Genomic DNA, 104,977 nt, shown 5'->3' with positions numbered 1-104,977 from the left:
CGCGATCGAACTCCGCGAGCCGCTCGAGAAAGCGCGCCTCCGCCGCGCTGATGTGCGCGCACAGCTCCACCATCTCCCGCCCGAGCGCCTCCGCCCGCAGCTCCTCCGGGAGCGGCTCGCGCGGGATCACGCAGCTTGAATGCTCTTCGATCGGAGATGCTTCCATGCCCGCCCCTATAGCTATATATGTGTACAGTATTATGAGCGATAATCTGTGACTCATCAACCCACTTGGACGCTCCGGAGGACTACTGAGGCGGCCATCGAAAACGGCGCGCCGTCAGCCCATGGACCAAGCGTGCACGTGATTCCTCGGCTTCGAGCAGTCATTGACATCTCTACATGTGTAGATAACAATCTCTGCGACCGTAGAGACGGGGATTCGACGTCGGGGCCGGCGAGACCCGCTTTCCAGACGGGGATGTCGCGAAGTTAGGTGCGGGACCGACGTTTCGGGACCCGACCGCCGATGTCGACGAGGCGGGGAGATGATCCTCCCGTTCGCGGCTATCGCACATCCACGCCGACCGGGCAATGGTCGGAGCCCTTCACCTCGGGCCAAATGAACGCGTCCGTTACGCGCTTCGCCGCGCTCGGCGACGCCAGCACGTAGTCGATCCGCCACCCGACGTTCCGCTCCCGCGCGCCGCCCCATTGCCGCCACCACGTGTAGTGGCCGCTCTCGCCGGGATGCCGCACGCGGAACACGTCGACCCAGCCCGCTTCGATCCACCGCGACATCTCGGCCCGTTCCTCCGGCAGGAAGCCGCTCGTCTTCGTGTTGTCGCGGGGACGGGCGAGGTCGATCTCCTCGTGCGCGGTATTGAAGTCGCCGATAACGAAGACATCGCCGCGCCCACGGAGACCTTGGATGCGGTCGAAGACGGCGCGGTAAAACTCGAGCTTGTACGGCACGCGGCTGTTGTCGCGGTTCCTGCCGCTACCCTTCGGAAAATAGCCGTTGACGACGAACGTCGACCCGAAACGCGCGATGATCAGACGCCCTTCCACATCGAAGCGGGGCTCGCCGAACCCGATATCCACGGCATCGGGCTCGGCGCGGGAATAGAGCCCGACGCCGCTGTAGCCCGGGCGCTCGGCCGGCGCGAAGCACGCATGCCAGCCGGGCGGAATGCAACCGGCGTCGAGCTGCTCGGGCCGCGCGCGCACCTCTTGGATACCGACGATATCGGCCCGGGACTCGCGTAAGAATCGGGGAAAGCCCTTCTTCGCGCACGCACGAAGGCCGTTCACGTTCCAGCTCAGAATCCGCATCGCGGGGGCAAATGTACTGTATACGAGCGATCGGGATGAGGCGGCGGAACGATTCGCTCGCGCGTCCGAGGCGGCGAAGTCGCACCGGCCCCGCAATATTTCCGGCGCTGCCGCGTTATACCCGCCGGAGGGGCGTAATGACGGATCCCGAGTTTGGCGCGTTCATCAAGAGGGAGCGGCAAAGATTCGTCGGCTTCGTGCGCGCCTTGTGGGTGCTCGCGAAGCTGTTCTTCGGCTTCGGCGGCGGAGGATCGCACGACGGAAGGCGCAGGCGGCGCCGCAGACGGCCGCCGGTCGAGAGATCCGAGGAATGGCTGTCGGGAACGGACGATGTTTTCCAGCGGTACTGGCGAGAGGAAGGCAAGCAAGCCTATGAAGCCTACATCGCAAGGAAGCGAGACAAAGGCGAGTCCGATGAGCCGGCATGACGAAACGGCCGTGACGGCGAACCGTCACGCAGCGACGCGCTCGCCGGGCTCCGGCAAACACGTCGAGCGCTAGTCCCGCGGCAGCGCGAAGACCATGTAGGAGCCCTTCGGCTCTTCCTCCTCCTCGTCGTCGGGACCGAGCCGCGGAGCGAAGAGACCCGCGCCCGCGGCCACGGGCACGGCGAGGTACTGCCGCCCGTCGATCTCGTACGTGGCCGGGATGCCTTCGGAGCCGGTCGGGAGCTCGTAGGACCACAGCACCTCGCCGTTGTCGCGGTCGTACGCCCGCAGCATCCGGTCGGACGCGGTCGCCACGAAGACGAGGCCGCCGGCGGTGACGAGCGGCGCGCCGCGCGGCATGTGCGCGCCGGTATTCGTGCCGAGCGCGGGAACGGTGCCGTTCGGCACGCGCCACTTGATCTCGCCGGTGTTCAGGTCGTAGGCGGTGAGATGCGACCACGGCGGCCCGATCGCCGTCATGCCGGTCTCGGGGCTGAACAGAAAATCGTAAGGCGCGGAGTAGCGGACCTCGCCGTCGGCGGCCGCCGCCTCGGCCTCGGCGCGCGCGGCCGCGGCCTGCTCCGGCGTCACGATCGACCCGACCACCGTCCGCGCCGACGGCTCGTCCTCCGTCAGCTCGACCCGCAGCATCACGGGCAGGTTCTTCGAGACGACGTACATCTCGCCGTTGATCGGATCGACGGCCGAGCTGCCCCAGTTCGCGCCGCCGTTGTGCCCCGGCATTCCGATCGAGCCTTCGAAGCTCGGGGGCGTGAAGAGCCCCTCGTTGCGGGAGTTGCGGAGCCGCTCGCGGAGGAGCTCCTGCTCCTCCTCCGGCAGGAACGGATTGATGTCGTCCGCGGTAAAGGATTGCACGGCGAACGGCGGCGGCGCGGTCGGGAAGGGCTGCGTCGGCGACGCGTGCTCGCCCGGCACGTCGGACTTCGGCACCGGACGTTCCTCGATCGGCCAGATCGGCTCGCCGGTCAACCGCTCGAACACGAACAGGAAGCCGTGCTTCGTGGCCTGGGCGACGACGTCGACCTCGCGGCCTTCATGACGGATCGTGAGCAGCTTGGGCGCTTGCGGAAGGTCGTAGTCCCACAGGTCGTGATGCACGAGCTGGCGATGCCAGATCCGTTCTCCGGTGCGCGCGTTCAACGCGACGAGGGAGTTGCCGAAAAGGTTGTCGCCCTCGCGATCACCGCCGAAGAAGTCGTAGCGCGGGCTGCCGAAAGGAATGAACGCGATGCCGTTCTCCTCGTCGACGGTGAATTCGCTCCAGTTGTGCACGCCGCCCGCCGTCTTGTACGCGCCTTCCGGCCACGTGTCGTAGCCGAACTCGCCGGGATGCGGGATGCTGTGAAACACCCAGCGAAGCTCGCCGGTCACGACGTCGTACGCCTGCACGTTGCCGGGCGTCGATCCGTAGCCTGCGCCTTGCGCGGGCAACGACACGATCATCAGATCCTCGAAGACGCGGCCGGGATTGTTCGTCTGCAGCGGGCGGATGTTGCTGACGTCGCGGCCTTCCGCCGCGAGCGCGTCGCGAAGGTCCACGCGGCCGCCGTCGCCGAAGTCCGTGATCGTCTCGCCGGTGCGGGCATCGAGCGCCGTCAGGAATCCGGCGTTCAGATAGAGGAGCCGCCGGTCCGAGCCGTCCTCGCTCTCCCAGTAGTTGATGCCGCGAGCGGTAACCGGCCCTTCGTGCGGATGCGCCCAGAGCTCCTTGCCCGTTTCCGCGTCGAGCGCGACGATCTCGTTGTCGCGCGCCAGCACGTACATCACGCCGTCGACGACGATCGGGTTGAACAGAACGTTGCGGTCGCCCACCGGGAAAGTCCAGACGACCTCGAGCTCGTCGACGTTCGACCGGTTGATCTGGTCGAGCGCGGAGTACTGGGAGGCGTGCGCACCGCCGCCGTAGGTGCGCCAGGTCGTGTAATCCTGGGCCGAGGCCGTGCTCGCGGCGGAGCCGAGCGTCGCGGCCACCGCGGCCGCAATCAGTCGTGCCGCAAAGATTCTCGTCTCGCTGCGCATCACAACTCCAATCTGGTCACGAAATGAAACGCGGGCGCCGAGGGGAACCCGTGCGCGGCGCCTTCCGCGCCGCCGCGGGCCAGGGCGAGTTTAGCGGGATTCGGACGGCCCTGCCTCGGCGATCTCTTTCATCCGCCGCAGGGCGGCCTCGAACATCGCCCGGCGCCGCGCGATGTCGGCGTCCTTGGCGGCCTGGTCCGGCTTGTCCGACACGTCGTACATGAGCGTGTAGAGCAGCTTCGACGTCGTCTCCGTGACCGGCTTCGCCTCCATGTAGCCGTGATAGAGATCGTAGAACCGGCCTTCCCGCACGGGTTGCGTGTAGCCGTAGGAAAGATCCGTCAACCCTACCAGCACCTCGGTGATGCGCCCGCCGGCAAGGCTGCGCACGGTTCCGATGCCGCCGTCCCCGGACACGATCGTGCAGTCCACGTCGAGCCATTCACTGATGTCGCAGTAGCCGCCGACCTTCTCCCAGACCTCCTCGGCCGGTTTCGCGATGTCGATTTCCATTTCGATCGTGACGTATTCGGGCTCCGCGAGCGCCGTGTCGAGACAAGCCGCGGACGCGAGCGCGACGAATGCGGTCATCAGGCGTTTCATTGTTCTTGTTCCTCTCGAGGTGTGGCCGACGGGCGCGGCAAGCCGGCTGCGCTGCTCCCGGTCGGGTAGACGGTCCGCTCGGGAGTATACCGTCGCCCGTGCCGCCGCCGCAGCGAGCCGCCCGACGCCGTCGAACGCCGGCTTCGGCGCAGTGCCGCCCGGCCTCCGGCGATCCATTGACCCGTCCCGGGGTGTTCTATAACGTCGATCGAGGCTCACGGGAGCGCAATCGGACGGGCGGCACGGCCGCCGCGGGCGCCATCGAACGCCCCGCCGGCCTCCGCAGCCGGACGAATCCCGAAAGGGGGAGCCCAATGACCGATCGGTACGCCGAGGCGCACGCGCGCTCGCTCCGCGACCCCGAAGCGTTCTGGGCCGAAGCGGCGCAAGGCATCGACTGGATCGAGCCTTGGCGCCGCGTTCTCGACGACTCGAATCCGCCGTTCTACCGCTGGTTCGACGGCGGCGTCCTGAACACCTGCTTCAACGCGCTCGATCGTCACGTCGCGTCGGGCCGTGCAGACCAGCCCGCGCTGATTCACGACAGCGCGATGACCGGGCGGATCCGGACCTTGAGCTACGCGGAGCTTCGCGACCTCACCGCGCGCTTCGCCGGCACGCTCGCACGGCTCGGCGTCGGCAAAGGCGATCGCGTGATCGTCTACATGCCGATGGTGCCCGAGGCCGCGGTGGCGATGCTCGCGTGCGCGCGGCTCGGCGCCGTGCACTCGGTCGTCTTCGGCGGCTTCGCCGCGCACGAGCTTGCGAAGCGCATCGACGACGCACAGCCGCGGCTGATCGTCACTGCAAGCTGCGGTCTCGAGCCCGGACGGGTGCAGGCTTACAAGCCCCTGGTCGACGCCGCGCTCGCACAAGCTTCGCACCGGCCCGAAGCCTGCATCGTCCTCCAGCGGCCGGAGTGCACCGCCGAGCTCGGCGTCGGCGACGTCGACTGGAACGACGCGATCGCGGAGGCTCCGGCGCACCCCTGCGTGCCGGTCGCCGCCACCGATCCGCTCTACATTCTCTACACCTCCGGCACGACCGGGCAGCCGAAAGGCATCGTGCGCGACAACGGCGGCCATGCCGTCGCGCTCGCCTGGACGATGCGGGCGATTTACGGCGCGGACGCCGGCGACGTCTACTGGGCGGCATCCGACGTCGGCTGGGTCGTCGGGCATTCGTACATCGTCTATGCGCCGCTTCTCGCCGGTTGCACGACGGTGATGCTCGAAGGCAAGCCGGTCGGCACGCCGGATGCCGGCACGTTCTGGCGCGTCGTGGAGCGGCATCGAGTGAAGGTCATGTTCACCGCGCCGACGGCGCTGCGCGCGATCCGGCGAGAGGACCCGGAAGGCGCGCTCATCGCGAAGCACGACCTCTCGCCGCTCGAGGCGCTGTTTCTCGCGGGCGAGCGCACCGATCCGGAAACGCTGAATTGGGCGCTCGAGAAGCTCCGCGTGCCGGTCATCGATCACTGGTGGCAGACGGAGACCGGCTGGCCGATCACGGCGAACCCGCGGGGGCTCGGCCTGTTCGAGACCCGCGCCGGCTCTGCGAACAAGCCGATGCCCGGCTGGGACGTGGAGGCCCTCGACGAGCACGGGCGCCCCGTGCAACGGGGCGCGATCGGCGCGCTCGCCTGCAGGCTGCCGCTTCCGCCCGGCACGCTCTCGACGTTGTGGGGCGCCGACGAGCGGTACCGAGAGGCGTACCTCGCGCAGTATCCGGGGTACTACGCGACGGGCGACGCGGGCTGCATCGATGTCGACGGCTACGTGCACGTGCTGACGCGCACCGACGACGTCATCAACGTCGCCGGGCATCGCCTGTCGACGGGTGCGATCGAGGAGGTGCTCGCGATGCACCCGGACATCGCGGAGTGCGCGGTGACCGGCGTCAAGGACCCGATCAAAGGTCAGGTTCCGCTCGGCTTTCTGTGCATGAAGGCGGGGCACGCGCGCGCCGAGGCCGACGTCGTCCGCGAGGCGATCGCCCTCGTTCGCGAGAAGATCGGCCCGGTGGCCGCGTTCAAGCGCGCGGTCGTCGTCGAGCGGCTACCGAAGACCCGATCGGGGAAAGTCTTGCGCGGAACGTTGCGCAAGATCGCGGACGGCGAGACGTACTCGGTGCCCGCGACGATCGACGATCCCGCGATTCTCGAGGAGATCGCCGCGAAGCTCGAGCCGAAGGCTTAGCGCGAGACGACAGGTCCTACCGGAACAACGACAGGTCGATCGACTCCGCCATCGCCTCGTACCCCGCATCGCTGCCGTGCAGAAAATCGCCGGCGTGCATCCCTTCGGCGATCTGCGACGGCTTCTCCGGGTCGCGCAGCACCGCGTCGAAATCGAGCACCGCGTCGAACTCGCCGCTCTCGCGGATCCAGTCGTTGATCGCTTGCCGCGCGGCTTCGCCGTCCTCCGAGAAATAGCCGGCGCCCTCGTACGGCGCGATCGTTGCGCCGTAGATCTTCAAGCCTTTCGCGTGCGCGCGGGCGATGAGCTGGCGGTAGCCGGCGATGATCGATTCCGCGCTGACCTCGACGCCCTGCGGGAAGGCTCCGCCGCGGCCGCCCTGGCCCCCGAAGTTGCCGAAGCCGATCCCGAGATCGTTGACGCCCTCGAACACGATCACGTGCGTGAGGCCCGGCACGGAGAGCACGTCGCGATCGAAGCGCGCGAGCGCGCTCTGACCGGCGCCGTCGGCGAGGACGCGATTGCCGCTGATGCCGTGATTCACGACGCCGAAAGGCGCGCCCGGACGCGCCGCGAGCCGCGCGGCGAGGTAATCGGGCCACCGGTGGTTCGCGCCGGGCGTGGAGCCGACGCCGTCCGTGATCGAGTCGCCGAATGCGACGACGACGCCGGCGGCGTCGTCGCTTCTGACCGCGATGCCCGACAGGAACGCCCGCGACTGGATCGTGTCCGCCGGCTCGAACGTGCCCGACGTGTGGTCGCCGGGCGCCGAGACGAACGCCGTTTGCATGCCGGTCGGATGACACGTGCACGGCCCCGTGTCGCTCGGGAAGTAGAGGCTCACCGACAGGATCTCGAGCTCGTCGACCGCGAGATCGACCGGGTCGCTCACGAGCGGCGCCCCGGGCGGAATGACCGCGGACGTCGCGCCGCCGAACCTCACGACGCGCTCGGTGGCGGGCTCGAGCTCGCCGTCGGCGTTCGCGATCGCGATGCGTGCGGCGCCGATCTCGAGCGGAGCGGTGCCGTACTCGTTCGTGAGCCTCAAGCGCACCTGATCGCCGCCGGCGCTCAGGCGCACGATCTGGCGAATCGTGACGTCCGAGAAGCTCGGCGTGGCGGGAAACGGGCCCGCGCCCGCGGCCCTCGGCGGGACCGGCGAGGCGCCCCAAGTGCCGACCCAGGCCCCCTGGGCCAAGGCGACGGCGTTGACGAGCAGCAGAGCGGCGGCGATCGGCAGTCGGAGCGTCATTGTCGTTCTTCCTCCGCGGCGGTGGCCGGTTCGGGACCGATTTTACACAGGGCGTGCGCCGGGGCCGCAACGCTGCCCGAAAAGGTCACTCGGGCACCCAGACGAAGCCTCCGGCGCGGCGCTCGCGTTCGCATCGTCATCCGCGCAGCGCGCGTATCCAGTCGTCGAAGCTCGGGCCTTCGCCGGCCGCGATCCTCACGCGGCTCGGCGCCCGCGCCCGGAGCCGCGCCGCGCCCTCGAACCGCACGTCGCTCGGGTTGTAGCCGAAGTGCCTGCGGAACGCGCGCGTCAGATGCGCGTGGCTCGTGAAGCCGTAGCATGCGGCGATCTCCATGATCGGCCGCCTTTCCGCCGGGTCCGCGAGCAAGGCGTGCACGCGGATCAGGCGCCGCGTTTGAATGTACTTGTGCACGCCGCCGCGCGGTTTCATGAGGTCGTAAAGCCGCGTGCGCGATATCCCGAGCGCGGCGCAGATGCTGCCCGGCGAGAGATCGGGCGAGCAGAGGTTGCGGTCGATCAGATCCGTGACGCGCTGCATCTGCAGCGCGTCGATCTGCTCGCGGGCGCGTTCCCGAGTCTCGGCGGACGGCACGATGCAGGCCGCAACGAGATCGCAGGTCGCTCGAACGATGTACGGCGCCTGCGCCTGCTCGAGCTCCGGGAGCCGGCGTTCGAGCGACGCGACGTAATCGGCGAGCAGGGCGCCCGCGGCCCCTCTCACGACGAGGCCGTGCAGGTCGACGGGAGCCGGCAGCACGGAATGCATGACGTCTCTCGGGACGACCAGCGAGACGACCTCCGCCGGCGTCGCACGCGTCTCGAGCGGGCACCCCATGTCGAGCACCGACACGCTGCCCGGCTCGATTCGGATCCCGTCGCCGTCGACCTCTCCGACGTAGCCGCCCCGGAGATAGAGCTGCACGAGGTAGTGGTCGATCAGATCGGTGCGCACCTGCCGGGGCGTGCGCAGGAAGCGCTGGCCGTCGAACGGGGTTCGGACGACGATCAGCTCCCCGAGATGGTAGGCATGGGCCTCGGCGGCGAAGCCGCCGGCGCGGTCGCCGAGGGGCGCGACGTCGAACACGACCGAGATGCGGTCGCGCCACGCTTCGAACTGCTCGGCGCGGCCGTAGTCGCGGCTTCGAAAGCTCGTCGCCGGAATCGGCTCCAGCGGCGTCGTGTCCCCCATCACGTTTTTTTGCCCCCCGGACCGAGCGTCAAGCGGGCGGGACGCTCGGCTAAAGACGCTCCTCCCGGCGCGTGCCACGATAGCACGGTTCAGCCGGCGTCCGCCGCCCGTTGCGGCGCTCGACGCCGGTGCAGGGCTCGCATTGCTCGCCTGTGGCCCGGTGACGGTGCCCGGTTCGCGCCCTCCAGGCGCGGCCGGACGCCTCATCAGGGCCGCAGGCGGCCCTTCGCGGGCCGGCTCCGCGCCGTTCGGTCGGTATCGGTTAGCATCGCCGGATCACACAGTAAGCTGTTACGCATTCGCGTAGTCGCTCGAGCGGGGGGTGTGATGCCGATGACCGGAACCCGGGTGCTTGCCGTCGCCTTTCTGATCGCCGGCACTGCCGAGTCGCAGGGGTTGACGCCGACGGATCTCGCGTCGCTCGCGCGGCTGTCCGATCCGCAGGTCTCGCCCGACGGCTCCGCGGTCGTGTACGTCCTCCGCGAGACCGACCTCGACGCCAACCGCGGGCGCACCGACCTCTGGCTGCTCGACCTCGACGAGCCGGGCGCGGTGCCCCGCCGGCTCACGACCGACCCCGAGAACGACGACGCGCCGCAATGGAGCGCCGACGGCGCCTTCGTCTATTTCATCTCCGGCCGCTCCGGCTCCGATCAGGTTTGGCGGATCCCGGTCTCCGGAGGCGAAGCGACGCAGGTCACGGACTATCCGGTCGACGTCGCGAACCTGCTCGTCGCACCGGCCGGCAATCGGATCGCGTTCACGGCGGTGGTCTTTCCGGACTGCGAGACGCTCGCCTGCACGCGGGAGCGGCTCGATCGCGAGCAGGACAGCGCACGAAACGGCATGCGGTACGACCGGCTCTTCGTTCGCCATTGGGACGCGTGGAGCGACGGCCGCCGGTCGGCGCTGTTCACGGCCGAGGTCGGCGACGATGGGAAGGTCGAGGGCGAGCCGGTGAAGGTGTCGGACGGGCTCGACGGCGACGTGCCGTCCGTGCCTTTCGGCGGGCGCGAGGAGATCGCGTTCTCCGCCGACGGCGAGACGCTCTTCTTCGCGTTGCGCGAAGCCGGGCAAACCGAGCCACGCTCCACGAACTTCGACCTGTTCCGCGCGGCCGCGGACGGCTCCGGAACGCCTGAGAACCTCACGGCGGACAACGACGCCGTCGACACGCACCCGGTGATCTCGCCGGACGGCCGCCTGCTCGCGTGGACCGCGATGCGCCGTGCCGGATACGAATCCGACCAGCTCGACGTGATGCTGCGCGATCTCGAGACCGGCGAAACGCGCAATCTCACGGCCGGCTGGGACCGCTCCGCCGAGGAGGTCGCTTTCGGCGCCGACGGCGACGCGCTGTACGTCGCGGCCTTCGACGTCGGCACTCGGCCGCTCTTCCGGATCGACATCGAATCCGGAGCCGTGAAGCCGCTGACTCGAGGGCTCGCCGCATCCGCGCCGCGCATCGCGGGTGACCGCGTGATCTACGTGCAGGAGTCGTTCGCCGCCCCCGCGGATCTCTACTCGGTGCCGATCGCGGGCGGCGAGCCCGCGCGGCTCACGGCCGTGAACGCCGACGCGCTGGCCGACGTCGAGCTCGCCGGTTACGAGCAATTCAGCTTCACGGGCGCGGACGGGGATACGGTCTACGGGTACGTGATGCGGCCGGTCGGGTTCGAGGAAGGGGAAAGCTACCCGATCGCGTTCCTGATCCACGGCGGCCCACAGGGCACGTTCAGCGAAGGCTGGAGCTACCGCTGGAACCCGCAAACGTACGCGGCGCTCGGCTACGGCGTCGTGACGGTGGATTTTCACGGCTCGCGCGGCTACGGGCAGGCGTTCGTCGATTCGATCAACCGCGACTGGGGCGGCAAGCCGCTCGTCGACCTCCAGCGCGGGCTCGCGGCCGCGATCGAGCGCTATCCGTGGCTCGACGGTGATGAGGCCTGCGCGCTCGGCGCCTCCTACGGCGGCTACATGATCAACTGGATCGCGGGCAACTGGCCGGATCGCTTTCGCTGCCTCGTCAACCACGACGGCGTATTCGATCTGCGAAGCTTCTATTACGCGACGGAAGAGCTCTGGTTCCCGGAGTGGGACATGGGCGGGGCGTACTACGAGAATCCCGAAGCGTACGAGCGGTGGAACCCGGTGACCCGCGTCGACGCGTGGCAAACGCCGATGCTCGTGATACACGGGCTCGAGGACTTCCGCGTGCCGATCGAGCAGGGGCTCGGGGCGTTCACCGCGCTCCAGCGCCGAAGCATCCCTTCGCGTCTGCTCGTCTTTCCGGACGAGAACCACTGGGTGCTGTCGCCGGGAAATTCCATTCAGTGGCATGAGACGGTGGCGGCCTGGCTCGCCGAATACCTGAAGGGCGGCGCGTCGCACTGACCCGCCCCTTCCCCGTTGCAGACACCGAAAGCGCTCGCGGCGCGGCGCGCCGGGGCGCCCCTTCGAACGTGACGTGCGTCACATCGCGCCGGCGCCGGAGGGAACCGAACGCCGCCCCAACCGTGAGACACGTGCGGAGGTGCTCGATATGTTGTCTGCACGAATCGTCAAAACAGGAACCGTTTTGTTGTGCGCCGGCGCCGTCGCCGCCTGCTCGAGCGGCAGCGACGATGCGACCGGCACGCTGACGTTGTCGCTGATGGACAGGCCGGTCGACGGCGTCACGGAGCTCAACGTCACGATCAGCGAGGTCTGGCTCAAGCCGAAAGGCGAGGGGCCCGCATTCGAGCTCGAGATGACGTCGACGCCGCTCAAGGTGAATCTGCTCGCGCTCGACGACGAGAATGCCTCGGTGCTCGTCGACGAGGCCGTGGTGCCCGCGGGCGCCTACAACTGGGTGGAATTGAAGATCGAGGATGCGGAGATCGCGGACTCCTACGCGATGACGACCGCCGGCGGAATGGTGCCGGTCGACGTCGACGTGCCGAGCGGCAAGATTCGGCTCGTCAGCGGCTTCGACGTCGGCGCCAACCAGGCCGTGCGGTTCCTGTTCGACTGGGACGTGCGCAAAGGTTTGACGGAGGCGGTCGGCCGCGAAGGGCTCTTGCTGCGGCCCGCGTTCCGAATCCTCGATGCCGAGGAGCTCGGATCGATCAACGGCACCGTCGCTGCGTCCACGATCAGCGGAGAGACGAGCTGCCAGGACGTCGTCGATCCGAACGCCGGCGGCAAGGTGGTCTACGTTTTCGCGGGCGACGTGACGCCCGACGATATCGACGGCGCCGATCCGGAGCCCGTCACGACCGCCGATGCGGTCTTCAACCCCGGCACGGGCGATTACGACTACCGCGCCGTCGTGATGCCCGGTGACTACACCGTGGCTTTCACGTGCCAGGGAGCCGACGACACCGACGATGCGAGCGAGGATCTCGTGTTCCTCGCACCCACGGCCGGAGGCGTCGTCACGGTCACCGCGGACACGCCGGTCGAGGACGTCGATTTCTGACGGCCGGGGAGCGTTACTCGAAGCCGCAGACTTCCTGATCCCCCGCGCGAGAGTCGTGTCGCCCGAGGCGGCGCGGCGGTCGATTTGACACCGCCTGCTCGGCGGCGATACTGGCTCTCGTTCGGGGGATTCGGAACTGCGAAGAACAATGAGACGCTCCACGCGCTATCTCCGGCTCGCCGCGGCGGGCCTGCTGTCCGCTCATCTCACCCCCGCCCTGTCGTTCACCGCCGAGGAGGCGGCGGCCGGGCGCACCGCCTTCGCGGAGCACTGCGCGATGTGCCACGGAGAGGATCTGCGCACGCTGCCGAACGCGCGGCTCGCAGGGCCCGAATTCGTGAGCCGATGGCGGAACCGCAGCACGAACGAGCTGCTCGCGCAGCTGCGCTCGACGATGCCGCCGGAGGGACCGGGCGCGTTGCCGGAAGAGACCTACGTGAACGTGGTCGCGTACCTCCTCGAGCGCAACGGCGCCACGGCCGGCAACGCGCCGCTGACGACGGCGACCGCCGTGATCGGCACGCTCCTGCCGGCGGCGGGGCCCTCCGGCCCCGGGGAGCCGGAGGCCGAGCCGATCGGCGTGACCGTCGCCGGAGCCGTCGAAGGCTTCGAGCCGATCACCGACGAGATGCTCCGCGAGCCGCCGCCCGGAGACTGGCTGATGCTCCGGCACGACTACGACGCGTCGAGCTTCAGCCCGCTCGACGAGATCACGCCGGAGAACGTGCATCGGCTCCAGCTCGCGTGGATCTGGCCGATGCGGGACGGCGGCACGAATCAGCCTTCACCGCTCGCTCATGACGGCACGATCTACCTCAACAACACCGGCGGCGTCGTGCAGGCGCTCGACGGCCGCGACGGCAGCCTGATCTGGGAGCATCGCCTCGAAGACAACGTCGCGATGCGCGGCATGGCCCTCTACGACGACAAGCTGTTCCTGCAGAGTGCCGGCCGCATCGTCGCGCTCAATGCGCGCACGGGCGAGACCGAGTGGAACGTGCAGATGCCCGACGGCCGAAGCAGCAGCAGCGGCCCGCTCGTCGCGAACGGTCTCGTCATCGAGGGCATGGGCGGCTGCTCGAGGTACGAGGAGCAGAAGTGCTTCATCAGCGCGTACGACGCGGACACGGGCGAGCAGGTGTGGCGCTTCCTGACGGTCGCGCTGAGCGGCACGCCGGGCGGCGACAGCTGGGGCGACCTGCCCGACCTCTACCGTGCCGGCGGCGAGACCTGGATCACCGGCAGCTACGATCCCGAGCTCAATCTCACGTACTGGGGCACGGCGCAAGCGAAGCCGTGGATGCCGGCGAGCCGCGGCATGGAGACGCTCGATGTCGCGCTCTACACGAGCTCGACGGTGGCGCTCGATGCGTCCACCGGAAAGCTCGCGTGGTACTACACGCACGCGCCCGGCGAAGCGCTCGATCTCGACGTCGTCTTCGAGCGTGTGCTCGTCGATGCCGGCGACGACAAGTGGGTCTTCACGATCGGCAAGGACGGCGTCCTTTGGAAGCTCGACCGCCGCAACGGCGCGTACATCGACCACGTCGAGACGATCTTTCAGAACGTGTGGGCGAGCTTCGATCGTGAAACCGGCCGTCCGCGCTACCGGCAAGACATCATCGACCACAAGATCGGCGAATGGATCGACGGCTGCCCGAGCACGGAAGGCGGCAAGAACTGGCCGGCGATGAGCTTTCATCGCCCGTCGCGACAGCTGATCATCCCGCTCTCGCAGAGCTGCATCTCGATCAGAGCGCAAGCGATCGAGCAGCGCCCCGGAGGCGGCAGCGCGGGCGGAGCGGACCGGCGCTTCTACGAGATGCCGGGCACGGACGGCAAGATCGGCCGCCTCGCGGCGTTCGACGTGGATACGCTCGAGGAAAGCTGGGCGATCGAGCAGCGCGCGCCGTTCCTGACCGGCGTGCTGTCCACCGCCGGAGGCGTCGCGTTCGTCGGCGATCTCGACCGCGTCTTCAAGGCCGTCGACGTTCGCGACGGCCGGGTTCTGTGGCAAACGCGGCTCGCGACATCGGTGCAAGGCTTCCCGATCAGCTTCGAGGTCGACGGCAAGCAATACGTCGCGGTGACGACCGGGCTCGGCGGCGGCAGCCCGCGGCTCGTCCCGGCGCTGCTCGCGCCGGAGATTCAGCCGCCGAACCGCGGCCACGCGCTCTACGTGTTCGCGCTGCCGGACGAGCCGTAGGCGCCGGAGCGCCGGCCCGACCGGCGAGGATTTCGGCGCTGGCGCGACCTGCCGAGATAGGAAGCGATCGAAGCGAGGCCGTCGAGCACGATCTTCACGGCCATCAGCGCCACGACCTCGAGCTTTCCGAGCGCGCCCAGCCGAGCGAACGCCTCGTGCCGGCCGAGATGCCGGCCGATCGAGCGGTGGCTGCGCAAGCGCGCCGCGATCCGCGGAAACCGTCCCGCCGCGAGCAGCGCCGCGACCGCGAGAAACAGCAAGCCCGGAATCACCGGAAGGACGAGCCCGGCGAGGCCGATCACCACGCACGCGGCCACGAGCACGAGCGCGAGCGCGTTGGTCAACAGGCCGCCGGTCGTGTCGCCCTTGCTCATGCCTCGGCGCGGCTCAGTAGTATCGATAGCCATAACGGCCGTATGCCCGATCCGAACGCGGCTTGATGGGCGCCAGGAGGAAATAGAAGATCCATGCGAACCACGAGAGGAACACGATTGCGAGGATCCACGCGATCTTCTCCGCGCCGGTCGTCCTGTCCGAGCACGCGATGATCACTATCGGGAGGACCCAGATCAGGAACCAGCCGAGCGGGCGGGCGAGACCCAGCACGAACCCGACGATCGGAATGAGCAGCATCACCCCGAGCGCCAAGACGGCCAGAGCGAGCAGTGCGGTCAGGAATTTCATGGCGCCTCCGCAGCGTTGGATTGCTCTTTTCGGTGGGCTGTTGCCAATTGCGTGCCAGCCCGCGTTTTACCGTGTTTTCAACGGCTTGCGTGACGAATACGTGCTGCGGCCCGACCTTCGATCGCGCGGAACCGCCAATGTTTGGCGCAATCCGCGATGTCGTCGCCGGCGGTTCCCTTCGCCTGCGCCGTGGTCTAGTATCTCGCGAGCCGAGGGGTGGTCGGCAGCGACCTGAGAGGCTGAGCACAGCCAACCCTTTGAACCTGATCCGGTTAGCACCGGCGTAGGAACGGGCCCCTCCCGCCTTCTTCCGCGAGACCGGATCCCCTTCGAGCGCCGAGGAGCACGAGAGCGAATGGGCTTCGATCTGGTCACGTCCGACCGCTGGCAGGACCGCAGCGAGTGGTTCTTTCAGCGGGATCTCGCAAGCACTTACGAGCAGTGGTACGAAGGCCCGTACAAGCATGCGGAGGTTTGGCAGAAACGCGTGCTCGGGCGGCTGATCTCCGCCGATCCGCGGGTGAAGTCGCTGCTCGAGTACGGCTGCGGCACGTCCCGCTTCACGCGCTGGTGGCACGAGATCGGGATCGAGGCCACGGGTGCCGACATCTCGCCGTTCATGATCGCCGAAGCGCTCGAGCGCTTCGACGGCGATCTCGCGCTCGCCCATTCGCAGTTCATGCCGTACCGCGACAAGACCTTCGACGCGGTCGCGTTCGTCACGACGTTCGAGTACTACGTGGATCCGGTCGAGGTCGTGCGCGAGGCGGCACGTGTCGGGCGATACGGCATTCTGTTCGGCATGATCCACAAGATCACGCCGAAGACGATACGCAGGCGCGTTCAGCAGGCCTTCGGCAAGAACCCGTTCTACGAGACCGCGAGGTTCTACTCGCTGTGGTCGTTGAAGCGGATCATTGCGGAAGCGCTGCGAGACGAGCCTTACACGATCACGTGGTCGTGCACGGGGCTGCCGAAGTGGTGGCCCGTGCAGGAATGGCACGTGCCGGTCGGCGACTTCCTCGGGCTCTACGTCCGGCGCGGGGTGACATGAAACCTTCGTTCCCGGACGCGGGAAAGGTCCCGGCGGAATTCCTCGAGGCCTTCGTCTACCCGCGCTGCGGCGCGCGCCGTCCCGAGGTGCGCGTGGGACCGGCCGCCGGCGTCGACACGGCGGTCGTGGACTTGCCGAACGGCTACTCGATCGCTTTCACCGCCGATCCGGTCTCGCTCGTCCCGTCGCTCGGCGCGAAGGAGTCGGCGTGGCTCACGGTGCATCTTCTCGCGTCGGACATCACGACGACCGGCTGCCCGCCGATGTACGCGCTGTTCGATCTGAACCTCCCGCCTGATCTGTCCGAGGCCGCGTTCGAGGAGTACTGGTCGCACGTGCACGAGTTCTGCGCCGAGCTCGGCTGCGCGATCGTCGGCGGCCACACGGGCCGCTTCGAAGGGCAGCACTCGACGGTCGCCGGCGGCGGCGTGATGGCGACGGTAGCGCCGAGCGGGGACATCCTGACGAGCCGGGGCGGACGCCCGGGCGACACCGTCCTCGTCACGCGCGAGTGCGGCATCTCGGCCGTCGCGATCCTCGCGCGCGCGTTCCCGGAGACCGTCGCGGAACGCTGCGGCGACGAGGCGCTGGCCTACGGCCGCTCGCTCTTCTACCAGAGCAGCACCGCGGCCGCCGCGCTCGCCGCCGTGCGCGTCGGCCGCGGCCCCGCGGGCGTCACGGCCCTGCACGACGCGACCGAAGGCGGCGTGCGCGCGGCGCTGGTCGAGCTCGCCGCCGCGTCCGGCTGCGGCATCGACGTCCACAAGGAGCGGATACCGACGACGGAGGCCGCGCGGTCCATCGCCGGTGTGTTCGGTCTCGATCCGTTCGAGATCGTGAGCTCCGGCGCGCTGGTCATCGCGGCCGCGCCTGATCGGGCGGACGACGTCGTGAGCGCGCTCGCGGACGCCGGCGTTCCGGCGGCTGCGGTCGGCACGCTGACCGAAGCGGCTCGAGGCCTGCGCCTGATCGAGGACGGCCGGGCAGAGCCCCTGACGCATCCCGGCAGCGACCCATACTGGCGCGCGTTCTACCGCGCGATCGCGGAGGGTCGGCGATGACGGGCACCGGGCGCGCGCTTCAAGGCGGGCTCTACCTCGTCGTCGATCCGAAGCCGGGCGCCGACATCGTGCTGCCGAAGGTCGCCGCCGCGCTTCGCGGCGGCGTCGGGCTGTTGCAGGTGTGGAACCATTGGGGTGAAGGGCAGGATCCCGTGGACTTCGTCGCGCGCACGCTCGCGCTCGGCCGGGCGCACGGCGTTCCGGTGCTCGTGCACGAGCGGCCCGATCTGCTCGATGCGGCCGGCGCGGACGGCATTCACTACGACGCTCCCGCGCTCGGGCCCGAGGAAGTGCGACGCGCGGCCGGGCGCGCGGTGCTTTACGGCGTCACTTGCGGCAACGACCTCGAGCGCGTCCGCTGGGCCGCGAACGAAGGCGCGGATTACGTCTCCTTCTGCGCGATGTTTCCGTCGCCGTCGGCCGGCGAGTGCGAGATCGTGAGCCTCGAAACCGTGGCCGCGGCGCGCGCGCTCGGCGACATCACGATCTTCGCGTCGGGCGGCGTCACGCCCGAGAACGCGTCCCGCGTGCTCGAAGCCGGTGCCGACGGCGTCGCCGTGATCAGCGGAATCCTCGGCGCCGAGGATCCGGAGTCGGCCGCGCGCCGTTACGCGGCAGCCCTACGGGCGCACCACCGTGCAGGGAGGCGAATCGCGCCATGACGAAGAATCTGTATCGCAAGCTCGCATGCCCTTACGACAAGGCCGCGCCGCTCACGCTTTCGGTGTTTCGCATCGCGGGCGACGAGATCGTGCAGGGCCTGCTCGAATGCCCGACGTGCGAGCGCTACTACCCGATCATCGGGAAAGTGCCCGTTCTGCTGCCGGACGACTACCGCGATCCCGCGCTCGAGATGCCGTTTCTGCTTCGATGGCGCGAGCTGATCGGCGAGCGGCTGAATCACGGGCAGGGCTTCAAGCTGCCGCCGCGCGGCGATTCGGCCGATGCGGCCGATGCGACCGATGCGGCCGCCGCATCGTCGCCGCTCGAGTCATAGCCGAGGCTTCGTCTTTCGCCGCGTTCGCCGCCTTCGTTGCAGCCGCGGCCTCGCGCCGCGAGGCTACAATCCGCCGCATGGAGCCGATCAGCGTGCGCCCTGCTGCGTCCAGCGCGTGGCGCTATGCCCGCGCGGCCGTCGACGCCTGGCGAGGGGAAACGATCCGCATGGACGGGCGGCTCGCGCTTCGCGTGCCCGGTCCGCGCGCGATTCGCCTCGCGGTCGTCGGCGGAAACCTGCGCATTCATCGGCTTCTGGACGCGGTCGTCGCCGAAGGCGCGACGGTCGTCGACGTCGGCGCGAACGTCGGCTACAACACGCTCTACGCCGCGTGCCTGGCCGGGCCCCGCGGACGGGTGATCGCGGTCGAGCCGGCGCCGGACAACGTGGCCGTGCTCGAGCGCAACGTCGCGGCCGCAGCCCTCTCGAACGTCGTCGTCGCGGCGGTCGCCGCGGGCCGCGCCCACGGCGCCGCCGATCTCTATCTCCGCGGCGACACGAGCGCGGTCAACAGCCTCTTCCCCGAGAGCTGCTACGCGAAAGTCACGGACGTGCTCCGAGTGCCGGTCGCACCGCTCGACGATCTCGTCGACGGCCGAGCGGACGTCGTGAAGATCGACGTCGAGGGCGCGGAGCTCGACGTGCTCGACGGCATGGCGCGCCTCGCGCGCAACCCGCGTCTCGCGCTGATCGTCGAATGGCACCCGGTGCTCCAGTCGATGGCGGGCCATGCGGCGGATGCGCTCCCGCGGCGGCTGCTCGAGCGCGGCTGGCAGCTGCACGCCGCGTCGCATCTCTCCGTGCGCCCTCTAGCTTCCGCGGATCTGCCCCGCTTGACCGATCGGCTGACGCGAGCCTCGCGGCCGGTGGAGCTGCTCGCGCGCCGCGCCGCCCGCAGGGTTGAATTCTCGCCGTGAACTCCTATGAGTCATTGACTGTCAATGCACCTGACGAAAATTACTCATAAGGAGAACGTCATGGCAAGCAACCTCGAGCAGATGCAAGACAAGTACGGACGCGGATTGATCTTCACCGTGCTCTTGCTGGTCCATGCCGCGCTTTCGCAAGTCGCCTTCGCCGAAGAGGGGCAGGAAGCGGCCAAACCGTTCCATTGGTCGGCCGAGCTCGTCTCGTTCGATCAAGGCACCAAAATGGCCACGCTGAAGGCGCGCATCGACAGTCACGCCGACGTCGCCATCCTGGACGAGCTGTCGGACGGCGATCCCGTCACGGTGCGCTGGACGGGGATCTCGTGGGGGGCCGGCATCAGCGGCGTCACGCGCGAGCGGCCGAACGAGCCTTCGGACGCGCTCCTGATGCCCGCGGAGTTCGTCCGAACCGAGATGGACGACACCTACCTCGTGTTCCGCGTGCCCGTGCCGGACGCGTCGGTCGCAAAGATCGAAGCGCTGGAGGCCGGCAATTGGGTGACGGCGATGTCGCCGCGCGATGCCACGGAGCTCGCCGACGCGGTCACCGAGATGCACGCGTACAACGACGTGAGCTGACGGCGCCGGGAACCCCCTTAGCGCCTCCACACGCCGATCGCCGCGCGGTCGGGGCGCTCGTACCTCGGCCGCGCGGATCGGCTTTCCCGCCCTCGCCGGAGCCTGCGGCGCCGGATTGCGGACGAGCGGGAAAAGACGCACGCGCGTCGTGCTCGCCCGGCCGCCGCCATCTGGCCGGCCGGCAACCTCCTGTGCGAAGATTTCCGGCGTCTCGGCCGGGTCCGCTCGCCGACTCGGCAGCCCACCGGTCGATCGTCGTATCTCACAGGGGGTAATGATCAGTGCATCTTCTTGTCAACGAATGCGCGGCTGATCGCTCGAGCACGTGGGCGCGTGCTCGGCACGCGCGCTTGCTTTCCGCGGCGGCAGCTGCCGTCGCGCTCGGCGCGTCGGCGACCGCGCTCGCACATCACGGTATCGGCCGCTTCGACCGCTCGAAGCCGGTCGAGTTTACGGGCGTGATCACGGGCATCGACTTCGTCAATCCGCACTCGTATCTGCATTTCGATGCCCCGACGGACGACGGCGGGACGATCTCGATGCGTTGCGAGATGCGCGCGGCAACCCTCCTCCGGCGCTCGGGCTGGTCGAAGGAAATGTTCGTCGTCGGCGCGCCCGTCACGGTCTACGGCTTCGCGCATCGCGACGATCCGTCCTCGTGCTATCTCGAGGATGTGAAGATCGGAGACGCTCCCGAGATCAACCGCAACGACCAGTTCGAGATCAGCTCGACGCTCGACCTCTCCGATCGGGCGCCGCGGCTGCCGTCCGGGGAGCCGAACATCTCCGGCGACTGGGCGCAGGAGCAATACGTGATCGCGGTGCCGCCGAACGGCCGGGGCGCTCTCGTGCCGAAGAGCATGATCGCGGCCGTCGAGTCGGGCGAGATCGCGATGGAGGACGTGCCGGGAGCCGGATGGGGCCCGCGGCCCGTCACGCTCACCGAGCGCGGCCAGGCCGAGGCCGATGCGTTCCGGATGTGGTCCCCGGAGGACAACCCGCGGCTGCGCTGCGAGCCGACGAGCATCATCTTCGACTGGGTTTTCGACGGGCCGGTCAATCGGATCACGCAGGAAGAGGACCGCATCGTCATCGAATACGGGCTCTACAGCTTCGAGCGCGTCATCCACATGGACATGGACGAGCATCCGGAGAACATCGAGCCGAGCTACGCGGGGCACTCGATCGGGCGGTGGGAAGGCGACGTGCTGGTCGTCGACACGGTCGGCTTCGAGCCCGGCGTCATCGCTCCGCCGGTCCGCCACAGCGATCAGCTGCACGTGGTCGAGCGGTTCCGGCTGGACCCGGAAAAGTGGGAGCTTCACCGCGAGTACGTGGCCGAGGACCCGGTGTATTGGGTCGGAGAGTACGCGGGCTCGGACGTCGTCCGGCTCTCCGAGGTGCCGTACGTCGCGCATCCGTGCACGGAGCTCGCGCCGGAGTTCATCGACGAGCAGCAGCAGTAGCGTTGGGGGAAAATGGGTGTCAGACACCTTTTTCGAAGAAAAGGTGTCTGACACCTTTTTCCATGCTTATCGATAGCGCCCGTGCCGCTCCAGGACCTCGATCTTGTAACCGTCCGGGTCCTGCACGAAGAAGAAGCGCGCGAGCAGCGCTCCGCCGTGGCGCATCTCCTTGACGTCCGTCGGAGCGAAGCCGAGCTCCGCGAAGCGCCGGTGCTCGCCGTGAACGTCGTCGACGCAGACGGCCACGTGGCCGTAGCCGTCCCCGTGCGTGTACGGCGCGTCGCGGCCCTTGTTCAGGGTCAGCTCGATCTCGAAGTCGTTCTCGTCGTTGCGCAGATAGACGAGCGTGAAGTCGTCGAAGTCGAAACGGTCGGCGACTCGAAGCCCGAACGCCTTCTCGTAGAAATCCGTGGATTTTTCCAGGTCCGACACCCGGACCATCGTGTGTATCACCTTGGCCATCGTGTCTTTTTCTCCGGCCGGCTGGCCCGATCGCGGCCGAGTGCCGCCGCCGGGTTTTCCGGCTAACATGCCGGCTGTAGCGGAACCTCAGGCCCGGGAACGATTTTGCCCAATCGGAGAAATCGATGCCAACGAACGACAAGTGCTGCACGATCGTCCCGTATTTCAAGGTGCATACGGGCCGGATGGAGGCCTTCAAGCAGCTTTGCGAGCGCTTCGTCGAGGCGACGAGCAAGGAGTCGAAGTGCCTCTACTACGGATTCACCTTCAACGGCGATCAGGTCCATTGCCGCGAGGGCTACGCGGACGCCGAAGGCGTATTGGATCACGTGAAGAACGTCGGCCCGCTGCTCGAGGAGGCGTTGAAGATCGCCGACCTCACCCGTTTCGAGCTCCACGGTCCGGAGGAGGAGCTCGCCAAGCTGCGCGCGCCGCTCGCTGACCTCGACGCGGAATACTTCACGCTGGAATACGGTTTTCGTCGATAAGCGCCGATGAGCCGGAAGGAGACCTGATCGAGCAAAGCTTGCAGCCGGCCGGCTTTGCATGCAAAGTGCACGGATGGCCGTACGCATCACGATTCAGGACGTCCCGGTCGAGGTCCGCGACGAGCTCGCGGCCCGCGCGGCTCGTCAAGGGAAGTCCATGCAGGAGTTCATTCGCGCGGAGCTCGTGAGGCTGGCGTCGGGGCCGTCGATCGACACGTGGCTGAACGAGGTCGCGTTCTCCGAGCTCTATCCTTCCCCGCCCGCTTGGAACGGGCGAGCGAACAGCCACATCTGGATCGAGCTGAAGTCGAAATCGATGCCTTCGGGCACTTCGAAATCGTAGCCCTTCGTAAAGCCGATCCAGCGGCCGAAGAAAATCACGCAGACCCAGATCAGGATGGAGAGCGCGCCTGCGGCCCGCGCGGCCGCGGGCGGCGCCGCGTCGCGGTCCCAGCGGGGCACCGTCTTGAACGTGAAGAGGTGGAAGACGGCCATGTTCACGCCCGCGCCGAGCAGCGCGAGCATCTTCAGTCGAAACGCCGTGTTGTCGAAGTAGGTGCTCGCGTTCGCCGTGAACATCGTGGCGCCGGTGACGACCGCGAGCGCGAATCCGGCCCAAGTGAAGCGCAGAAGCTCGCGCGAGATCAGCGTTACCGGCCGCTTCGTATCGAGCAGCCCGATGAGCCTCGCATCGACGATCAGGATCGAGCCGAAGACGAGCGCCCCGGCCATCACGTGAATCGCCTCGACGACCGGCATCGCCTTCAGCGACGTGCGCATCCATTCGCCGACGCCGGAGGCCTCGACGCTCTGCACGATGCCCATCAAATCCATTCGCGTTCACTCATGTCGCAACCCTGCCCCGAACGCGGCCGTGCTTCCGTCAGCCGCCCACGGGCGACAGCGTGCCCCACACGGACGCATCGTACGCGATGGCCCGCCCGAGGAAGATGATCGCGAGCCAGAGCGCGAGCGTCGCGACGGCCGCACACTTCGTCGCCGGGGAGGCCTCGTCGACGCCGGCCGCGCCCGCCGCGGGCCGCGCTTCACCGGCGCGCACGCCGGGCTCCGCGATCACGAATCGCCCGAACCACGCGGCGCTCGCGACGCCGACGGCCAAGAGCCCCATCTTCATCCAGAACGAGAGCGCGGAAAATTCGCGGACGGGCTCGCCGACGACGAGCAGGGCGCCGGTCACGGTCATGACCGCGAGCCCGCGCCACATCCAGGGCCCGAAGCGCCGCCAGACGTCGACGAGCGGCTGGTCCGCGCGCATCGCGCCGAGCACGCGCAGCGCGACCATCAGGATCGACACGAAGACCACGCCGATCATCACGATGTGAATCGACTGCAGCAGCGGGATCGCCCAACCCGCCGACTGGATCGCGACGGAGACGGGAGTGGCCTGAAGCCACTCGGCGAGCTCGATCATGCCGTGACTCTTGTGACTCGTTCGGCGCCCACGTTCCGCCGCGCGAAGAGCGTCGCGCTCCGCGCGCGAGCGGCCGCGAGGCTCGGCTTACTCCGTCGGCTTCGGCAACGCGCCCTCGCCGATCGCGATGTGCCCCTCGACCGAATCGCAGTGCATCCCGGGCTTCGGAGGGGTACGTTCGGGGCACTTGAACATCGGCGTGCCTCGCCGGCTGCCTGCATGCTCGCCGCTCCTGAGCGGATGCAGCGCGACGCTGAAGACCGTGCCCGGCGGGAACGTGTTGACCGACACGCCCTCCCGCGCCGATTGCGCGGAGCCGGCCATCTCGACCGCCCAGATGATCGGCTCTCCGGCCTCGTCCCGGATCACGTTGGTGCGCTCGTCGTTCATCGGCGCGAAGAAGATCTGCAGATGGTTCGCGTCCGGATTCACGCGCGTGACCACGCCGGTGAACACCTTCGTGACCGAGGCGTCGTAGATCGCGAACGAGTGATGCGCATGAGCGGGCATGCTGACGGTAAAGGCAGCCGCGGCGGCGGCCGTGAACGCTGCGGCGGCGAACGCGCCGACTCTACGCTCTGCTTTCATTTCCGAAGACTCCGTTACCCCTTCTCCGGGGAAGCTCTCGCTGCGATTCTACCGAAGCTGCAAGCGTCCCGCCTCGTCGCCGGTGCCGCGCTCGAATGATAGTGCCGGAAATAACCGGAATACCAATGCCCGGGATCGGCAAGCACGTCAATCCCGGCCGCCGGCGGGCCACGGGGCGCCCTGCGGCTCGCCCGGGACCGGCGCGAGCCCCCGAAACACGAACTTCTGCAGCCGCTTACCTTCGTAAGTCTCGGTGGTGTAGATGTTCCCCTGCGAGTCGGTCGCGATGCTGTGCACGCCGAAGAACTGCCCCGGCTGTCTGCCGCCGTCGCCGAAGCTCGTCAGAATCTCCATCGACTCGCGCTCGATGATGTAGATGCGCTCGTTCAGGCCGTCCGCGAGATAGATGTACGTCTGCTCGGGATCCTTCGAGAACGCGATGTCCCAGACGGAGCCGGCCCCGCGCGTCTCGGGCGCGACCCTGAGCTCGCTCACGAACGTCCCGTCCGGGTGGAACACCTGGATGCGGTCGTTCACGCGGTCGCAAACATAGATCAGGCGGTCCACCGACGGCTGCGCGCAGTGCACCGGGTTGCGGAACTGCCGGGCCGGCGGCGCGCTCGGGTCGTACGGGCCCAAGTCCGTGTCGTCCGGGCGGTTGCCGTAAGCGCCCCAGTAGCGGAGAAGCTCGCCCGTATTCGCATCCAGCACGGCGACGCGGCGGTTGCCGTAGCCGTCGGCGACGTAGGCCTCGTTCTCCACGGGGTCGATCGAGATTTTCGCGACGCGGCCGAAGTTCTCGGTGTCGTTGCTCCCGCCGCTCGCGCCCGGTTCGCCGATCTGCAGCAGGAAACGGCCGTCCCGCGAGAACTTCAGGATGTGCGCGTCGTTCTCGCCGTTGCCGCCGATCCAGACGTTGTCCATGTGGTCGACCGTGATGCCGTGATTCGACTGCGGCCAGTCGTAGCCCTCGCCGGGTCCGCCCCAGTAGCCGACGAGATCGCCCTCCGGGTCGAACTCGAGCACGGGCGGCGCGGCCGTGCAGCAACCGTCCGCGGGCGCGTTCGTCCCCGCGCTCGCTTCCGTCTGCATGTTCAGCGACTGCGGCCGGTGGATGATCCACACGTGATCGCGCGAGTCGACGGAGACGCCGACGGCCGAGCCCAGGATCCAGTGGTTCGGCAGCGGCTTCGGCCAGAAGGGGTCGACCTCGAAGCGCGGCGCCATCCGCTCGCCGCCTTCGCCGGCCGCGCCGCCCTCGCCGCCGGCCGGTTGTGCTGCCGGAGGACCGCCGCAGCCGGCCAGCACGATCGCGGTTCCGAAGAGACCCAGGAATGCGGTTCGACGATTCATGGCTTCCCCCGTTCGGCGGAGCTCGCGGCCGTTCCCTGTCCGCGCCCTGCTCTTCGATTCCGGCGGGCGAGCATCCTGAGGCGCCCGGCGTCGGTCGTTGGTCGTCGTTCGCGGACGCGGCGTTCTCGCCCGCGGGGCTGTCGTGGCTCCTATGAAAATTGTACGCTCCGAGAGGATATCGAGGTAAGCCGAAGGCGGGAGACGCGGGGGAGTGAAGCGCTTCGTCGCCGTGGCGTGGCTCGGCGCCGTCGCAATCACGGCGCTGCCGACGGCGCTCGGGCACGAGATCCCGGCGGACGTCGCGGTGCGGATCATCGTGAAGCCGGAAGGCGACCGGCTTCGACTCCTCGTGCGGGCGCCGCTCGAATCGATGCAGGACGTCGAGTTCCCGACGTTCGGGCCCGGGTATCTGGACGTGGCTCGCGCCGACCGATCGCTGCGACACGCCGCGCTCGTATGGCTCGCGAACGATATCGAGATGTACGAGGACGGGCGGCGGCTGCCGCATCTCGAGCTCGTGGCCGTGCAGGCGTCGATCCCGAGCGACCGCTCGTTCGCCGCGTTCGACACGGCGCTCGCGCACACGCTCGGACCGCCGCTGCCGCAGGGCACGCAGCTCGTGTGGTCGCAGGCGCTGATCGATGCGCTCTTCGAGGCGCCGATAGAGTCCGACCGCTCGCGGTTCGCGATCCGCCCGCGGCTCGAGCGCCTGGGTCTGCGCGTCGTGAGCACGGTCCGCTTCGTGACCCCGGACGGCAACGAGCGCGTGTTCCGGCTCGACGGCGATCCGGGCAAGGTGGGGCTCGACCCGCGGTGGCACCAGGCGCTGCTGAGATTCGCTGCACAGGGGTTCCGCCACATTCTCGACGGCATCGATCATCTCCTGTTCCTGCTGTGTCTGGTCGTGCCGTTTCGCCGCGATTGGCGCGCGCTCGTGTGGATCGTCACGGCGTTCACGGCGGGGCACTCCGCGACGCTGATCGCCGCGGGCCTCGGCGCGGCGCCGCAAGCGCTCTGGTTTCCGCCGCTGATCGAGACGCTGATCGCTGCGTCGATCGTCTACATGGCGCTCGAGAACGTCGTCTTCGTTTGGCGGACCGCCGGCGCTTCGGGCGGCGGCGTGCCGGCGAGCGCCGTCGACCGGTTGCTCCGCGCACGCTGGGCCGTCGCCGCCGCCTTCGGCCTCGTCCACGGCTTCGGATTCTCGTTCGCGTTGCGGGAGACGATGCAATTCGCCGGCGATCATGCGTTGACGTCGCTGCTGTCGTTCAACGTCGGGGTCGAGCTCGGCCAGCTCGCCGTGCTGCTCGCCCTCGTCCCGCTGCTGAATCTGACGTTTCGCTGCGCCGTGCCCGACACCGTCGGCGCGATCATCCTGTCCGCGATCGTCGGCCACACGGCGTGGCACTGGATGGCCGAGCGCTTCGCGGCGCTCCGCGCGTTCTGGTGACCTTTCTTGTTGGGAGGGTGAGGTCATGCGAGGCGACAACCGGCTCTTCCTCTCGGCCTTCGGCGTCGTCGCGGCGGTCGCGGCGGCCGCGCAGGCGGCCGCTCAGGCGCTGCCGAACCCGTATCGTGCCGTCGACGGCTGGGCGAAGCTGCCGGGCGGGCGCGAGATCGGCGCCGTCGGCGATATCGACATCGATCCCGACGGGCAGCACGTCTGGGCGATCCTCCGCTGCGACGCCGGTCCGGAGCGCTTCGGTTGGGAGTGCCTCGACTCCGATCTCGACGTCGTCGTGAAGTTCGATCCGGAAGGCAATGCCGTGACGAGCTTCGGCGGCGGCATGTTCATCTGGCCGCACGGGATCGACGTCGACGCCGAGGGCAACGTCTGGGTCACGGACGCCGCCGACTCCGAGCGCACTCCCGGAGACGGCCGCGGCCACCAGGTCGTGAAGTTCAGCGCGGAAGGCGAAGTGCTGATGACGCTCGGCACTCCCGGCGTGCCCGGCAACGACGAATCCCACTTCAACGCACCCGCGGACGTCGTCGTCGCCGACAACGGCGACATCTTCGTCGCGGACGGTCACGGCGAGAATACGAACAATCGTGTCGTGAAGTTCTCGAGCGACGGCACGTTCATCAAGGCGTGGGGACGCACCGGGTACGCGCCGGGCGAGTTCCGCACGCTGCATTCCATCGCGATCGACGCCCGCGGCCGCGTGTTCGTCGCCGACCGCTCGAACAACCGCATCCAGCTCTTCGACCAGGACGGTAATCACCTCGCCACATGGACGCAGTTCGGCCGGCCGAGCGGCATCTTCTTCGACGAGAACGGCCGCATTTACGTCGCGGACTCCGAGTCCGACAACGTGCAGAACCCGGGCTGGGAGATGGGCATTCGGATCGGCGATGCCGCCACCGGCTGGGTCGAGGAATTCATCCTCTATCCGTGGGGAGATCCGCGCGACACCGCCGGCAACGGCGCGGAGTTCGCCGCGGCGGATCGGGCGGGCAACATCTATGCCGGGGAGCCGCGCCCGCGGCGCTTGCAGAAGTACGTCCGAGTGCGGCCCTGAGCCCGCCGACCGCGGCCTCCGAGCCGCCCCGAAACCCCGCGGACGCTGCCTGCCCCGGCGCCGGTGTGATACTTATGAAAGCAACGCCGGCGAGCAGCCGGCCCGGTTTCGAGGGATCAGAATGAGAATGAGAAGCCTACTCGGCACCTTGCCCATCGCCGCCGCGATCGCGGCGTTGCCGCAGACCGGCGGCGCGCAGCCGGACCATGGATCCGATCGCGCCGCGCCGGGGCCCGACGACGCGGCGCTGATCGATGCCGCCCGGTCCGGGGAGGAGTGGCTCACCTACGGCCGCGACTATGCCGAGACGCGGTTCAGCCCGCTCGAGCAGATCGACGCCGACAACGTCGGCCGCCTCGGTCTCGCCTGGTATTACGACACCGGCTCGCTGCGGGGGCTCGAGGCGACGCCGCTCGTGTCGAACGGCGTGCTCTACGCGACGACCAGCTGGAGCAACGTTTTCGCGCTCGACGCACGTACCGGCGAGGAGCTGTGGCGCTGGGACGCGCAAGCGGATCGCACGCGCGGATCGCGGGCCTGCTGCGACGTCGTCAACCGCGGCGTCGCGCTCTACGAAGGCAAAGTCTTCGTCGGCGTCATCGACGGGCGGCTCGTGGCGCTCGATGCCGCGACCGGGGAGCCGGTCTGGCAGGTGCAGACGACGCCCGTCGATCAGCCCTACACGATCACCGGCGCGCCGCGCGTCGTGGACGGCAAGGTCGTGATCGGCAACGGCGGCGCGGAGCTCGGGGTGCGCGGCTTCGTCTCGGCGTACGACGCGGACACCGGCGAGCTCGTCTGGCGCTTCTACACGGTGCCCGGCGATCCGTCGAAGCCGTTCGAGTCGCCCGCCCTCGAGGCGGCCGCGAAAACGTGGACCGGCGAATGGTGGAAGATGGGCGGCGGCGGCACCGCATGGGACGCGTTCGCCTACGACCCCGAGGCCGGGCTCCTCTATGTCGGCACCGGCAACGGCTCGCCGTGGGTGCAGAGCATCCGCAGCCCGGGCGGCGGCGACAACCTCTATCTTTCGTCGATCCTCGCGCTCGACGTCGATACCGGCGAGCTCGTCTGGCACTACCAGACGACGCCCGGCGACACCTGGGACTACACGGCCGTGCAGCAGCTCACGCTCGCCGATCTCGTGATCGACGGGCGCGAGCGCAAGGTGATCATGCAGGCGCCGAAGAACGGCTTCTTCTACGTGCTCGACCGGCTCACCGGCGAGCTGCTTTCGGCCGAACCCTACACGCACGTCACATGGGCGTCGGGCGTCGACCTCGAGACCGGCCGCCCGATAGAGACGTCGCAAGCGCGCTTCGGCGAGGCGCTGGCGACCATCTTCCCGGGCCCCGGCGGCGGCCACAACTGGCAGCCGATGTCGTACAACCCGCAGACGGGTCTCGTCTACGTTCCGGCATCGGACAGCAGCTTCGCCTACAACCTCGACCCGGATTTCGAGTTCCGTCCGAACGGATGGAACCTCGGCGTCGATCTCGCCGCGAGCTTCGGCGTTACCGGTGCGCCCGCGCTGCCGGAGTCGGCGTACGAGCCGGGCACGGGCGAAGCGCCGGCCGCGAGCTTCCTGCTCGCGTGGGACCCGGTGAAGCAGGAGGCGCGCTGGACCGTGCCGCATTCGGACGCATCCGGCGGCGGAACGCTGACGACGGCCGGCAATCTCGTCTTTCAAGGGACGGACACCGGCCGATTCGTCGCTTACCGGGCCGATAACGGGGAGAAGCTCTGGGAAGTCGATCTCGGCCACGGGATCATGGCCGCGCCGAGCACCTACATGATCGACGGGAAGCAGTACGTCTCGGTGCTGTCGGGCATCGGCGGCGCGAGCGCCCTCTACGGCCGCAACCCGACGGGCCAATACAAAGCGACCGGTCGCCTCTGGACGTTCACGCTGGACGGCGAAGCGGAGCTCGAGCCGGTGCGCGGTATCGAGAAGCCGGCCCTCACCGTGATCGAGCACGACTCGACGCCCGAGCAAATCGCCCGCGGCGCCGAGCTTTACGCGCAGCGCTGCTCGATGTGCCACGGCGTGAATGCGGCAAGCGCCGGAACGATCGCCGACCTTCGGTACGCGTCGTCCGCGACGTTCGACGCGTTCGAGCAGATCGTCCGCGGCGGCGCGTACGCGGGCCTCGGCATGCCCACGTTCAGTTGGCTCAGCGACGCGGACGTCGCCGCGCTGCGCAGCTACGTGCTGTCCCAGCGCGACGCGCTTCTCGAGTCCGCGGCGAATTGACGCTCGCGCCGGCCGACTGACGCTCGCGTCGGGCGAGTCGACGCTCGCTTCGGCACGCCTTACGCGCCACCGTAGCGTGTCGCCATGCCGCGACACGCGGCGAGCGCTGCCGGAGGCGAACGGCGCTGCGATTCAACGTGCACGGTGACAACACCCGCTCATTGTTGGTATCGTCTCGCGCCTGACCTCGCTCGATTCGATAACTACTACTCTTCCAGCGGAAGCGAGAGGGCGGCGGATGCCTCTTTCCGAGCAAGTCGTCGGGCCGCCGTCGCCGGCCACACCGGCCCATGCGGTTCCCGACATGCCGGTGCTCGACATGCTGCCGGCAGCGGCTTATACGTGCGGCGCAGACGGCCTCATCACGGGCTACAACCAGCGGGCGGCCGAGCTCTGGGGCCGCTCGCCGCGCTTGAACGACCCCGCCGATCGCTTCTGCGGATCCGGCACGCTGCTCGCGCCCGACGGCACGCCGTTGGCGCACGCAGACTCCCCGATGGCGATTGCCTTGCGCGAAGGGCGCGCATGCGAGGGGCTGGAAGCCATCGTCGTGCGCCCGGACATGACTCGCCGCATCGTCCTGTACTACGTCACCCCGGTCCGCGGGGCCGGCGACGTCGTCAACGGCGCCACGGCCGTGATGGTCGACGTGACCGAGCGCGAGGAGATCCAGCGCGCGGCGCGGGCGGCGCTCCAGGACAGCGAGGCGAATTTCCGCGGCTTCTTCGACAACGTGGCCGTCGGCGCGGTGCAGGTGAACGCTGAGGGCCGCTTCGTCAAAGTGAACGACCGCTATTGCGAGATCACGGGCTACAGCCGCGAGGAGCTGCTGACGATGAGCCCGTTCGATCTCGATCACCCGGACGAGCGCGACGCGGACGTCGAGATCGTGCTCGCGGCGCTGGCCGACCCGGCGGGCATGTATCACAAGGAGAAGCGCTACGTGCGCAAGGACGGCACGGTGAGATGGGTGCACGTGGCCGCGAATTTCCTGCGCGACCCGCTGGGCCGTCCCGTGCAGACGGCCGCGATCGTGCTCGACATCAGCGAGCGGAAGTGGGCGGAGCAGGCGCTTCAGGAAGCCGATCGCCTGAAGGACGACTTCCTCGCGACGCTCTCGCACGAGCTGCGCAATCCTCTCGCGCCGCTGAAGAACGCCGCCGAGCTGCTTCGGCACTCGTACGGCGGAGCGGACGAATGGTGCCGCGACGTGATCGACCGGCAGGTTCGCCACCTCGAGCGGCTGATCGACGATCTGCTCGACTTGTCGCGCATCACGCGCGACAAGCTCGAGCTCCGCAAGGAGCGCATTCTCCTCGCGGACGTGATCCACGCGGCCGTGGAAGCGAGCCGGCCGATGCTCGAGCGCTGCGAGCAGGCGCTTACGGTATCGTTGCCCTACGAGCCCGTGCCTCTCCACGGCGATATCGTTCGGCTGACGCAGGTATTCACGAACCTGTTGACGAACGCCGCGAAGTTCACCGACAGGCCGGGAGCCGTGCGTCTCGCGGCCGCGTGCGAAAGCAACGTCGTGACGATATCCGTCGCGGACGACGGCATCGGCATCACGAGCGAGGAGATCGGCCGCGTCTTCGACAAGTTCTATCAGAGCCCACGCCGCGGCAAGCGCTTTCTCGGCGGCCTCGGCATCGGACTGTCGCTCGTCCGCCGGCTCGTGGAGCTGCACGGCGGAAGCGTCGAAGCGCGCAGCGGCGGCATTGCCGCCGGCAGCAAGTTCATCGTGCGGCTGCCCATAGCGCTGCCGCAGTCGGCGGCCGTGAAGCCGAGCGAGCGCGAGGGCGCGGCGGGACGCGCGAAGCGCGTGATGATCGTCGACGACAACGTCGACGGCGCGGATTCGCTCGCTCGGCTCCTCGCGCTCATGGGACACGAGACGGTCACCGAGTACGACGGGCCGTCGGCGCTGCGGCGCGCGCAGCAATTCGCCGCCGACGTGATCTTCCTCGACCTCGGCATGCCGATCATGGACGGCTTCGAGGTCTGCCGGCGGCTGCGCGCGGAGAACATGGGGAAGCGGCCGACCATCGTCGCGCTGACGGGCTGGGGCCGCAGAGAGGACGTCGCCCGCGCGGAGCAGGTGGGCTTCGACGCGCATCTCGTGAAGCCCGTCGATCGCGCAGCGCTCGCGCACGTGCTCGAAAGCGCCCCGGCCGCCGTCGAGAAGGGCGCGGCAGCCTAGCGAAGGCGGGAGCGCGCTAGCGCTTCACGAGCTCGCCGACCACTCGGCCGGCGCCGAGCACCTGGCGCCACGATCGCTTCCACCCGTCCTCGCCGATCGCCGTGCGCAGCACGCGCACCCATCGCGCCCGCTGCGCTTCGTCGACGACGCCCTCCAGCCGCAGCCACAGCGCTTCGAGGTTGTACGGCGGCGTGCCGTCGAGCCGCATCGGCACGATCGTCTCGACCGGCACGGCGAGATCCTCCGCGATCGCGTCGAGCGCCTCGCGCATGGACCGCTCCTTCGGCCTCACCGGCAGGTCGACGTTGTAAGGCGGCGCCCATTCGCGCGCCGGAGAGAGCCGATCCACGTGGCTCGCGACGATGACGAGCGGCGGCATTTTTCGTGCCGGCTCCGCCCCGAACCGGCCGCGCACGGCGTCGAGCGCGGCGCGATCGAGCGCCCGGTCGGGGCGGTGCGCGGCCGTGACCCAGACGAGCAGGTCGCAGGCGAACGCCCGATCGACGAGCTCCGCGACGCCGGCGTCGTCGTCGACGCCCGGGGAGTCGATCAGGTACGCCGGCGGTAGCCCGCTTTGCCGCAGCTCGTAGCCCTCGAAGCCGGCCGTGAGCGGCAGCACGTCCACGCCCGCGCCGAGCTCGCCGAGCAGATCGTTCACGAGCGTCGACTTGCCGGCGTTCGTCCGGCCCGCGATCAGGATGCGCAGCGCACCCGGCGGCGCTGCCGGCAGGGCGACCCCTTCGAGCCCTTCGGCCGCCGCGAAGGCCGCGTGCTCTAGCGCGTCGACGCGCAACCGCCCCGAGTAGAGCTCGATCGCCGCGCGGCCCACCTCCTCGACCCAGAGCCGAACGATCCGCTGCCGGACGCTCGCTTGCAGGCTGTTGAACAGATCGCCGACGAAGTGATCGCGGAGCTCGGCGATGAGCGCGTGCCACGGGCTGACCATGCGCCCGACCCGCATCAGCGCATAGAGCTTCAGGCCGTGCTCGAAGCCGGCCACGACGAGCGGCCGGTAGCCCCACGCCCGCATCAACGGGCCCGCTTTCAGCCGATGCGACAGCGGCACGTGCTCGAGCAGCACCCGGCGCAGCCGCGCGCTGACCCGCTCGGTCAGCAGGAGCACCTCCGGCAGCGTGAACTCGAGCGCCGGCTCCGCGCGGCCCGGGTGGTAATGCCGCGCCACTTCCTCGATCGTGCGCTGCGCGGCCGCGATCATCAGGCGGTGGCTCTCGAGCCAGGCCGTATCGGCCTCGCTGCTGAGCCGCCGGACGGTCTCCCATGCGTCCAGCTCGTGCGGCGCCCACGTCGGATCGGCCGGCGTGATCGTCGGGGTCCGGACGCCCGGCGGCGGGCGCCGCGCCCGGTGGCGCCAGCGCAGCGCCCCCCAGACGGCGGCCGTCAGCGTCATTGCGGCCAGCAGCCACCACGCGAGCCAACCCTGCCGCCACAGCCACGCGACGCCGGCGGCGAGCAGCGCGAGCACCGGCAAGGTCAGCAGGACCGCGGCGGTCGCCTCGAAGCGCCATGCCGCCCGGGCCGAGGCGCGGCGGCGGTCGCGAGGCGTGTCGTTGCGCTGTTCGGTCATCGGCGAACGAATCGGCTACTCGCCGGAGCCCTCGGTGCCGGGCGCGGTGGGCGCGGACCTTCGCATTCGCACCATGTCGAGCGCTTCCTGCAACGACTCGCGATAGACCTGCGCCACGTCGTCCGCTGCGCCGCCCCGGCGCCCCGCGCCGAGGTACTCGCAAGCGGCGCGGCCGAGCGCGTACGTGATCGTGAAGCTCGCCGTGCTCGCGGCGGCCGCGCCGACGGTCTGGCCGTATCCCGGAATCAGCTTCGCGAGCTGCCGCGCGCCGAAACGGACTCCGAGCCCGACGGCCGTGCCCGTGCCGAGCGAAGCGGCGAAGCTTCGCAGCGTCGCTCGATTCCAGCCGATCCCGTAGATGCGCCCGATGCTGTGAAGCATCTTGCCCTGAATCGTCGGAACGGTCACGACGCCGACCATCGGCACCGCGTCCGCGGCCGCCGCGGCGAGCGCGTAGCCGAGGACGTGGGGCCGGGCGCGCTCGGCGAGCGAGCGGCTGCCCGCGGCCGCAACGGAACGCAGGATCACGTCCATGCCGGCCGTGCCCGCACGCTCGAGCGCGTCGAGCAGGGCGTCGAGGCCGTAGCGGGGGTCGCGGTACCCTTCCTCCGTCCGGGTGAAATCGATCGGCACGGCATGCACGGCGCCGGTGCCGGGCAGCGCCGCGAAGTCCGCGGCCTGGCGAGCCAGGCTGCGCCGCAGGTCGTCGAGCCCGGGCGCCGTCGCCAAGGCCTCGTATGGCGGGTGATCGGCGCCGTCCGGATACCCCTCGTGGAGCCAGGTCTGCGCGAGGACCACGGCCCAGTCCGGATGGCGTGCGCGGACATCCCGCAGCACGCGAAGAATCTCGTCCTGCCTCGTGTCCATCGCGCGCGCGACGGCGAGCACGACGTGGGCGCGCTGCTCGAGCTTCGCGAGGTCCTCCGTCGGATCGTAGCCGGCCTCCCCGAGCCCGCTGCTGTCGAGAAACCGGATCACCGGGACGTCGGGCGGAAAGTCGAAGACGCGCGCGGTGCGCGTGCACGGGCGGTAGCCGCGGCCGATCTCGGCGTCCGGATGCCCGGTGATCGCATGCACGATCGAGGTCTTGCCCGACTGCACCTTGCCGAGCAGCCAGACGACCGGGGCCCGCTCGCGGGCGAGCGCAGCGACGTCGGGGCCGCCGGCCGCATCCGGCGCCGGGCTCAGCACGACGTCGCGGATGACCCGCCAGGCGCGGGTAAGGGTTTCCCCGGGCATCCTCGTCACCGCAAAGCGTGGAGCACGATCATCGCGAGATTGTGCGGGCAGGCGGCCCGGCCGCGCCATCCGCGGGGCCCGCCGCGCGGCCGCCCCGGCCACATCGACGGCGCGTTGCCGCAGCGGAAACGATAGGAGTTCCCTGCTCTGGCTTGGTCGTGCATCGAGGAGTATTCTCGAGGACGGTGCGACCGCGCGGCCCGCCGCAAAGGTGGATCCGGCCGGTGCGCGGCCGTTCGTGTCGAGGGGAGAAGTCGCATGCGAACACCGGTTCCGCGCGTCGGCGCGGCAGCCCCACGGGCCCTGTCCGCCGCGCTCGCCGCTCTGGTCCTGCTCGGCCCCACCGCCTTCGCCGCCGGCAGCCCGGCGGCCGACGCCGCCCGCGACGGCGATCTCGAGACGCTTCTCGCCCTCATTCGCGACGGCGCGGACGTCGACGCGCCGGCCAACGACGGCTCCACCGCCCTCCTCTGGGCATCCTACGCGTCCGACCTCGAGATGGCCCGCGCGCTGCTCGCCGCCGGTGCCGATCCGAACGTCGCGAACGACTTCGGCATGACGCCGCTGCTTCAGGCGAGCCGTACCGGCGACGCGGCGATGATCGGCGCGCTGCTCGAGGCCGGCGCCGACGCTTCGCTCGCACACCCCGAGGGCGCCACTCCGCTGATGGCCGCGGCCCGGACCGGAAGCACGGAGGCCGTGAAGCTGCTGCTCGATCACGGCGCCGACCCGAACGCGGCCGATGCGTTCCAGGAGCAGACGCCGCTGATGTGGGCCGCGGTCGACGGCCACACGGAAGTCGTCGACCTGCTCCTCGCCGCCGGCGCCGATCCGAATCGCCAAGCCCGCGTCAGCGAGCTGACCAAGCGCAGCATCAACGCCGACTTCCCCACCGGCGGCTTCACGGCGCTGATGTTCGCCGCCCGCAACGGTCACGACGAGGTCGTCCGCCGGCTCGTCGAGGCGGGCGCCAACGTGAACCTGAAGAACGGCGACGGCGCGACCGCGATGATGATCGCGATCGTGAACGATCGGCTCGACCTCGCCGCGTGGCTGCTCGAGCACGGCGCCGACCCGAACGACGGCTCGCTGTACTACGCCGTCGAGATGCGCGACGCGACGACCGATTGGTACGCGCACGACGGCTCCCGCCTGCGGCCCGATCACCCGAACGAGCACTCGGCGCTCGACCTGATCGCGTTGCTGCTCGAGGCCGGCGCCGACCCGAACCAGCCGTTCGTGGGCCAGCTGCATTCGTATTCGATGTGCTGCGACACGTACGCGAACGCGTCGCCGTTCTATCGCGCGGCCGTGGCCGCCGACCTCGACGCGCTCGCGCTCATGATCGAGCACGGCGCGGACCTCGAATGGAGCCCGTCGCGCGTGGCCGATGCCGGGCCGGGGCCGAACGCGAACGTCGGCAAGGCGCCGATCCTCGTCGCGATGAACGGCGGCCAGGGCGTGCCCCCGTCCGGCGGGCCGGGCGACCTGCGGCTCGGCCCTCCCGAGTTCCGCGAGCCGGGCACGCGCGATCCGGCGGAGGCGGTCAGGCTGCTGCTCGCGGCCGGGGCGAACCCGGACGCGAAAACGCCGGACGGCGATTCTGCGCTGCACGTCGCCGTGAAGAGCCATCGCCTCGACGTGATCCGGGCGCTGGCCGAGGCGGGCGCCGCGCTCGACGTCGTCGACGCGGAGGGCCGCACGCCGCTGCAGCTGGCCGAGAATCCGCCGGAGGAGCCGCCGCCGGCCGCCGGCGCGCCTCCGCCGAACCGCGGCGACGCCACGTTCGATGAGATGGCCGGCGCGCTGCGCGAGCTGATGGCCGCCGCCGGCGTGCCGATCGAGCCGTACACGCCTCGCACGGCGAGCGCCGACACTGCCGGAGATTCCGTCGAATGAGGCGTCGCGTGTATTTCGCAGCGGGTGCCGCGGCTGCGGCCGCCGCGGGCGCTTATCTGTGGATCGGCCGGTCGCCCGAGGCGGTGCTCCGCAGCGACTGGGCGGTGCTCGACCGCTACTGCGTCGACTGTCACAACGATACCGAGTACACGGGCGACATCTCGTTCGAGTCGCTCCGCCCGGAGGATGTGCCGGGGCACGCCGCGCTGTTCGAGAAAGCGATCCGCAAGCTGCGGCTCGGAATGATGCCGCCGCGTGACCGGCCGCAGCCCGCGCCCGAGGTGCGCGCGGAGCTCGTCGCCGCGCTCGAAGGCACGCTCGACGCCGCGGCCGAGGCGCGGCCCTATGCCGGGTTCACCCCCGTGCACCGCCTGAATCGCGCCGAATACGGCAATGCGATCCGCGATCTGCTCGGCATCGAGGTCGACGTGGCGGAGCTCTTGCCGAGCGACGGGGGCGATTTCGGCTTCGACAACATCGCGGCCGCGCTCACGACGTCGCCGCTGCTGCTCGAGCGGTACCTCACGGCGGCACTGCGCGTGAGCGCGCTGGCCGTCGGTGATCCGGACGCCGTGCCGACCGCCGCGACGTACAAGATCCCCACGGAGGTCACACAGGACGCGCGCATGGAAGGGCTGCCGCTCGGCACGCGCGGCGGCATGCGGGTACGCCATTATTTCCCGGCCGACGCGGACTACGTGTTCGCCGGCCGGCTGCTCAGCACCGTGGCCGAAGGCTACGTCGGCGTCGAAGGTCACGACGAGCCGCACGAGTTCATCGTGCTGATCGACGGCGAGGAGGTGTTCCGCGCGCCCATCGGCGGTCCCGAGGACCACCAGGAGAGCTCGGACAACATCACGATCTCCCGCGCTACGATGGACGAGCGCCTGACGTCGCCGCCGATCCCGGTCACGGCGGGTCCGCACGACGTCGGCTTCACGTTCGTCGAGAAGCCGACGATGCGGCAGGACGTCTGGCAGCCGTCGCTGCGCGACTCCCAGGAAGCACACAACCCCTCCGGGTTGCCGAGGCTCGAGTTCGGCATCATCGAGGGGCCGTACGACGTGCGAGGCGTCAGCGACACGCCGAGCCGGGCGCGCATTTTCGTCTGCTATCCGGAATCCGCGACCGAGGAGCGATCGTGCGCCGAGGAGATCTTCGGCACGCTCGCGCGGCGCGCGTTCCGCCGGCCCGTGGGCGAGGCCGACATCGCTGCGCCGCTCGAGTTCTACGAAGGCGCGCGCGCCGACGGCGGCGATTTCGAGGACGGCATCCGCGCAGGCCTTGCGCGGATTCTGGTCAGCCCGTCGTTCCTGTTTCGCACCGAGCGAAGCCCCGAGGATCTCGCGCCCGGCTCGGTTCACCCGATCAGCGACATCGAGCTCGCGTCACGGCTCTCGTTCTTCCTCTGGTCGAGCATTCCGGACGAGGAGCTGCTCGCCCTGGCCGAGCAGGGCCGGCTGCGCGAGCCAGACGTGCTCGAAGCGCAGGTTCGCCGGATGGTCGCCGACGAGCGTGCCGATGCGCTCGTCGAGAACTTCACCGGGCAGTGGCTGCAGCTGCGCAATCTCGAGCAGCGGGTGATACCGGACCTGCTGCTCTTCCCGGACTTCGACGACAACCTGCGCAAGGCCTTTCGCCGCGAGACGGAGATGCTGTTCGGATACGTCGTGCGGCAGAACCGCAGCGTGCTGGAGCTGCTCTCCGCCGATTACACGTTCGTGAACGAGCGCCTCGCCCGGCACTACGGCATTCCCGGCGTGTACGGCACGCGCTTCCGCCGCGTGGAGCTCACCGACCCGAACCGCTTCGGCCTGCTCGGCCACGGCAGCTTCCTGTCGCTCACGTCCGCCGCGAGCCGCACGTCGCCGATCATTCGCGGCAAGTTCGTGCTCGCGAACCTCCTGAACAGCCCGCCGGACCCGCCGCCGGCCGTGGTCCCGGCGCTCGAGGACAGCGCGCCGAAGAATCGGCCCTCGACGGTCCGCGAGCAGCTCGAGATCCATCGGAAGAATCCGGTGTGCGCCGGCTGCCACGACGACATCGATCCGATCGGCTTCGCGCTCGAGAATTTCAACGCCGTCGGGCAGTGGCGGGACGAGACGCGCGATGGGCTCGAGATCGACGCGTCCGGCGTGCTGGTCGACGGCACCGAGGTGAACGGCCCGGTCGAGCTTCGCGAGGCGATCCTGGCGAAGCCCGAGGTCTTTGCCGGCACGGTCACCGAGAAGCTTCTGACCTATGCCCTCGGCCGGGGGCTCAAACCGGCCGACATGCCGGCCGTCCGGCGGATTCTGAGAAATGCGGCCGTGGACGATTACCGGATGATGTCCATCATACTCGGCATCGTCGACAGCCTTCCGTTCCAGATGAGGTCCAAGCCCGCGGCCGCCGACGCGGCCGAGAGCATCGCGCAGAACCGGGAGTAGCACCATGTTCGTCACGAAGAAGCATCTGCATCGCCGCACCTTCCTCCGCGGCGCGTTGGGCTCGATGGTGGCTTTGCCGTTCCTGGATGCAATGGTGCCGGCCTTCGCGCAGAGCGCGGCCCCGCGGCCGTTCCGGTTCGGCGCGGTCTACATGCCGAACGGGGTCTATCCGCAGCTGTGGCATCCCGAGAAGGTCGGGCGCGACTTCGAGTTCCAGCCGATCATGAAGGCGCTCGAGCCGTACCGGGACTACGTGACCACGATCAGCAAGTTGAAGGCGCCGGACGGCAGACCGGACATGGGCGGCGTGCACATGGGAGCGAGCGCGGCCTGGCTGAACGGCGTGGGTCCGGTCGGCGACCACGGCAGCTTCAGCCGGATCGAGTCGCGGAAGACCGTCGATCAATACATCGCCGACGCGATCGCGGAGGATACGCCGCTGCGCTCGCTCGAGGTCGGCACGGAGGACATGGGCACGTCGACCGGCGCCTGCGACGGCTTCCCGTGCGTGTTCTTCAACACGATCTCCTGGCGCGACGACACGAGCCCGCTGCCGGTCGGCATCAATCCGCAAGTCACGTTCGAGCGCATGTTCGGCGATCCGGGCACCGCCGAGCAGCGTCTCGCGCGCCTCGAGCAGAAGCAAAGCCTGCTCGACTCGGTCATGGAGGAGGCGAAGAAGCTCGAGCGCAAGCTCGGCCCGTCGGACAACGCCATCCTGGACGAGTACCTCACGAACGTGCGTCGCGTCGAGACGCAGCTTCAGCGGATGCAGGCACGCGCCCATTCGCTCACGGACCTGCCGTCGGCACCGGTCGGCATTCCCGATCAGTTCGACGAGCATCTGAGCGTTACCTACGATCTGCTGCACCTCGCGTTCCAGGCCGACCTCACGCGCGTCTTCACGTTCATGCTCGGGCACGAAGGCAGCAGCCGCAGCTACGCGCACATCGGCATTCCGGAGCCGCACCATCCGGTCTCGCATCACGGCGACAAGCCCGAAGGCATCGAGAAGTACGCGCGGATCACGACGTACCAGATCGTGAAGCTCGCGGAGTTCGCCGAGAAGCTGAGCGCGACGCTGGACGGCGACGGCACGCTGCTCGATGCGGCCGTGATCTACTGGGGCAGCGGCATGAGCAACGGCAACGAGCACGACCGCCACAACGCGCCGGCGCTGCTGCTCGGCAAAGCGAACGGGCGCCTGGAAGGCAACCTCCACATCGCCGTTCAGCACGAGGAGCCCACCGCGAACCTGCTGCTCGCGCTGGCCGACCTCGCGGGCTGCGAGGTCGACTCGATCGGCACGAGCACCGGCCGGCTGCAGCTCACCTAACGGCCGCATTCCGGCGGCGGCGGTCCGGGCACGGCCGGCCGCCGCCTTTCGTTCTCCAAGATCGATTCGCGCCGAGTCGCCCTATCGGCCGCGCGCCGTCAACCCTCGACCGCGCAATCGCCCACGTACATCTCGGGGCGCGACGTGAACCCCGGCAGCTCGATCGGCGAGTACTCGTGGCGGGTGTGCACGGCCTTCATGCGGCCGTCGACCGTCTCCTGCGCGAGAACGGTCGTGACGTGAAGCGGGCCGGCGTCGCTCATCTCGAGGAAGTGCAAGTAGCCGTGAGAGTAGCGGACGACGATGAACATCGCGCCTAGCGCGCTGTCGGCCTCCGCCGTGCCTTCATTGACGTCGATGTCGAAGAACGACGTTTCGAGATCAGCGTCGCCGAGCGTCGCTGTGGCCTCGGCCCCATCCCATCGGCCCGTGGCGAGCGCCGTGAAGCGGCAATCGACCCGCGTCGCCGCCGCCAGGCGATCCTCGAGACCGGACTGGGCCGTCGCGACGTCCGAGCCGCCGAGGAGCGGCACCGTAAAGGAAGCGAGCGCGAAAGGAATGATCTTCTTCATTTCGTTCCGTGCGATAGTCGTGGACATGATCGGAGCCGCCGGCGGGCCGCCGATCGCCGGTGCCAGTCTTAGCATGCCGAGACGCCCTTGGCCATTCCGCCGGCAAATTGACCGCGGAAGCCGGCGGTTCGGATAATCGGATCGGGGGGAAGGAGAATCACGTTGCGAATCGTCCTGCTCGCCGTCGCTTGCTGTCTCGTCGCGTCGGCGGCCGTCCGCAGCCAGTCGGTCGACGAGCCGGAAGTGCACGCGCATCTCGCGAAGCTTTTTCCCGACGCTGCGAGCTTCTCGAAGAAGGAAGGCAGCCCGCCGCACTACAAGGCGTTCGGACCGGCCGAGCCCGGCAAGTCGCCGCAGCTGCTCGGTCTCGCCTACTGGACCACCGAGCTCGAGCCGCTCGAGCGCGGCTACGACGGGCCGATCAAGATGCTCGTCGGCATCGATACGAACGGCGTTCTGAGAGGCATCGTGGTCACCGATCATCGCGAGCCTTACGGCTACTTCTCGGTCGACCTGCCGGAATTCGCCGAGCAATTCGCGGGCAAGAGCGTCCGCGACCGTTTCCGGGTCGGCGAGGACATCGACGCGATCACGCGCGCCACGATCACCGTCACGAGCGCGAGCCGCGCGGTGCGCAACAGCTCGCGCCGCATCGCTCGCGCTTATCTCACGCCGCCGAAGCCGTGACGGCGATTCCGCAGCCGGCCCGCGCAGCACGACCGAACGCGCGGCCGCGCCGCCGCCCTCCGGACGGCCTCCGCAGCGCATGGCGGGGCGCGGCGCTTCTCGCGCGGGCGCTGCTCGTCGCGGCGCTCGCGCTCGGCGTCACGCGCGCCCAGCCGGGCGATGAGGCGCCGGAGCCGCCCGCGCAGGCCCCGGCCGCGGACGACCTCGCCGGCGGATCGCAGGCGCCGGCCGGGGACGAGCTCTGGAGCTTCGAGGACGTCGACGAGGTCGAGCCGGCGTTTCTCGAGATCGCCGCCGCTCAGGCCGTCGACCTCGGGCTGTTCGCGGCATTCGCCGCGCTCGCGATGATCGGCTTTTGGCGCCGCAGCGTCGCGCTCAAGTACCTGACGCTGGTCGCCGCGGTGCTGTACATGGGGGTCTACAAGAGCCAGCTGCTGTCGATCGTCAACGTCTTCGGCGCCGTCACCGGCAACCTGCCGATCTTCTCTTACAGCCTGGCGTGGTACGCGTTCGCGGCGTTCGCCGTCGTCACGACCGTGCTGTGGGGCCGGCTCTACTGCGGGCGGATCTGCGCGTTCGGCGCGCTGACGCAGCTGATCGACGCGGTCGTGCCGAAGCGGTGGCAGCTGCGCATTCCAGAGACGCTCGAGCGGCGCGCCGGCTTCATCAAGTACGCGATTCTGCTCGGCGCCGTCGCCTATTACCTCGCGACGCGCGAGATCGGCTTTTATCGCTACATCGAGCCGTTCTGGATGTTCACCTTCCAGGCGTCGACGGCGCTCTGGGTCGCCCTCGGCGCGCTGCTCGTCGCGAGCGTCTTCGTACGCAACCTCTACTGCCGCTTTCTCTGCCCGGTCGGCGCCGCCCTCGGCCTGCTGTCGATGCTGACCGTCTTCCGCATCAAGCGCTGGCCGGAGTGCGGCCAGTGCAGGCTCTGCGAGAAGACCTGCGAGTGGGGCGCGATCCGCAATCGGCGGATCGTCGTCACCGAGTGCGTGCGCTGCGACGATTGCGAGCGGCTTTATGCGGATCGTGCCCGCTGCCCGCACTGGCTGCTCGAAGCCAAACGCCGAGCGCGAGCTGCGGCCGAGCGCGCGGCTATTCGGCGCCCTCGTAGTCGAGCTGGAACAGCACGCCGAGATTGATGCTCCCGTGGTTGGCGGGGCTCTGCCCTGTCGTCAGCGTAGCGTCCTCGATCCGGCGCTCGTCCCGCCCGCCTGCGAGATCTCGAGCTGAAACTCGCCGTCGTGCTCCTCGATGCCCTGGGCGACGGCGGCGTCGAGCAGCTCCGTGGCCTTGTTCTCCCGCAAGACGATCGGATCGCGCAGGAGATCCTTCATCAGCGCGTAGCACATCGCGACCATGACGACCGTGAACGGCAACGCCGCGATGAACGTGAGGTTCTGGATGCCGGTGAGCGCGGCGTTGCCGCCGATCGCGAGCATGATCGCGGCCACCGCGCCCGTCGCCGCGCCCCAGAAGACCACGACCCAGCGGGACGGCGACAGGGAGCCGCGCTGGGACAGCGTGCCCATCACGACCGACGCGGCGTCCGCGCCCGAGACGAAGAAGATCGCGACCAGCACGATCACGATCGCGGACGTGATGCCCGTGAGCGGCAGCTCGGCGAGCACGTTGAACGTCTGCGCCTCCGCGCCGCCTTCGACCACGGGCGCGCCGGCGCGGGCGAGACCGATCGCGGCGCCGCCGAAGATCGAGAACCACAGCACGCTGATCACGCTCGGCACGAGCAGGACGCCGCCGATGAACTGGCGAATCGTGCGTCCGCGGCTGATGCGCGCAATGAACATTCCGACGAACGGCGTCCAGGAGATCCACCAGGCCCAGTAGAAGACGGTCCAGCTTTGCAGCCAGGCGCTCATCGCGGCGCCGCCGGTCGCCCCGGAGCGGGACGCCATCAAGCCGAAGTCGCTCAGGTAGCTGCCGATCGACGTCGGCACGAGGTTCAGCATGAACACGGTGGGCCCGACGACGAACACGAACACGGCGAGCAGCACGGCGAGGACCATGTTGATGTTCGACAGGTACTGGATACCTTTCGCCACCCCGGAAACGGCGGACGCGATGAAGCAGATCGTGAGCGCGACGATGATCAGCACGAGCACGCCCGCGCCCGCGCCTTCGATCCACCCCGCCTCGATCAGGCCGGTCCTGATCTGCAGCGTGCCGATCCCGAGCGAGGCCGCCGAGCCGAAGAGGGTGGCGAAGAGCGCGAGGATGTCGATCAGCTTGCCGGCGGGGCCATGCGCGCGGCTTCCGAGAAGCGGCGCGAATACCGAGCTGATGAGCTGGCTGCGGCCTTTGCGGAACGCGCTGTACGCGATCGCGAGACCCGCGACCGCGTAGATCGCCCACGGATGCAGCGTCCAGTGAAACAGCGTAGTCGCCATTGCCGTGCGGATCGCTTGGGCTTCGGCGCCCGCGGCGACGGTGCCGTCGGCGGCGAGCGGCACCGTGCCGGGCGGCGGGCTGACGAAGTGCGACAGCGGCTCGCTGACGCCGAAGAACATCAGCCCGATGCCCATGCCCGCGCTGAACATCATCGCGATCCACGACACGGTGCGGAACTCGGGCTCCTCGTCGTCGCGGCCGAGCGGGATTCGGCCGAAGCGGCTGAACGCGAGATACAGCGCGAAGGCGACGAAGCCCGTGGCCGAGAGCACGAAGAACCAGCCGAGGTTCACGATCAGCCACTCGAGCGCGCGCGCCGTGACGGCGGCGAGAGAGTCCGTGGCGAAGCCGCCCCAGGCGACGAGCGTGAACATGATCGCGGCCACGGCGGCGAAGACGACGAGGTCCGTGCGTTCCGAGGCGTGACGAAGAAGCGCCGGCCCCCGTCGGCGCGCCGGAGCGCCCCCGCGCACCGGCGGAGCTGTCGAATTGGGCTCCCGCATCACGATCGGCGCCGGCCGTGGCGGCGCCGGAATCCCTCCCGGTCTCCGTTGGACGAGCGAATCCCTTTACGGGCCCGCTCGCGGGTCGTCTCGATTTGCCGAGGCCGAACCCTGAACGATTCCGGCGCTCGAGGCAACCCTTGAGCGCCGAAAGCCGCGCACGGCGGCGTTCCCGGGGTGTTGCCGAGCCGGTATAGCCGGCGCTCGCCGTCAGTCCCGAGCGGCGCGGGCGCGGCGCCAGAACCAGATCGCGCCGATCGCGCCGACGACCGCCTGCGCGACGACCAGGCCGGTGCGCAGCGAGGTCGCCGTTTCCATTCGGCCCGTCGCGAACCAATACACGGCGTGCGCGGCGATCAGCACGCAGATCAAGGCGTTGATCTTGTGGCGGAGCGACCGCGGCACGGCCTTCTTTTTCTCGGACCGCCTGCTTCGGCGGGGTCGGGCAAGAGTAGCGAAGCCCGGGAGGGACGGCAACGGCGCGGACCGTGGGCGCCCCAAAGCCTGTTACCATCGCGTCTGCTCGGAACGTCTTCGACCGCGAACCCGGGGGGGCCTGCATGGCGGCAACTAGAGTCAATGTGTCCGATCTGATCGACGACAGCAGGGTCGGTCGCTTTCAGATCATGCTGTTCGCGCTCTGCGCGATGTCGTTGATCATGGACGGCTTCGACGTGCAGGCGATGGGCTACGTCGCGCCTGAGGCCATCCCGGAGCTCGGAATGTCGGGCGCCCAGCTCGGCACGATTCTCGCCGCCGCGAACGTCGGCGTGCTGATCGGGTCGCTGCTGTTCACGATGCTGGCCGACAAGATCGGCCGCCGGCCGGTGCTGATCATCGGCACGTTCTTCTATGCGATCATCACGATTCTGACGGCGAACGCCGGCTCCGCGACCGAGCTCCTGTGGCTGCGCTTCATCGGCGGCGTCGGCATGGGCTCGATCATTCCGAATGCGACGGCGCTGATCGGCGAATACAGCCCGAAGCGCGTGCGCGTGACGCTGATCATGACGATTACCGTCGGGTTCACGGCCGGCGCCGCTCTCGGCGGCTTCGTCGCGGCCTGGCTCATGCCGCTGTTCGGCTGGCGGTCGGTCTTCTACTTCGGCGGCATCATCCCGCTGGTCGTCGGCATCCTGATGATCTTCTGGCTTCCGGAGTCGCTGCAGTTTCTCGTCGTGCGCCGCAAGCTCGACAAGGTCGCACGATGGCTCGCGCGCGTGGACCGGAACGCGCCGGTCGGCCCCGGCGTCGAGTACGTGGCCGCCGAGCAGAGCAAAGGCGGCGTGCCGGTCAAGCATCTGCTCACGGAAGGGCGCGCGCCGGTCACGCTGCTCTACTGGCTCGTCAACTTCACGAACCTGCTGAACCTCTATTTCCTCGCCGGCCTGCTGCCGACGATCCTGAGCCAAAACGGGCTCTCCTCGTCGACGTCCGCGCTGATCGGCGGGGCAATGCAGACCGGCGGCACGATCGGCACGTTCGGTCTCGCGTGGCTGATCGCGAAGAAGGGGTTCACGCCGATGCTGACGCTGACGTTCGCCACGGCGTCCGTCGCGATCGCGCTGATCGGCACCGATTTCGTCCTCGCGATCGTGCCGCTGCTCACGATCATCGTGTTCCTCGCGGGGTGGTCGGTGATCGGCGGCCAGCCCGGGCTGAACGCCTTGGCGGCCACGTACTATCCGACGTATATGCGCTCCACGGGAATCGGCTGGGGGCTCGGAATCGGCCGGATCGGCGCGATCATCGGCCCCTTCATCGGCGGCCAGCTTCTCGATCTCGACTGGTCTACCCGGCAGCTGTTTCTCGTGTTCGCGCTGCCGGCCGTGGTCTCGACGCTCGTGATGCTCGCGCTTCATTTCCTGCTGAGGTCGCCGAGCGCCGCGATGCCGCTGCGCGAGGAAACGGCGTAGCCGGCGGACAGTCGAACGTCGCATGGAAATCGTCTCCACGCTGCTCGATCTCTTCCTCCATCTGGACGAGCACCTCGTCGACGTCGCGACGACGTACGGCGCGTGGATCTATGCGCTGCTGTTCGCGATCATCTTCCTCGAAACCGGCGTCGTCGCCACGCCTTTCCTTCCCGGGGACTCCCTGCTGTTCGCGGCCGGCGCGCTCGCGGCCGCCGGAGCGGTCGATATCGGCGTGCTCCTTCTGCTTCTGACCGCCGCGGCGATCCTCGGCGACAGCGTGAATTACGCGATCGGCCGCGCCTTGGGGCCGCGAGTGTTCACGGAGCACCGCCGGCTGCTGAACCGCGAGCACCTGCTGCGCACGCAGCGTTTCTACGAACGCCACGGCGGAAAGACGATCGTGCTCGCCCGCTTCGTGCCGATCGTGCGCACTTTCGCGCCGTTCGTGGCGGGGGTCGGCGCGATGCGCTACCCGCGCTTCCTGGCCTTCAACGTCGGCGGCGGGTGCGCGTGGGCGGGAGGGTTCCTGCTGCTCGGTTACTTTTTCGGCAATCAGCCGATCGTGAAGGAGCATTTCGGCTTCGTGATTCTCGCCGTCATCGTGATCTCGCTCCTGCCCGTCACGTACGAGGCATGGCGGGCGCGCAACGGCAGGCACCCGGCCGCATGAGCCTCGCGGTCGTCACGCTCGCCGCTTTGGCGATCGCGATCGTATTGAGCTGCACCACGCGGCTCAACGTCGGCCTGATCGCGATCGCGCTCGCCTGGGTCATCGGCGTCTACGGCGCCGGTCTTTCCGTCCGAGACGTGACCGACGGGTTCCCCGTCGGCCTGTTCCTCACGCTCGCGGGCGTCACGCTGCTGTTCAGCCAGGCGCACGTCAACGGGACGCTCGACATCGTCGCGCACAACGCCACGCGCCTCTGTCGCGGCCGCGTCGGGCTCGTGCCGATCATGTATTTCGCGCTCGGCGCGGCCGTCGCGTCCGCCGGGCCGGGCAACATCGCGACGACCGGGTTGCTCGCCCCGATGGCGATGGCGACCGCGCTCCGGGCCGGGATCCCGCCTTTTCTGATGGCCGTCATGGTCGGCAACGGCTGTAACGCCGGCTCGCTGTCGCCGCTCGCCCCTTCGGGCATCATCGTCACGGGCCTCATGGAGCGCATCGGGCTGCCCGGCTTCGAGGTGAACACCTGGCTCTACAATCTCGGCGCGCACGCGATCGTCGCATTCGGCGCGTATTTTCTGTTCGGCGGGTGGAAGCTGCTCGCGCGCACGGACCGCGTCGCGCTCGCGACGGACGGGAAGACCGCGGCGCTCGATCTCCATCAGCGGCTCACGCTCGCGATCATCGGCCTCTTGATCGTCGGCGTCATCTTCGTCGGCGTCGACATCGGCATGGCGGCGTTCTCGGGAGCCGTGATCCTCACGCTGCTGCGCGCCGCGGACGAGCAAGCCGCGGTCAAGGGCATGCCGTGGAGCACGATCCTGATGGTCTGCGGGGTGACGCTGCTGATCGGGCTGCTGGAGCAGACCGGCGGGATGGATCTCTTCGCGAAGCTCCTGTCCACCGCTGCGACGCCGGCGACGATCATTCCGTTCATCGGTGTCACGATCGGGCTGATCTCGGCGTACTCGAGCACGTCGGCCGTGATCCTGCCGGCGTTCCTGCCGACCGTGCCGGGGCTAGTCGAGAACCTCGGCGGCGGCGACCCGCTCGCGCTCGCGTCCACGATGAACGTGGCGGGGCACCTCGTCGACGTGTCCCCGCTCTCGACGATCGGCGCCTTGTGCGTGGCGTCGGTGCCGGCCGGGGACGCCAGCCGGCGCCTCTTCAACCAGCTCCTCGCCTGGGGGCTTTCGATGACCGTCGTCGGCGCGACGCTCTGCTGGCTGATGTTCTCCGGTATCTGAAAAAAGGCGTTCTGACACCTTTTTTCCCAGACATCTTTTTTAGAGCGTGTAATTCAGTGCCCAGACGAGCAGCAGCACGAGCGGGACGTGCACGATGAACTGCAGCATCGAGTAGCCGACGATGTCGCGCGCCTTCAGCCCGAGAATCCCGACCAACGGCAGCATCCAGAACGGGTGGATCAGATTCGCGAGCGCCTCGGTGGCGTTGTACGTCTGAACGACCCAGCCGAGATGCATGTCGAGCGACTTGCCGGCCTCGAGGAGATACGGCGCCTCGATCAGCCATTTGCCGCCGGCCGACGGAATGAAGAGCCCGAGGAACGCCGAGTAGATGCCGACCATGACCGGAAACGTGTGGTGCGTGGAGATCGAGACGAAGAAATCGGACATCTGAGTCGCGAGTCCCGAATCCGTGAGCATCCGCACGATGCCGGCGTACATCGGATACTGAATGAGCACGCCGCCCACGGGCGTCACCGACGCCGCAATCGCGTTGACGAACGACTTCGGCCGCCAATGCAGCAGCAGCCCCACGATCAGGAACAGGAACACGTAATGGTTGAGCTGGAGCAGCACGCCCAAGCCGCCGGCGATCACTTCGCGGATCAAGTAGCCGAGGCCGAGCGTGCAGACGACGATCGTGAGCAGCGGGCTGTGCTCGAGCCACTCGCCCGGCTTCTCGTGCCTGCCGATACCGGTATCCGCTTCCGCGTACTCCACGCCCATGTCCGCCATGCCGCGGGCCCGTGACTCGGGCGGCGACGAGTAGAACGCGATCGCCGCGGATACGGCGATCAATACCCCCGCGACCATCAGGCTCTGCCAGAGGCCTAGGGTCTGGCTCAACGGGATCACGCCGCTGATGTTCTCGATCGCATCCGGAAGCGAGTCGGGCGTCGCCATGATCAGCGCGGCCGACGAGGAGAGCCCGAGCGCCCAGACGCTGCCGACGCCGAGATATGCCGCCGCGCCGATCGCCCGGTAATCGGCGCCCTTGACGCGATGCGCGACCTCGCGCGCAAGCAGTGCGCTGAAGATCAGGCTGAAGCTCCACGATACGAGCGAGGCCAGCATCGAGAAGACGCCCACGTACGCGGCGGCGCCCGGGCCCGTCTGCGGCAGCGCCGCGATGCGCCGGATCACGCGGTAGACCGCCGGCGCCGTCGCCACCGCGTAGCCGGTGACGATGATCATCGACATCTGCATCGTGAACGCGACGAGATCCCAGAAGCCGGTGCCGAACCGCTCCGCCGTGTCGAGAACGGAGTGGCCCGCCGCGAGGCTCGCGACGAACACGATGGCGACGGCCGCGAGCGCGAGCGCGAACGCGTCGGGAAACCATTTTTCGAACCAGTCGGAGAGACGCAGCCCGACCGAAGCGAGCACGGAGGTCCCGTCCCGCGGCGTGTGGTGATTGGACATGGGCGCGAATATTAGCAGAGGCGGCGCGGCGGTCGACCACCGCATTCCTCGAAAACGCCGCCGGTCACCGAAAGGGCCGAAGCTTCAGCAATGCCGGCAGCAAGACCATGCTGGCCGCGAGAGTCATCACGATGCCCAACGTCAGCAGCTGCCCCAAGCTCGCCATGCCGCGGTGCGCCGACAGCCCGAGCGTGCCGAAGCTGACGACGGTCGTGAGATTGCTCGCGAGCACGGCGAGCGACGTGCTCGTGCCGAACGGCTCGCCGTCGGCCGTCGGATGCGTGCGCATTCGGTGCACGATGTGAATGCCGTTGTCGACGCCGATGCCGACGAGGAGCGGCAGCCCGATGATGCTCGCGAAATTCAACGGAACGCCGAGCAGCACCGTGACGGCCAGCGTCGCGGCCGTCGCGAGCAGAATGGGCACGATGACGAGCAGCACGTCCTTCCCCCGCCGCAGAAAAACCCACAGCAGGATCGTCACCATGACCAGCGCGTAGACGAGCGCGAGCTGAAAGGCATGCACGACCGTGCGCGACGCTTCGCGATAAACGACCGGCAGGCCGGTGGCGCTGGGCACGATGCTTCGCACGGAGTCGGCGAAACGGGCGGCCTCGCCGTTGTCGCTCACGTCCTCGCGCGGCGCAATCTCGATCAGCTCGCGTCCGTCGGCGCTGACCCATCGCTCGAGGAGCGCCGGCGGCAGCGCGTCGCGGTCGAACGGTTGGGCGCCGAGACCCTTCGCGAGGCGCTCGAGCTCGCGCGGCAGGTCGCCGACGACGGCTTCGTCGAGGGCGACGAGCGTGCGCGTCCGCTCCGGCTCGTCGTGCGTGCCGAGCGCCGCGAGCAGCGCGTCGACGGCCTTCCGCAGCTCGCCTGCGGCCGCGCCGCGGCCGGTCGCGCCCTCGAGATCGTCGTGAAGCGCGCGGAAAGCGTCATGGAGCCGCTCGGGATCGGCCGGTGTGCGCTTCAAGTCGGCGAACCCCGGTCCCATCAGCAGCGCGATGTCCTCGAGCACGAGCGCCTTCTCCGCCTGCTGCTCCGGCACGAGCGTATCGACCGTGCTCACCCGGCGCACGGTGTCCAGGCCGCGCAGCGCCGCCGCCCACTCGAGCGCCGTGTCGTGGTCCGGCGCAATCGCCACCATGTTGAAAAGCGCGGCTTCGCTGTCCGCGGCGAGCTCCTCGAGCGCGCGCACGGATTCCGACTCCGGGTCGCGCATGTGGAGCGGATTGCTGTCGAACTCGGTGAACGGCAATGCCGTCAACGTCGTCAGGAGCATCACTGCCGTGACGCCGAGCACGATCGGCGGCCGTGCCGTCAACCTCTTGAAGCCGAGGGTGCCGATCCAGGCGGGGCGCGGCCGGCAGTCGGCCGGCGTCAGGAAGCGGCCGAGCAAGGCCGGCAACAGGGTAAGGCTCGCGAACAGGCTGATGAACATTCCCGTGCCGGAGATGATGCCGAGCTCGGATACGCCGTCGAAGGCCGTCGGGATGAAGGCGTAGAAGCCGGCGGCCGTCGTCACGGCGGCGATCACGAGCGACGATCCGATGCCGCCGACGGTACGGACGATCGCGTCGTCCAGCGCGACGCCCTCGGCGAGGAGCTCCTTCACGCGCAGGCAAACGTGGATGATGAAGTCCGTTCCGAGCCCGATGTACATGACGGCGAAGGCCGCCGAGAGCAGGTTCAGATGCCCGACGGCGGCGGCCGCGAACGCGGCCGCGCCGGTCAGCCCGGCGACGAGCGTGGTGGCGGAGATCGCGAGCAGCTTCCACGACCGGAGCGTCGCGTAGAGCAGAAACACGACCAGGACGAAGGAGACGACGCCGGCGACGTTCGCGCCCTGCCGGACGCTCAGCATCTCCTCGTGCTCCATCGCGACGGCGCCGGTCAGGCGGGCGGTGACGCCGCGGAGCTCGCCGGTGGCGAGCGCATCGATCGCCGCGCGAAGGTGCTCCATCGGCGCGGCGGCCGGACGCACGCTGTCGAAGTCGAGCACGGGCTGGAGCAGGATCGTGCGCCGCGTGCCCTCCGCGGCCGCACCGCCGGCGATCAGTCGCCGCCAGTCGATCGGATCGCGGCCTCCGTCGAGCACGGCGGTGACGGCGCCCGTGAGCTCGCCGTAAAGCGCATTCGCGAGCGGGTCGCCCCCTTCGCCGTCCGCAGCGGTCAACGTCCTGTCGACGACGTTCACGACGGCGGCGCCGTCGAGCCCGGGCCGCAGGAGACCGATCAGCGGTTGCGCGGCCGCGAGACGGTCCCCGAGGTCCTCGAGCTCCTCCACCGACGAGTACAACAGCCCGTTGCGCTCGAAGAACTCGTCCGAGCGGGCGGCGAAGACCGAGCGGTAAAGGTCCGGGCGGCGGCGAAGCCGCTCGACGAGCGCGGACGAGAACGCGTCGACCGCCTCGGTCGACGGCCCGTCGATGACGACGACGATGTTTCGGTCCCGCGACGGAAAGCTCGCGCGGTAATCGATGAAATTTCGGCGCCACGGCAGCTCGGCCGAGATCATGTTGGCCGTATCGGTGTTGATGCCGAGGCGGGTCGCGGCGTAATAAGCGCTCGCCGCGGCGGCGACGATGCCGACGACGATCACCGTGCCGCGGAAACGGAGGACGAGGCGTGCACAGAACGCCAATGCGCCTTCTATCGGGCCCATCGCCGAGGGACTCGCGTCGGCCTACCCGCGGCAGCGTACGGCCCGAGGGCGCAAGCCCCGACGTCCGAGCCTCCGCGCGGAAGCGCGCGGCGGAGCGTTCGCGCTGGCGCCGCCTCGGGCGATGTCGGCTGAAAGTGAGCGCAAATTCGAGGCCTCTTCGTCGGACGCGGGAACGACGGGCGTTTATAGCAGCCCGTGCGCGGTTCCGTCGAGGCCGAGATCGCCGTTCCCGCCGCCCGGGGCGGCGGGCGGCCGAACGGGACGTTCACTCCCCGCCGGCGTTGCGGAGGATCGCTGCGACTTCCTCCGACACCGTGTTGTCGCGGCCGCCGATCCTGCCGAGCGCGGCGTCGACCGGCGAAACGCCGAGCGCGTCGACGATATCGACCTCGGCCCCGTGGTCGATCAGGTACTGCACGACGCGTGCCCACCCGAACTTCACGGCGCCGTAGAGCGCCGTCTGCCCCTCGCGCTCGGTCATCGTGCTCGGGCGCGCGATACGCGCCGTCCGGCTCGTGATGTCCGTGACGCGCGCGTTGACGTCCGCGCCGGCCGCGAGCAAGAGCTCGAGCGTCGCGATCGCGCGGCTCTCGACGTCGCCGCCGTAGTCGGCGCTGCGGTCGCGGCCCGAGACCCCCATGCCGGCGGCGGCCATCAGCGGCGTCACGCCCATCACGTTCGGCAGATCGACGAGCGCTCCGTGCTCGAGCAGCGCCCGCACGGCCTCGACGTCGTGCCCGATCGCGGCCCGGAGCAGCGGCGTGGCGCCCGTCGTCAAAAGGTCGTCCACGAAGCGTCCGATGTTTCCGCCGCGGCTCGGCCGATGCATGTTCAGCTGCGGGTTCGGATCGACGCCCGCCTCGAGCAGCATCCGGATCACGTCGATCGCGTCGACCTCGCCGCGCTCCTCGGGCGGCGGCGTGGGGCCGCGGGAGTTGAACGAGCTGATGTCCGTGGCGATGTAGAGCGCCGTCCGCCCCCACCAGTCCGAGTAGTGCGGGTTCGCACCGCGCTCGAGCAGGCGCTTCGCCGTCTCGAACGCGAAGTTGTCGATCGCGATCATCAGCGGCGTCACGCCGTCCGGGTTGGGCCGATCGATGTCGGCCCCGGCGTCGAGGATCGCGTCGACGCAGGCCGTGCATCCGGAGCGGGCGGCGTAGAGCAGCGCCGTGAGACCGCCGGTCGGCCGATACTGCGCGCGCGGCTCGGACGTGACCTGCGTGGCCCAGTCGTTCGCGAGCGCGCGCACGTGCACGTCCGCGCCGTGCTCGATCAGAAGCCGCGTGATCTCCGGCTGGCGGGCATCGGCCGCCCACATCAGCGCCGTCTGGCCGCGCCATGCTTCACGCGCGTTCACGTCCGCGCCGTGCTCGATCAAGATCCTCGCGGCCTCGAGCGCGCCCGCGCGGGCGGCGAGCATCAGCGCCGTCTGCCCGTCCTGGTTCGGCGACTCGACGTCGGCGCCAGCCTCGAGCAGCGTCTCGACGAGACCCGCATGGCCGACCTTCACGGCTTCGGCGAGCGGGCTCGAGCCGTAAAGGTTCACGGCATCCGCCTTCGCGCCGCGCTCGAGGAGCACGGACACGAGCTCGGGATCGATCCGGTAGACGGCCCAGTGGAGCGGCGTCGTGCCGTCGCCCTGGGCGGCGTTGACATCGGCGCCCGCGCGGATCATCTCGAGCGCGGCTTCGCGGTCGCCCGCCTGAATCAGATCCGCGAGGCTCTCGTCCGCGGCCGCGGTGGAGACCGCGGCCCAAGCGACGACGACCGACGCGAAAGCCGGGATTGCGCGCGGCATCAGACGATGTCGTGCGAAAGCGTGTTGTGATGTGCCCATAGGCTCCTGTGAGCCGCGTCCAGAAACGCGAGCGGATCGTCGAATTGCCGGCCGAGCCCGTCCATCACGCCGGCCGCGAGCATGTCCTCGGCGCTGTAGCCCTTCCGCAGCAGCTCGACCGTGCGCTCGAACAGCGTGAGCATCAGATCGTGCTCGGCCTGCACCTCGGCGCGGCCGATCACCGGACCGTAGCTCGGAACGAACCGGGTTTCGGCATCGCTGATCTCGAGCAGCATCGCGAGCGCATCGACGCGCCCGCCGATCCAACCGCCGCCGAACCAGTCGAGCTCGGGGTCCCGAACGGGCGACACGGCGCCGCCGACCGCCATGACGTTCGCGTCGCGGAAGAACACGTAGATGTCGCCATCCGTGTGCGCCTCGAGCAGATAGCCGTGCTCGATCCGCTCGCCGCCGGCGACCGTCTCGCCGCGCGTGTAAAAGGTCTCCGTGGGGAGCGCTTCCGGGGGCAACGGCTTCTCGTAGCGATCCTCGGCCGGCACGTAGTAGCCGACGGCGAGGCGCTGCCGGGTCTTCTCGTGCGCGACGATCGTCGCGCCGGCCCGTCCCAAAGCCGCGTTCGACCCGACCTGCTCGCGATGCCAGTGCGTGTTGAACAGCGTGCCGACGCGCTCGCCGCCCGGAAGCCCGCCGAGCGCGGCGAGCAGCGCGTTCCCGGCGGCCTCGGCGCCGCTGTCGACGAGCACGTGCCCCTGCGCAGTCGCCTTCGCGACGACGTTGCCCCCGGCGCCGGCGATCACGACGATACCGTCGGCGACGGGGGTGACCGAGAGCGCTTCCGCGGCGAAGGCCGCGCGCGGCGGGCAGCGTAGCGCGGCCCCAGCGAGCGCCGTCAATCCGCTCTTCAGCAGCGACCTGCGGTTCATCACGCCGAACGCGATCGCTCGATCTTCCGCGCCCGATGCGCGGGCGCCCGCGTTCTCGACGGCATCTCAGACTCCGGCGATCTCGCCGGTGCTGTCGGCGAAGCTCGCGAGCTCGAAGCCGACCTTGTTCAGCACCGTGAGGTGCAGATTCGCGAGTGTCGTGTGCTCGGGCAGCTCTATGTGCCTGCCGCCTTGCAACGTTCCGCAGCCGCCCCCGACGAGGAGGGTCGGCAGCGGATAGTTGTTGTGCCGGTCGCTGTTGCTCATGTTCGACCCGTAGAGCAGCATCGAATGGTCGAGCAGCGTGCCTTGGCCGTCCGGGATGGAGTCGAGCTTCGCGAGAAACTCCGTGAAGCGCTCGACGTGATAGCGCTGAATGCGCACGAGCTTGCGGAGCCGCTCGAGATCGTTCGCGTGGTGCGACAGCGGGTGGAACGCGTCCGGCACGCCGATGTGGTTGTACGTGCGGTTCGTGCCTTCCGCCACCATGATGTAGGACGCAACACGCGTGAGGTTCGCCTGAAAGGCGAGCGCGATCAGATCGAACATCAGCTTGACCTGCTCGTCGAACGAGTCGAGCTCGCCGATCGGCGCTTCCGGCACCTCGATCCCCGAAAGGTCGCGCCGCTCGGCCATCTCGATGCGCCGCTCGATCTCGCGCACGGTATCGAGGTAGCGGCCGAGAATCACGCGGTCGCCGGCGCCGAGCTTGCGCTCGAGCGCCTTCGTCCGGTCGGCGATCAGGTCGAGGAGGCTCTTGGTCTGCCGCGCGACGGCCTCGCGCTCTTCCGGCGTATCGCCTTCGCCGAACAGCCGCACGAAGACCTTGCGCGGGTTGAACTCCATCGGCAGCGGCGACGTCGGCGTACGGAACGACAGCGTGGAGCTGTAGTAGCAGCCTCCCCTGCCGACCGAGCATGCGGCCGCTTGAATGGTGTTCTCGGAGGCGACCTCGAGCGACGGCAGCGGCGTCTCCTGCCCGATTCGGCCCGCGATGATCTGGTCGATCGTCGCGGCCATGCTCGCGCCGCTTGCGTCCGTGTCGGGCCGCACAGCGCTCAGCCACGTCGCCGGCACGAGCGTGTGCACGGAATTCCGCGCCGCCTTGTTCTCGAGGTTCGAGAACGACGCGACGTAACGCTTGAACGGCTCGAGCGGCTCGAGGATCGGGCTCAAGCGGAAGCTCTCGCCGGCCCCGCTCGGCGTCCACTGGTCCATCTCCGGGCCGTGCGCGGTGTTCCACATGATCGCGCCGTGCGGAATATAGAAGAAGCCGACGCGAAGCTGCGGCGCGGCGGCGGTGTCGGCGAGCGCCGTGGCGGCGGGGATCATCGCGTCGAGCAGCGGCAGCCCGACCGCGACGCCCGTCCCTTTGAGAACCGTTCGGCGGGAAAGGTGCTTCCTCGTGAGAAACATGACCTGACTCCTGCTCAATCGGGCGTTGCAGCCGCCGACGTCGCGACGCCGGTCGCGGCAGTTGCGGCAGCCGCGACGCGCGCCGGATCGGTGTCGTCCCGCGGAGGCATCGCCTGCATCCTGAACGCGTCGCTCTTCACGATGCCGGCGACGATCGCCGGGAAGCGGTAGTCCTTTTCGGCGGCCTCGCGCACGACGGCGCGCACCTGCGGCATGTCGTAATACTCGAGCTTCCTGCCGAGCGCGTACTGCATCAGGCGCCGCGTCAGCGCCTGCACGAACTGGTCCTCCCGCCGGAGCAGCGCCTCGCGAAGCTCCACGGGCCCGGTCACGGAGACGCCGCCCGGGAGAACGGTGCTCGCGTCGATCGGCGCCTGCGCCTCCGTGTCGAAGTCGCGCCACCGCCCGGTGACGGTGAAGTTCTCGAGCGCGAGGCCGTAAGGGTCGATCACGCCGTGACACCCATTGCACGTCGCGCTCTGGCGATGCGCCTCGAGGCGCGCGCGGATCGTCTTCGGGCGCTCGCCCTTCGGCGTCGAGAGATCGGTCTCGACGTTCGGCGGCGGGGGCGCGGGCGGCGTGCCCATGATCTTCTCGAGCACCCAGGCGCCGCGGAGCACCGGCGACGTGCGGTCGCCGTAGGACGTGCGCAGCAGCACGGCGCCCTTGCCGAGCAGCCCCTTGCGGGCCTCGTCCTCGAGCGTGACGCGGCGGAACTGCGCGCCGTGCACGCCCTCGATGCCGTAGTGCTCGGCCAGCCGCTCGTTCAGGAACGTATGATCGGCCGTGAGCAGATCGCGCACGTCGCGGTCCTCGAGCAGAATGCTCGCGAGGAAGAGCCGGATCTCCGTCGCGAAGTCCGCGCGCAGCTCGTCGCTCCACTCGGGGAACAGCCGGGCGTCCGGTTCGACCGCATCGAGGTCGTCGAGATCGAGCCAGCGGAGCGCGAAGTCCGTGACGAGGTTCTCCGCGCGGGGATCGGCCAGCATCCGCTCGACCTGCGCTTCGAGCGTCGCCGGCTCCCGGAGCTTGCCGGCCTCGGCGAGCTCGAGCAGCTCGTCGTCCGGCCCGCTGCTCCACAGGAAGAACGAAAGGCGCGACGCGAGCTCGAGATCGTCGAGCGCGAAGACTTCGGCGTCGGCCGCGTTCTCCGGCGGCGTGATCGCCCGATACAGGAAATCCGGGCTCGCGAGCACGGCGGTGACGAGCTGCTCGACGCCGGCGTCGAAGCTGCCGCCGTCCGCGCGGCCGGCCTCGTAGAAGGGCATGAGCCACGCGAGGTCGTCCTGCGTGACCGGCCGCCGGAAGGCGCGCCGCGCGAGACGGGCGGCGATGCGCTCGGCGCACGCGCGCTCCCGGGCCGGCACCTCCGGCTCGCAGATGAAAATCTTGTCGCGGCTCTCCGTGCGCGAAAGCTCGGTCGGACCGAACGGGCCCGCCACCTCGATCGGGCCGATCACGCGCGGAACCCGCATCTCGCCGACGTAGTTGAAGCCGCCGTAAGGCACGAATCCGCGAATGCGCGTGTCGGTGGCCGCGCGCGAGCGCTCGATGAAGGTGACCACGACCTCGTGCCTCCCCGCTTTCACGTGCACCGGAATGTCGGCGAAGCGCTTCATGATCTCGGCCCGGGCCGGCGCGCCGCCGCGATCGACGAACGCGAGATCCTCGGCGCCGCCGAGCTTCGCCCGGAACACCTCGTCGCGATCGATCAGGACGACGAGCGTTTGCTCGGTCTCGAGCGACCGCGGGTAGAGCCCGACATCGAGATCGGTGACCGTGATCCGGTATTCCCCGTCCGCGGGGAAATAGTGCTCGAACCGCGTGCCGCCGCGCGTGCCGAGCGGCATGCCGTCGACGTAGTCGTCCTGATCGCCGGCCGGCGGCGGGTAAGCCTCGCTCTGGACCTTCGGCTCCGGCGTTCCGACGGCGAGGCGGGCGATCGTGCGCGCGGCAGTGAGGTACTGCTCGAGGAACGTCGGCGAGACGCTCAGGGCCGCAGCGACGTTCGTGAAGCCGTCCACCTCGATCTCGGCCGGCAGAATCTCCTCCGCGTCGACCTCGACGCCGAGCAGATCGCGCACGGTGATCGCGAATTGCGTCCGGTTCAATCGCTGGATCGGCACGTGCCCGGCCGTTTGCGCCGGCGCGGTCGCGTCGATCGTGTCCTCGAGGAACGCCACGAACGCGTCGAGCTGCTCCTGCTCGGGCTGCGGGGCGCCCGGCGGCGGCATCAGGCGCCCGCGGAGCTTGCGCACCGCCGCCTCGAACGTCGCGGCATGCGCGGGGACCGATGCCGGCGTGAGACCCTCGAAGACGACCTCGCCCGCCCGGTCTACCGGGTTGTGGCAGTCCGTGCAGTAACGGTCGAGCATCGCCCATTGCCGCTCTGCGGATCGACCGATGAAACCGGCTCGGTATACGACGATGCCGGCGGCGAGGACGGCACCGCCGGCGGCGAGAACGCTGCCGAGGAAGAGCCGAGAACGTTTCATCGGCTCAAGGATAGATGTCGGGTCAGGGCCAGTCCAGCAGCCGCGTCGCGGACCCCGATCCCCCGCCGGTCCCGAGTCGGGCTCGCGAAAAAGAGGCGCACGCAGGCGGTCTGCGACGAGGTGGGGCCGGCTGCCCGATAGAGGGCATAATGCGCGCATCGAACGACGGAGACGACGGATGACGTCCACGGCCGGCCGCAAGGTCACGACGCAGCGCCTGCGGGAAATGAAGGCGAGCGGCGAGAAGATCGCCTGTCTCACGGCCTACGACAATCTCACCGCCGCCATTCTCGATCGCGCGGGAATCGATCTCATCCTCGTCGGGGACAGCGCCGGCAATGCGTTCGCCGGCCACGACACGACGATCCCGATGACCATGGAGCAGATGCTCTACCACACGCAGGTCGTAACGCGCGGCGTGAATCGCGCGCTCGTCGTCGGGGATCTCCCGTTCATGTCCTACCAGGTCAGCGAAGAGGACGCCCTGCGCAACGCGGGCCGCTTCGTGAAGGAAGCGCTGGCCGAAGCCGTGAAGCTCGAGGGCGGGGAGCCCGTCTGCCCGACGGTCAAGCGGATCGTCGATGCGGGCATCCCGGTCATGGGTCACCTCGGCCTGACGCCGCAATCGATTCACCAGTTCGGCAGCTACAAGGCACGCGGCGTCGCGGATGCCGAAGCCCGACGCATTCTGCGCGACGCGAAGGCGCTCGAAGAGGCCGGGGTCTTTGCGCTCGTGCTCGAAAAGGTGCCGGCCGCGCTCGCGAAGGAGGTCACGACGAGCGTCGACGTGCCGGTCATCGGCATCGGCGCCGGGCCGTTCTGCGACGGTCAGATTCTCGTGACGCCCGACATGCTCGGTCTCTTCACGAAGTTTCGACCGCGCTTCGTGCGGCGCTACGCGGAGCTCGCCGCGACGATGGAAGACGCGTTCCGCCGGTACGGCGACGACGTCAGAAGCGGCTCGTTTCCGTCGGACGACGAAAGCTACTGATTCGCTCGTCGCCCCGGCGCGGGCGGCCCTCGGGCCGAGAGCTTCCGGAGCCCCGCGCATCACGGAGTGTGACCGCGATCCTGTGGCCGCGCCGGTCCGTCGCCGATACTCCCCGCGTCGTCATTTCGGATGCAACGATGATGTTTCGCACGGCGCCTTGCATCGCGGCCGCGCTCGTCCTCTCCGGCTGTGCCGCGATGAGCGAGCAGGCCTGCCTGGTATCCGATTGGAGGACGGTGGGCTTCGAGGACGGCGCAGCCGGCCGGCCCGTCGGCACGATCGGCCGCTATCGCGAGGCGTGCGCGAAACACGGCGTCTCGCCCGATCTCGAGAGCTACCGCGCCGGTCATTCCGAAGGCCTCGAGGTCTACTGCCGGCCCGGCCGCGGGTTCGACGTCGGTCGCAGCGGGGGCCTGTACCGCGGCGTGTGCCCGGCGGATCTCGAGCCGGAATTCCTCGCCGCATATCAATCGGGCCGCCGGCTCTACGAGCTCGAGTCGAGCGTGAGCCGCATCGACGGCCTGATCGCGAGCAACGCGCGCGAGCAGGAACGCATCAAGCAGGAGCTGACCGAGATCGCGGCGTCCATCGCGAGCAGCGAGACGTCGACGGAGGAGCGCGTCCGGCTGGTGGCCGAGGCAGCCGAGCTCGGCAAGCGCCACGGCGAGCTATCGGCCGAGAACGACGCGCTGCGGGAGGAGCGCGCCGTCGCGGCCGCCGAGCTCGACGCGTACCGGCAAACGCTCGCCTCCGGATTCTGACGTTCGCGGCCGGGGGGGCCGCCTTCCTCGACCGTCCTTTGGTCACAGGCATGTCACGATCGCGGTGTTCTCCGATACCTGCGGCAACCTGATCCAGATCTACGAGCCGAAAGCGGGGAAAGGCTGAGGCGCGGCTGTCGTCGGCCGCCGTGCGGCCAACGCGCGCGACATCACCCTCCACGGAGCGCTGCTGCAGTACGCTCGTCCGCAGGAAAGAACGCCTCGATCGCGAGCTCGGACAGCGTGACGTCGAGCGGCGTGCCGAAAACCGTCGTGGTGCTGTAGAACGCGAGCTCGACGTCGTCGACGACGAGCCTGAGCGGCACCGCAATGCCCGCGTACTGCGAAATCGTGCTGACGTGAGCCGATTCGTGCGGCGCCGGGTAAGTCTCGAGCTCGTCGAGCAGTGCAGCGAGCGCCGGATCCGCCGTCGCTTCGATTTGCTTGCGCAGCCGATCGAACAAGTGCTCGCGCCACTCCGCGAGATTCGCGATTCTCGGCGCAAGCCCCTCCGGATGCAGGCTCAGCTTCAGCACGTTCAGCGGCGGCGCGAGGAGCGCGGGGTCGATGCCGGATAGGAGCGGCGCAACCGCATCGTTTTGCGCGACGAGATGCCAATGCCGGTCGATCGCAAGCGCGGGGAACGGCTCGTGTCCCTTCAGGACGAGCTGCACGACACGGTATGCAGCCGCGAGCTCTTCGTCGTTTAGGCGACGTTCCGGGAAACGCGGCGCATAGCCCGCGGCGACGAGCAGCGTGTTGCGCTGGCGGAGCGGCACCTCGAGCCGCTTGGCGAGGCGCAGCAGCATTTCCCGGCTCGGCGTCGATCGGCCCGTCGTCGCTCAGGCGATCGCAGTCGCAGCCATTGCGGAGGTTCAGCTCATCGGCATGCGGCGGGCGCGAGCCGGGATGACTCCGGCCGCGTCGTGACGGTCATGATTCGACGGCCGCCGCCGGCGCTGCCGGCGAGCGGCCGATCGGCCGCGCCCGATATCGTCCCCGAAACCCGGGGGACAACGTCGGCTTCTGTATCCGGCTGACGCGGGCGCCACCGCGTCTCGCCTCGGCTAGCGCGCCGTCGACGAAGCCGAGATCGTCGGCGCCGCGCTCGCGGCACTCCATGTAACCTCACCCGCCGCCCGCCGGTAATCGATACTGCGCGCAGCCGCCCGCGCTTCCCTGTCAGCCGATCGAGGATCGGCGGCATCCAACGGACTGGACGACGACTTGTCGGCGTCTCGGATGCCTGTCGTACGACATCGACACGACACCGAGCTCGATCACGCAATGAACCGGAGAACGTCGATGCGAGCCATCAACACTCACGGCAGTGCGATTTTGGCGGCGGCTTTGATTCCCTTCGTCGGGTGCACGATAGTGGACCCGCCGGCGCCGCAACTGCGGCCGGATGCGATTTACCTGGAATCGAGTCGCGGAGTCTGGCTCGATCCCGCCGTGCGCGATCAGGTCTTCTGCTTGGAAGGGCAGTACTTGGTGTGCAGTTTCGGCTCGGGCCGGCTCTCCGCGCAGTGGTGCCAGTGCCCGGCCTTATGAGCGGCCTGAGCCGAAGCCAGTGTGCCGGTGACCACCCTACTTGAGCTCGGTGAGCGCAATACGCCTCCCTGATTCAGCCGCGCGCTCGATTGCCGCGATGATCCGATGAACCGCCACCGCGTCTTCGAAACTTGGGGCCGAGCGAGCGCCCTCCCGCAGATCACGGGCCATCCTGGCGTAGACGCGGGCGACGTTCCCCGACTCTACGTCTTCAGGCCAACCGGCACGATACGACAGAGGGACCTCGAGCGGCTCGAATGCCTTCTCGTCGCCGCGCGCGCCTTCGACGGAGAGTCGAACCATCTGCGTGTGCCCGGACGAGCCCGAGATCCGGATGTCGCCCTCGGTGCCACTTATCTCCCAGTAGAGGCCATCGCCGTCTCTCGCCGCGCCGCCCCGATAATGGATCGAGATGGGAACGCCGGAAGCGAATACGCCGCTGACGAGCACTTGATCGGGGGCTGTTACGGGGAGCTCTTCCCCCGTATCGGCTACCAGCGCCACCGGACGTCGCACGGCCAACACGGCAGAAACTTCTGCGAGCTCGCCGAACACATCCCGCAGAGCGGCCAGCGTGTGGCCCACCGGGATAGTCAGCAACGTGGCGCCGTTGGATCGGTCGAGCAGGTAGGCCCAGGTTTTCCTGTCGGGGATGCTGCCGCCTCCCTGCAAAGCGCCGCCTCGCCCAACCAGCGTGGTGGATAAGATATCCCCTACAAAGCCGTCCGCGATCAGATGTCTCAGATATTCGATTTCCGGCGCGACACGCGCCTGCGTGCCTACCACGCCGATCACGCCACTGGCGCCAGCGAGCGCGGCCATTTCCTCGGCCTCCGCCAAATTCTTGCCGAGCGGCCATTCGCAATAGACGTGCTTTCCTGCAGCGATTGCAGCCTTCACGATCTCCAGGTGAGGCGGCACCTTTACGGCGACCGTGACGATGTCGACCTCCGGCGCCGTCACCAGCTCGGCGACGCTGGCGAACGCCCGAGGTAATCCGGTTGCGGCGGCCGCCGCTGCAGCGCTCGCTTTGCTTCTGTTGGCTACACCAACGAGCTCGAAGGTATCGGACAATGCTCGCAGGGCGGGAATGTGGGTTCGTGCAGCCCAACTTCTGCCCGGCTCGACGCCGACGATTCCAACCCCAAGGCGGTGTTTCGGCATGGCGTTCCGTGCTCGTTCTTCTCACGAAGTCTGCAAAATACGCCCGTCCGATCCATGCGAAAATCCCCAAATTCGCGGACGGTGTCTGAGATTTCGCACAGATCGTGAATTGGGAAGACATCCGCCATTTCCTCGCGGTGGCGCAGAGCGGCACGCTCTCCGGCGCCGCGCGCAAGCTCAAAGTCGATCACGCGACCGTGAGTCGGCGACTTGCCGCGCTCGAGGCGGCTCTCGACGTTCGGCTGGTCGATCGGCTGCCGCGAGCATGCCGCCTCACGGCAATCGGAAGGAATGTGCTCGAGCGCGCGATGGAAATGGAATCCGCGGCGCACGACATCAGCCGGCTCGCCAGGTCGGCACACGCTCCACTCTCGGGTCGGGTTACGCTCAGCGCTCCGCCGGTGCTGGTCACCCATCTGTTTGCCGAGCACGTGGCACGCTTCCGGAAAGATTATCCGGACATCCGGCTTTCCCTTTCGGCACAAGGCCAGCAGATCTCACTGAGCCGTCGCGAAGCCGACGTCGCAGTGCGCCTCGTGAAGCCGGTCGAAAAAGGGAACGTTGCGCGGAAGATCGGGAACATGCACTTCGGCCTCTACGCTCATCGGTCCTACATCTATCTGAGCGCGCCCGAAAGATGGCAATTCATTGCCCGTGGGGTGATGGATTTCGTGGTCGCTGTCGTATCCGAGCAACCCGATCTCTCGAGCCGGTAACGGCTCCGGCACTCGGCCGGCAGCGGATCGTGCGTATGAGCGCACGACGGTTCTGCGCGTCCGGCGCTGCTCGCACGTTCGATAGCACGTCAAACTTGACCTGCCCGTTCGTCCCGGACGAAACTATCCGCGCGCCGCAACCCTTAGCAGGTTTTTTCGCAGAACAACTAAAGAGTTGCGGCATAGCGACGAAATCGTTGTCTCGATCCATTGGATCGCCCTCGTGCGTGCTCGCGGCGCCGAGAGCGGTTCGAGGAGAAAGGATGCCCGTCCCTGGTGTCGAGGCCCATATCGACGACTTCAGTCGCCGGTTGGATGCGTGGCTCAGGCATACGATCTCGACCGCACACGGCTCGGAGGCGTTCGACCTCGCCTTCGTTTCGCACTTCACGACCGCCCCCGCGCAAGCGGCCGCTCCCGCTTCCGGAACGGAGGCTCCCGACGCCGCCGCCGCGCGGCCGCGCATCGAGGTGTGCTTCCAAGCCATCACGGCCGAGAAGCCCGATCGGGCGTCGCTCAACAGAGACGAGACGTTTCTGCTGACGTATCTGCTCAGAGTGACCGCTGCGGACGCCTTCGCGAGCCAGCGAATCTACAGCGCAATTTATTTTGCCGCTCACGAGAGCGCCGACTTCGACATCGCGTCGCCGCCGAGGCAGGGGGCAAGGGCGATCCTGCCCGCGCTCGACGGCGGTCCGGCCACGCTCGCTTTGACCGCGCGGCTCGTACGCAGAGAGCGGGCCTCGGCGCCCGGCATCGTCACCCATCCTCTCGAGGTGCGCATGCGGCCGCTCGGACGCATTACCGGAAGGGTCGTCACGCGGGCGGGCGTCCCCGTCATGCGCGCCGAGATCGACGCGCGCTCGCTCGACAAGCGCGTGCTCTCGGATGCCGCCGGGCGCTTCACGATCTCGGGCGCGCCCGCGAAGGGGACGCTGTCGCTGACCGTGCGAGCCCGCGACAGATCCGTGGATGTCTCGGTCGATGCCGAGAAGCAGGCGGAAGTTCTCGTTGTGATACCAGAGGAGACGGAGCATGGCTGAATACCTGAGTCCCGGCGTCTACGTCGAGGAGGTCGAAAGCGGCGCCCGCCCCATCGAGGCCGTCGGGACCAGCACGGCCGGCTTCGTCGGCCAAGCGCCGAAGATCGATGCGCGCGTGAACGAGGCCGTGGCCGTGACGAATTGGACGCAGTTCCGCTCGCTGTACGTCGGCGAAAAGGACAAGTCGACGCCATTGGCACAGGCCGTGCTCGGATTTTTCCTGAACGGCGGCGCGCGTTGCTACATCGTCAATACGGGGCAGGACGACGCGATCACCGGCAACGGCAAGGGTCTCGACGTGCTCGAGAAGCTCGACGACGTCGCCATCATCGCCGCGCCGGGCAAGACGGACGCGAAATCCTATGACGCGTTGCTGACCTCGGCGGAGAAAACGGGCGACCGGTTTGCGATCCTGGATTCCCCGCTCCACGTGCCCGACATCAACCGGTTGACGCAGGTCGCACGCGTGAGCGCGAAACCGCCGGAGGACGCGGAAGCTGAAGGCTCGAAAGGCGGGCTTCGCGCCCGCGAGTCCCCGCAGGGCTGCGGCGCACAGATCGCGTGCGGCATCGTGACGCGGGACGCGCTCGATCCGAATCAGATCATCGAAACCTACCCGTCGGGCTACGTCGCCGGCATCTATGCGCGCACCGACTTCCGCCGCGGCGTGCACAAGGCGCCGGCCAACGAGATCGTGCGCGGCGCGCTCGACGTGACGCAGCCGATCACGAAAGCGGATCAGGCGGTCCTGAATCCTGCCAGCGTGAACTGCCTGCGGTTCTTCTCGCGCGAAGGCGTCAAGCTCTACGGCGCGCGCACCTTGGCCGCCTCGTCCAGCGAGAACCGCTACGTGAACGTCAAGCGGCTCATGATGCTGATCCGCCTTTCCATCGAGCGCGGCACGGGCTGGGTCGTGTTCGAGCCGAACGATTACTTCCTGTGGGCGAAGATCAAGCGCGACGTCTCGGCGTTCCTGACGATCCTCTGGCGGCAAGGCGCGCTCATGGGGGCGACGCCCGAGGAGGCGTTCTTCGTCAAATGCGACCGCGAGACGAACCCGCAAGAGACGATCGATGCCGGACAGGTCATCACGGTCATCGGCGTCGCCCCGGTGAAGCCGGCGGAATTCGTCATCTTCAAGATCGGTCAGACGCCGTCGGGCGCGTACCTCGAAGCCGCATGACGCCGCGTTCGTGCATGAGCGATCTACATTCGTACGCGAGCGGCCTATAAAGGAGACAAGCCGTGCCAGAAGCTGAGAAGCAGTCCGCGACGGTCGCGAGGCTCGAGCCCTTGCGGAATTACAACTTCATCGTCGACCTCGGCGCCGGCGATCGCGTGCTCTTTACCGAATGCTACGGGCTCGGCGCGCGAGTCACTCCGATCCGCTTCTGCTCGGGCGGCGCCGGAGAGACCGTGCGCTACCTGACCGGCCGCGTCGACTACAACGAGGCGACGTTCCGGTATGGGGTCACGCAGTCCGCGAGCGTCCTGTGGGACTGGTTCGAGGAGGCGAAGCGCGGCGTGGTCAAGCGCCGCGAAGTCTCCGTCGTCATGCTGCAACCCGACGGCGTGACGCCGGAATTCAACATCAATCTTTCCGGCGCATGGATCACGCAGCTCACCGCCCCGTCGCTGCATGCGGCCGGCACGGAGGCGGCCATCGAGGAGATCAAGCTCATCTACGAAGGCATTTCGAGAGACGCGTCGTCACGCTCCTGATGGGGCTGATGACCTGATGCGGGCGGAATGACGTGAACGACGTCGGCGCATTCGTCGCGCGATGGCTGCGTGCCGCCGCCGAGGCGCTCGAGCGACGCAGCGCGGGGCGAGCCGGAACCGACGGCGCGCCGGGGCGCGATCCGCTCGAACGAACGCTCGCGGCGCTGCGCCGCCGCTATCCCGACGCACCCGACCACTGGCTCCGCTTCGTTGCCGAGCGCACGTCGGGCCTCTCCACGAGCGACACTCGCGCGTCCACGGCAGCGGCTTCCGAGGCCGCGAGTCCGAACGATGCGGCAGGCAGCGCCGACGACGCGACGGCAGAGCAGCGGACCCGCGGCGCGCTCCGCACGCGCGAGCCGGCTCGCGCGGAGCGCGGAGACGAATCGCCGGCCCGACCGCCCGGCCGTGCGTCGGCCCACGCCTTGCGCGGCTCGCCGGGCGGCCCGGTGGGCGGCCCCGTTCGCGGCACCCTTGACGGCCCCGTTGGCGGCCCCGCGGATGGTCCGTCGCGCGTCGCGCGGCTGTCGGATCGATTCGTGGTGCGCCCGCGCTTCCGCCCCCGGGCCGCGGCGGAGCAAGGGCCGAAGGCGGGAGCCGGCCATGTCGCCGCCGCCGGCACCGGGCCGCGCCGGGACGGCCTTCCTGACTTTCGTCAGGTCGGGACGGCCGAAACGGCCGAACAGACTCCACGCGTATCGACTCGCTTCCGCTTCCCTGCCGGCTCCTCCGGCCACACCGGCTCGACGGACCCCGCCGGGAGCGCGCCCGGCTTCGGCCGGATCGCGCGGGCACACCGCGCCGAAGCCGACGCAACGCTGGCTCCGCCTCCCGATCGAGCGGCTTCGCCGGCCCGTCCGGCGCACTACGAGGCGGATCCCGTGCGACGGCGGGCAGCGCCGATGCACCGCCCGGCACCTGCCGCCGCGAGCGGCGCCGAGGCGAGCCGATTCGCACCCACCGCGGCCTCGACGGCGGCGCCGAATCGGGACGGCGGTACGCGGCGACAACCGCTGCCCGCTCGACCGCGGGCCGCTGAGCACCCGGCCGGCGAGTCGAGCCGACCGCCGCGATTCGAAACGCCGCCGCGATTCGAAACGCCGAGAACGCCGGCGGCGACGGCCATCGCAGCCCTCGCCAACGCCGTCATCACGGCGAGCAGGCCCGACGAGCCGAAATGGCCCGAGCTGCCCGCGAGCCGGGGCGCCGGTCCCGACGCCGGGCCTGCCGACGACGGCGCGCGATCGTACTTCGCCGAGCCGCTGCGCACGGAGAGACCGGATCGATGGAACGCGTTGCCTTTCTGATCGAGCAAACGGGCGAGCGCGTCTTCGCCATGGTCAATCCCGACGAGCTCACGTTCGAGCGCCAGTCGGGAGTCCGCACGCGTCAATGGCGCGACCGGCCGCTCGCCGCCGCGCACCGGTCCGACGATCCGATGATCCATGTGGGCGGCGGGATCACGGACCTCAAGCTCAATCTGCTCTTCGACGTGGACTTGCTCGCGCGCAGCTCGCCGTCGTTCTCGCAAGCGCCGGATTTTCGCACCCATCTGCAAGCGCCGCCGGCCGAGGCGCGAGCGCCCCTGTCGCTCCCGGTGGAGGGGGCGTCGAGCGAGAGCGACGTCACGAGAGCGCCGCCCGCGGCACCGCTCGCCGTCAAGGACGTCAGAGAGCTCAGCGGTCCGCTCTGGAGATTGACGGAGAACGGCGAAGGCGATGCCGCGTCCACGGGACCGCCGATCGTCTACTTCATCTGGGGCGCCGCATGGAACGTCCCGTGCGTCGCGCTCGCCGTCGCGGAGCGGTTCGATCAGTTCGCCTCGGACGGCACGCCGCTTCGCAGCTGGATGCGGATTCACCTGCGCCGCACGCGCTTGCCGGAGCGAGCGGCCCGTGCGCCCGATCTCTCGACAACGCTGACCACGTCGGCGAGCGCCCGTGCGCCGGCGTCGTTGCCGGAATCCGTCGTGTTGACGGACCCGACGTCGAGCTCACGGCCGGATCTGATTTGCGACAGCGTCTACGGCGACCTGCGCCTCCTGCATCCGCTGCTCGAGTTCAACGGCGTGGACGACTTCTGGTCTCTCGAGCCGGGGCGTGTCTTGCTGACGCCGCCGCCCGACGTGCTGCGGGGGAACACGCCATGAGCCGGCCGCGCGACGTCTTCGAGCCCGCGTTCTCGTTCCGCGTCGCCGGCGAAGCCGCCCCGGCTTCGTTCATCGAAGCGCTGTCGGGCTGGCGTGTGTCACAGCAGCTCTCGCAGCCGTCGGTCTGCGTGCTGCGCTTTCACGATCCCGACCCCTCCGGTGCCGACGCGCTGCGGCTCGGCGCGGAGCTCGAGCTCGCCGACGGCAACGGCGTTCGCATTTTCGCGGGCGCCGTGACCTCGATTCGCCGCGAGAGGCGCGCGGACGGCCTGCGCGTGCTGACGGTCCGCGCACGCGATGCGCTCGAGCAGCTTCGCCGGCGCCAGACGATGACCGTCCGCCGTCCCGACACGCTCGCGGGCGTCGTCACGACGCTCGTTTCCGGCCTCGGCCTCGAGGTTGCGATCGCCGTGGACGAGGACGGGCCGAAGCTGCCGCTCATGATTCAATGGAACACCAGCGACCTCGACTGGATGGCGACGCTCTGCGCGGCCTATGGCCGGTACTTCTCTCTCGAGGGCGGCACGCTTCGGCTCATGTCCCTCGAAGGCTGGAGCGGCCCCCCTATCGAGCTCGGCCTCGACGAGAACCTCTTCGAAGCGTCGATCGAATCGGACGCCCTCTCGCTCCGCACGGAAGCGACGGCGTGCGCCTGGAACCCGCTCAACGTCGAGACGTACAGCGCCTCGGCCCTGGATCTGACGCTCGACGTCGAGCGCGACTGGGAGACCGCGCCGGCGAGCCTGAAGGAGATCGGCAGAGACATCGTCGGCGGCGCCGGACCGCAAAGCGAAGACGTCGTGTCGCGGGTCGCGCAGGCCGATCTCGAGCGGGCCGTGAAGCGCGCCTACCGCTTCGAAGGGCTCGCCGAGGGCGACGCGCGCCTCAAGCCCGGCGCTCGGATCGCGCTCAAAGGGCAGCGTGACGGCCTCGAGGGCGAATTCGCGTTGACGCGCGTCGAGCATCGCTACGCCGCGGAGAGCGGCTATGTCTGCGCGCTTTCCTCGGAGCCGCCGGCGGACCCCGAGCGGCGGATCGGACCCGCCATCAGCGTCGGGGTCGTGAGCGATACGAACGATCCGGCACGCGCCGGCAGGGTCAAGGTCCGGCTCAAGGCGTTCAAGGACGCCGAGTCGGATTGGCTCAACGTCTGCAGCTTGGGCGCCGGGGCGAGCAAAGGATTCGTGCTGCAGCCCGAGGAAGGCGACGACGTGCTCGTTGCATTTGCGAACGACAATCCGGCGCAGGGCGTCGTGATCGGTGGCCTGTTCGGCGCCCATCCGCTGCACGACGACGACGTGGGCCAGAACCGGCCGCGGCCGTGCTCGCTGCGCACGAGCGGCGGACAGCTGCTGCGCCTCGACGACCAGCAAGGCGCCATCGAGCTCAAATCGCGCGGCGGCGTCTTCGACCTCGATCCCGACGGGGTCGTGCTGCAGAGCGAGGCGGATCTCCGCATCGCGGCGCCGGGCCGGCGCATCACGATCGTTGCCGACAGAATCGACTTCCGGAGAGGTTAGCGGATGCTGGTCCTGACGAAAGACGCCTACTTTCTTTGCGAGCACGAAGGCCGTGCCGACCCCAAAGCGCGGCAGTCGTTCGTTCGCATCGAGGACGTGCCGGTGCTGGTCCACGGCGATCCCGTCGGCCGCACGATACATAACTGCAAGAACTACAATCCGCCCGCGGGCATCAAGCCTTGCCTGAAGACGCTGAAGGTCGACAAAGGGTACTCGGCCTTCGTGCGCATCTCCGGGCGGCCGATCTGCCTCTCGTCCGTCGAGGGGTTGACGGACGGGACGCCGCCCGGACGGGTGCATTACTCCGTGCACCGCAGCGGGCAGAATTGGGTGAGCGGCGAATGAACGCCGCCGCGAAGCTCCGGACAGTGCGCTTCGACCTGCCGTTCGATGCGGGCGGCGGCGAGGCGTCCGCCTCGGCGGGGTTCCAGCTGTCCGCCTCGGGCGGGCTCGCGCTGCTCGAGGGCTCGGCCGCGATCCGGCAGGCGATCATGATCCTGCTGTCCACGCGCCCCGGCGAGCGCCTCATGCGCCCGGACTACGGCTGTCCGTTGCATCGGCTCGCGTTCGAGCCGAACGACGCCGCGACCGCGGGGCTCGCGATTCACTACATACGCAGCGCGCTGACGCGATGGGAGCCGCGCATCGACATCCTCTCGCTCGTCACGGAGCCCGGTGCCGACATCGACGCCGAGAGCGGCCGCCTCGCCGTGCGCCTCGAGTACCGCGTGCGCGCGACGAGCGAGATCGCGTCGATGCAGCTCGATCTCGATCTACAAGGGCGGGACCTCGATGCCGTTTCCGACGCCTAACCTCGACGACCGCTCTTTCGAGGAGCTGGTCGCGGCCGCCGTCGATGCGGCGCACCGCGCCTGTCCGCAATGGACCGACCGCTCGCCGGCCGACCCGATGATCGCGCTGCTCGAGGCCTCGGCGTTCCTGACGGATCTCTTGATCTATCGCGTCAACCGCATGCCCGAGAAGGCGTATGTTGCGTTCCTGAATCTCATCGGCACCACGATCGCGCCCCCGTCGGCGGCCGTCGCCACGGTCCGCTTCACGCGCAAGAAAGACGTCAAGGGCCCGATCGAGATTCCCGGCGGCACGCGCATCAAGGCCGGCGGGGCCGACCTCACGTTCGTGCTCGCCAAGGGCGTGAGAATCGCGGAGCATGAGGAGTCGGCCGAGGCGCGCGCACTGCACTGCCGGCTCGTCGAGGGCGAGCTGCTCGGGGTCAGCAACGGCGCGCCGGGCCAAGTGTTCACGCTCGCGCATGCGCCCGTCATCGCCGACACGGGCGACGGCCTCGACCTCGTCATCGGCGTCGAGGAGCGCGGCGACCTCGGCGAGAAGGCGCGCTCCCGAGAGTTCGGCGGCAAGGCGTTTCGAGTGTGGCAAGCCGTCGAGGCGTTCTCGCAACCCGATCCGAGCTCCGAGACGTACGTTTGCGACCGCTACGAAGGACGCGTGCTGTTCGCGCCGGCCGTCCAGAACGGCGGCGAGCCCGGGGATCACACGGGCCGCGCGGCGCTCGCGCGTGTGCCGCCGCGCGGGATGGAGATCCGCGCCTGGTACCGCTGCGGCGGCGGCGCGGCCGGCAACGTTGCCGCACACCAGTTGACCGGCTTCGACGGCGGCGACTTCGGCGTCACGGTCGACAACCCGGACCGCGCCCTCGGCGGACGCGACGCCGAGTCGCTGCAGTCGGCGCTGGCCCGCGGGCCGCACGCGCTGCGCGCGATGGACACCGCGGTCACGGCCCGGGATTTCGAGCGCGCGGCTCTCGCGACGCGCGTCGCCGCGCGCGCCCGCGCCTTCGCTCGCTCGCAGGTCTGGCGTCACGGAGAGCCGGGCACCGTGGAGATCCAGCTCGTCCCGCACGTCGACGAGAACATGCCGCCGGCGCAGCGCTCGCTCGCCGCGACGCTCGAGGCGCACCGCTCGCCCGAGCTGCTCGAGCGCGTCCAGCGCGTCGTCGCGGCTCGCACGCCGCTCGGCGTGAAGGCGCTCGTCGGCTGGAGTCGAACGCGCGCGATCGCGGTGCAGCTCAAGGCCGTCTGCTTCCGCGAGGAGAGTCCCGAGGCGGTCGAGAGGCGGCTCGAGGAGCGCATTTACGCGCTGATCTCACCGTTCGCGCAACGAGAGTTCGGGCAGCCGCTGCGCGCGTCCGACATCCACGAGATCGTGGCGCGCGAGCCCGGCATTCGCTACGTGGAGAAGCTGCGCTTCCTCGTCGAGGACACGCCGCGACACGCATGTGCCCGGATCCGGGCCGATTTCTTCCAGCCGAGAACCTGGCATGCCGTGAGCGGCGACGCGATCTACCGATCGATGGACGACGGCGACAGCTGGTGCGAGACGCTGCGCTTCGGCGACGGCGAGAAGCCCGTGCTGTGCGAGCCGCACCCGTCGCGACCGGGATGGCTCGCGGCGATCAGCGTGAAGCCGACCGGCGAGAGCGCGATCCATCTGTCGAAGGACTGCGGGGAGACGTGGCGCCGCGACGCGGCGGCCCTGACGTTCGGCGTCAACGACGCGGCCTGGTCCGCCGCCGCGGACACCGAGACGGAGCTCTATCTCGCGACGCCGAAGGGCTTGTTCGTCTACGCCGCGCTCGGCAAGGACGCGCCGAGGCGGATCGTCGTCATCGAGGACGACGACCAGTACGGCTTCTGGGCCGTCGCGACGGCGCCGCCGATCAACGGCGCCGCGGCCATCGCCGTGGCCGCGGGTCAGCGTAAGGGCGTATGGATCTCGACGTCGGGCGCGCAGTCGCACAAGTTTCGCCTGTCGGGACTCCAGAGCTCCGACGTCCGCGTGCTCGAAACGCAATGGCATGGCGGGCGCGCGTTCCTCTGGGCGGGGTTCGCGGCGGAGGCCGGCGCCGTGGGACAGGGCTGCGCGCGGCTCGAGCTGCGCGGCTTCGAGGACGATCCCGCGGGCTGGGTCGAGGTTTCGCAAGGCTGGAAAGGCGGAAGCTGCGAAGCGATCGCTTTCGCCGGCGAGCAGGTCTTCGCGGGCTCGAACCGCTCCGGCGTCTTGCGCACGGCGTTGCCGCACCTCGAGCAGGGCTGGATCGCGGGGCAGATCGACAACGGGCTTCCGATCCGCGACGAGCAGCGCCTCTGGCACGAAGTCCACGGCATCGCCGTGCGCGCCGAAGCCGGTAGCCCGCCGATCGTCATGGTCGGCGGCCCGGTCGGCGTTTTCCGCAGCCGCGACGGGGCCGTGACATTTCAGAACGCCGCGCGGACGACGTTCGACGATTACGTCGCGTTATCGGAAGGGTGGCTGTTCGCGTCCGCAGCGCACGAGATCGAGATCGTCTCCGAGGACACGCTGTAGCGAGCGCCTGGATGAAAGTGTAGCCAGCGATGAAAGCGGAAAAGATCGCGCGTCTCCTGCCCGAGATCTTCCAGGCGACGGTCGGCGCGTCCGGCCCGCTCGACGGCTTTCTCGCCGCACAGGAGAGGCTGCACGCGCCCTGCGAATCCGCGATCGACGGCTTCGCCGATCAGCTCGACCCGCGGCTCGCGGCGCCCGCTTTCGTCTACCTGCTCGCCCATTGGATGGACCTCGACTATCTCCTCGACGGCCCGTCCCACGCGCCGCGCTTCGCGGCCGGCGTCGGGCGGCTCCGCGAGTTGATTGCGACCGCGGCGAAGAACGCGCGCGAGCGCGGCACGGAGCGGACGCTGGTCCGGCTGCTCGAAACGGCCACGGGCTGCAACGGCTTCACGATCGAGACCGATTCGGGCAGCATCTTCCATTTCAAGGTGCATGCTCCGAAGGAAGCTCGTGCGTTCAGCGGTTTGATCAGCCGTATCGTGGCGGCGGAGAAGCCGGCCTTTGCGGTGTGCGAGCTCAGCTTTGCCGCCGCGGATGCGGAGACCGCGGCAGATCCCGCCGACGCGCCGACGACTTGACGCGCCGACAACTTGAAGAGGGCAACGACATGTCGAGCTTTACGATCACGACCCCGGAAGCTTCGGTAACCCTGCGCCCTTCGTCGGTCAAGCCCGGCGAAACGGCCAAAGGCACGGTGACCTACGGCGTCACGAACAAGACGGGCGCCACGATTCGCACGGGTCTGCGCATCAAGCCCAGCGAAGGCGCCCAGCAGGCCTGGTTCACGGTTCGCGGCGGCGACGAGCGCGACATCGCTCCCGGCGCGACGGAAAGCTTTTCCGTCGACCTCAGCGTGCCCGGCGTCCCCGCGCCGGGCGAGGGCGGCAGCCCGGGCTCCGGCGACGGTGGCTCCGGTACGAGCGAGGCCGTCAGCCCTGCGGGGTATCGGTTCGCCGCGGTCGCCGTGAATCTTCGCGACCCCGACAATGATTTCGAAACCGGATCGCCGATCGCGTTCCGCGCGCCGGCGCTCGAGCCGAAACCCGACCCCAAGATCAAGTGGTGGATGATCGCGGCGCCGATCGCCCTGCTGCTCGTCGTCGGTGGCGCGCTCTGGGCGTTGTGGCCCGACGAGCGCGTGACCCTCCCCAATTTCGAGGGCAGCTTGCTCGCCGAGGCCAGGAGCACGCTCACGAGCCAGGGCTACAGCGTCGAGGAGATCGCGCTTTCCGTCGGCGGACCCGAATTCGATCGGCAGCAGTTTTACGATCAGATCGTCACCGAGCAGACGCCCGAATCGGACGGCACCACGCCGATCGAGAGGCCCGACAAGGTGCAGCTCGGATGGGAGTGGAAGCCGAAAAAGGTGACCGTTCCGGACGTCGTCGACTTGGCGTTCGGCCCCGCCGTCAGCGAGATCGAGAAGGCCGGCTTGAGGTACGTCGGCGCCATCGGGCCGGCGGGCAATCCGCCGTCCAACCTTCACTACCCGGCCGTGGCGTCCGTCAGCCCCACGGGTCAGCAGGACGCCGGGACGGGGATTACCTTCACGATGAAATGGAAACAGGGCCTTCGGCTGGGGGACGTGGTGATCCTGCAGCAGCAGTTCGAGGTCGGCAAAAACAAGGTGACTCCAATGCTCCAGCTCCGCAGACCCCAGCAGTAGCCGCGCCGAGCTCCGATGAAGGTGCTCGTCGTCGTCTGCGCCGTCGTGCTGCTCCTGCAGATCGGGGCGCTCGGATTGAGCTTCGGCACCGGCGACGTCGATCACCCCGAAAGAGATCAGATCGAGGACGGCGAGTGGCATGCGGAGAACGAATTTCCGCTCGCCGCGAAGGCCGAGGCCTTCCTCGACCGATTCAGGCCGAGGCTGAAATTACCTTGGGACGAGCAATTCTTTGCGTCCGACGCCGCCTCTCCCGTGGCTTTCACGCACGGCGGCGAAGGCACCGAAGGACGGCGCGTAGCGAAATTCGAGCTCGTTGCCGGCACCGGGGCGTCGATCGCATACGCTTGCAGCATCGACAAGCCCGGCTTCGAATGCCCGCAAAGGATCTGCCTGTGCCAGCCCGATAAGCCCGTCGATGCGCTGGCCCGGGCGGCGTGCCCCTCGCTGCCGGCCGTGTGCCCGGCCGACGGCCACCTCGGCGAGATCGTCGTCTACGGCGAGACCGGCACCCTCGAGCTCCAAGGCCTAGGTGCCGCGGGCGGCACGGTTCGGCAGCGCTGACCTGAAGCTAAACCTCCCTTCTGGAAAGCTGTAAGTCGAACAACCTGGCGATACCCAAGATCGATGCGACCAGCGTCACGATGAGCCAAACGAAGGCGATGACGGCCGTGACGAGCGCGCCGACCGCGTCCGTGATGCTCGACAGAAATCCGGGCGGCCACGCGATGAGCATGCTGGTGAGCCACGTCGCGAGCATCGAAAGGCCGATCAGGATCACGAGTAGCTTGTTTTTCAAGTATCCGAGGTCGGTCAGCGCGAGCATGAACAGAAAGAACACCTTGAGCAGCATGATGAAGGAGAGCGCCTCGATCGCCCTCTGCTTCGGAAAATTCGCAAAGAGGTCGAGGTAGGCCAGCGTGCCGAAGGGCGCCGCGAACAGCAATCCGAGCATGAGCATGATCGCGAGAAACGCGGCGACGATCAGCAGGAAAGACACGACGACGCCGACGAGCGAGAGGATCAGACCCGCGACCGCGGCGGCTTTGGCGACCTGCGCCTTGAAGCGGAAATACCCGAGGCTCGTGACGACGACGAAATAGAGGAGAATGCCGTCGAGGAGCGCGAGATAGGGTCCGCCGAGCCCGGGTAGACTTTCGGGCATGCCCGCGGCGTTCCGCAGCAGCGCGAGCGTCGCGAGCTCGACCGCGACGACGAGCACGATGCTGAGCACGGCGAGGACGAAAAAGGGTATTCGCACGTTCGGAATTCCGCGGGCCGCTCTCGCGTATCAGCGTGGAAGCGCCGCGGGCGTATAGCTCGAGAGCGCGCGAATCAAGTCGTCGGTATAGACGACATCGTCGCCGAGACAATCCGCGTCCCTGCACCACTTCGCCTGCACGCACTCGGCGCCGCCTTCCCGGCTGTCGACGAAATCGTAGCGGCCGCCGGTCAGGAGGCCCAGCACGCGCGGTGCGGAGTCCTCGATCGATTGCGCCGCGAACACCGCGGAGCCCGAATTGCCGATGAACGTGTCGCTGTTCGAAATGAAGTATTCCGTGGTGGCGGTTTGCACGACGCCGAGCCGCGTCACTATGGCCGCGAGGCCAAGCGGATAGCCGATGACCGTCGTGACGACGCTCGGATGCACGTTCGTCGAGTCGGCGAGCGTCGCGCTCGGTGCGTCGATGTCGCGGTCGACCTCGAAAACGGTCCAGTCCGCGCCGCGCTCGCCGATCGTGGCCGGCCGGCGCGAAGCGACGATCGACGCGCACTGATACACGTCGTCGCTCCTCACGACGTTCGGCGCATCGCCGTCGCCGTAGTAGCCGAAAACGACCGAGGTGTCGGCGCACTGCCGGGCGTTCCTGACGCAGTGCGCCGAGGTCGCGACGAGCCGATCGCCGATCTTGACCCCGGAGCAGCGGCCCGGCCGCGGAAGCCCGGCGAAGCGCTCCGTGCTGCAGAGCGGCGGCCACGACGGGTCGTCTCGGAGCGAGACGGTGCCGTCGCCCTCGTCCATGACGTAGTCCTTGTCGATGAGCACGGCCGTCGACCGTGCGGCCGCCTTCTCGAGCGGCGTCGCTTCGCTCATGGCGTAGCGATCGTCCGAGCTCCCGAGGATCTGCCTGATCGTTCGGACGATGCCGTCGAAATCGCCGCGATGGTAATAGAGCTCCGGCGACGCACCGTCAGCGGCCTGCCAGGAGATGTAAAGCGCGGCGCCGGGAGCAGGCCGCTCGCCGAGATCTTCTCTCGGGCAATACCGGTTTTCGGGCACGAAGAACGAGACGTATTGGTACTCGCAGGGCACGTGCTTGTACGGCACGACGGGCGGAGTCGGCAGGGCAATGCGGTTGCCGTCGCCGCCCCACTGACAGTCGCGGCCGCGGCACGCCGGCCTCACGTCGGCCGCCGGCGGTCTGCGAAGCTGCAATCTCGCGAGGTCGACGATCTGCGCCGGAAGGGCCGGACGCAAGAGCTCCGCGCGCGCAGCGGGCGTGTCCGCTCGCTCCGCGGGCGGGACGGCGGCCGCCTCGAGCGCCTCTCGCGCAGGCGCCGCACGCGCGCGCTCGCGCAACCGGCGTGCCGCGAGGCGCTCGGGACGCTCCGCAGCGACGGGCGGCGGCGCCGCCCCGGCCGCCGCACGCGGCGTTGCCGGCGACGTTGTGACCGGGGCGGGCGCGCCGGCCGTTGCCGGCGATGTTGCGACTGCGGTGGGCGCCCCGGCCGTTGCCGGCGTCGTCGCGACCGCGGCAGACGCCGCCGCCGTCGCGGGCGTCGCCGCGCGCAGCGCCCTGAACAGCACCGGCCCGCCGGGCGCTTCCTGGCTGCAAGCCTCGGGGCCGAATGGGCATCGCGGAGGCGGCGTCGTCGCAGGGGCGAGTGGCTGCGGCGGCTGCGGCGGGCAGCCGATCTCGGCGGGCGCGTAGAAGGCGCCGTAGCAAGCCGTCCAGCCGGGCGCGGGCGGGTCGCCGTCGCGCAGGCTCGGGCACGAGGCGGCGTCCTCGACGAAGCGCGCAGGATAGTGGTCGGGACACGCCTTGTAGCCCGCGCGCAGCGGCCGGAAGACCACGCGCGCGACGAAATTCGGTCCTCCGAGCTCGCTCGGCTCCTTGACGAGCTCGAGCCCCGCGAAGCCCTCGAAGCGCTCGGCCATTGCATGGATCGAGCCCGGGATGCGCGGATCCCGCGCGATCGGCTGCCCCAGCGCGTCGAGCGCGACCGCCGCGAGCCCCAGGGCGGAGAGAGCACCGACAAGGACGATGGCTGCCTTCTTCATCGCCGGATCCTCCGTTGAGGCGATGGGCTATAGATCGAAGCCGAGCACGGACGCGAGCCGCGCGTCGACGATGGGCGTGTGAGTATCCCCTTTCGCGAGGACGAGCTTCTGCACGCCCGGCCCGAAGATGCCGTCCCGCTGGCCGGGCGGGAGGCCGAGCGCGGCCTGCAGCGCCTTCACCTTCGGTCCCGACGACCCGAAGCGCAGTGTCCGCGCATCGCGGCCTTCGCCGGCGAGGCGGACATCGCGGCCGGTCGTGAGCAGGTATTCGTACCTGCGGCCGTCCTCGCTCGTCTCGACGTTGAAGCGCCCCGGCGCCAGCTCTTCATGCCGCGTGATGCGCGGGGCGCGGGCGAGGCCGGCCGCGATCCTGAAGCGCGCCCAGTCGCCTTGCGGGAACGCGTTCTCCTCGGAGGGCACCCCGTTCTCGTCGGAGTAGTAGCCTGGAAGCACCTGGCAGCCGGCGGACCAAAAGCGCGGACGATCGGCACGCGTGCCGTACGTGCCCGCGTGAATATTGTTGCCGTGGTTCGTCGGCGCCGTATCCCAGTACTGTCCGCGGCTCATCGTGAGCGGGCCGTATTGGACACAGCGAAGCACGGCGAATGCACGTTCAGCGGTGCGGAAGGCGCCGGGCTGCAGGCTCGGCGTCCCGTTTCGGTGCGTGCCGACCCGGTAACGGTAGAGCCCGGTCGGCATCATGTTCGCCTCGTTGCTGAACGTGCTGGCCTCGCGCTGGGCGTAGAGGTAGGCGACGTGCGGCGCCGTGGACGCGGCCGTCACCCAAACCTTCCTGGATTCGGTATTCCATACGCCGAGCAGGCACTTGTAGTCGAAGTGATCCGGCGGGACCTCGACGATCTCGACCTCGTTCTCGAAATCGGGCGGGGAAGTCGGCTCCGCGGCGCGCCGCGCCCCTCGCACGCCGAAGAGCACAAGGGGCGGGGCGGCGGCCAGGCGTGAGTAGCCGTGACTGGCCACGATTCTGCGCAGGGCGGCATCGTTCAAGGCGAACGAGGCGTCGCTGTTTGGCGACGGGAGGTGGGCATAATCGATCGTCTCGGCGTCAGCGGGCCAAACGGCCATCTCCAGCGGCGTTTCTTCCCACCAAAGCGGCCAGTCGTAGAGGCCCTTGACGACGTATTCGCCCTCGGGCGGCTCCGAGTTATCGACGAAGATGCGCTCGAGGGCGGCGTCGGTTTGCTCCGGCGGCGCATCCGCAATCGGCAGCTCGTCTTGGGCGAGGCACCGCTTCGCGAGCCACGGTGCCGTGAAGCCGGCCGTGACGAGGCCTGCGGCAAACCTGCGGCGGGAGTGTAGGTGCATAGCTGATAAAAAGTAACCGCACCGGGCCCTATAGAATTCGCCGATTTCGAGATAAGTTCAAGCTCTAATATCGGCAAGCACTCGTCCATCCGCTTGTGATATCGTCGCGTCGGGGCAACTGCTCTGCTTGAACGAACGTCAAATGGTAGGGAGGGAATCAAACCATGGCGAGAGCGATTACGCAGCAGGACGAACAGGAATACAGTAAGCGCCTTCTCAAGAACATTCCGTCCGAGATCATCGGCGTCTATCTTGCGCTCAACGGCATGCTCGCCGCGAACGCACAAACGCCGAATTGGGTGTACTGGGTCATCTTCGGCGTTCTGCTCGTCCTGTGTCCCGTGTGGCTCCGATACGGCCAGGACGTGAAGCAGGGCTGGCAGCTCATCATTACCACGATCGCATTCGTGATCTGGGCCATGACCACTCCGGGCGCGTTCGACGTCGTGCCGTACTCCGCCACCATAGGCGGCGCGCTCGTCATCATCTACACGGGCATCATCGCGCCGATCGTGTCCAAGAGAGCGCCGAAGAAAGCATAGCGTGGGCAATCGGCGCCGGCCGAGCTCCGGCGCAGCGCGCTCGAGGATGAGTGCCCGGCGATCCCGCCGGCCGGCGGAAGCGGTGCTCGGCGGGATCGCGCGGCCGTGCGGCGCGGATTCCATCGGCGGAGATCGGCACTGCCGAGCTCAACCGTCGCCGGTGCCTTTCACGAGCGGCGGCAGCGCGAACGCGCGCTCGAGCCGCGAGTACAGCGTACCGAAAGCGCCGGCGCCGAGCAGAGCGCCGAGCAGCGCGGCGATCGCATACAGCTTGCCTTCGCCGATGTTCACGAGGATCGGACCGGGGCACATCCCGGTGATCGACCAGCCGATGCCGAACAAAAGTCCGCCGGCGATGTTGCCGCGATGCCGCGGTTTGCTCTCGAGCTCGAGCGGGCGACCGAGCAGCGAGCGGCCGCGTCGCTTCAACAGCCACAGGCCCGGCGCGGTCACGAGGATCGCGACGCCGATGACCCCGTAGAGCTGAAAACGCTCGAACAGGAACATGCCCTGAATCATGTCGTAGTCGCCGGCGCCCGAGCGGCTCAGGACGAACCCGAACAGCGTGCCGAGGATGAGATAGAGCATCGTCATCGTGCATTGCTCCCTTTCAGCCTGCGACGACGCGATACAGCAGCTGCGTCGTCAGCACGCCCCCGGCCATGAAGGCCAGTGTCGTCGCAAGGCCCGAGCCCTCGGCGTTCGACAGCCCGAAGATGCCGTGGCCGCTCGTGCAGCCCCCCGCGAGCCGAGTGCCGAAACCGATCAGCAGCCCGCCGGCGAACATCCACATCAGCTTCGCGCCCGCTCCGAGCGCGAAGACCGTGTCGAGCATGCCGGCGTCCCATCTGAGCGCCCACCCGCCGCCGAGCACGGCCGACAGGACGCCGCCGAGCACGAGGCCGGCGAGGAACGGCAGCCGCCACGTCCGGCCCGAGACGACCGCGCGACGCCGGAAGTACGGCCGGCGCAGCACGAAGCTGCACAGGTCCTCGAATCCGGTCGAGATGCCGAGCCGGCGATTCGCGACGAAAAGCAGGCACAGCGTGATCAGGCCGATCGCCGCGCCGGCAATGGCCCAGTGCATCGGCTGAAGGTCGTTGAGGATCAAGGTGTAAGGCGATGGCGAAAGAACGTCCACTTGCGCCCTCCGAGTTCCGGGGTGATCAGGCGCTCAGTCTACGCCGAGCGACGCGACCGGCGTCCACCGGTCGCGCGGCGCGAGCGTTCGGCTCCTGCTTCGGTGCTCGGGCGCCCGAGTGTCTCGGCTCCGCCGTCGATCATTCGACGCGGAGCACTTCGGCCATTATTGCGAACGCCGTATCGTTATCGGGGGTTGATAGGACAGCTCGGATACGCCCGTGGTCGATGGGTCGTTCGGCAGCGCCGGCGAAAGCGGAGCGAAGAAGGGCGAGGGAGTCTCGAAGACGTCACATCCCATTCCGCTGATCGACGAGCCGATCTCGAGGTCGAGAACCGGCGCGCTGGTCTTGTCGACATAGTAAAGACCGGCACCGGGTCCGCGAACGCCGACCGCGCCGGGCGCGGACGAGACGCCGCGAGCCGGGCTCGTGATACTCTCGTAGCGGAGGAGGAAAATGCCGTGAAGAAACTGCTGCCGCTCGCGTTCGCCATGCTGATCGCCGCCGCGTCGCTGCGTTCGCCCGCCGTCCTCGGCGACGAAGGCATGTGGACGTTCGACAATTTCCCTGCCGCCGCGGTGAAGGACAAGTACGGCGTAACGATCGATCGAGCCTGGCTCGATCGCGTGCGCAACGCCGCGGTCCGGCTCTCGTCGGGCTGCTCGGCCTCGCTCGTGAGCGATGAAGGGCTAGTGTTCACGAATCATCATTGCGTGCGCGAGTGCGCGCAGGCCCTCTCGACGGGCAGCGGCGACTACGTCAAGAACGGCTTCGTCGCGAACGGCCGAGAAGGCGAGCGAAGCTGCCCCGGCATGCAGGCCGAGATTCTCGCGTCGATTACGGACGTGACGCAGCGCGTCAGCGACGCCGCAGCCGGAAAGACCGGGAGCGACTACGTCAAAGCCCGCGATGCCGAGATCGCCGCCGTCGAGCGCGAGGCCTGCGACGGCCGCGAAGCGAAGTATCGCTGTCAGGTCATCACGCTCTACCACGGCGGGCAGTACAAGCTGTATACGTATCGCAAATTCTCCGACGTGCGTCTCGTATTCGCCCCCGAGCTTCAGACCGCGTTCTTCGGCGGCGATCCGGATAATTTCAACTTTCCGCGCTACGACCTCGACTTCTCGTTCGTGCGCCTCTACGAGGACGGGCGGCCGATCGCGTCGCCGGATCATTTGAATTGGAGCACGACGGCGCCGGCCGACGGCGAGCCCGTCTTCGTCGTCGGGAACCCCGGCACGACGCGGCGCTTGCTCACGGCCGAGCAGCTCGAGACGTTGCGCGATCTCAGCTTGCCGCACTCGTTGATCCTGCTCTCGGAGCTGCGCGGCCGTCTCATCCGCTTCCGCGAGGAGAGCGCCGAGCACGCGCGCATCGCCGAGGATGCGCTCTTCGGCACGGAGAACACGCTCAAAGCGTACCGGGGAATGCAAAAGGCCCTGCTCGAGCCGGATTTCATTGCAACGAAGCGCCGCGCCGACGAGGAGCTCGCGGCCAAGGTCGCCGCCGACCCGAAGCTCGCGGGCGAGATCGGCGACCCATGGGCCGACATCGCCGCAGCCCAGGCCGACCGCAAGCGCCTCTACTACCCCTACACCTTCCTCGAGTCGAACGCGGGCTCGGGCTCCGAGCTCTTCGGGTACGCGCGCGCCCTCGTGCGCGCCGCAGAGGAACGGCCGAAGCCGAACGGAGAGCGCCTCCCGGAGTACACCGACAGCCGGCTGCCGTTGCTCGAGAAGCGGCTGCTCGACGAGCGGCCTGTTTATCCCGAGCTCGAGGAGCTCCACCTCGAGTTCTGGCTTTCGAAGCTGCGCGAGTATCTGACGGCCGATGCGCCGGCCACGCAAACCTTCCTCGGCAAGGACTCGCCCGAGGACCTCGCCGCCGCGCTCGCTCGCTCGAAGCTCGCGGACGCCGCATATAGAAAAGAGCTTTGGGACGGCGGTCGCGCCGCCGTCGAATCCTCCGACGACCCGATGATCCGCTTCGTGCTCGAGACCGACGAGGCGTCGCGCGCCGTGCGCAAGGAGTACGAGGCGCTCGTCGAGGGGCCGACGGACCGCGCGGCGGAGCGCATCGCGAAGGCGCGGTTCGCGATCTACGGCACGAGCACGTACCCGGACGCGACGTTCTCGTTGCGCATCTCCTACGGCAAGATCGCGGGCTGGACCGACAACGGCACGACCGTGCCGCCGTTCACGTATTTCGACGGCCTCTGGAAGCGGGCGACCGGCAAGTTCCCGTACGATCTCGCGCCGAGGTGGGTCGAGGCCGAGGGCGTCGTCGATCACCGCGTCGTGCTCGACATGGTCAGCGACAACGACGTCGTCGGCGGCAACTCGGGCTCACCGCTCATCGACGCGAACGCGAATGTCGTCGGCGCGATCTTCGACGGCAACATCGAGAGCCTCGGAGGAACGTTCCTGTTCGATCCGGCGGTCAACCGCTCCGTATCGGTCTCGACCGCGGCCGTCACGGAGGCCTTGCGCAAGGTTTACGGGCAAGACGCGCTGCTCGACGAGCTCACGCGCAGCCGCGAGAGCGGCGGAGCGGGCGAGTCGCCGAGCGGCGCGACGGCCGGATCGCCGAGCGGCGGGAGCGCCGGTGCGGGCGCGCCCGAAACGCGCAGCGCGCCCGCCACTGCGGCCATCGGCATCGATCTCGCCGGCATGGATCGCTCGGTGAATCCGGGCGATGATTTCTACGCGTTCGCGAACGGACGCTGGCAGGCGTCGACGCAGATTCCGGCCGACCGTGCGAGCACGGGGACGTTTCTGCAGGTCTACGAGAAGGCCGAGCGCCGGACGGCGGACGTGATCCGCGAGGCCGGGGAGTCGAACCCGCCCGCGGGCAACGACGCGCGCAAAGTGGCCGATTATTTCGCGGCCTTCATGGACGAGGCGTCGATCGAGCGCCGCGGGCTCGAGCCGCTCGAGGCGGAGCTCTCGGCGATCGAGGGGATCTCGTCGCGCGCGGATCTTGCGCGCGTGCTCGGCAGCCGGCTCCTGGCCGACGTCGATCCCATCAACAACACGGACTTCCAGACGGACCGCCTGTTCGGCCTCTTCGTCGCTCAAGGGCTCGAAGACCCGTCGCACAACATCGCCTATCTGCTCCAAGGCGGCCTCGCGATGCCGGGCCGCGACTACTACCTCTCCGACGACGCGGCGATGCGGAACATCCGCGACGAGTACCGCACCTACGTCGCCGCCCTGCTCCGCGCCGCCGGCTCGGTGAACGCCGACGCGGACGCGGAGGCCGTGCTCGACCTCGAGACGCAAATCGCCGCAGCCCAGGCGACGCTCGTCGAGAGCGAGGACGTGCACAAGGCGAACACGCTATGGACGCCATCGGACTTCGCGGCGAATGCGCCGGGCCTCGACTGGGCGCGCTACCTCGAGGCGGCCGGCCTTTCCGATCAAGAGCGCATCGGCGTGTGGCAGCCAGAGGCGATCGCACGCCTCGCGAAGCTCGTGGGCGAGGCGCCGCTCGCGGCATGGAAGACGCTGCTGCGCTTCCACACGCTCGATCGTTATGCGCCGCTGTTGCCGAAGACTTACGCCGACCTCGCGTTCGACTTTCACGGCCGCACGCTCCGGGGCGTTCCCGAGCAGCAGGAGCGGTGGAAGCGTGCCGTGAGCTACACGAACGCGGATCTCGGCTACGCCGTCGGCCGGCTCTACGTCGAGAAGTATTTCCCGGCGTCGGCAAAGGCCGAGGTCGAGAAGCTCGTCGCGAACCTGCGCTCGGCTTTCGACGCCCGCATCGATGCCCTCGAGTGGATGACGCCCGCGACGAAGCGGAAGGCGAAGGAAAAGCTCGCGGCGCTGCGCGTCGGCGTCGGCTATCCCGACACCTGGCGCGATTACTCCTCGCTCGAGATCCGGCCCGACGACGCGCTCGGGAACCATTTGCGCGCGGAGCAGCACGAGCTCGCGCGCGTCGAGGCGAAGCTCGGCCGGCCCGTCGACCGCGGCGAGTGGTGGATGACGCCGCAGACCGTCAACGCCGTGAACCTGCCGCTCCAGAACGCGCTGAACTTCCCGGCCGCGATCCTCGAGCCGCCGTTCTTCGATGCGAACGCGGACCCGGCCGCGAACTACGGCGCGATCGGCGCCGTCATCGGGCACGAGATCAGCCACAGCTTCGACAACCTCGGCGCCGAGTTCGACGCGCAGGGGCGGCTCCTGAGCTGGTGGACCCCGGAGGATACCGCGCGTTTCAAGGAACAGGGCGAGGCGCTCGTGGCACAGTACGATGCCTACGAGCCGCTGCCCGGGATCCATCTGAGCGGGCGCCAGACGCTCGGCGAGAACATCGCCGACGGGGCCGGCCTCGCGGCCGCGTTCCTCGCGTACCAGAAGTCGCTCGGAGGCAAGCCCGCACCGATCATCGACGGGCTCACGGGAGAGCAGCGCTTCTTCATCGCCTACGCGCAGACGTGGCGCACCCAGATGCGCGAGGCCGCGCTCCGCGAGCGCGTGAGCACCGACGTGCATGCCCCCGGGCGCTTCCGCGCGGCGACGGTCCGCAACCTCGACGGCTGGTACGACGCGTTCGGTGTCGAGCCGGGCGATGCGCTCTATCTCGCGCCCGACGAGCGCGTGCGGATGTGGTGAGCGCGCTTGCGAGCGGCGCCTTCGCGCGCCGCGGTGCGCGTCTTTAGGACCTCTCCCGGGCGCCGTGCCGTTGCGCCGACCGACCTCGGCGCGGCCGCACCGGTTTGCTACGCCCTTCGACCAATGCCCTCGCGAGGGACGGACATTTACGCTGCAAGGACATCGAGCGGGCGGTTCCGCGCCGGAGGTAGGGACGCCATGGATTCGTTACCGACGAAGCAACACACGCGAGCTTCGAGCAAGCGTGCGCACGCGGCGCTCGGCGCCATCGCAGCCGCGTTCGCGGCCTGCGCAGCCCCGCCGCCGGAGCCCGTGTCGACGGCGCAGCGCCGGGACGTCACCGGCACGGTCACCGCAGTCTATCCGCAGACGCGGCTGATCAGCGTCACGACTGACGAGGGCCGGCCGCTGACGCTCCTCGTGCCCGACGAGGTGAGCGATTTCGAGCGCATCGAGGTCGGCGACCGCATCACGTCGAGCTATTACGAAGCCGTGGCCGCCGAGGTCACCGATGCCCCGGCCGGCGGCGAGGATCCGGTGTCCACCCGCGAGCTCGGCTCGGACGGCAACCGGCCAGGTGCCACTCGGAGCCGGACGTATACCGGCGTCGTCACGATCGAGGCCATCGATTCGACCCGCAACATCGTGCGGATCAGCGGACCCGAAGGCTTCCCCACCGAGGTGGCCGTGCAGCAGCCCGAGATGCGCGCTTTCGTGGCCGCGCTCAAGCCGGGCGATCGGGTCATGGTCACCTACAGCCGCGCGGAGGCGATCACGATCACGCCTGCGGACTGACGGCCGCGCGCATCCACCATCGAGGCCGAGCCCCGGGGTCGCCGCCCCGGGGCCCGACGGCGAAGCGCGCCGGGGCTTTCAGCTGCCCAGGTAATCGCGCTTGCCGATCTGCACGCCGTTGTGGCGCAAGATCAGATATGCCGTCGTGTAGTGGAAATAGAAGTTCGGGATCACGAAGCCCAGGAAGTAGTCCTTGCCCTTGAAGCTGAGCGTGCCGTTCGGAAACTTGAGCTCCACGTCGCGCGTCTCCCAGCCGGCGAACTGATCGGGCCCGAACGTCTTCACGTGATCGATCGTCTTCGCGATCCGCGCGTGCAGGTCGGCGAAGGTCTGCTCGTCGTCGGCCCACTTGGGCGGCTCGCGGCCGGCCAGACGGCTCGAGCCGGCCTTCGCCTGGTCGGACATGATCTGGATCTGCCGTGTGAAGGGCAGCATGTCGGGCGCGAGGCGCCCGTGCAGGAACACTTGCGGATCGATCTTGCGCGCCTCCGCGTCGGCCTCGGCCTTGCTCAGGATCCGGTCGAGATTGCCGAGCATCGCGTTGAACGTGACCAGTTGATCGTAGACATCGATGGCCATCGAAGACTCCTCTCAAGTCGTTGAAGCCCGCGCCGCCCGGTGGGCGGCGGGCGCCATCATAGTCGCGCGCGGCCCGCACATACAGGCGTCGTCGATCGTGCGTCGATCAAGGCGCCGGCTCGAGACGCAGCAGCGCGCCGTCTTCTTCGTCCGTAAGCAGGTAGAGCAACTCGTCGGGCCCTTGGCTTCGCGGATGCGTTGCCGCAGCTCCCGCAACATCGACTCGCGTCGAATCAGGCGGGCGGGACGAAGCTTTCAGCTCGTCATTGACGCGCCATTGCGATGCGAATCGCCTCCTCCGGCTTGACGAGGTGGGCGATATTCTCAGGCCTCTCCGAGATGTCGAGCAGCACGCCTTTGATGAGCCCGTTGAACATGTTGCCGCGCGGTCCGTAGTCCTCGGAGACGGGCGCGCCGCTGTCTTCGCCGACGTCACAGCCGTCGTCGGCGGAAAAGACCATCGCGAGCGTAGCCGACACTTCGCCCTCGCCGACCTTTTCGCCGTCGGTGTAAAGCGTCACCCTACCGCCCTTTCCCAGTCCGCCGCCGGCGTACTTGAACTCCATTCGCACCTGATGCTGGCCCTTTGAAATGCTTGCGCCTTCGATGTAGAGGCGCTTCACTCCGCCGAGGTTGTAGCAGTACTTGAGCTTGCCGTCCTTCGCATACAGGCTCCAGCCGCCGATGTTCGCGCCCTGGGCGATGATCACGCCTTCGGCGCCTTGCTCCGGCACGACGATTTCAGCTGTCACGGAATGCGACTTATTCTTGACGTTCACGACGCAGTTCTCCGACAAACGTCCCATGCCGGCAAAGAGGACCTGGCTGTTCCTCGTGATGAGCGTCGGCCGGCCAGCCGTTTCGGGATTGAAGCGATGCGCCGGGTCGTCATCGAGCGGCAGCACGTTGTAGCGCGCCGCCTCGATGAGCCAAAGTCGCTGGAGCTCGTGGAGTTTCTCCGGCATCTCGCGAGCAAGATCGTTTGTCTGACTCCAGTCTTCGCGCGTGTCGTAGAGTTCCCATATGTCTTCGTCGAACGGCACGGTCTTCCGTCCGACCAGAACCCACGGCGTACCGTGCTTGGTCACCGCCGTCCATCCTTTGTGGTAGATGCCGCGGTTACCGAACATCTCGAAATACTGCGTCTCGTGCCGCTCGGGCGCGTTCGCGTCGTCGAACGAGTACAGCATGCTGATGCCTTCGATCGGTGCCTGCTGCACGCCGTCCACGGAGATGGGCTCGGGAAGGCCTGCGGCTTCGAGGACCGTGGATGCGACGTCGATGACATGACAGAACTGCGACCGGATCTCGCCGCGCGCCTTGATCCCATTCGGCCAGTGCACGACGGTGCCGTTGCGGGTGCCGCCCCAATGCGACGCGACCTGTTTGGTCCACTGATAAGGCGCGCACATCGCATGCGCCCAGCCGACCGCATAATGGTTGTATGACTCGGGGCCGCCTAGCTTGTCCAGACGGGCCATGAGGTACTGCGGCGATTCGATGTCGGCCAGTCCGTTGAAGTTGAGCATCTCATTGAACGTGCCGTTGATGGTGCCCTCTGCAGAGGCGCCGTTGTCGCCGATGATGTAGTAGACGAGCGTATCATCGAGCACGTGCAGCTTCTCGAGCGCGTCGATCAGCCGCCCGACGTGATGATCGGTGTGCTCGAGAAAGCCCGCATAAACCTCCATCTGCCGGCACAGAATCGCCTTGAGCGCCTCGGGCATCTCCTCCCACGCCGGAATCTCGTCATGCCGACGCGTGAGCCGACAATCCGGCGGAACGACTCCCAGCTTCTTCTGCCGCGCCAAGGTCTCCTCGCGCAGCCTGTCCCAGCCTTGATCGAACTCGCCCCGATACTTGTCGGCCCACTCTTTCGGAACGTGATGCGGCGCGTGAGTGGCTCCGGGAGCGAAATACATGAAGAACGGCCTATCGGGTGCGAGGGCCCTCTGCTGGCCGACCCACGCGATCGCCTTGTCCGTCATGTCCTCCATGAGGTGGTATCCCTCCTCCGGCGTTCGCTTCTGCTCCACCGGCGTGGTGCCCTCGAAGAGCGTGGGATACCACTGATTCGCCTCGCCCCCGATGAAGCCATAGAAGTACTCGAAGCCGCCGCCGCCTGTCGGCCACTGATAGAACGGCCCGACGGGGCTCGTCTGCCATACCGGGACCTCGTGGCATTTGCCGAATTGCGCCGTGGAATACCCATTGAGCTTGAGCGTCTTGGCCAGTGGCGCCATCGTGTTGGGCAGCACGGAGCTGTAGCCCGGGTGGCCGGAGGCGATCTCCGTGATGCCGCCCATGCCGCAGGAGTGGTGGTTGCGTCCGGTGAGGAGCGCCTGCCGGGTCGGCGAGCATAGCGCGGTGGTGTGAAAGCGGTTGTACTTCAGTCCGCCCCCGGCGAGCTTCTCCGCCGTCGGCGTTCTGCATGGGCCGCCGAAGGCGCTCGCAGCACCGAACCCGACGTCATCGAGAAGGATGATGAGGACGTTCGGGGCGTTTCGGGGCGGGAGCAGTTTCTCGATCTTCGAGCATTTCGCGTCGGGGTCTTTGGCATCGTAAAACAGCGGACCGGTTCGCTTCGCAGTGGGCATCGGAAGATGCGAACGGTGCTTCTCGTTGTCGCTCATCGAAAATTCTCCTTTCGCCGATGACCTTCTGGTCCTTATGCGTGGTGCGTGAATTCGCCCTGCGCGGCCGCTCCACTGCACGCCTAAATCGATTACCGCATGGTCGGCCGAACCATCGCGTCGTCGTGCGCCGACTGCGCAGACCCGCCGACGGCCGTCTCGATCCTCCTCGCGAAGCCTCGCGCCTTTACCGCAAGAGCGACCAAAATCACGCCGAAGAGAATTGCGTAGGTTGCAATGAGCCAAAGGATGGCCAGTGCGCCGGCCCCCGGTCGTGCCATGAGGAGCGCTCCAAAGCCGATCGATAGCAGTCCCGCAAGGACGAGCCAGAATTCACCGGTGATTTCTCGGCGCAGACGAATCGCGGCGATCACGTCGAGAAAGCCGGTAACCAATGCCCACACGGCGATGTAGAACAGCAGCGCGAGCCCCGTGATCGCAGGGTTCGAAAAGGAGCAGCGTGAGCCAAAGGAGCGAGAGGGCGGGCTGAGAGAAAACGATGAAGCCAAACGGTATCCATAGAACTCCTCGCAGCAACGTCAGCCACCAGAAGCGTGACAAGAGGTGCGCAAACATGAATTTCTCCTTTCGCGGGCTTTGCACACGACACTGCGACGGGACGGCCCGGTCGAGCTCTTGAGCACCGACACAGTGAGGGTGCGCGGTGGTCTATTCCCGGTTCGACCGCTGACCTCCCGGTACAAGCGTCAAACTGTCAGGATGCGGTCGATGGTAGCCATACGGCCGGCCGTACGCTGTTGGACTCAAGGCCAATGCCCGATGCCGCTCCAGCGCATGGGCGCAGCGAAGCCGCCCGCAAGCGTCGCGAGCTTGGAGCGCCGGGTGCCTGCTCACCGCGACGGCGACTGAGGCGAGGGCGCGCGAAGCGAAGGGGGTGCGGTCGTCTTCATCGGCCGGGCGCTCGAGATGCGAGGATGCGCTCGGGATCCTCTAAACCGTGCGCAATATCCTCCTTCGCAACGAAGAAAACGTGTACAGGATCGGTCCCGGCCTGCTGGACGCTGTCGACTGGTTGGCCGGGTCCGGCAGGTTGGCCAAGCCCTTCCGGGAGCTCGGCTTTGCCGTTTGACAGCCGTGATGAGTCTCCGATCGCGGGGCAATCGAAATGCGCATAGACAAAAACAAACGCGGGTTAACGGGCATCATGAGCCTTCGCACCGCGGCTGTGGCCATAGGTGCTGGGGTAACTGTGATCGCCTGCGAATACGATCCGGGATACCGGATAGAGAGCGACGCTGTTTACTACCAGTACGGTACCGGGGAAGTCGAACAAGTTGCCGGCGCCGACCCATCGACTTTCGAGCAGCTCACGTACGAATATGGACGGGACAAGAACGGCATCTACCGGTTAAGCGGTGCCCTGCCCGACGCCTTCATCGGGCAGTACAACCCCGGGCAGCCGAAACCTGATCCCGCGGGCGGAACCATATACAGTGGCGACAGGAGAGGCGCCCTCGTATGCGATTACAGGACGTATCGGGATATCGGTCTGAACCACCAGGTCGATAAACATTGCGCCTATGAGGGCGACATCCGGATTCCTGGAGCCGATCCTCAGACTCTCCAGCCCCTGACAACGATTCTGGCGAAGGACAAAAGCCGGGTTTATGTGTTTGCCGATGTCATACAGGGGGCGGACCCGGAAACGTTCGAGCCCCACTGCAAAGGAAGCCTTGTCGATGGCAAGGACAAGACCGGCCGCTACTGGTTCGAGCATCGCGTGCCTTGTGACTGCGCACCTCATGCCGGCGATGATTTTGCGGCGCCGATTGCCGAGGTGCCGCCGGGCATGGCCCTCCTTGCTGAAACCCCGCCAATCTCCATCGACCTGGAAGCGCTTACCGATCAACCCCGATTCGATTCGATTTTTCACCAGATATCTGCCGGCTACTGGCGGCTCAGCCCAGGGCACCACACGATTCCCCTCAGATGCTGGAATGGCGACCGCAGCGAACCTGTAACAAACGAGTGTGAAGTCCAGGGCTTCCTGTGCAAACCTGGCAACGTGCGCAAGGCCTGAGCGCCCCCTGATCATTCAGGTCAGCTGAACGAGGAAGGCTTCCATGCCTGACGCATTGGTCTGGGTATTTATCGTGCTGTTCGTGCTGATCCCGGTGATCGGGTTTGTCGTGCTATGGCCAATCTACCTCTATAACATCGCGTGGCGAGTATTCAACCAAAAGGAGCCGATTATTCCCGTATACGTGGTCAGCAGCCCGAATGCCATCAACGGGTATACGCTGTACACGCTCCTGGCGGTTACCCTGAAAGGGGTGCCCTCTGGCGCGCTCAACCCGTGCACCGGCCGGCGCCTGAAGAGAAGCTGTTTTTCTGGAATGGTTTTCTGCGATGCGTAAAGGCATGGGTCCTGCCGAATAGATCGAGAGAAAAGAAGCGGAAGACGGCGCGCCGCCCGGTATGAGCAATCAATGACTGACGCCGACATCGGAGTAGACACGCTTGAAGCCAGGTGCGGGCACTGTGGTGATCGACAACCTGCCGTGGACGGGCAGATTGCTGGAGAGGCTCGATGCAGAAAGACAGACGGCGGCGGCCTGCTTTGACTGAAAGCCGGCAGTCGGTGTGGCATTCGTACGGTCATCCCCGGCGGCATGGATAAGAAAAGGCGTTATCCCTTCGTCATCGGGAGCCGGTTCGGCCGCTACTCGGACAATACCCCGCGAGGTCCGGGGTATGCCGTGTTCATGATTGCCATGCTGTTCGCGGTATTCTGGGTGCTCGACGGCACGCTCAGGTCCGGGGCCATCGCAGCCCTCGCTGCAAGCATCTTCTTCGGTATCGTGCTCGCGCCGCACGCGCTCGCGAAGACGAGGAATACGGCCGTCAAGGTGCTGGCGACGGCCGTGATGGGAACGATGGCGCTGGCGGGTCTCCTGGCCGGCCTCGCCCTGCTCTACCTGCTGGTCTTCGTCAGGCCGGGGACCGGTGATGTCCGGTATTTTTTCGCATTCCTGATGGCCGTCCTGGCGCCCGGCTGCCTCTGGTTAGCCTACGGCTATGCCTTCCAGATTCACTACTACTGGAGCCATCCGCCGGATGAGTAGAGCGTCTCTCGACATTATCGCCATGGCACGGGACCCCGCGCCATTCGAGCTGGGCGCCTGACGCGACCGGCCCTGCGGGCGAGCAGGAAGGCGGTCCGCGTGAGGCCACATCCCGAGCAGCACGAGAAGCACGAGCGCTGATTCGGCCGACGGGTCCACCAGCATCACGATCGGAGAGAAGGGCAGGAAGCACACGGCTAGGATCATCACCGCGAGGAAGGGCAGGGTGAGGACTCTCCCGACGAAGTTCATGGCAGAGAGTGTACGCCCGCCGGGGGATGGCATGGGCACGAGCACCGGCTGCCGACGCCGGCCGACGAGTGCTACCTTCTTCCGGCGCGAAAAGCGCGACCTGCACCCGAGTCTGGGGTCAGCATGAGCACGACACACTCGCTGTAGGCTGGGGAAGCTGTCCCGAAGCGTCTCCCCAGCGGCTCGCAGGTCCATCGGAGCCTCAATGGCGGGGCCGGACATGTGTTCTGGCTTTTACGCAAGTCCTCGAGTAGTGCGCCGGCCGCGACGATGAGGTCGCAATCTATCGCAGTTCGGTGTAGGAGGATCCCGGCGATGTGCGCAAAAGTGTGCTTCGCGACGGCTTTGTCGTTGGGCGTCGTTTCGACCGTCTTGGCGCAAGGTCAGGACTGTAACGACCTACCTTCGCACGACGAGCTCCAAACGGCTCTGTCAGCGGCGCAGGCCCGCGATAACGGCGGATTCGGATTGAACATGTGGGGCAGCATCGTGAACCGCGATGGTGTCGTCTGCGCCGTCGCGATGACGGGCTCTGACCGCGGCGATCAATGGCCCGGCAGCCGAGTCATCTCGGCCCAGAAAGCGAACACGGCAAATGCTTTCAGTCTGCCGAACCTCGCGCTCTCGACGGCGAACTTGTGGTTCGCGACACAGTCCGGCCAAAGCCTATTCGGGCTTCAACACAGCAACCCTGTGGACCCGAGCGTCGCTTACGGTCCGAATCCGCAGCAATACGGCACGGCTCAGGACCCGCTCGTCGGCAAATTCGTGGGCGGCGTCAACGTCTTCGGCGGCGGTCTCGCGCTTTATGCACAGGACGGCACCCTGCTCGGAGCAGTCGGTGTGAGCGGCGATTCGTCGTGCGCCGATCACAATATCGCTTGGCGGCTCCGCGACGCGCTCGAGCTCGACAACGTGCCCGGCGGCGTAGCCCCCGACGGCACCGACAACATCATCTACGATCTCGCGCCGGACGAGCACGGTACCCCCGCGGCAAGCAGCCCGAGCGGCTTCGGTCATCCGAAATGCGGAGTCGGCAGCGACGACGCGGAAGACAACGCAGCCGTCGTAGAGGCCTGTCCGATCGGACCGAATCCAACGGGTGCCGACTGCACCTAGGCGGCCCGCACCGGCGGCCATCGCCCGAACCGGGCTCCATCGCCGGGGCCCGGTTCGGGACAGTGCCCCTTCAGGCAACCGCCGCCGTGTCTCCGGCTACCTTCCCACTTCGGGCGCCGGCTCTAGGCTCTACAACGGGAGCCGGCTCCGGCCCGCGGATGCTGCGTACACGGTATTCGCGTTGATCACGAGCTTCTCGGCGAGAAGCCCCGGCAGCTCGTCGCCGGGGCGCAGCGCTCCCGTCTCGGGGTCAACCGGAATGGCGCGCGTGCCACCACGCTGAGATGCGAGCGAACGGTCCGCGGAGGAGCAGGTAGGGCACGAAGGCGAGCAGCAGCGCAACGATGACGGCCTCGCCGGGATAGAACGAGTCGAGAACTGTCAGCTGATAGACGACGTCCATGACGAGACCGAGAAGAATGATTCTGGAAGTGGCGATGACGCCTTCCCGCAACCGAGGGCCGCGCTCCCGCCTATCGACGAGCAGCGTCCAGAAATAGGGCGAACGGCCGGTTCTGGCGTCCTCCATACCGTCGCGCATCGCGACCAACGCGGCCATCGCGGGCTGGAGGATCAAACGGAAGGTCATCGGTCCGCCGGGGCGCTCGCTTAGATCCCGCCAGATCCGTTGCTCGACGTCCGACGAGAAGCCGTACCACAGCGAGCCCGCAACGATGCCCGCGACGATGAGCGCCATCGCCGTCTTCGCGAGGAAGGCCTGATTTCTCGAAGGGGTGTGTGCCACGACGGCGCGATCGGTCTCGACACGAGCCGCAATGTTAAGCTCTTACGAACACGGCCGGCTATTGGACTCTGGTCCAACTTTACCGGCTCTGCCGCCCGGCGCCGGATTCAGTCAGAGGGGCGTCAGGATCACCGTATAGGCGGCGCTGCCGATCGCGAAGGCGAAGAAGCGGCCATCCTTCTCCGCGGGCAACTCCATGACGGCGCTGTTGATGATCACTGCGCCGGAGACGAAAGCGACGGCGGCAGCGGTCACGGTCAACGGCAGCGCAACGAGCACGCCGAGCAACCACCCGGCGAGCGCGGCGGCCGCGAGAACGAGCCGGCCCTTGCCCGCGTAAGCGGCGCCGTGCTCCCGCCGAAATGCGTGATCCGCGGCCACGAGATGAAAAGCGATGGCCACCGCGTAGGTGAGCGTGGAAGCCGTTGTCCCGTCGAGAGTGTGCGAAAGAAGGTAGGCCGCGATCGCCACGTAGCAGCCCCATCCAGCCATGTCGACTCGGAAGGCGGCCTCGCCGCCTTCCGCGCTCTTCGCCCGCACACGCTTGCGAAAGTGCAAGAGCCCATAGAAAGCCAGGAATCCGGTAAGGGCGACGACATAAATCACCATTCCCTCGTAGCGAAGCGTGCGCGACGCCGAAGAGGCGACCGCTTCCCGCGCCTCGGCAAGCTCGGGCATCAGGTGCACGAAGACGTACGCCGTCGAGACTCCCGCCCCGAAGGACGCGATGCTGCGCGGATCGTGGATGACCGCCCGCAACGGGCGAATCTTGTCGCCGAAGAGAAAGGCTGCGCAGAAGAGCAGTGCACCCAGACCGCTCGTCAAGAAGATACCTGTACTTTCAGTCACGTGCTGTCACGCCTTCTCGAGGTGGGCTTCCCGCACCTCGCTGCGGAATCAGTCGAGGCGCGGTGGAGTCGACGATTTCAACAGCCTCCTCGGTCGAGCTTTCGATTGGACCTTCGGCCGACGCCGCGGGCGCACGTACTTGCGCACGCATGTCCGGGCGGAGCATCGCGGCCGTTACAAGCGCGGCGACAGCGAATATATGGACGGCATGATCGAGCACGACGAGACAGAGCCGCGGGGTCATCGCGCATCGGTAATCCGCGCCGGCGGGAAGACCGTGTTCCAGTCGTTCTCGACGCTGACGATCGTCCAGCCTCGTTCGGTCGCCGCGTCGAGCGCCTCGTCGAGGGTCCCGATCGGCGAGTCGCGATCGTAGGCCACCTCGCGTTCGCCGTCGGTATGGTGGACGAGCAGAGCGAATCCCGGCCCTTCGCCCGCGGTCGCCCATTCGAGCATCTCCTGGTCGCCGTCCGAGTTGCCGACCGCCATCAGCGGGCGGCGGCCGATCATCTGCTCGATGCCTACGGGCTTGCCGGGACCGTCGTCGACCAAGTCGACCTCCGGCTCCTTGATCAGCACCGGCGTGCCGTCCCGCGTGTCCAGCTTGAGCTCCGCCCGGCTGCCGATGACCTGCTCGGGGGGAATGCCGTAGGTCCGCTCGGTCCAAGGGCGCATGAACTCGACGCCGCCGCCGGAGACGATGTACGTCTTGAAGCCGTTGGCCCGCAAGTACTCGAGGAGCTCGAGCATCGGCTGATAGACCATCTGGGTATAGAGCCTGCCCGTCCGCGGGTGCCGGGCCGTGGCGATCCAGTCGGTGACGATCTGCTCGAACTCGTCCGTCGTCATCCCGGCGTGCGTCGCGGCGAGAATCTCGACGATCACCTGCTCCCCGCCGGCGAGCGCGTGCTCGACGTCGCCGGCCAGGACCGACTTGAACGGCTCCTGCCAGCTCCACTCCGGGTGCTCGGGCGCAAGCGTCTTGACGCGATCGAGGGCGAACGCGAGCTGCACGTAGATCGGCTGCTCCGACCACAATGTCCCGTCGTTGTCGAAGGTGGCGATGCGCTGGTCGACGGGAACGAAGTCCTCGGAGCCTTCGGTCGTCACGCTCGCGACGAAGTCGAGAATCGCCTCCTTCGTGGGGCCTTCGTTCCAGGAGGGGAGGGCATCGTCCTGCGCGATGCTCGTGGCTGCGAGCATCGGGTAGGTGCACGTCAGCACGACGAGCTGCTTCGAAGCTTTCATTCTCATCGAATGATCTGCTCGATCGGACGTCCTATCACGAAGCTGCTTCGACGCCCGCGCAAGTACGAGCTCGAGGCGTCATAGCGGAGCAGAGTATTCCCCGCGGGGGCCGTCCGGACATCGGCCCAAAGTCCAATTCTCTGGTCGGCAACCCACACGAGATGCCCAGGCGTCACCGGCCGAGGCTGCCATGGTCGATGCGGGCCGTGACGCACGAGCCTTGCGCTTACCCGCAGCGGTTGCAGTTGATCCTTGGTCTCATGCGGCGGTCGGCAGTCAGTCACGGATACGCGAGCGAGGCGGCACCCGAAGGTTCCGAGAGAGCCGGGGAGTAGGACGAAGGTCGCATTGTCCGAGACCGGTGACCATGGCGAACTCCGCCCTTTCGGACAGCACTGTCGCTCGTCGCGACCGCTGCCGGAAAGGAGTGTTTCGGAACGTCGTCAGAAGGGAGAAATCGATGAAGCACCGACCCATGACCCGCATGGGGTCGCCTGTCTCGAGCCGAAGTGCATTGATCGTCGCCGCGGCCGGCACCGCGTTGCTCGCGGCCGGCTCGTTCGCGCAGGAGCAGCAAGGACAGCGGCAGGACCAGCAGCAGGCGCCGCAGGGGCAGCAGCAAGCGCAGCAAGGGCAACCGCAAGCGCAGCAAGGGCAACAGCAGGAGCAGGAAGTCGCGCTTCTCGACGAGCCAGCGTTCGTCGAGGAGACCGAGGAAGCCCGCGCAACCGTCATGGAAGTCGAACCCGAGACGCGGATCGTTTCACTGCGGGCCGACGACGGTGAAGAGTTCACGGTGCAAGCGGGGGACGATGTCGATCTCGCGAATATCGGAGAAGGCGACACTGTCGATGTCGTGTACTACGCGGCTCTCGCGGCCGAGGTCACGACGGCGCCGCCCGGGCGGGAACCCATCGTCATTGCCTCGAGCGAAGCCCCGATCGGCCAGCCCGGAGGTGCCGTCGGTCTGATCTACACGGCGATCGTCACGATCGACGATGTGGATACGGAGAGCAACACGGTGGCCTTCACGAACCCCGAGGGCGAGCCGCGCGAGGTCACCGTGGAGCGCCCCGAGCTGCAGCAATTCCTGGCCGGACTCGAAGAGGGCGACACCGTGCAAGTGACATACGGTGAGGCGCTGGCCGTCTCGCTGACTCCGGCAGAGTGAAAACAGAGGGTTGATCATCATGAACGCGAGATGGATTGCGTTGCCGCTCGTCGGAGTCGCTCTGACGACGGCGCATGCCGCAAAGCCCAAGATCGAATGGGACAAGAGCTACGACTTCTCGGCAGTGAAGACCTTTCAGTGGCGGGACACGGACTCCCCGCTCGCGACCAGCAATCCGCTGATGCATTCCAGGGTGGTCGCGGACATCGAACGCCAGCTCGCGATGGCTGGGCTCATGAAAGCGGAGCAGGACCCGGACGTGTATGTCACGTATCACACATCGACGGAGCAGAATGTCCGCCTCGATTCCGATGCCTGGGGCTATGGCTTCGGCGGCTACGGTACCGGAGCGTGGGGCGCGTGGGGCTACGGATTCAACGGTCCCACTTCGGTGACGACGGACGTCGTCACTTACGATACCGGCACGCTCGTGGTCGACATCTGGGATGCGGATCGGCAGGAGCTGGTCTGGCGCGCTTCCTACTCGAAAGTTTTCTCCGACGACCCGGAGAAGGCCGAGAAACAAGTCGACGCCGCGATCGAGGCCATGGCCGATCGTTGGCAGAAGCTTTCAGACTAGGCAGCGGGTCGGCGAGGCTCGCAGCGCTCGTCATCGTACGGCTTGGGGGCACGCCGGTCGCCCGGTAGCCCCGGCACGCGCTTCTCGCGCCTCCCCTCAAGCGAAGGAAGGCGTGAAGCGGATCAGCATGCTGATGATCGCCACCACGCCGATCAGCAGCAGGAGCAGCGCCGCGATCAGGGTCTGCGAAGCCGGAAAGCGGCTCTCGCCGTGAACCAGTCCGGCCGCGATCATGCTCTCGCGCTCGGCACGCAGGCCCAGCATGAAACGAATGTGATAGAGGATGCCGATTGCCAGCACGGCGATGCCGAGCACCACGAGCGCCATGCCGAAGTTCATGGCCGATTCGGAGCGGGCCAGAATGTTCGCCTCCTGAAGCTTGTGGAACGCTTCGGCTATCGTGAAACCGAAGCTGATCAGCGCCAGAGATGTGCGGATGACGGCCATCAGCGTGCGATCGGCCGCCATGCGAGTGCGCTGAAACGACATGCCGGTGCGCCGCGAGGCGAGGTCCACGGAAGGGTCCTGCAAGGAGTCGTTCCCGGTAATCGTGCGTTTCATCATGGACCAGCTCCTTATCCCGCGGGGCCGCGTCTCGAACGATTCGGCGGGCTCCTCGGATGTCTTCACCGCCAGCTCAGGGGTTGTACTGAAACCGCAGAAGCACGATGTCGGCATCGCCGGCGCCGTGCAGCCTCGAGTGCACGTAGTTCAGCATCATTCGGCTCTCGGAGTTGAGATACCAGTTGAGCCCGAGGGTAACGTCGCGCATCGTTCCTCCCGAGATCGAAGCATCAGTCAGGTCGACGGTCGAGTAACGTGCGGTGACTTCTACGGCGCCGAGTCGAGCGTTCGATCGAAACGGGTTGCCGCCCCGATAGACGACGTTGGGCGTGGCCCGGTCAAACGTACCTTCGGCACGGTCGTAGGCACGCTGCTCTCCAGTCAGGAATCGTCCGACCTCCAGATAGCCGCCCGTGAACTGCGGATCGCCGGCGGCCGGAGCGTCCACGGCGGCCCTTATCCATTCGCTTTGCAGCCAGTAGCTGCCCCTTACGACGGCCAATTCGACACCGAGCAGTCTCGCCCTGTCGGACGCGATACGGCCCGTGTCGGCGTAGACCGGAGCAGAGCGTGCTTCCGGCCGAGCTTGGTACTGAATGTCGTCGTCCGTCGGCCGACGATTGCTGACGCTGAGGCCGACGTGGACGAAGCCGTTGCCATCATCGAAGAGCAGGGGTAAGCCGGTCACGCGCCCGGTGAGCGTCAGCTCGGAGTTGTTCGGATTGTCCGCGGTGCTCCCGCCGTCGGTCGTCAGCGAAGCCGACCACGTCAGCCGATCATTGTTCTCGGGGTGGCGCAACATGAAGCCGACGTTGCGACCGGGTGCGAACGTGTCCGCGGGCAATCCCCTTTCCAGGAATCCGGCATAGTTCGAGCTGGTCATCCGGCCGATGCTGAATGGCTCCTGGAACTTGCCGATCCGCCAACGAAAGTGGTCCGAGACCCAGTTGTTGAGCCGGGCGCCGTCGACGTAGGCATGCTTGAGGCCGGCGTCCTCGCCGACGTCGAACTCGACCCAGAAGTCCATCGCGCGAAGCAGTCGGCCCTTCGCGAACACCCGGGCGCGCCGCAGCCTCAGGCCATTGTCGATCGATCCCCGGACGTTCTCGATGGCATCGGCCTCTACGCCGTAGGTGGCATCGAGCTGCGTGCGGACGCCGATCCGGAAACGGAAGATTCCATCGCGGAGGTCCCAGCTCGTGATATCGCGGAACGCCGCACGAAAGCGGCTCCATCGGGCGCCTGCAGAGTCATCGTTCGCCGCGACGGCTTCGGCTTGCTCGAGTCGAGCTCGCTCCGCCTCGAGCTCGCGGATTTCGAGCGTCAACGCGCGCCTCCGATCGAGCTCGGCCGGAGTCATTCTCCTGTCGCCGATGTCGACATCCAGCTCCTCGAGGTCGCGCCGCCGGAAGTCGATCTCACGGGAGAGCTCGGCATGCGTGCGTATCCTGGGCGCCGCGTCCGATGAGGCCTCCTCCCGCCCCGTGCGATCTTCCTGAGCCGAGCCTTCGCGCGGGGTCGTGCAGGCCCACGCCCACATTCCGAGTACGATGATCCACGCGCGCGAGCGGAGCGACGAAGCCGCACGTCGGATCAGGGCGGTCGGGCGAGCCGCCACCGCATCGACCGCTACCAACGGAAGCCGAAGTTTACCGGCACGAACTCGAGGTCACGGGCGTCAGTCTCGATTCGGTGGTATTTCGCCTCCACGAAGAACTGGCCGTCTCCTGCCTCGAGGTTGTACCCAATGCCGGCCCAATTCTGGGGCCAGAACAGCGCTCCGCCGCTCAAAGTGAAGTCGTCGTCGAGGACGTCGTTGGTGTCGCTCTGTGCGAATGCCCAGCCGCCCGAGAACTCCGGGAACCAGCTCCGCTCCGTCTCGCTCGGACGGCCGCCCGCGAATGCGGATGAGCCGATCAGCGCCAAGCTCGAAGCGACGGCGACAGCGTGGTGTGGAAACCGAGGAGTAGGACCTGACATGGCAATCCTCCTTGCACCCGCGGATGGACGGTCGAAAGGTCAGTCACCGGTCGAGTCCGAAGGTCCGCGCCCGCTCGGCCCAGATGAACGCGAAGGCCCCGTACTCGCTTCGACTCAGTCTTTCGTCATCGTTCACATCGAGCTCTTCGAAAAGGCTGTGGAGCGAGCGGCAGCGTTCGCTCTCGGTCCACACGATGTGCTCGTCACGATTCGTGTCGAAGGCCTCGAAGGGCGGTTGCTGAAAGGACTCGAGCTCCCCGCGGCAGACTTCCTCGACGCTTTGTGCGCCGAGTGGAGCCGATAACGTCGACGTCAGCAGAGCGACGGCCCTGGACGCCGCGTAAGCCCAGCGCCGAATCGAGTACGGCCTAGCAGAAGCATCGATGTCACGATGAATCATCGCAGTGCATCTCCAGCCGTGCGCTCGCTTGGCAAACGTGACCCTCCGTCGCCATGCCTTTCGAACGTCCCGTCAGGCCGGTTGCCGAAAGAGCCTATGGAGATCTCGACACGCACCGGAAGCCGATGTTGCACGTTGCCGTGTCGATCATCTGCGGATATCGCGCGGCGGGCCGATAGCGCCGGCAGTAATTCGGTGCGCAGAGAAACGATCCTCCCTTCAACACCTTGCGAGGGATGTGCACCTTCGGCATGCAGGCATCGTAGCTGTGCTCCATCGACGGTCCACGCGGGTTCTGCGGAACACAGCAGGACTTCGTCGGGTGAGGTTTCTTGTGTCGGTCGCGGTACCAGTCCGTCGTCCATTCCCAAACGTTTCCCGCCATCTCGTAGAGGCCGTAGCCGTTCGGCGGAAAGGACTTCACCGGGGCAATGCCTTCGAACCCGTCGGCAGCGAGGTTCTGCCACGGAAACTCGCCTTGCCACGTATTCGCGAGATGTCGTCCTTCAGGAGTGAGCTCGTCTCCCCAGACGAACTCCGCACCTTCGAGTCCGCCCCGGGCCGCAAGCTCCCATTCCGCCTCGGTCGGCAGCGCTTTGCCGGCCCATCGGGCGTAGGCTTCCGCGTCCTCGAAGGCGACTTGGACGACGGGGCAATCGTCCAAGTCGCTAATCGAGCTTCCCGGGCCTTGCGGAGAGCGCCAGCAGGCGCCGGGCACGTAAGCCCACCAGTTGCGAAAGTCACGCAGATCCACGGGCCCGCGGCGCTTGCGAAATACGAGCCCGCCGGGAACCAGCATGCTCGGATCGGCGCCGGGATACTGTCTGGGGTCGAGCGGGCGCTCGGCGACGGTCACGTAGCCCGTGGAGGCCACGAAGCGAGCGAACTCGGCGTTCGTGACGGCCGTCTCATCCATCCAGAACCCCGACACCATCACGTGATGCGCCGGGGCCTCCTCCGGATAGTGACGGTCGGAGCCCATGAGGAACGTGCGGCCGGGCACCCAGACCATGCCCTGACGTTCGCCGATGCCGACCGTGGGATCGTGGGCCGGGGCTCCGATTTCATCGTCGGGAAGAACGAAATCGATGGACCGTGCCATAAGCGTTCCTCGATGAAACCGACGTGTCCGCCGCCGACCACGCGCGAGCTAGTTGCTCGCGACCATCGCGGCCTCCATCTTCTCGACGGCCTGATCGATCGTGAACGTCGCCGCTCTCTGCCGCGGCGGGAATTCCTTGAACGTCGCGAGAAACTCCGTGACGATCGATTGAGCCGCCAGCACGATGAAGTCGTTGTTGAGGAGCCAGTCGTAGTATGTGTTCGACGTGACGTCCGCGCGCTCGAAGGGATCCGTGCGCAGGTTGTAGAGCTTCGGTAGACGCAACGGAACGAACGGCTCGGCCCAGAGGCCGAGCGTCCCTTGAAGCCGCTGCTCCATGAACACGACCTTCCAGTTGTCGAAGCGCAGCGCCACGATGTCGCCGTCGTCGCTGAAG

90 protein-coding genes, 1 pseudogene and 1 riboswitch are annotated in these 104,977 nt (G+C 68.1%); of the genes and pseudogenes, 49 read left to right on the top strand and 42 right to left on the bottom strand.

Features of this window, described 5'->3' with window-relative positions; genetic code table 11:
* Positions 1-507 precede the first annotated feature (507 nt).
* Positions 508-1,275: an exodeoxyribonuclease III gene (locus VF329_00455; GenBank protein ID HEX7079471.1), complete on the bottom strand. Its 768-nt coding sequence runs from the start codon at positions 1,273-1,275 to the stop codon at positions 508-510.
* 137 nt (positions 1,276-1,412) lie between these two features.
* Between VF329_00455 and VF329_00450 the strand changes: the two genes are divergently transcribed.
* The gene (locus VF329_00450; GenBank protein HEX7079470.1) at positions 1,413-1,703 is read left to right on the top strand and encodes a hypothetical protein; all 291 of its coding nucleotides are present in this window, start codon (positions 1,413-1,415) and stop codon (positions 1,701-1,703) included.
* A 69-nt stretch (positions 1,704-1,772) separates the two neighbouring features.
* On the opposite strand, the gene VF329_00445 is transcribed toward VF329_00450, so the two are convergent.
* Both VF329_00445 and VF329_00440 read right to left on the bottom strand, forming a co-directional pair.
* On the bottom strand, positions 1,773-3,743 hold the full coding sequence (locus tag VF329_00445; protein HEX7079469.1) for a PQQ-binding-like beta-propeller repeat protein: 1,971 nt from the start codon (positions 3,741-3,743) through the stop codon (positions 1,773-1,775).
* A 90-nt stretch (positions 3,744-3,833) separates the two neighbouring features.
* Positions 3,834-4,346 (bottom strand): SRPBCC family protein, encoded by a 513-nt coding sequence (locus VF329_00440; protein ID HEX7079468.1) that lies wholly within the window; start codon positions 4,344-4,346, stop codon positions 3,834-3,836.
* Positions 4,347-4,660: 314 nt separating this feature from the next.
* On the opposite strand from VF329_00440, the gene VF329_00435 reads away from it, so the two are divergent.
* Positions 4,661-6,544: a propionyl-CoA synthetase gene (locus VF329_00435; protein ID HEX7079467.1), complete on the top strand. Its 1,884-nt coding sequence runs from the start codon at positions 4,661-4,663 to the stop codon at positions 6,542-6,544.
* Positions 6,545-6,560: 16 nt separating this feature from the next.
* On the opposite strand, the gene VF329_00430 is transcribed toward VF329_00435, so the two are convergent.
* Both VF329_00430 and VF329_00425 read right to left on the bottom strand, forming a co-directional pair.
* A complete protein-coding gene (locus VF329_00430; protein ID HEX7079466.1) occupies positions 6,561-7,796 on the bottom strand; it encodes an SGNH/GDSL hydrolase family protein in 1,236 nt (411 codons plus the stop codon).
* A 136-nt stretch (positions 7,797-7,932) separates the two neighbouring features.
* The gene (locus VF329_00425; GenBank protein HEX7079465.1) at positions 7,933-8,985 is read right to left on the bottom strand and encodes a helix-turn-helix domain-containing protein; all 1,053 of its coding nucleotides are present in this window, start codon (positions 8,983-8,985) and stop codon (positions 7,933-7,935) included.
* 327 nt (positions 8,986-9,312) lie between these two features.
* Here VF329_00425 and VF329_00420 point away from each other — a divergent pair, with 327 nt between their 5' ends.
* The 3 genes from VF329_00420 (at position 9,313) to VF329_00410 (ending at position 14,651) form a co-directional block, all read left to right on the top strand.
* Entirely contained in the window at positions 9,313-11,379 is a 2,067-nt protein-coding gene (locus VF329_00420) for a S9 family peptidase (protein ID HEX7079464.1), read from the top strand.
* Between the two features lie 148 nt (positions 11,380-11,527).
* The gene (locus VF329_00415; protein HEX7079463.1) at positions 11,528-12,445 is read left to right on the top strand and encodes a DUF4382 domain-containing protein; all 918 of its coding nucleotides are present in this window, start codon (positions 11,528-11,530) and stop codon (positions 12,443-12,445) included.
* Positions 12,446-12,593: 148 nt separating this feature from the next.
* On the top strand, positions 12,594-14,651 hold the full coding sequence (locus VF329_00410; protein HEX7079462.1) for a PQQ-binding-like beta-propeller repeat protein: 2,058 nt from the start codon (positions 12,594-12,596) through the stop codon (positions 14,649-14,651).
* Here the strand turns inward: VF329_00410 and VF329_00405 are convergent.
* Positions 14,621-15,025 (bottom strand): DUF454 family protein, encoded by a 405-nt coding sequence (locus VF329_00405; protein ID HEX7079461.1) that lies wholly within the window; start codon positions 15,023-15,025, stop codon positions 14,621-14,623. The genes VF329_00410 and VF329_00405 overlap by 31 nt on opposite strands.
* Before the next feature lie 13 nt (positions 15,026-15,038).
* Positions 15,039-15,335, bottom strand: a complete 297-nt coding sequence (locus VF329_00400) for a hypothetical protein (GenBank protein HEX7079460.1) — start codon at positions 15,333-15,335, stop codon at positions 15,039-15,041.
* Positions 15,336-15,537: 202 nt separating this feature from the next.
* A riboswitch (TPP riboswitch) is annotated at positions 15,538-15,642 on the top strand.
* A gap of 48 nt (positions 15,643-15,690) precedes the next feature.
* Between VF329_00400 and VF329_00395 the strand changes: the two genes are divergently transcribed.
* From VF329_00395 to VF329_00365, 7 genes are all read left to right on the top strand, one after another.
* Positions 15,691-16,389, top strand: coding sequence for a class I SAM-dependent methyltransferase (locus VF329_00395; GenBank protein ID HEX7079459.1), 699 nt, complete (start codon positions 15,691-15,693; stop codon positions 16,387-16,389).
* On the top strand, positions 16,386-17,450 hold the full coding sequence (locus VF329_00390) for an AIR synthase-related protein (protein ID HEX7079458.1): 1,065 nt from the start codon (positions 16,386-16,388) through the stop codon (positions 17,448-17,450). Before VF329_00395 ends, VF329_00390 begins: the two co-directional genes overlap by 4 nt.
* On the top strand, positions 17,447-18,112 hold the full coding sequence (locus tag VF329_00385; GenBank protein ID HEX7079457.1) for a thiamine phosphate synthase: 666 nt from the start codon (positions 17,447-17,449) through the stop codon (positions 18,110-18,112). Before VF329_00390 ends, VF329_00385 begins: the two co-directional genes overlap by 4 nt.
* The gene (locus VF329_00380) at positions 18,109-18,447 is read left to right on the top strand and encodes a Trm112 family protein (protein ID HEX7079456.1); all 339 of its coding nucleotides are present in this window, start codon (positions 18,109-18,111) and stop codon (positions 18,445-18,447) included. Before VF329_00385 ends, VF329_00380 begins: the two co-directional genes overlap by 4 nt.
* 77 nt (positions 18,448-18,524) lie before the next feature.
* The gene (locus VF329_00375) at positions 18,525-19,364 is read left to right on the top strand and encodes an FkbM family methyltransferase (GenBank protein HEX7079455.1); all 840 of its coding nucleotides are present in this window, start codon (positions 18,525-18,527) and stop codon (positions 19,362-19,364) included.
* A gap of 60 nt (positions 19,365-19,424) precedes the next feature.
* Positions 19,425-19,955, top strand: a complete 531-nt coding sequence (locus tag VF329_00370) for a hypothetical protein (protein HEX7079454.1) — start codon at positions 19,425-19,427, stop codon at positions 19,953-19,955.
* A 281-nt stretch (positions 19,956-20,236) separates the two neighbouring features.
* Positions 20,237-21,421 (top strand): DUF6152 family protein, encoded by a 1,185-nt coding sequence (locus VF329_00365; protein ID HEX7079453.1) that lies wholly within the window; start codon positions 20,237-20,239, stop codon positions 21,419-21,421.
* Positions 21,422-21,487: 66 nt separating this feature from the next.
* Here VF329_00365 and VF329_00360 read toward each other — a convergent pair whose 3' ends face one another.
* On the bottom strand, positions 21,488-21,883 hold the full coding sequence (locus tag VF329_00360) for a VOC family protein (GenBank protein HEX7079452.1): 396 nt from the start codon (positions 21,881-21,883) through the stop codon (positions 21,488-21,490).
* Positions 21,884-22,008: 125 nt separating this feature from the next.
* On the opposite strand from VF329_00360, the gene VF329_00355 reads away from it, so the two are divergent.
* The gene (locus tag VF329_00355; GenBank protein ID HEX7079451.1) at positions 22,009-22,371 is read left to right on the top strand and encodes a hypothetical protein; all 363 of its coding nucleotides are present in this window, start codon (positions 22,009-22,011) and stop codon (positions 22,369-22,371) included.
* A gap of 246 nt (positions 22,372-22,617) precedes the next feature.
* On the opposite strand, the gene VF329_00350 is transcribed toward VF329_00355, so the two are convergent.
* The 4 genes from VF329_00350 to VF329_00335 form a co-directional block, all read right to left on the bottom strand.
* Positions 22,618-23,205 carry a DUF6644 family protein gene (locus VF329_00350; protein ID HEX7079450.1) on the bottom strand — a complete coding sequence of 196 codons (588 nt, stop codon included), beginning with the start codon at positions 23,203-23,205 and terminating at the stop codon, positions 22,618-22,620.
* A 49-nt stretch (positions 23,206-23,254) separates the two neighbouring features.
* Positions 23,255-23,803 carry a hypothetical protein gene (locus VF329_00345; GenBank protein HEX7079449.1) on the bottom strand — a complete coding sequence of 183 codons (549 nt, stop codon included), beginning with the start codon at positions 23,801-23,803 and terminating at the stop codon, positions 23,255-23,257.
* An 87-nt stretch (positions 23,804-23,890) separates the two neighbouring features.
* Complete coding sequence (locus tag VF329_00340; protein HEX7079448.1) at positions 23,891-24,391, bottom strand: DUF6152 family protein; 501 nt, start codon at positions 24,389-24,391, stop codon at positions 23,891-23,893.
* A gap of 147 nt (positions 24,392-24,538) precedes the next feature.
* Positions 24,539-25,744, bottom strand: a complete 1,206-nt coding sequence (locus VF329_00335; protein ID HEX7079447.1) for a hypothetical protein — start codon at positions 25,742-25,744, stop codon at positions 24,539-24,541.
* Positions 25,745-25,955: 211 nt separating this feature from the next.
* On the opposite strand from VF329_00335, the gene VF329_00330 reads away from it, so the two are divergent.
* From VF329_00330 to VF329_00315, 4 genes are all read left to right on the top strand, one after another.
* Complete coding sequence (locus VF329_00330; GenBank protein ID HEX7079446.1) at positions 25,956-27,194, top strand: HupE/UreJ family protein; 1,239 nt, start codon at positions 25,956-25,958, stop codon at positions 27,192-27,194.
* Positions 27,195-27,219: 25 nt separating this feature from the next.
* Complete coding sequence (locus tag VF329_00325; protein HEX7079445.1) at positions 27,220-28,266, top strand: peptidyl-alpha-hydroxyglycine alpha-amidating lyase family protein; 1,047 nt, start codon at positions 27,220-27,222, stop codon at positions 28,264-28,266.
* Between the two features lie 121 nt (positions 28,267-28,387).
* Positions 28,388-30,520 (top strand): PQQ-dependent dehydrogenase, methanol/ethanol family, encoded by a 2,133-nt coding sequence (locus tag VF329_00320; protein ID HEX7079444.1) that lies wholly within the window; start codon positions 28,388-28,390, stop codon positions 30,518-30,520.
* A gap of 238 nt (positions 30,521-30,758) precedes the next feature.
* The gene (locus VF329_00315) at positions 30,759-32,720 is read left to right on the top strand and encodes a PAS domain S-box protein (protein HEX7079443.1); all 1,962 of its coding nucleotides are present in this window, start codon (positions 30,759-30,761) and stop codon (positions 32,718-32,720) included.
* 16 nt (positions 32,721-32,736) lie between these two features.
* Here the strand turns inward: VF329_00315 and VF329_00310 are convergent, their stop codons facing one another.
* Together VF329_00310 and VF329_00305 are read right to left on the bottom strand one after the other, a co-directional pair.
* On the bottom strand, positions 32,737-34,305 hold the full coding sequence (locus VF329_00310) for a GTPase (GenBank protein HEX7079442.1): 1,569 nt from the start codon (positions 34,303-34,305) through the stop codon (positions 32,737-32,739).
* Positions 34,306-34,320: 15 nt separating this feature from the next.
* On the bottom strand, positions 34,321-35,544 hold the full coding sequence (locus VF329_00305; protein ID HEX7079441.1) for a GTPase: 1,224 nt from the start codon (positions 35,542-35,544) through the stop codon (positions 34,321-34,323).
* 258 nt (positions 35,545-35,802) lie between these two features.
* Here VF329_00305 and VF329_00300 point away from each other — a divergent pair, with 258 nt between their 5' ends.
* The 3 genes from VF329_00300 to VF329_00290 are packed head-to-tail and all read left to right on the top strand — an operon-like array spanning position 35,803 to position 41,208.
* Positions 35,803-37,443 (top strand): ankyrin repeat domain-containing protein, encoded by a 1,641-nt coding sequence (locus VF329_00300; GenBank protein ID HEX7079440.1) that lies wholly within the window; start codon positions 35,803-35,805, stop codon positions 37,441-37,443.
* Positions 37,440-39,872 carry a DUF1592 domain-containing protein gene (locus VF329_00295; protein ID HEX7079439.1) on the top strand — a complete coding sequence of 811 codons (2,433 nt, stop codon included), beginning with the start codon at positions 37,440-37,442 and terminating at the stop codon, positions 39,870-39,872. The genes VF329_00300 and VF329_00295 overlap by 4 nt, the downstream gene beginning before the upstream one ends.
* A gap of 4 nt (positions 39,873-39,876) precedes the next feature.
* Positions 39,877-41,208: a DUF1552 domain-containing protein gene (locus VF329_00290; protein HEX7079438.1), complete on the top strand. Its 1,332-nt coding sequence runs from the start codon at positions 39,877-39,879 to the stop codon at positions 41,206-41,208.
* 98 nt (positions 41,209-41,306) lie between these two features.
* On the opposite strand, the gene VF329_00285 is transcribed toward VF329_00290, so the two are convergent.
* A complete protein-coding gene (locus VF329_00285; GenBank protein ID HEX7079437.1) occupies positions 41,307-41,807 on the bottom strand; it encodes a hypothetical protein in 501 nt (166 codons plus the stop codon).
* 135 nt (positions 41,808-41,942) lie between these two features.
* Here VF329_00285 and VF329_00280 point away from each other — a divergent pair, with 135 nt between their 5' ends.
* Both VF329_00280 and VF329_00275 read left to right on the top strand, forming a co-directional pair.
* Positions 41,943-42,467: an FMN-binding protein gene (locus tag VF329_00280; GenBank protein HEX7079436.1), complete on the top strand. Its 525-nt coding sequence runs from the start codon at positions 41,943-41,945 to the stop codon at positions 42,465-42,467.
* The gene (locus tag VF329_00275; GenBank protein ID HEX7079435.1) at positions 42,464-43,612 is read left to right on the top strand and encodes a 4Fe-4S binding protein; all 1,149 of its coding nucleotides are present in this window, start codon (positions 42,464-42,466) and stop codon (positions 43,610-43,612) included. The genes VF329_00280 and VF329_00275 overlap by 4 nt, the downstream gene beginning before the upstream one ends.
* 33 nt (positions 43,613-43,645) lie before the next feature.
* Here VF329_00275 and VF329_00270 read toward each other — a convergent pair whose 3' ends face one another.
* A complete protein-coding gene (locus tag VF329_00270; GenBank protein ID HEX7079434.1) occupies positions 43,646-45,265 on the bottom strand; it encodes a BCCT family transporter in 1,620 nt (539 codons plus the stop codon).
* 327 nt (positions 45,266-45,592) lie between these two features.
* A complete protein-coding gene (locus VF329_00265) occupies positions 45,593-45,787 on the bottom strand; it encodes a hypothetical protein (GenBank protein ID HEX7079433.1) in 195 nt (64 codons plus the stop codon).
* A gap of 155 nt (positions 45,788-45,942) precedes the next feature.
* Between VF329_00265 and VF329_00260 the strand changes: the two genes are divergently transcribed.
* The 3 genes from VF329_00260 to VF329_00250 are packed head-to-tail and all read left to right on the top strand — an operon-like array spanning position 45,943 to position 49,212.
* Entirely contained in the window at positions 45,943-47,298 is a 1,356-nt protein-coding gene (locus tag VF329_00260) for an MFS transporter (protein ID HEX7079432.1), read from the top strand.
* 22 nt (positions 47,299-47,320) lie between these two features.
* Positions 47,321-47,968 carry a DedA family protein gene (locus VF329_00255; protein HEX7079431.1) on the top strand — a complete coding sequence of 216 codons (648 nt, stop codon included), beginning with the start codon at positions 47,321-47,323 and terminating at the stop codon, positions 47,966-47,968.
* Complete coding sequence (locus VF329_00250; GenBank protein HEX7079430.1) at positions 47,932-49,212, top strand: SLC13 family permease; 1,281 nt, start codon at positions 47,932-47,934, stop codon at positions 49,210-49,212. The genes VF329_00255 and VF329_00250 overlap by 37 nt, the downstream gene beginning before the upstream one ends.
* Positions 49,213-49,251: 39 nt before the next feature.
* On the opposite strand, the gene VF329_00245 is transcribed toward VF329_00250, so the two are convergent.
* The 6 genes from VF329_00245 to VF329_00220 form a co-directional block, all read right to left on the bottom strand.
* Positions 49,252-50,634 carry a TIGR00366 family protein gene (locus VF329_00245; GenBank protein HEX7079429.1) on the bottom strand — a complete coding sequence of 461 codons (1,383 nt, stop codon included), beginning with the start codon at positions 50,632-50,634 and terminating at the stop codon, positions 49,252-49,254.
* A 64-nt stretch (positions 50,635-50,698) separates the two neighbouring features.
* Positions 50,699-53,299: an MMPL family transporter gene (locus tag VF329_00240; GenBank protein HEX7079428.1), complete on the bottom strand. Its 2,601-nt coding sequence runs from the start codon at positions 53,297-53,299 to the stop codon at positions 50,699-50,701.
* Between the two features lie 265 nt (positions 53,300-53,564).
* Positions 53,565-55,097, bottom strand: a complete 1,533-nt coding sequence (locus tag VF329_00235) for an ankyrin repeat domain-containing protein (GenBank protein ID HEX7079427.1) — start codon at positions 55,095-55,097, stop codon at positions 53,565-53,567.
* Positions 55,097-56,020 (bottom strand): MBL fold metallo-hydrolase, encoded by a 924-nt coding sequence (locus VF329_00230; protein HEX7079426.1) that lies wholly within the window; start codon positions 56,018-56,020, stop codon positions 55,097-55,099. Before VF329_00230 ends, VF329_00235 begins: the two co-directional genes overlap by 1 nt.
* Before the next feature lie 66 nt (positions 56,021-56,086).
* Positions 56,087-57,436 (bottom strand): DUF1552 domain-containing protein, encoded by a 1,350-nt coding sequence (locus VF329_00225; GenBank protein HEX7079425.1) that lies wholly within the window; start codon positions 57,434-57,436, stop codon positions 56,087-56,089.
* Positions 57,437-57,450: 14 nt separating this feature from the next.
* Positions 57,451-59,931, bottom strand: a complete 2,481-nt coding sequence (locus VF329_00220; GenBank protein ID HEX7079424.1) for a DUF1592 domain-containing protein — start codon at positions 59,929-59,931, stop codon at positions 57,451-57,453.
* 178 nt (positions 59,932-60,109) lie between these two features.
* On the opposite strand from VF329_00220, the gene panB reads away from it, so the two are divergent.
* Complete coding sequence (gene panB, locus VF329_00215) at positions 60,110-60,922, top strand: 3-methyl-2-oxobutanoate hydroxymethyltransferase (GenBank protein ID HEX7079423.1); 813 nt, start codon at positions 60,110-60,112, stop codon at positions 60,920-60,922.
* A gap of 137 nt (positions 60,923-61,059) precedes the next feature.
* Positions 61,060-61,683, top strand: a complete 624-nt coding sequence (locus VF329_00210) for a DUF2799 domain-containing protein (protein ID HEX7079422.1) — start codon at positions 61,060-61,062, stop codon at positions 61,681-61,683.
* A 170-nt stretch (positions 61,684-61,853) separates the two neighbouring features.
* On the opposite strand, the pseudogene VF329_00205 reads toward VF329_00210, so the two are convergent.
* A pseudogene (locus tag VF329_00205) lies at positions 61,854-62,519 on the bottom strand (transcriptional regulator).
* A 469-nt stretch (positions 62,520-62,988) separates the two neighbouring features.
* Between VF329_00205 and VF329_00200 the strand changes: the two are divergent.
* Complete coding sequence (locus tag VF329_00200) at positions 62,989-63,237, top strand: hypothetical protein (GenBank protein ID HEX7079421.1); 249 nt, start codon at positions 62,989-62,991, stop codon at positions 63,235-63,237.
* Between the two features lie 36 nt (positions 63,238-63,273).
* Here the strand turns inward: VF329_00200 and VF329_00195 are convergent, their stop codons facing one another.
* A complete protein-coding gene (locus VF329_00195; protein ID HEX7079420.1) occupies positions 63,274-64,401 on the bottom strand; it encodes a Gfo/Idh/MocA family oxidoreductase in 1,128 nt (375 codons plus the stop codon).
* A 137-nt stretch (positions 64,402-64,538) separates the two neighbouring features.
* Between VF329_00195 and VF329_00190 the strand changes: the two genes are divergently transcribed.
* The 12 genes from VF329_00190 to VF329_00135 all read left to right on the top strand — a co-directional run bounded on the left by VF329_00190 (position 64,539) and on the right by VF329_00135 (position 77,129).
* Complete coding sequence (locus VF329_00190) at positions 64,539-65,117, top strand: LysR family transcriptional regulator (protein ID HEX7079419.1); 579 nt, start codon at positions 64,539-64,541, stop codon at positions 65,115-65,117.
* 263 nt (positions 65,118-65,380) lie between these two features.
* Positions 65,381-66,160, top strand: a complete 780-nt coding sequence (locus tag VF329_00185; GenBank protein ID HEX7079418.1) for a carboxypeptidase-like regulatory domain-containing protein — start codon at positions 65,381-65,383, stop codon at positions 66,158-66,160.
* Positions 66,153-67,343 (top strand): phage tail sheath subtilisin-like domain-containing protein, encoded by a 1,191-nt coding sequence (locus tag VF329_00180; protein HEX7079417.1) that lies wholly within the window; start codon positions 66,153-66,155, stop codon positions 67,341-67,343. Before VF329_00185 ends, VF329_00180 begins: the two co-directional genes overlap by 8 nt.
* Before the next feature lie 62 nt (positions 67,344-67,405).
* Positions 67,406-67,882, top strand: coding sequence for a phage tail protein (locus VF329_00175; GenBank protein ID HEX7079416.1), 477 nt, complete (start codon positions 67,406-67,408; stop codon positions 67,880-67,882).
* A gap of 1,285 nt (positions 67,883-69,167) precedes the next feature.
* Positions 69,168-70,031, top strand: coding sequence for a hypothetical protein (locus VF329_00170; GenBank protein ID HEX7079415.1), 864 nt, complete (start codon positions 69,168-69,170; stop codon positions 70,029-70,031).
* Entirely contained in the window at positions 70,028-71,551 is a 1,524-nt protein-coding gene (locus VF329_00165) for a phage baseplate assembly protein V (protein ID HEX7079414.1), read from the top strand. Before VF329_00170 ends, VF329_00165 begins: the two co-directional genes overlap by 4 nt.
* A 3-nt stretch (positions 71,552-71,554) precedes the next feature.
* Positions 71,555-71,896 (top strand): hypothetical protein, encoded by a 342-nt coding sequence (locus VF329_00160; protein ID HEX7079413.1) that lies wholly within the window; start codon positions 71,555-71,557, stop codon positions 71,894-71,896.
* Positions 71,893-72,363, top strand: a complete 471-nt coding sequence (locus VF329_00155; protein HEX7079412.1) for a GPW/gp25 family protein — start codon at positions 71,893-71,895, stop codon at positions 72,361-72,363. The genes VF329_00160 and VF329_00155 overlap by 4 nt, the downstream gene beginning before the upstream one ends.
* Positions 72,344-74,896, top strand: a complete 2,553-nt coding sequence (locus VF329_00150; GenBank protein HEX7079411.1) for a baseplate J/gp47 family protein — start codon at positions 72,344-72,346, stop codon at positions 74,894-74,896. The genes VF329_00155 and VF329_00150 overlap by 20 nt, the downstream gene beginning before the upstream one ends.
* A gap of 29 nt (positions 74,897-74,925) precedes the next feature.
* The gene (locus tag VF329_00145; GenBank protein HEX7079410.1) at positions 74,926-75,477 is read left to right on the top strand and encodes a hypothetical protein; all 552 of its coding nucleotides are present in this window, start codon (positions 74,926-74,928) and stop codon (positions 75,475-75,477) included.
* A gap of 29 nt (positions 75,478-75,506) precedes the next feature.
* Entirely contained in the window at positions 75,507-76,565 is a 1,059-nt protein-coding gene (locus VF329_00140; GenBank protein ID HEX7079409.1) for a hypothetical protein, read from the top strand.
* Between the two features lie 15 nt (positions 76,566-76,580).
* Positions 76,581-77,129 carry a hypothetical protein gene (locus tag VF329_00135; protein HEX7079408.1) on the top strand — a complete coding sequence of 183 codons (549 nt, stop codon included), beginning with the start codon at positions 76,581-76,583 and terminating at the stop codon, positions 77,127-77,129.
* A gap of 7 nt (positions 77,130-77,136) precedes the next feature.
* On the opposite strand, the gene VF329_00130 is transcribed toward VF329_00135, so the two are convergent.
* The 3 genes from VF329_00130 to VF329_00120 are packed head-to-tail and all read right to left on the bottom strand — an operon-like array spanning position 77,137 to position 81,174.
* Positions 77,137-77,826: a hypothetical protein gene (locus tag VF329_00130; GenBank protein ID HEX7079407.1), complete on the bottom strand. Its 690-nt coding sequence runs from the start codon at positions 77,824-77,826 to the stop codon at positions 77,137-77,139.
* Positions 77,827-77,856: 30 nt separating this feature from the next.
* Positions 77,857-79,848, bottom strand: coding sequence for a serine protease (locus VF329_00125; GenBank protein HEX7079406.1), 1,992 nt, complete (start codon positions 79,846-79,848; stop codon positions 77,857-77,859).
* A 27-nt stretch (positions 79,849-79,875) separates the two neighbouring features.
* Positions 79,876-81,174 (bottom strand): hypothetical protein, encoded by a 1,299-nt coding sequence (locus VF329_00120; GenBank protein ID HEX7079405.1) that lies wholly within the window; start codon positions 81,172-81,174, stop codon positions 79,876-79,878.
* Between the two features lie 164 nt (positions 81,175-81,338).
* Between VF329_00120 and VF329_00115 the strand changes: the two genes are divergently transcribed.
* Positions 81,339-81,716: a hypothetical protein gene (locus VF329_00115; protein ID HEX7079404.1), complete on the top strand. Its 378-nt coding sequence runs from the start codon at positions 81,339-81,341 to the stop codon at positions 81,714-81,716.
* Positions 81,717-81,863: 147 nt separating this feature from the next.
* On the opposite strand, the gene VF329_00110 is transcribed toward VF329_00115, so the two are convergent.
* Positions 81,864-82,310, bottom strand: a complete 447-nt coding sequence (locus VF329_00110; protein ID HEX7079403.1) for a DUF6691 family protein — start codon at positions 82,308-82,310, stop codon at positions 81,864-81,866.
* Between the two features lie 16 nt (positions 82,311-82,326).
* The gene (locus VF329_00105; protein HEX7079402.1) at positions 82,327-82,857 is read right to left on the bottom strand and encodes a YeeE/YedE thiosulfate transporter family protein; all 531 of its coding nucleotides are present in this window, start codon (positions 82,855-82,857) and stop codon (positions 82,327-82,329) included.
* Positions 82,858-83,319: 462 nt separating this feature from the next.
* Here VF329_00105 and VF329_00100 point away from each other — a divergent pair, with 462 nt between their 5' ends.
* Positions 83,320-87,477, top strand: coding sequence for a S46 family peptidase (locus VF329_00100; protein ID HEX7079401.1), 4,158 nt, complete (start codon positions 83,320-83,322; stop codon positions 87,475-87,477).
* A 198-nt stretch (positions 87,478-87,675) separates the two neighbouring features.
* Positions 87,676-88,272, top strand: coding sequence for a hypothetical protein (locus VF329_00095; GenBank protein HEX7079400.1), 597 nt, complete (start codon positions 87,676-87,678; stop codon positions 88,270-88,272).
* Between the two features lie 78 nt (positions 88,273-88,350).
* On the opposite strand, the gene VF329_00090 is transcribed toward VF329_00095, so the two are convergent.
* The 3 genes from VF329_00090 to VF329_00080 all read right to left on the bottom strand — a co-directional run bounded on the left by VF329_00090 (position 88,351) and on the right by VF329_00080 (position 91,993).
* Complete coding sequence (locus VF329_00090) at positions 88,351-88,851, bottom strand: DUF1993 domain-containing protein (GenBank protein ID HEX7079399.1); 501 nt, start codon at positions 88,849-88,851, stop codon at positions 88,351-88,353.
* 263 nt (positions 88,852-89,114) lie between these two features.
* Positions 89,115-91,484 (bottom strand): arylsulfatase, encoded by a 2,370-nt coding sequence (locus VF329_00085; GenBank protein HEX7079398.1) that lies wholly within the window; start codon positions 91,482-91,484, stop codon positions 89,115-89,117.
* A gap of 92 nt (positions 91,485-91,576) precedes the next feature.
* Positions 91,577-91,993 carry a DUF308 domain-containing protein gene (locus VF329_00080; protein ID HEX7079397.1) on the bottom strand — a complete coding sequence of 139 codons (417 nt, stop codon included), beginning with the start codon at positions 91,991-91,993 and terminating at the stop codon, positions 91,577-91,579.
* A 617-nt stretch (positions 91,994-92,610) separates the two neighbouring features.
* Between VF329_00080 and VF329_00075 the strand changes: the two genes are divergently transcribed.
* The 4 genes from VF329_00075 (at position 92,611) to VF329_00060 (ending at position 95,941) form a co-directional block, all read left to right on the top strand.
* Positions 92,611-93,525, top strand: a complete 915-nt coding sequence (locus VF329_00075) for a DKNYY domain-containing protein (protein HEX7079396.1) — start codon at positions 92,611-92,613, stop codon at positions 93,523-93,525.
* Positions 93,526-93,568: 43 nt separating this feature from the next.
* Positions 93,569-93,862 carry a hypothetical protein gene (locus tag VF329_00070; protein HEX7079395.1) on the top strand — a complete coding sequence of 98 codons (294 nt, stop codon included), beginning with the start codon at positions 93,569-93,571 and terminating at the stop codon, positions 93,860-93,862.
* Between the two features lie 255 nt (positions 93,863-94,117).
* Positions 94,118-94,570: a hypothetical protein gene (locus VF329_00065; protein HEX7079394.1), complete on the top strand. Its 453-nt coding sequence runs from the start codon at positions 94,118-94,120 to the stop codon at positions 94,568-94,570.
* Positions 94,571-95,137: 567 nt separating this feature from the next.
* Positions 95,138-95,941: a heme-binding protein gene (locus tag VF329_00060; GenBank protein HEX7079393.1), complete on the top strand. Its 804-nt coding sequence runs from the start codon at positions 95,138-95,140 to the stop codon at positions 95,939-95,941.
* Between the two features lie 250 nt (positions 95,942-96,191).
* Here the strand turns inward: VF329_00060 and VF329_00055 are convergent, their stop codons facing one another.
* From VF329_00055 to VF329_00045, 3 genes are all read right to left on the bottom strand, one after another.
* Entirely contained in the window at positions 96,192-96,638 is a 447-nt protein-coding gene (locus VF329_00055) for a hypothetical protein (protein HEX7079392.1), read from the bottom strand.
* 159 nt (positions 96,639-96,797) lie between these two features.
* A complete protein-coding gene (locus VF329_00050; protein ID HEX7079391.1) occupies positions 96,798-97,535 on the bottom strand; it encodes a hypothetical protein in 738 nt (245 codons plus the stop codon).
* A gap of 240 nt (positions 97,536-97,775) precedes the next feature.
* A complete protein-coding gene (locus tag VF329_00045; protein ID HEX7079390.1) occupies positions 97,776-98,783 on the bottom strand; it encodes an HAD family hydrolase in 1,008 nt (335 codons plus the stop codon).
* A 460-nt stretch (positions 98,784-99,243) separates the two neighbouring features.
* On the opposite strand from VF329_00045, the gene VF329_00040 reads away from it, so the two are divergent.
* Positions 99,244-99,954, top strand: coding sequence for a hypothetical protein (locus tag VF329_00040; GenBank protein HEX7079389.1), 711 nt, complete (start codon positions 99,244-99,246; stop codon positions 99,952-99,954).
* Positions 99,955-99,973: 19 nt separating this feature from the next.
* Positions 99,974-100,534 (top strand): DUF4136 domain-containing protein, encoded by a 561-nt coding sequence (locus VF329_00035; protein ID HEX7079388.1) that lies wholly within the window; start codon positions 99,974-99,976, stop codon positions 100,532-100,534.
* A gap of 96 nt (positions 100,535-100,630) precedes the next feature.
* On the opposite strand, the gene VF329_00030 is transcribed toward VF329_00035, so the two are convergent.
* The 6 genes from VF329_00030 to VF329_00005 all read right to left on the bottom strand — a co-directional run.
* Complete coding sequence (locus tag VF329_00030) at positions 100,631-101,050, bottom strand: DUF202 domain-containing protein (GenBank protein HEX7079387.1); 420 nt, start codon at positions 101,048-101,050, stop codon at positions 100,631-100,633.
* A gap of 121 nt (positions 101,051-101,171) precedes the next feature.
* Positions 101,172-102,638 (bottom strand): porin, encoded by a 1,467-nt coding sequence (locus VF329_00025; protein ID HEX7079386.1) that lies wholly within the window; start codon positions 102,636-102,638, stop codon positions 101,172-101,174.
* An 89-nt stretch (positions 102,639-102,727) separates the two neighbouring features.
* Positions 102,728-103,078 carry a hypothetical protein gene (locus VF329_00020; GenBank protein HEX7079385.1) on the bottom strand — a complete coding sequence of 117 codons (351 nt, stop codon included), beginning with the start codon at positions 103,076-103,078 and terminating at the stop codon, positions 102,728-102,730.
* A 43-nt stretch (positions 103,079-103,121) separates the two neighbouring features.
* Entirely contained in the window at positions 103,122-103,478 is a 357-nt protein-coding gene (locus tag VF329_00015; protein ID HEX7079384.1) for a hypothetical protein, read from the bottom strand.
* Positions 103,479-103,572: 94 nt separating this feature from the next.
* Positions 103,573-104,490 carry a formylglycine-generating enzyme family protein gene (locus VF329_00010; GenBank protein ID HEX7079383.1) on the bottom strand — a complete coding sequence of 306 codons (918 nt, stop codon included), beginning with the start codon at positions 104,488-104,490 and terminating at the stop codon, positions 103,573-103,575.
* 138 nt (positions 104,491-104,628) lie between these two features.
* Positions 104,629-104,977: arylsulfatase (locus tag VF329_00005; protein ID HEX7079382.1), on the bottom strand; the 349-nt coding region annotated here is incomplete at its 5' end.

Source organism: Gammaproteobacteria bacterium (genome assembly GCA_036381015.1).
In the GTDB taxonomy this organism is placed as follows: Bacteria; Pseudomonadota; Gammaproteobacteria; order Steroidobacterales; family Rariloculaceae; genus ZC4RG20.
The sequence above is the reverse complement of the archived record's forward strand: the minus strand, read 5'-3'. Positions and strand labels throughout refer to the sequence as shown.

What these genes read in the sequence shown, in the direction of transcription:
- VF329_00425 (HEX7079465.1), bottom strand. Translation starts at nt 8,985, where the DNA reads ATGGGGGACACGACGCCGCTGGAGCCGATTCCGGCGACGAGCTTTCGA.
- VF329_00375 (HEX7079455.1), top strand. Translation starts at nt 18,525, where the DNA reads ATGGAGCCGATCAGCGTGCGCCCTGCTGCGTCCAGCGCGTGGCGCTAT.
- VF329_00325 (HEX7079445.1), top strand. Translation starts at nt 27,220, where the DNA reads ATGCGAGGCGACAACCGGCTCTTCCTCTCGGCCTTCGGCGTCGTCGCG.
- VF329_00180 (HEX7079417.1), top strand. Translation starts at nt 66,153, where the DNA reads ATGGCTGAATACCTGAGTCCCGGCGTCTACGTCGAGGAGGTCGAAAGC.
- VF329_00070 (HEX7079395.1), top strand. Translation starts at nt 93,569, where the DNA reads ATGCCTGACGCATTGGTCTGGGTATTTATCGTGCTGTTCGTGCTGATC.
- VF329_00370 (HEX7079454.1), top strand. Translation starts at nt 19,425, where the DNA reads ATGGCAAGCAACCTCGAGCAGATGCAAGACAAGTACGGACGCGGATTG.
- VF329_00295 (HEX7079439.1), top strand. Translation starts at nt 37,440, where the DNA reads ATGAGGCGTCGCGTGTATTTCGCAGCGGGTGCCGCGGCTGCGGCCGCC.
- VF329_00185 (HEX7079418.1), top strand. Translation starts at nt 65,381, where the DNA reads ATGCCCGTCCCTGGTGTCGAGGCCCATATCGACGACTTCAGTCGCCGG.
- VF329_00045 (HEX7079390.1), bottom strand. Translation starts at nt 98,783, where the DNA reads ATGAAAGCTTCGAAGCAGCTCGTCGTGCTGACGTGCACCTACCCGATG.
- VF329_00245 (HEX7079429.1), bottom strand. Translation starts at nt 50,634, where the DNA reads ATGTCCAATCACCACACGCCGCGGGACGGGACCTCCGTGCTCGCTTCG.
- VF329_00110 (HEX7079403.1), bottom strand. Translation starts at nt 82,310, where the DNA reads ATGACGATGCTCTATCTCATCCTCGGCACGCTGTTCGGGTTCGTCCTG.
- VF329_00350 (HEX7079450.1), bottom strand. Translation starts at nt 23,205, where the DNA reads ATGGATTTGATGGGCATCGTGCAGAGCGTCGAGGCCTCCGGCGTCGGC.
- VF329_00400 (HEX7079460.1), bottom strand. Translation starts at nt 15,335, where the DNA reads ATGAAATTCCTGACCGCACTGCTCGCTCTGGCCGTCTTGGCGCTCGGG.
- VF329_00305 (HEX7079441.1), bottom strand. Translation starts at nt 35,544, where the DNA reads ATGCCCGGGGAAACCCTTACCCGCGCCTGGCGGGTCATCCGCGACGTC.
- VF329_00195 (HEX7079420.1), bottom strand. Translation starts at nt 64,401, where the DNA reads ATGCCGAAACACCGCCTTGGGGTTGGAATCGTCGGCGTCGAGCCGGGC.
- VF329_00055 (HEX7079392.1), bottom strand. Translation starts at nt 96,638, where the DNA reads ATGGCGCTCATCGTCGCGGGCATCGTTGCGGGCTCGCTGTGGTACGGC.
- VF329_00010 (HEX7079383.1), bottom strand. Translation starts at nt 104,490, where the DNA reads ATGGTCTGGGTGCCCGGCCGCACGTTCCTCATGGGCTCCGACCGTCAC.
- VF329_00455 (HEX7079471.1), bottom strand. Translation starts at nt 1,275, where the DNA reads ATGCGGATTCTGAGCTGGAACGTGAACGGCCTTCGTGCGTGCGCGAAG.
- panB (HEX7079423.1), top strand. Translation starts at nt 60,110, where the DNA reads ATGACGTCCACGGCCGGCCGCAAGGTCACGACGCAGCGCCTGCGGGAA.
- VF329_00150 (HEX7079411.1), top strand. Translation starts at nt 72,344, where the DNA reads ATGCCGTTTCCGACGCCTAACCTCGACGACCGCTCTTTCGAGGAGCTG.
- VF329_00025 (HEX7079386.1), bottom strand. Translation starts at nt 102,638, where the DNA reads ATGTGGGCGTGGGCCTGCACGACCCCGCGCGAAGGCTCGGCTCAGGAA.
- VF329_00445 (HEX7079469.1), bottom strand. Translation starts at nt 3,743, where the DNA reads ATGCGCAGCGAGACGAGAATCTTTGCGGCACGACTGATTGCGGCCGCG.
- VF329_00395 (HEX7079459.1), top strand. Translation starts at nt 15,691, where the DNA reads ATGGGCTTCGATCTGGTCACGTCCGACCGCTGGCAGGACCGCAGCGAG.
- VF329_00065 (HEX7079394.1), top strand. Translation starts at nt 94,118, where the DNA reads ATGGATAAGAAAAGGCGTTATCCCTTCGTCATCGGGAGCCGGTTCGGC.
- VF329_00090 (HEX7079399.1), bottom strand. Translation starts at nt 88,851, where the DNA reads ATGGCCATCGATGTCTACGATCAACTGGTCACGTTCAACGCGATGCTC.
- VF329_00020 (HEX7079385.1), bottom strand. Translation starts at nt 103,078, where the DNA reads ATGTCAGGTCCTACTCCTCGGTTTCCACACCACGCTGTCGCCGTCGCT.
- VF329_00095 (HEX7079400.1), top strand. Translation starts at nt 87,676, where the DNA reads ATGGATTCGTTACCGACGAAGCAACACACGCGAGCTTCGAGCAAGCGT.
- VF329_00410 (HEX7079462.1), top strand. Translation starts at nt 12,594, where the DNA reads ATGAGACGCTCCACGCGCTATCTCCGGCTCGCCGCGGCGGGCCTGCTG.
- VF329_00235 (HEX7079427.1), bottom strand. Translation starts at nt 55,097, where the DNA reads ATGCCGCGCGCAATCCCGGCTTTCGCGTCGGTCGTCGTCGCTTGGGCC.
- VF329_00255 (HEX7079431.1), top strand. Translation starts at nt 47,321, where the DNA reads ATGGAAATCGTCTCCACGCTGCTCGATCTCTTCCTCCATCTGGACGAG.
- VF329_00390 (HEX7079458.1), top strand. Translation starts at nt 16,386, where the DNA reads ATGAAACCTTCGTTCCCGGACGCGGGAAAGGTCCCGGCGGAATTCCTC.
- VF329_00165 (HEX7079414.1), top strand. Translation starts at nt 70,028, where the DNA reads ATGAGCCGGCCGCGCGACGTCTTCGAGCCCGCGTTCTCGTTCCGCGTC.
- VF329_00240 (HEX7079428.1), bottom strand. Translation starts at nt 53,299, where the DNA reads ATGGGCCCGATAGAAGGCGCATTGGCGTTCTGTGCACGCCTCGTCCTC.
- VF329_00115 (HEX7079404.1), top strand. Translation starts at nt 81,339, where the DNA reads ATGGCGAGAGCGATTACGCAGCAGGACGAACAGGAATACAGTAAGCGC.
- VF329_00155 (HEX7079412.1), top strand. Translation starts at nt 71,893, where the DNA reads ATGAACGCCGCCGCGAAGCTCCGGACAGTGCGCTTCGACCTGCCGTTC.
- VF329_00120 (HEX7079405.1), bottom strand. Translation starts at nt 81,174, where the DNA reads ATGCACCTACACTCCCGCCGCAGGTTTGCCGCAGGCCTCGTCACGGCC.
- VF329_00225 (HEX7079425.1), bottom strand. Translation starts at nt 57,436, where the DNA reads ATGTTTCTCACGAGGAAGCACCTTTCCCGCCGAACGGTTCTCAAAGGG.
- VF329_00360 (HEX7079452.1), bottom strand. Translation starts at nt 21,883, where the DNA reads ATGGCCAAGGTGATACACACGATGGTCCGGGTGTCGGACCTGGAAAAA.
- VF329_00125 (HEX7079406.1), bottom strand. Translation starts at nt 79,848, where the DNA reads ATGAAGAAGGCAGCCATCGTCCTTGTCGGTGCTCTCTCCGCCCTGGGG.
- VF329_00385 (HEX7079457.1), top strand. Translation starts at nt 17,447, where the DNA reads ATGACGGGCACCGGGCGCGCGCTTCAAGGCGGGCTCTACCTCGTCGTC.
- VF329_00450 (HEX7079470.1), top strand. Translation starts at nt 1,413, where the DNA reads ATGACGGATCCCGAGTTTGGCGCGTTCATCAAGAGGGAGCGGCAAAGA.
- VF329_00210 (HEX7079422.1), top strand. Translation starts at nt 61,060, where the DNA reads ATGATGTTTCGCACGGCGCCTTGCATCGCGGCCGCGCTCGTCCTCTCC.
- VF329_00260 (HEX7079432.1), top strand. Translation starts at nt 45,943, where the DNA reads ATGGCGGCAACTAGAGTCAATGTGTCCGATCTGATCGACGACAGCAGG.
- VF329_00060 (HEX7079393.1), top strand. Translation starts at nt 95,138, where the DNA reads ATGTGCGCAAAAGTGTGCTTCGCGACGGCTTTGTCGTTGGGCGTCGTT.
- VF329_00310 (HEX7079442.1), bottom strand. Translation starts at nt 34,305, where the DNA reads ATGACCGAACAGCGCAACGACACGCCTCGCGACCGCCGCCGCGCCTCG.
- VF329_00035 (HEX7079388.1), top strand. Translation starts at nt 99,974, where the DNA reads ATGAACGCGAGATGGATTGCGTTGCCGCTCGTCGGAGTCGCTCTGACG.
- VF329_00435 (HEX7079467.1), top strand. Translation starts at nt 4,661, where the DNA reads ATGACCGATCGGTACGCCGAGGCGCACGCGCGCTCGCTCCGCGACCCC.
- VF329_00200 (HEX7079421.1), top strand. Translation starts at nt 62,989, where the DNA reads ATGCGAGCCATCAACACTCACGGCAGTGCGATTTTGGCGGCGGCTTTG.
- VF329_00345 (HEX7079449.1), bottom strand. Translation starts at nt 23,803, where the DNA reads ATGATCGAGCTCGCCGAGTGGCTTCAGGCCACTCCCGTCTCCGTCGCG.
- VF329_00415 (HEX7079463.1), top strand. Translation starts at nt 11,528, where the DNA reads ATGTTGTCTGCACGAATCGTCAAAACAGGAACCGTTTTGTTGTGCGCC.
- VF329_00380 (HEX7079456.1), top strand. Translation starts at nt 18,109, where the DNA reads ATGACGAAGAATCTGTATCGCAAGCTCGCATGCCCTTACGACAAGGCC.
- VF329_00085 (HEX7079398.1), bottom strand. Translation starts at nt 91,484, where the DNA reads ATGAGCGACAACGAGAAGCACCGTTCGCATCTTCCGATGCCCACTGCG.
- VF329_00320 (HEX7079444.1), top strand. Translation starts at nt 28,388, where the DNA reads ATGAGAATGAGAAGCCTACTCGGCACCTTGCCCATCGCCGCCGCGATC.
- VF329_00075 (HEX7079396.1), top strand. Translation starts at nt 92,611, where the DNA reads ATGCGCATAGACAAAAACAAACGCGGGTTAACGGGCATCATGAGCCTT.
- VF329_00335 (HEX7079447.1), bottom strand. Translation starts at nt 25,744, where the DNA reads ATGAATCGTCGAACCGCATTCCTGGGTCTCTTCGGAACCGCGATCGTG.
- VF329_00040 (HEX7079389.1), top strand. Translation starts at nt 99,244, where the DNA reads ATGAAGCACCGACCCATGACCCGCATGGGGTCGCCTGTCTCGAGCCGA.
- VF329_00285 (HEX7079437.1), bottom strand. Translation starts at nt 41,807, where the DNA reads ATGTCCACGACTATCGCACGGAACGAAATGAAGAAGATCATTCCTTTC.
- VF329_00250 (HEX7079430.1), top strand. Translation starts at nt 47,932, where the DNA reads ATGGCGGGCGCGCAACGGCAGGCACCCGGCCGCATGAGCCTCGCGGTC.
- VF329_00290 (HEX7079438.1), top strand. Translation starts at nt 39,877, where the DNA reads ATGTTCGTCACGAAGAAGCATCTGCATCGCCGCACCTTCCTCCGCGGC.
- VF329_00015 (HEX7079384.1), bottom strand. Translation starts at nt 103,478, where the DNA reads ATGATTCATCGTGACATCGATGCTTCTGCTAGGCCGTACTCGATTCGG.
- VF329_00355 (HEX7079451.1), top strand. Translation starts at nt 22,009, where the DNA reads ATGCCAACGAACGACAAGTGCTGCACGATCGTCCCGTATTTCAAGGTG.
- VF329_00405 (HEX7079461.1), bottom strand. Translation starts at nt 15,025, where the DNA reads ATGAGCAAGGGCGACACGACCGGCGGCCTGTTGACCAACGCGCTCGCG.
- VF329_00135 (HEX7079408.1), top strand. Translation starts at nt 76,581, where the DNA reads ATGAAGGTGCTCGTCGTCGTCTGCGCCGTCGTGCTGCTCCTGCAGATC.
- VF329_00220 (HEX7079424.1), bottom strand. Translation starts at nt 59,931, where the DNA reads ATGAAACGTTCTCGGCTCTTCCTCGGCAGCGTTCTCGCCGCCGGCGGT.
- VF329_00420 (HEX7079464.1), top strand. Translation starts at nt 9,313, where the DNA reads ATGCCGATGACCGGAACCCGGGTGCTTGCCGTCGCCTTTCTGATCGCC.
- VF329_00230 (HEX7079426.1), bottom strand. Translation starts at nt 56,020, where the DNA reads ATGAACCGCAGGTCGCTGCTGAAGAGCGGATTGACGGCGCTCGCTGGG.
- VF329_00145 (HEX7079410.1), top strand. Translation starts at nt 74,926, where the DNA reads ATGAAAGCGGAAAAGATCGCGCGTCTCCTGCCCGAGATCTTCCAGGCG.
- VF329_00170 (HEX7079415.1), top strand. Translation starts at nt 69,168, where the DNA reads ATGGAACGCGTTGCCTTTCTGATCGAGCAAACGGGCGAGCGCGTCTTC.
- VF329_00315 (HEX7079443.1), top strand. Translation starts at nt 30,759, where the DNA reads ATGCCTCTTTCCGAGCAAGTCGTCGGGCCGCCGTCGCCGGCCACACCG.
- VF329_00160 (HEX7079413.1), top strand. Translation starts at nt 71,555, where the DNA reads ATGCTGGTCCTGACGAAAGACGCCTACTTTCTTTGCGAGCACGAAGGC.
- VF329_00140 (HEX7079409.1), top strand. Translation starts at nt 75,507, where the DNA reads ATGTCGAGCTTTACGATCACGACCCCGGAAGCTTCGGTAACCCTGCGC.
- VF329_00440 (HEX7079468.1), bottom strand. Translation starts at nt 4,346, where the DNA reads ATGAAACGCCTGATGACCGCATTCGTCGCGCTCGCGTCCGCGGCTTGT.
- VF329_00300 (HEX7079440.1), top strand. Translation starts at nt 35,803, where the DNA reads ATGCGAACACCGGTTCCGCGCGTCGGCGCGGCAGCCCCACGGGCCCTG.
- VF329_00340 (HEX7079448.1), bottom strand. Translation starts at nt 24,391, where the DNA reads ATGAAAGCAGAGCGTAGAGTCGGCGCGTTCGCCGCCGCAGCGTTCACG.
- VF329_00430 (HEX7079466.1), bottom strand. Translation starts at nt 7,796, where the DNA reads ATGACGCTCCGACTGCCGATCGCCGCCGCTCTGCTGCTCGTCAACGCC.